Source organism: Mycobacterium sp. SMC-17, from assembly GCF_045310915.1.
GTDB lineage: Bacteria > Actinomycetota > Actinomycetes > Mycobacteriales > Mycobacteriaceae > Mycobacterium.
On sequence record NZ_JBJIAK010000008.1, the window covers coordinates 1 to 113366 of the forward strand.

Consider the following 113366-nt stretch of genomic DNA (forward strand, 5'->3'; position numbering starts at 1 on the left):
CACCCAGCCAACCAGACACCCCAATCACAGGCCGACAGCAGCTGACCGTTCTACACCCTCAATCATGAAGAGCCTGTAAAACGCGTAACCGTGGATACGTTATTGCCGCCACAATTCGGTGGTCAACGAGGGGAGTACCGCGGTGAAGCGCTTGTCCGGCATGGATGCCATGTTCTTGTCCATGGAGGGCACCGAATGGCCTCAGCACACGCTGGGGTTGATGATTCTGGACCCCAGCGACGCACCGGGATTCGACTTCGAACACCTGCGGGATCACCTGGATCGCCGCCTGCCCTACCTGCCGTCGTTCCGCCGCCGCATCCAAGAGGTCCCGCTGGGACTGGACCGGCCGGTGTGGGTCGACGATCCGGCGTTCAAGCTCGATTACCACATTCACCGGGCGGCGCTGCCCGCTCCCGGTGGCGCGAAAGAACTCGCCGACGTCGTCGGTGAGATCCTGGCCCGTCAGCTCAACCGCAACCAGCCGCTGTGGGAGAGCTGGTTCGTCGAGGGTCTCGAAGGCGGCCGTGTCGCCTACATCGCCAAGACCCACCACTCCATCGTCGACGGTGTGTCCGGCGCCGGCCTGTCATCTGTGCTGTGCGACGTGACTCCCGATGCCACGAAACCGATCGTCGATCTGCCGAACGAGGATGAGCAGAACCGTCATTCGAGCCTCGAGCTGTTCGCCAAGGGCGCTCTCAGCGCCGCGAGCACGCCGCCGAAGGTCGTGCAGTACCTGGGCCAGACGGTCCGCAACGCCGTGACCACCATCAGCCACCTCCGTCGCGACGATCCGCCGCCGCGCCCGATGAGCGCCCCGAAGACCAGCTTCAACGGCGCACTCAGCTCGCACCGCAGCTTCGCCTACACGTCGCTGCCGATGGCAGAGGTCAAGCACGTCAAGAACGCGCTCGGCGTCAAGCTGAACGACGTGATCCTGAGCGTCGTGGCCGGCGCGCTGCGCACCTACCTGACCAAGCGCGACGCGCTGCCGGAGGCCCCGGTCCTGGCCACCGTGCCGATGTCCACCCGCAACGCGGGCGACGAGACCCCCGGCAACCACGTGCACACCATGATCGCGTCCATGTGCACCGATGTGGAGAATCCGGTCGAGCGGCTGTCGGCCATCCACAACGGCATGAACAGCGCGAAGGCGCTGGCCGAGGACCTGCAGGCCGGCCAGTCCATCGGCCTGACCGACTTCGCGCCGCCGGTGCTGCTGAACCTGGTGTTCAAGGGCTTCCGCGCCGCCAAGCTGGAGGACAAGCTACCGCTGGCGAGCAACCTCATCGTCTCGAACGTCCCCGGCCCGCCGATCCAGCTGTACATGGCCGGCGCCAAGATCGAGCACATCGTGCCGGTCGGCCCGCTGACCGTCGGTATGGGTATCAACGTCACGGTGTTCAGCTACGGCGGCAACGTGGATGTCGGTATCCAGGCCGACCCTGACCTGGTCGAAGACCCGTGGGAGATCCTCGATGGCGCCCGGGCGGAGCTCGACACGCTCCTTGCCGCTGCCGGCTGGGTGGAGCCGGCCCCGGAGTCCGCAGTCCCACCGGGTGGGAGTTCCGCCGTCAGCGCCGACTAGATGTGATTGCCTTCACACGCGGGCGGACCGCCACAGCGGTCCATGCCCAGAGGACGTCGAAAGGAAGTTGCTGAGATGGCAGATTCGGATAGCTTGTCGGACGTGGTGGCGATCGTCACCGGTGGCTCACGCGGGCTCGGCGCGTCGATGGCGCGCCACATCGTGGCCGGTGGCGGCAAGGTCGTCATCGCTGACGTCCTCGACGACGAGGGCAAGCAGCTGGCCGACGAGCTCGGGGATGCAGCGCGGTACGCACACCTCGACGTCACCGATCGCGCGCAGTGGGACGCGGCCGTCGCGCTGACCGTCGCCGAGTTCGGCAAGATCACCGGTCTGGTGAACAACGCCGGGATCTCCACCGGCCAGTTCATCGAGCACGAGCCGCTGGATCACTTCCGCACCGTGCTCGACGTCAACCTGGTCGGCGTCTTCAACGGCATCCAGGCCGTCATCGCGCCGATGCGTGCCGCCGGCGGCGGTTCCATCGTCAACATCTCGTCGGCCGCCGGCCTGATGGGCCTGGCCCTGACCGCCGGCTACGGTGCCTCGAAGTGGGCGGTGCGCGGCCTGAGCAAGATCGCGGCCGTCGAACTGGGCACCGACCGCATCCGGGTCAACTCCGTGCACCCCGGCATGACCTACACGCCGATGACGGCGCAGGCCGGCATCCAGCAGGGCGAGGGCAACTACCCCAACACCCCGATGGGGCGCGTCGGCGAGGCAGACGAGATCGCCGGTGCCGTGACTTACCTGCTGTCCCGCGCCGCCTCGTACGTCACCGGCGCCGAGATCGCCGTCGACGGCGGCTGGACCACCGGCCCCACCGTCAAGTACGTGATGGGTCAATAACTGAACAGGCGACGAGCCAATCGTCCGTCAGCTCAGCATGTTTGAGCTGAACGCGGGTGCGTGCCGATGGCCATCGGCACGCACCCGCGGACGGGACGACTTCAAGCAAGGAGACAATGGTGTCTGCCCCACTGAGGAACGATGAGTTGCCAGAGCCACCCATGGTGAGCCGTCCGGAATGCATGGACGTCAGCGAGCGCATGGCCGTGGCCCCGCACATCGCGATTGACGAAGCGGTGCTCGCTGTCATGCGTCTGCGCCAGCCGAAGCTGCCCGCAGAGGCCGCACCTGAGCGGCTCGCCGCCGACCTGGACAAGGCCGCGGCCCTGTTCAAGCGGCGCGGCTGGATCTCCAAACCGTCCAAGTACCACCGCACTCCGCCGAAGTTGAACGACGCCGACGTCCTGCACTGGAGCACCCACAACGGACCGCTCCGCCACGAGTCGATGTCCTTCGCGTCGGAGTTCGACGCGCGGTCGTTCGAGCTGGGCGCGGGCCGGTGGCCCGGTAATGACCGCAACGACACCGTCACCGTCCGGCTGCTGCGCCGCCCCGACTCCCCCGCCCCGTGGGTCGTCATCCTGCACGGCTTCGGGATGGGCTCGTCGCGCTTCGACCTGAACGTGCTCTGGGCCAACTACTTGCATCACAAGCTCGGATACAATGTCGCACTTCCCATTTCGCCGCTGCATGGCCCCCGGCGCGAGTCCGCTGACGGACAGCTGCTGTCACTGGATCTCACCTCGATGCTGCATGGCATCACGCAAGCCGTGTGGGACGTCCGCCGGCTGGTGAGCTGGATCCGCAGCACGACCGATGCCCCGGTGGGTCTCTACGGCGTCTCGCTCGGTGGCTACCTGTCCACCGTGCTGGCCGGTCTGGAACGGTTCGACGCGGTGGCCGCGGCGCTGCCGTTCGCCGATCCGCTGGCGCTGCTGACCCACCACGGTCCACCCGAGGAATACCGCGACGTCATCGCGTCGGACGACGCCCGGACCGTCTTCCAGGTCGTGTCCCCGTTGGCGCTGCCGACGGTCGTCGCACCACGGGACCGGACCTTGTTCATCGCCAAGGCGGACCGGCTGATTCCGGTCGAACAGTCTGAGGCCCTTGCCAATTCGTGGCACGCCGAGCACGTGGACTGGGTCAGCGCCGGACATGTCGGCTTCACGTGGACCCGCGCTTCGCGCGGTGTACTGGGCCGCAGGTTCCGCGAGTCTCTCGGCACCGCGTAACCCGGTATCCCAGTCAGCGGCATCGCGCTGCGTGGCGGTTGACGGAGTGACGATCATTTAGATATGGCGAACTCCGGACCGTTTCCGTCTTGGGACTCGTTCCCGAGCTGGGACTCGTTCAAGCCGATGGATGCGTTCAAAACGCTGGACGCCTTGTCGTCGTTCTGGACATCGGCTGCGGGCAACGCGCTGACCTCCGGTCCGGCCGGCGCGTACCAGAGCTTGTTCGACACGTTGCGCAAGCAGGTTGTCGGCCGCCGGATCACCGTCAAGCTCAAGTCCGGCGAGATGACGCTGACGGTCACCGCGATCGATGCCGACCTCGACATGCGTAGCCTGTCGGTCGGGCAGCTGGGCGAGGTCTCCATCTCGGCGTCCGACATCGTCTGGAACGGTTGGCAATTCGACAAGGCCACCGCGGTCCTGCACAACGTGCACATCAAGCCGAGCAACACCCCGGTGCTCGTCGCTGCGCCGTTGGATCTGACCATCGAGATGTCCGCCAAGGCGCTCGACAACATGATCGACAAGGCTTCGTCGCTGCCGGGGCGGGCCGCGCCGAAGTTGCTCGGCAACATCGACGCCGGTGGTGTCGCGCAAATCCGTTGGGCTAAACGGCCGGACATCGGCCATCTCGAGGTCGACGCGACCATCGACGGCTCGACATTGCTCGTGAAGCCGCGGATGGTCGCGGTGCGCAAAGCCCGGTGGCATCTGCCGAACCGCTTGCCCGCCTATCGAATTCAGCTGCCGAAGCTGCCCCGCGAACTCGCGCCCACCTCCGTCAACTTCAGTCCGGAGACCCTTGAGCTGACCGGGTGAATGCCAGAATGGCGCGTCGAGGTGCCGCGGCGCCGCATCGAGGAGGCCCTCAATCAACTCAACCAGGTGGGCAAGGCACTCAACCTCAGTTGGATGGCGCGGCCGCGGGACTGATCCCCTCCTCGAACCCCGGTATCCGACTGCCGAAGAGCCGCACCGCATTTTCGTAGCCGACCTTGCGCCGGTCCGCGTCATCCATCGGATACGACGCCAGGAAGTCGGCGCCGTCGACGTTGTCGTCCATCGGGTAGTCCACCGAGAACATGACCCGGTCGGCGCCCATGACCTCCAGCGTGCAGGCCATGGCCGGCGGGGAGAAGTTGCCACTGGTGGTGAAGTAGAAGTTGTCCCGCAGGTACTCCGACGGCAGCTTCTGCAATCGGCCATGCGAGTCGCCCGAGCCGCCCAGCCCGTAGTACCGATCAGTGCGAAAAACTGTGAACGGCAACATCTCTCCGAGATGGCCGAGGATCATCTGCAGGTTGGGATGACGGTCGAACAGGCCCGAGTAGATCAGCCGCAGTGCGTGGGTGCCGGCCTCGACGGCGAAGCCCCACGATGCCAGGTGCAGCCCCTGATCGACATATGGCGCGAACCAGGCTTCCATCACTGCCGGGTGCGGAGTGGTCGGGTGCAGGTAGATCGGGACACCGAGCGTCTCGGCTGTGGCGAACAGCGGCTCGTAGGCGGGGTCGTCCAGGTAGCGGCCATGGGTGTGGCCGTTGATGAGGGCTCCCACCAGTCCGAGATCGGCGACAGCCCTGCGTAATTCAGCGGCAGCGGCATCGGGGTCCTGCGTCGCGAGGGTGGCGAAGCCGCCGAACCGGTCGGGGTACTGCCGCACGGTCTCGGCGAGATCGTCGTTGGCGCGACGTGCGTAGTCGACGGCAAGCACCGCGTCGTCGTACTCCTGCACGCCTGGGTCGAAGAGGGACAGGATCTGGAAGTCGATGCCGGCGGCATCCATCTGCTCCAGCCGCAGCGGCCCGCGGTCGTAGAGTCGGTCGAAGCCGGTGCGGTTGTTGGACTCCAACCATGTCGCGACCACATTGCCGTCGCTCGCCGGGTTCCACGCGTAGTGCTCTTCCAGCGCGATCAGATGCATACGCCGAGGATAGGTCAGAGGGCGAAGACCTGACCGTCGCGCGCGACGGTGATCTTGCCCTGATAGCGGCTGCCGATCGCGTCCCGCCACTTCGAGTCGGGCAGATCGGTGGGCGAATAGTGGCTCAACACAACATGCTTGGCATTTGCCGCCGCCGCTACCTCACCGACCTGCTCGGCAGAGGTGTGCGAGCGGACCAGATACCCCGGCGGGAACCGGCTGTTGTTGCCACCGTCGGCGAGGCTGAACTGGGCCTCGTGCACCAGGATGTCGGTGCCGTGCGCGAGAGCGATCAGATTGTCCGATTTGGTCGTGTCACCCGAGAAGGTCACCGACACACCGGATTTGAGCAGATCGAAGCGGAATGCGAAAGCCGGGTACACGTCGTAGTGGCTCACCAGGGTCGCCGTGACGCGCACGTTGTCGTCCGTCATGACCGGGAAGGGGTCGGTGCGCGGTGACCGGTTCTGGTAGTCCGAGCCGGGTGGCGCAACGACTTCGTTCACACTGACCAGACTCTGGATGTCGTCGGTGCCCATGTCCCGGATGAAGATGTTGCTGGTGTAGGCGAAGGCCCGGTGCAGCGCTTCCGTCATGGCCGCGATCCCTGGCGTCGGGTTGGCGGGTTCGACGGTCGGCGGGTTGGGATTGCCGACCTCGCTCGGCGGGAGCCCGCCGGCGGGGCCTGGCCCGTACACCGTCACTGCACCCTTTCCCCGTGACGCGGTGTAGCCGCCGGAGAGGAAGAAGCTGTAGTAATCGACGATGTGGTCGGTGTGCAGGTGCGTGATGAAGAGACTGCGCAGCTGGTCGAACTTCAGGCCGGCATTGGTGAAAGCATTCAAAGAGCCCAGGCCGCAGTCGATTTGGTAGACGTCGTTGCCGATCTTGAGCGCCGACGAGATACCGGTCCGGTTCGGCACCGGCGGCGGACCCGCCTGCACGCCGAGGGTGATCAGAGCGTTCTGCGGCAGCGCGTCACCGCGCGGCTCGGCTGAACTGCTCGCCGATGTCGCCAGCGCGGCACTGCCGAGCAATGCGGAGACGGAGGCGACCAGCGCCGTCCGCCGGGATATCGCATCGACGCCGTCGGCACAGTCAGGGCCACACCCATGCATGACGGCAACGTATCGTCCTTCACGCCGAAACCCGGGTCGCGGCGCGCGGAATCAGTGCGCCGCGTTACGAGCCAGGTCGATGGCGAACGATTTCACGAACGTGCCCGCACCGGGCTCGCCGCGGCCGCACGACCCGTCAGACTCGCCGACGCGCTTCACCCAGAGGTACGCGTCGGCGTGCGCGCCGGCGGTATCGGTGGTGGGCGCGACACCGAGGGCGCGGCCGTCGGGGTTGCACCAGTACATCGGGTCACCCTCGGCCGGTCCGGCTCCATTGCGCGACGTGTCGATGACGTAGTGCGAGCCGTTGGTGAGCCCGGAGATCGCCTCGCCGTATCCGATTTCCTCACCGGTGGTGAAGTAGTTGGTCGTGTTGAGACTGAATCCGCGTGCCTTGGCGACGCCGACCTCGTTGAGACGGGAGGCCATGGTTTCGGCGCTCACCCACCGCGAGTGCCCGCCGTCGATGTACACCGCCGCCGCGGGATCGCGAGTCAGGGTGTCGACGGCGTAGCGGATCAGGTCGAAGCGCTCCTGCCGCTGGCCGGCGGACAGGCAGTCGGCCATGGCCAGCGCGTCAGGCTCGACGATGATCGCCGCCGGTGAACCACCCAGGCCGGCCGCAACGCTGTCGATCCACGCCCGGTAGCTGTCCGCCGACCCGAAGCCACCGGCGGCGTAGCTGCCGCAGTCGCGATGCGGAATGGCGTACAGCACCAGCACGGGAGTGGCACCCGCTGCATTGGCGGCGCCGGCCAGCCCGGCGACGGTGCCGCCTACGGTCGAGGCCGGGAACGCCTGATCCAGCCAGTAGGCCTGCGGCGTGTTGGCGATGGCAGTGAGTTCGGCACTGGGCGGGTCGGCATGGTCCGCGGCGAGCTTGGCCTTGGAGATCGGGTCGGCGTAGAAGGGCCGGCCGGCCAGCGGGTTGTCGTCCGAAGCCAGGCGGATCGCCGGTGCGTCGGCACGCGGCGCCGGATCGAGGGGCAGGCCGGCGCTCGCGACGGCGGCTACAGCCAGGAGGGGAGCGGTCCAGCGGGCGACGACGCCAACAGCCGAAGAAATCACCTCAGAAAAATAGTTCGATTTCGTTAATAAACGCCAATCGGGAGCCAAAGTTGGTGTGCGAGTGACCAAAGTGGCGCTGACCACCGTTTCGCCCGCGACGTGCCATGAACGCCGTCGGCGTGTCGGCTCTCCCTCGACACATTCGATCTGGAGGCGTCAGGTTTCCTTGACTGTCAGGGAAACCTGACAGGTCCCGGCGAGAGTGATCCAGGGAGACCTGTGCTGAAGTTGCCGGTGTGACTGCAGATGCCACGATCAGCCGCTCGTGCCGTCGAACGGATCACGCGTGCCGGGCCGCCTCCTGCGCGAGTTGCACCCGCGACGCAACACCGAGCTTCCCGTAGATGTGGGTCAGGTGCGTCTGCACCGTCCGAGGCGAGACGAACAGCCGGGCGGCGATGTCCTTGCTGGGCAGTCCGGCGACCGCCAGCTTCACCACCTCGAGCTCAGCTGGCGTCAATGATGCCCAGCCGCTCGAAGGCCGCTTACGCTCGCCGCGGCCGCGCTGGGCATAGGCGATCGCCTGCTCCAGAGACAGCGCCGCGCCCTCATCCCATGCGACGTCGAAATCGTCGCCCATGATCGCACGAAGTTCAGCAACGGACGCGTCATAGCCATCCTGATAGATCCGGTACCGAGTCTCACCGGTGCGTTGCCTGACGGCGTCGGCTGCGCCGAACAGCCGCGCAGCTTCCGGGTAACTCTCAGCAACCGCCGCCGACGAAGCCAGGCACTCAAGCACATCGGTCATCAACAACCAGGCCTCGCACTCGACCCCACAGGCCAGCGCAGCGTGCGCATCCTGCTCGGCCTGCTGGAAATCGCCTTCCGCCATGGCAATTCGGGCACGTGCCGCCAACGCAGTCATACGACTCCAGGCAATGGCGTCAGCGACCCCGTCGTCGGCATACCGACGGGCCGATTCAGTATCGCCACTCGCCAGCGCGATCTGGGCCATCAGCGCCAGCTGGATCGCCACGACTTCCCGGCTCCACGTGGTCAGCGGCCAGCCGAACCGACTTGATTCGGCGGCGGTCGCGACGTCGCCTGCAGCCAGAGCCGCGTAGGCCACCACGATATGGCTCCAACCTTCCGTGACACCACCGATCGGCTCACTGACGTCGACCGCCTCGCGCGCTGCCACCATCGCGTCGTCCAGGTCGCCGTGATACACCAACGCCTGGCATAGGGTCTCCAGCCCCATCGCTTTCGTGAAGAGATCACCCGCCGCGTCAGCGTCAGCGATCAGTTCGCGCAGGCCGTCGATAGCCGTGGCCAGGTCGCCCTGCCATACCTGCGCCCAGGCCAGCCACAATCGACACTGGCGGACTGAGACGTGGTCGCCGACGGTTTCGGCGACCTGCCGTGCTTCGATCGCAGCAGCTCGCACCACAAGCGGGTTGCTGGTCAGAAATGCGCCAAGGGCACGCCACGCGAGAATCTGCCCGACCCGCCATTCGTCGCCAAGTTCGTGTGCCAACTCGAGTGCCTCGGCAAGATACTGCCGGGTGGCCCCCGGGTGATAGCCGCTAGCGCAACCGCAGGCGATGAGTGCCCGCACCATCAGCGCACGGTCCCCCACCTGCTGGGCGAGGTCCAGCGACTTCGTCGCCAACTCGATCGAATCAATGAGGCCTACACCACCAAGCCACGCTTTCAAGAAAGCACAGGACGCGTATGCCAAGGCCCGTACCGACGGCGTCACCGCGCCGTGGTCAGCGGCACCGTCGCGGAGAATCGCATCGAACCAAGCCAGCCCCTCACCAACACGGCCGCGCCCCAACCAAAACGGCTGCATTTCCGACACGAGAATCAGAGCCGTGTCGATGGCCTGACTTTCCCGACTCCAGGCGAATGCGGCCCGCAGGTTGTCGAACTCGATCTCCACATCATGCAGCCGCTGGTCGTAGCCGGCACCGGTCGACGCATCCAATTGCGATGCGAGACCCGAGTAGTGGTCACGATGCCGATTACGCACCTCATCGGATTCACCTGAGCCGCCCAGCTTTTCGAGCGCGTACTGACGGACCGTCTCCAGCAGGCGGTACCGCGTGCGGCTGCCCGTGTTCTCGGCGATCACCAGTGATTTGTCGACGAGCAAAGTGAGTTCGTCCAAGACCTGATAACTCTCGACACCGGCGTCGGCACAGACGGATCGCGCGGCGTCCAGGTCGAATCCGCCCACGAACACGGCCAGCCGACGGAGCAGGATCTGTTCGGGCTCAGTCAACATCGCATGGGACCACTCCACCGACGCCAGCAACGTCTGCTGGCGTCGGACCGCCGTGTGTGCTCCGCCGGTCAACAGCCGGAACCGGTCGTGCAAGCCGTCCAGGATCTCTTCCGGTGCCAGGGCCCGAACCCGCGCCGCGGCGAGTTCGATCGCCAGCGGCAGACCATCCAGGCGTGTGCAGATCTCGCCAACAACGGTGGAATTCCGTTCGGTGACAAGGAAATCCGGCCGCACGGCCCGCGCCCGGTCAGCGAACAGCTGCACCGACTCGTCGGTCAACGACAGCGACGGCACGCGCCACGTCACTTCACCGGCGACCCCGAGTGGTTCGCGGCTGGTGGTCAAAACTTTTATCGCAGTGCAGGTCCGCGTGATGTCGACAACCAGTGCCGCCGTGGCGTTCAGGAGATGTTCGCAGTTGTCGAGGACCAGCACCCCTCGACGGCGGGAGAGAAATCGCACCACGGAATCGGCCGGTGTGCGGCCCGGTTGGTCCAGCAGGCCCACCGCCCGTGCGACCGACGAGGCCGCAAGATCGGGCTCGGTGATCGGGGCCAGGTCGACGCACCACAGCCCGCCCAGATCGTCGGCGACGCGGGTGGCCACCTGAACAGCCATCCGGGTCTTACCCACGCCGCCCGTACCGGTCAACGTCACCAGCCGGTTGTTCACCACCAGCTGACACACTTCGATGAGCTGCTCTCGCCGGCCGACGAACGTCGTAAACTCCACCGGAAGGCCTTGTGTGCCAATATTATTCACTGTGCGCAGCGGCGGAAACTCGTTGCGGAGATCTGGATGACACAACTGCACCACCCGTTCGGGCCGCAGAAGATCACGTAGTTGATGCGTACCCAGATCGGTCAGCCATGCGCCATCGGGCAGCAGATCGACAACCATGTCCTCCGCCGCGCCGGACAGCACCGTCTGCCCGCCGTGTGCCAGATCACGAAGTCGGGCAGTTCGATTGACGGCCGGCCCCGCGTAGTTGTTTTCGTCGCGCAGTTGCACCTCCCCGGTATGGATGCCGATCCGCATCCGGATTGGCGCCAGCCGGGCTCGCTGCAGATCGAGCGCACACTTGACGGCATCGCTCGCTCGGGCGAACGCTGCCACGAAGCTGTCGCCCTCGCCCTGCTCCAGCGGCCGCACCCCGTTGTGTGCGGCGATCGCGGTGGATACCACTTGATCCAGCCGCGCCAGCGCGGCGGTCATCTCCTCGGGCTGGGTCTCCCACAGTCGCGTCGAACCCTCGACGTCTGCCAGCAGCAGTGTCACGGTCCCTGCCGGCAGCAGCTCGCTCATGCCCACATCACTCCAGGTCAACGGCGGTACATCTACCCGTCGAACGATGTCGCTCATGGTAATCAGCGTGACCGGACCAGATGGGACAAACATCCGCAGAACTGCGTATCCGCCCTCCGATTGTTACGGCATCACATAGCAGGACTGCTCGCAGAGGGCACCGACAAATTTCGGCCCTCGAAAGCAGCCGGGCGAGAAGCCAGCCGCCCGCCGACGATGAGCTTATGCGCCTAGCTCACAACACATTTGACACACGAGCTCGGCCTCGGCGATCAACCTGCGAAAGTGACCTGCATCGTGTCCCCGCGAATACCAGGATCATCTCGGCCTCCCCATCCGGCCTCGACCCGGCGCAGAGTAGGTGTCAGGCCGCCACCCCCGGCGGCACCAGCGATAGGACCCCGCCAGATGACCATCGTCAAAGCACACTACAGCCGCCCCGAACTGCTCAGCTTGAACATCGACCACACGCCCCGGCCGCAGGTCCATCGCACCGACGTCGCGAAGGTCGATCATGACGACGAGTGAGGCTCAGGCGATTCCGTTCAGCGGAGTTCGGATGCGGTTCGACAGTGACAAGACGTTCGATGAACTGCGTGACGATCTGCTCGCCGATATCGGTGCGGAGCCCGCGCAGATAACCGGCCTCCGAGCATTGGCAGATCGCGACTGGAACGCATTCGAAGCGGACGTCCAGCGCCAGGCCGGACCCAGCGATTTCATGTTGATGCACCTGATCGACCACACCTCGTGGCTCAGCACTGCGGGAGTAGACCGGAAGGCCTTGCGCGTCATCCTCGGCAATCCGCTCATCGCAATCACCATGATCAGACACGACCTGACGGCCGGGCTGTTCGCTCCCGTCGAGGTCCTGCTGACGGAAGTCGACGACAACCGGAGCGCCCTGACCTACGTCAAGCCGTCGTCGCTGATGGTTGTCGACGACAACCCACCGCTGCACGCCGCGGCACTGATTCTGGACGACAAACTCGCCGCCCTGGCCGAGAAGGTATCGAGCACCGGCGATGCACCGTGAGCTCGACCAGCGCGTCGGCTCTCCGTCGACACGTTCGATCTGGAGTCGTCAACTTTCGTTGACGGTCAAGGAAAGTTGCCGGCTCCCGGCCAGACATGCCAAGGGAGAGCAGCACTCGACCTAACGGTGCCCGCCGCCTCCGCCGCCTCCACGGTTGATGACGCCGCCGGGGTAGAGGTACCACTCATCGTCGCCGAACGGGAACTCCTCGTTGTCCGCGATGACCGACGGCGAAGCGGCCGGCACCGACGTTTCGCCGCCGACCTCACTGCCCTGACAGACGGTGGCCGACGGGTCGCAGATGTCGGCGTGTGCCGCCGGTGCGACGAGAATTCCCGCAGCCGCGCCTGCCGCCGCGAAAAGCGCCGCCTTCTTCTTCAGATCCATGGCGGGTCCCTTTCGCCGTCCGCAACCGTATTGGACGACGCTACCCCGCCCGTGTCAGTGCTCGGTGCCGAGTGAGCAGAACGACAGGACGACGGTCGCGCCGAACGACGTCGACAGCCGGGCTTTCGTCTCGGCCTCCTTCTGCGTCTGGGCCACACCTGTGCCCCACATGAGGCTGTGGTTGAACGGGTTGGGACTCGTCGCGAGTGCGGCGCACTCGTTGTCGCCCCACACCACGATCCGGCAGTCGGTCCCGCCCTTGTTGAGGCAGTAACCCACCGCGTCGAACTTGGCCTGGTTCGCGTCCAACAGGCTCTGTGTGTAACCCCACTGCCCTGTCGCCGGTGAGAACGCGATGGCGAGGTACCTGTTGACTCCAGCGTTCGCCGGGCTCGCCGCGCCAAGTGCGCCGGCGACGGCTCCGGCGGCGACGAGCGCAGCTGCGACGGCTGAGCGACGGCGGACAGATACAGCGGTCATGATGTTCTCCTTGGCAGGTCGGAGCCCTCGTGGGCACCGTTCACTGACTAGGAGTGCTCAGTCATCGCAAACGGGACACTTTTTCAGATATCCGGGATGCGCTCCGGATGCAGCATCTCCGCGTAGCGCAGCTGCTCGGGAATCCCGAACCCGTCGACCAACACCTCGGCGTACGGCCGCAGCTTGCGGCAGCGGTCGTTGATGCCGGCGGTGACGGCCTTCGCCCGGTCCATGGACAGGAAGCGGTGCTCGATGTACCAGGCCTTGTCTTCTTCGATCACCGACAGCGCATACAGATCGCACACGAGGCCGAAGATTTCGCGGGCCTCGGGATCCGTGCACGCGTCGATACCGGCGGCGAACGACTCGAACACGATGCGGTCGATGTGCGCCGACGCCGCGTGCAGCACGTGGTCCTGCACGGAGTTGAACGCCTCGAACGGGCTCATCTCCTTGGAGTTGGCCTGCAGGCGGCGGGCGACCGTCGACAGCAGATAGTCGGCCCGGTCCTCGAACATCTTCGCCTGGGTGCCGCGGTTGAAGAGGCTGCCCTCTTCCTCGTTGTCCTGGCGAGTGTCGAGGAGGTTCTGCAGGATGGTCTCGGTGCCGGTGCTCCGGCGCACCCGCTCCCGGGCCGTGCTGGTCGCGAACTTCACCCACTCGAACGGGCTCATGCCCTTGATGTCGTCGGCGTACTCGGTGAGCAGGTGCTTGGCCACCAACTGCGTCAAGACGTGGTTGTCACCTTCGAAGGTGGTGAAGACATCCGTGTCCGCCTTGAGCGCGATGAGCCGGTTCTCCGCCAGATACCCTGCGCCGCCGCAGGCTTCGCGGCACTCCTGGATGGCTTTGGTGGCGTGCCACGTCGCCGCGGCCTTCAGACCGGCGGCGCGCGCCTCGAGCTCACGCTGCACCTCACCGTCGGGTTCGGCTTCCTCGGTCAGATCGTGCAGGTCCGCCACCAACTCGTTCTGCGCGAACTGCAGTGCATAGGACTTCGCGATCAGCGGCAGCAGCCGACGCTGGTGCACCAGGTAGTCCATGATCAGGACTTCGTCGTCCGTCTTCGGCGCCTCGAACTGCCTGCGCTGCAACGCATATCGCGTCGCGATATCCAGCGCGACGCGGGCGGCGGCCGCGGCACTGCCGCCGACCGTTACGCGTCCACGGATCAGGGTGCCCAGCATGGTGAAGAACCGCCGGTTGGGGTTGTCGATGGGCGACGAATAGGTCCCGTCCGCGGCGACATCGCCGTAGCGGTTCAGCAGGTTCTCCCGCGGGATGCGCACATGGTCGAACTGAATGCGACCGTTGTCGACACCGGGCAGTCCGCCCTTGTAGTGACAGTCCGAGGTGCGGACGCCCGGTAGGTCGTTGCCGTACTCGTCGCGCAGCGGCACCATGAAGCAATGCACGCCCTGGCTCTCGCCGCCCGTGATCAGCTGTGCGAAAACCGCTGATACCTGGGCAGATTCAGCAGCGCCGCCGATGTAATCCTTGCGCGCCGTAGGGGTCGGAGAATCGATGACGAACTCTTGGGTGGCCGGATCGTAGGTGGCTGTCGTCTCCAGGGACTGCACGTCGCTGCCGTGCCCGGTCTCCGTCATGCCGAAGCAACCGACCAGATCCAGATCGATGGCCTTGCGCACGTAGGCCTCGTGGTGGCGTTCGGTACCCAGGTTGTCGATCGCACCGCCGAACAGACCCCACTGCACCCCGGCCTTGACCATCAGCGACAGGTCGCTCATGGCCAGCATCTCGATGCGGGCGATGGTGGCGCCCGCATCGCCGTTGCCGCCGTGACCCTTGGCGAAGGCGTCCTCGGCGGCGCCGCGCGACGCCATGTACTTCATCTGCTCGGTGACCTTGGCCCGGGCCACCGCAGTGTCCGGGGTGTAGTGCGGCTTGAACAGTTCAGCGGAAAGTTCCTGCCGAATACGGTCTTTCACCTCACGCCACCGCCCGTCAAGGGCGTAGCGCAGATGTTCGGCGGTCGTCGTCACAAGGGTCCCATCTAGCGTTCGATGCTGATGCCGTACAGATCGACACTGTGCGGCAGTGACTTCTGCGGGTTCAGCGTAGCCCCGCGCAGCACCGGTGTGGACCCGTTCAACACGTGCGCCAGGAAGGCCTGACCGAGGAAAACCGACAAGCCGGCGCCCGGGCAGCCCTGCGGACCGTGGCTGAAGAAGTTGTACGACCAGTCACTCCCGGCATCACCGCTGACCCATTCACCTGGCGAAAACCGGTCGGCGTAGGGGATCCTGTCGCGGTTCCGGTGGTTGAACACGTTGTAGATGAGGACCTGCTTGCCTTCGGGCAGCACTGCCCCACTGGGGAACTCGATGTCCCGGGTGGCGACCCGGCCGAACAATCCGGTCGTCGGCCACAGCCGCATGGTGTCGAGCAGGCACCCGCCGAGATACTTCAGCGACGCGATGCCCTGTCCCGAGCCGATGTCGGCCGACTCCATCTCCGCCCGGACCTCGCGCAGGTGCTCGGGGTGCGTCGACAGCACCGCCAGCGTGCGGAATGCGTTGGCAGCCAGGGTGTCCCCCATCGCGAACAACCAGTGGATCACCTGGCTCGCAGGGCTCGCGGTCTCCGGCGCGGTGGTCTCCGCGATGAGCGCGGCCAGACTGCCCGGCTCCGGATCCTTCAGGTAGGACTCGATGTGAGAGACGAACTCCGGATATCCCGGCGCCGGCTCTCCCGGCATCCCGTTGCCCGCGGACATCAGTTCGCTCAGCTGCGAGGTGAGCCGGGTGTCGTCGGCCGCCTTGTCGCCGAAGACGATACACCGGGTCAGCCGCTGGAATGCCGCGTTCCAATCGGACCACTTCAGCGCCCCGGAGCCGAGACCCTCCACCGTCTGCACGACCTTCTCCACGAACGCCTGCGCCAACCGGTGGACCGGATGCCCGGTGTCCAGCACCGCTTCGGCGAAGCGACGCCGGTCCTCCCACGGCTGCCCACGGGAGATGGTCAGCGCGTCCGGCTGGAACGCCGCCATGCCCTCCCGCTTGGGCTTCGGGTCAGAGGCGAACGGGTCGGGCGAGCCGCCCAACACGAACTTCAGGTCGTCCGGGTGGTGCACCAGCAGCGCCTCGTCGGCGACGACCCGGACGTAGAACGGTCCGGGGCCGTAGCTGCGCACCATGCCCTCGACCAGCTGGTATCCCAGGTAGTCCGAACTCAGGCCCGAGGCGATGCGGGTGGGCAACTCTCGCTTGTTGAACAGTCCCAGAAGGACATTCGGCACACCGATCTGAGCGGTGAACCGAACGCCTTCGACGATGGATGCGTGCGGGAAATCCTCGGCCATCGCGCGTCAGCCCCAGGGCAGGTAAGCGCGGACCGAGTCGGCCAGCTGCACCACGGGGTTCTTCTTCCCCGGCACCGGCGCACCCAGCTTCGGCCACGGCGCGAACACCCGCTCGACGTCACCGATCACCGGCTCCAGCTCCGGGTAGTGCCGCAGCATGACGTCCTTCATGGTGTTGTTGTTCACCCAGTCGAACCCGACCTGGGTGTACACCTCGGGCTTGAAGTCGTTGGTGAAGAACCGGTCGCTCTTGAGCCGGCGTGACGCCATCAGGATGAAGATCCGGAAAGCGGTGTCCGAGAAGCCGAATCCCTTCGGCGGCTGCTCGGCCTGCATACCGATCTGGAGGTCGACGGCGTCGACGTCGCCGTTGTAGACCTCGTTGATCTCCCGGGCCCACTGCTTGTTCGGGGTGATGTCGTCGATGGTCTTGCGGCGCGGCATCCGCAGTGCCTCACGGAAGTCGTTGTAGCGCGGCACACCTCGCTCGCGGTCACGCACGATGTCGAGGGTGGCGAGGTCGGTGACCTGACCGTCGACCCGGGTGAGGTTGCGCAGCGCGTTCGGGTAGTTGTGCAGGCAGACGGCACCGGCGCTGGCCAGGCCGAACGAGTACCACATGTCGCCCATCTGGATCTTGTCCATGAAGCCGCGTGTGTAGGCACCCTGCAGCTGGGTGAAGTCCGCCTTGACCAGGTGCTCACCGGACTCCAGCGAGAAGAAGTTCCAGTCGTCCGGGATCAGCGGGTGCATGCGGTAGACCGACACGAACTCCTCGGTCAGCGAGAACGGCGCGGTGTGGTGATCCGTCGGTGACCCGATGATGCCCGAGATCGCCTCGTTGTCACTGATCCGGCCGAACTTCTCCTGGAACGTCTCTCCCAGTGCGCCATACCAGTTCGCGTTCATGCCGATCTGCAGCGCCGGGTGGCGCAGCACGCACGGCGTCCACTCCACGGTGTGGATCTTGGCGATCAGCGCAGAGACGACGAGGACGCCGACCTCGAAGAGCCGCTGATCATCGAAGCTCGGGTAGGCCTTCTTCAGGGCATCGCAGACGGCGTTGTGCTCACGCGCGAACATGGTGTGCAGCAGACCGGTGCCGACCCAGTAGTTCTCCTGCATACCGGTCAGGTCGATGCCCTTGATGTCGCTCTCGGGAAGACGCCCGTTCGGGTCGACCTTCACCTTGCCGTCGACGAAGGTGCGGACCTGCGACTGGCGCTCCTTGCCGCTGCCGTAGACCTGCGAGCCGTCCCACCAGTGCGTCTCTGCGTTCGCGAAAACCGGTGCGGGACAACCATCCGCTATCTCGCCCCGCAGCGGGATGGTGCACCGGATCTTCATCGGGTTCTCGGGGAACTGATCATCGGCGCTCAGCGGGATGTCGATGGTCTTGTCGGGCACACCGTCGCCATGGAAGAACCAGTTGTGGTTCTCGAACTGCAGCCATGCAGCGGCCAGCGCGTTGATGATGCCGGCCGGCTTGAAGTCGTCGCGGGCCATCAGCTTGCGGCTGATGACGCGCGGGTCCGGCTTGAGCAGACGCTTGACGTCGGTGACGGTCATCGACAGCGGCACGTTGCGTCCGAAGCCGGTGCCCTTGGCACCCATGTGCGGATCCGCGAGGTCGTTCCAGGTGCCGTCAGGCTGACGGGCCCGACGCACTTCTTCGGTGGGCTGGCCGAGGTCATCGGCAGGACGCATCCCGTAGCTCTCGTACAGATTGTGCGCGCGAAGGTCATCGCGAGCCTTGGTGAGAGCGTTCAGCTGCAGGAGCAGAGACGGGTATTCGTGCCACTCAGTCATGTTGTTGCCGTTTCTTTTTCGAGTTAGTCGTTTAGGTGGGCTGTGAACGCGAGGTCTGTCAGCGCGGCGTGCGCAATGCGAAGTAGCCGATCTTGCTGTACTTGTCGGAGCCGGTGTTGAACAGAATCTTGCCGAGGTAGACACCGGGCACGAGCTGCACCAGTTCGTCCCGGATGCTCCGGATCACCAGGCGCGGGTTCGATTCAACGTTGGCGTAATCGATGACCATGACCTGACGATCGGGGTCGTCCTTACCGGCTTCCACGTAGGTCGCGAAGTCGAAGGCGAGTTTGCCGGATTCGGCATCACGCATCGAATACAGCGGCCACAGCAGCTTGCCAACCAGGCCAGTGCTCTTGGTCAGCCGATTGTCGCCGGTGCCGGCCTCCGAATCGAAGCGCTTGCCCTGCCACGGCATCCACAGGGCCGTAACAGCCCGCGTCACGGTATCGAGCGCAGGGTTCGTCGTCGTCATGACGAGAATGCCCTCCGTCGGGCCGTCCAGATCGACCGGCGGCGTACCCAGCCGGAAAAGATCGTTGAGCTGCGCTTCGGCAGCATCGGAGTCGTTGTCCGCCAGCTTGGACAGCTCGACGATCCAGCTCCACGCCGAATCAACCGCTCCCGGCTGCCCTTCCGCGACCGACTTCCGCAACCACGCCAACCTGTCGTCCGCAGCAGAGTCCGCCGCTGCTTGTTGTTCGCTCATCGGCACCATTTCCGTCGAATTTCGAGTACTCGCGGAGCATGATAGCGACCTGCGCCATTCTTTGGAGGCATTTCAAGACGATCGTCCAAACTTTGCCACCCCGGGGCAGAAGTACCTGATCGGAGGAATAGACTTGGTATTCCCCGCCAGTTCACTGACACTTCATCTGCCACTGGAGCCCTGTGGATACCCCTTCGAGCCGCGTTGCAGGCCGACTGGCGGGCGCGCGTGGGCAAAAGTTCGCTGCGCGCCGTCAGGAGCTGGCCACCCAAGCCACCAGCGGACTTGCTGAACTGGGCTTCGCGCGCGCCAGCATGCGGGAGCTCGCCCAGCATTGCGAGATATCGCTCGGCGTTCTGCACTACTACTTCGACGACAAAGACGACCTCGTCATGTGCTGCGTGCGGCAGTACAAGAACCACTTCATCGACCGCTACAACTCCATCGTCATCGACGGCAGTTCCGGGCCGGAACTCAAGACCCGCATCAGCAGCGCCCTCAGCAACTCACTGCGCGAGTCGGCCGCCATGCACCGGCTCTGGTACGACCTGCGCACGCAAGCGCTCTTCGACGACCGCTTCGCCGCAAGCATCAACGAGATCGACGACAGCCTTGCCGCGCTCACCTGGAAGGCCGTGATCGCCTACGCCGAACTCTGCGAGTCCGTCGTCATCATCACGCCCGCCATCGTCTACGCGACCGCGGACGGCCTGTTTCACCGCGCACTACGTGATCTGATCCACGGAGACGCTGCAGCGCCGCAACGGTTGGCGCACGAAATCGAGTCTGCGCTGGAGGATTTCGTCGGTCCCTGAGTCGGATGCTGACCCCTACCGCCTCCTACCGCGGGCGGACATCAAGATCAGCCTCGAGCCCGATGTCCGCCGCCCAGCTGATTCGTAGCGTCGAACGCATGACACACGCACACGTTCCGGCCCCCGCGGAGATGATGCGGGATTGGTTGCGCCACAGCGCTCAGCAGGTCGCCGAAGCGGTCTCGGCCGCCGGCACCTGGGTCCAGGGCCGCACCCATTGGCCTCAGCATCGTGCCGACTACTACCCACCACGCCGGGAGGCGTCGTTCGAGGAAGCCGCGATGGCACGCGAAATGTACCGACTCTGAAGCCTTTTCGATGTGCCCCGGTTACGCGCGTTGACGGTCCTGCCGGGCGAACTCGGCCGGCGAGCACCTCACCACGCGCGTGAAGGCGGCACTGAAGGCGCTCGCTGAGCCGTACCCGACCCGGGTGGCGACCGCCGACATCGACGGCCGCTCACCGAGCAGTAGCTCCTTGGCCCGTGCGACGCGCCATTCGGTGAGGTACTGCAGCGGCGGCATCCCGACGGTGCGGGAGAAGCGCTCAGCGAAAACCGCGCGGGACATCCCCGCCGTGCGCGCCAGCTTCTCGACCGTCCACTGGCCGGCCAGATCGGCATGCATCGCCCGGAGCGCGTGCGTGAGTGCCGGATCAGCCAGCCCCCCGAGCAACCCCCGCTCCACGGCGGCGTGTTCGGTCTCGAACCGCCACGTCTCGATGAGCAACACCTCGACCAGGCGCTCGAGAATGAGGTCCCGACACCGGTTCTGCTCGTCGGCCTCCTCGGCGATCAACTCGACGATGCGGCCCAGCCGGGACGCGCCGGGTTCGTCGCGCCTGATCAGAATCGCCGCCGGCAACAGCCGTGCCACGAGTTCGGCGTTCGCCCTGTCGAATTGGAAATACCCACCCAGCATGCGCATGCTCGGCGCGCCATCACCGTAGGTGGCATCGCGGTCGAGATCGATCGCCGTGTCCGTCGCGGGCAAGTCGAGGTCGCTGGCCAGGACGAAACTCGGCGTCTCCGGCAACAGCAGAAAGTCACCCGCGCGGAGTTCGATCGCGTCGCCGTCCTCGGGACAGAACCAGCATGCGCCTTCGAGCATCACGCAGAAGGACGGATCGGTATAGCGCGGCTTGCGGACGCTCCATTGACCGCCACCGGCCACGATCTTCGACCGCACCGCCCGGCACCGCAACAGCGCGACGATGAAATCGAGCGGGTCCGTTGCCATTTCGACACGGTACCCGCGACCGGACGAGTACGTGTCTATTCGCTGTGCGCGGCGACGAGGGCCAGCGCGTCCGGGCCCGCCGCGAACCGCAGCCGGCCCGACGTATCGGTCGCGGCCTGGTAGACGACCTCGGCCACGTCGGACGCCGTTGTGAACACGTCGACGTCGCCGAACGCGGCCATGACCGGTCCCGCGAACTCCAGGTACTCGGGAGGCAGCAGGCCGTCCATCCGGTCGGCGCCGTTGGCGGCGAAATTGGTGCCCGGTCCATAGCCCGGCTCGACGAGTTTGGCAGCCACTCCGAAGAATTCGAGCTCCAATGCCAGCGAGCCGGTGAAACCTTCGATCGCCGCCTTGCTCGCGGTGTACACCGCTGCCAGCGGCATCGGCGCCAAGGTCGCACTGGAGGTCACGTTCACGATGACACCGGACCGCCGTTCACGGAATTGCGGGACAACGGCCTGCGTCATGGCTATGACGCCAAAGGTGTTGGTCTCGAATACCTCCCGTGTCGTCGCCATCGGGGTGGCCTCGAACGCGCCCACCACCCCGACGCCGGCATTGTTGACCAGCACGTCGATCGGACCGGCGGCTGCGATGGCGCCGGCGATGCTCTGCGGATCCGTGACGTCGAGCGCCAGCACCCTGATTCGGTCCGAGTCCGGAAGTAGTTCGGGCCGTGGCGTTCTCATGGTCGCGACGACATTCCAGCCTTGCGCATGGAAGTGCCGGGCGATCTCCAGCCCGTAGCCCGACGAACAACCCGTGATCAGCACTGTCTTCATAGCTCAAAACGTAGAGTCACCGAACGCGACGATCAATGCGCTTTCGTCTGAGATCCATGCGTGATCGTCTTGGCGACCTGGCATGCTGCAAACGGCACTGCCGGCGGTCGACCGCCCCCGTTCCCGTGGAATCAGGGCGACGGTAAATCTTCACAGCCCGTGCACGGCCTCCTAATTTCGGGGTGATGGCGTGCGCGCCTGACCGATAGCCGTCGACGTGAGGAGCGTGATGACCACCCGCGAGGCCCCGGTGGCCGCCGCGGCACCGGGTACCGAACCTGCTGCAGTGCAGTCGGTTTCCTGGATCAGCCGCGTCCGCGCTCGGCGCTGGGAAATCCTCCGCTGGCTGTCACCGCTGGCGGTACTCATCCTGTGGCAGGCCGGCAGCGCGTGGGGCCTCATCGATCCCGAGGTCCTGCCGGCACCGCAGACCATCGCGGAGGCCGGCATCGAGCTGATCGGCAACGGTCAACTCGCCGAAGCACTGCGCGTTTCGGGAATCCGCGCGGCTGAAGGACTCCTCCTCGGCGGCGTCATCGGCGCCGCTCTCGGCGCCCTCGTGGGCTTCTCGAAGTGGGCGGACGCCACGGTCGACCCGACGATGCAGATGATCCGGGCGCTGCCCCACCTCGGCCTGATCCCGCTGTTCATCGTCTGGTTCGGCATCGGCGAACTGCCCAAGGTGCTCATGGTCGCGTTGGGCGCCGCGTTCCCGCTCTACCTCAATACCTCGTCGGCAATCCGCCAGGTCGACCCCAAGCTCTTCGAAACGGCTGCCGTACTCGGCTTTTCGCCGCTTGAGCGGCTGCGGACCGTCGTCATCCCCAGCGCCGCACCGCAGGTCCTCGTGGGGCTGCGGCAGTCGCTGGCCATCTCGTGGCTCACGCTGATCGTCGCCGAACAGATCAATGCCGACTCCGGTGTCGGCTACCTCATCAACAACGCGCGCGACTTCCTCCGCATCGACGTGATCATCTTCGGTCTCGTCGTCTACGCGCTGCTCGGCATCATCACCGACGCGCTCGTGCGGATCCTGGAGCGCCGTGCCTTGCGCTATCGACTCTGAAAGGCACCCTGTGACAGCACTTTACGAAGTACCCGTGGAACCGCCCGCGGTATCGGAACCACCCGCAGCGGAGTTGCGCTCGGTATCCAAGTGGTACGGCGCCAATCGGGTGCTCGACGATGTCAGCCTCCGGGTGAAGCGTGGCGAGATCGTCGCGCTCGTCGGGCGCAGCGGTTCGGGCAAATCGACCATACTGCGAGTGCTTTCCGGCCTCGCCGGTGATTTCCAGGGCGAGCGCGAGGTCCAGGGCGCGCCCGCCGTCGCGTTCCAGGAGCCCCGGCTGTTCCCGTGGCGATCCGTGCGCGACAACGTGCGCTACGGCCTGACCCGCGCCAAACTGTCCCGCGCCGAAGCACTTTCCCGCGCCGATCAGGCCCTGGACGAGGTGGGCCTCGCCGACAAGGCGCAGTCCTGGCCACTGACCCTGTCGGGTGGGCAGGCACAGCGCGTGTCGCTGGCCCGCGCGCTGGTGGCGGAGCCTCAACTGCTGCTGCTCGACGAGCCATTCGGCGCGCTCGACGCCCTGACCCGGCTCTCGATGCACCGACTGCTCCTCAACCTCTGGCGCCAGCACAACTTCGGGGTGCTCCTGGTCACGCACGACGTGGACGAGGCCATCGCATTGGCCGACACCATCGTGGTGCTCGAGCACGGGCGGGTCGCGCACACCCTGGCGATCGAGAGCCCGCGCCAGCCGCACGACCAGCGCGACCGGCGCACCGACGACTACCGCACCGAGCTGCTCGCGCAACTCGGTGTCTGACGGGAGAAGACTGTGAAACATTCACGGGCAGTACGACTGGTATCCATCCTCGCCGCCGGCGCATTGCTCAGCGCCTGCGTCTCCAGCCGGGACAGCAAGCACGACGTGGCGGTGCCCCAGACAGTTCCGGCATCGGACCTGGCCGGCCTGACGCTGCAGGTCGGTGATCAGAAGTGCGGTACCGAGTCGCTGCTCCGGGCAGCCGGGGAGCTCGACAACGTGCCCTACAAGGTGCAGTTCTCGACCTTCACCTCCGGGCCGCCTCAGGTCGAGGCGGCCACCGCGGGCAAGATCGACTTCGCGGTCACCGGGAACACGCCGCCGATCTTCGGCGCCGCGGCGGGCGCGAAAATCCGTGTCATCGCGGCCTATTCGAACAGTGCCGCCGGCGATCAGATCCTCACCCCGACGGGCTCAGCGGTTCATACCGTGGCCGACCTCCGCGGGAAGAAGGTCGTCGTCGGCAAGGGCAGCTCGGCACACGGCCATCTGCTTCTCCAGCTGCAGAAGGCCGGCCTGACGGTCAAGGACATCCAGCTGGTGTTCCTGCAACCGGCCGACGCCTTCACCGCCCTGAGCCAGGGACAGGCCGACGCCTGGGCGATCTGGGATCCGTACACGGCCCTGGCCCAGAACCAGCTGAAGGTCCGTACCGTCGCCACCGCCGAGAGCGTCACCAACGGCTATGGATTCGGCATCGCCTCGGTGGCGGCACTGCAGGACGCCAAACGCAACAGCGCGCTGGCCGACTTCGTCCAGCGGGTCGCCCGGGCCTCACGCTGGGCCAAGGACCACCCTGACGAGTGGTACCAAAAGTACGCGGCCGCAATCGGAATCGATCCGCAGGTGGCCCGCGTCGCACAGTCCCGAAGCCTGCGGCTGGCCATACCCATCAACGATGCGGTGATCGCCTCTGAGCAACAGCTCGCCGATGCGTTCACACAATCCGGACAGATCGACCACAAAACCACCTTCTCGCAGTTCGTCGACAACCGGTTCGGCGATCAGTTGTCGCAGTTCTGGACCACCGCAAAATAGGAGGATCGTCTTGGCCGCCAAGTTCTTCTGGTTCCTGCCCACAAACGGTGACAGTCGCTCGATCGTCGGCGCGTCACACGCGTCATCGCACCACACGGTTCCGGCGTCATACCGCAAGCCCAGCCTGCGCTACCTCGGTGAAATCGCCCGCGCTGCCGACCGCCTCGGGTTCGAAGGCGTGCTGACGCCGACCGGAACCTGGTGTGAGGACGCCTGGTTGACCTCTGCTGCCCTGCTCGAGCAGACCGAACGACTCAAATTCCTGGTTGCCTTCCGGCCCGGCCTCGTGCCACCCACCCTGGCCGCGCAACAGGCGGCGACTTTTCAGCGATTCTCCGAAGGACGCCTGCTGCTCAACATCGTCAGCGGCGGCGACGACATCGAACAACGCCGGTTCGGTGACTGGCTCAGCCACGACCAGCGCTACGAACGCACCGGCGAATTCCTCGAGATCGTCCGCGATATCTGGCGCGGCGGCCCCGTGGACTACCGCGGCAGGCACTACTCCGTCACCGACGCGCGCGTGTCCGAGCCGCCGAACCCGTTGCCGCAGTTGTATTTCGGCGGATCGTCGCCGGCCGCTCTGCCCATCGCGGCCGAGCACGTCGACGTCTACCTGACGTGGGGCGAGCCGCCGGCTGCCGCCGCGGCCAAGATCGCACAGGTGCGCGAACTGGCCAAGGCCCGCGGACGCACCCTGCGGTTCGGCATCCGGCTGCACACCATCAGCCGCGACACCTCCGAGGCCGCCTGGGCCGTCGCCAATTCCCTCCTGGCCGAGCTGACGCCCGAACAGATCGCCAAAGCCACTGCGCTGCATGCCAATTCCGAATCCGAAGGACAGCGGCGCATGACGGCGCTGCACGGTGGCCGGCTCGACCACCTCGAGGTCTACCCGAACCTCTGGGCCGGTGTCGGCCTGGTCCGCGGCGGCGCCGGGACCGCGCTCGTCGGCAGCCATGAGGAAGTGGCGTCGCTGATCTCCGAGTACCACGACCTCGGATTCGACGAGTTCATCCTCTCCGGCTACCCGCACCTCGAAGAGGCCTACTGGTTCGCCGAAGGCGTGCTGCCGCTGCTGCGCAAGCGCGGCGCCCTGGCCGCCTAGCCGAGATTCGCGCCGGGATCGTCGAGATCGCTGTGCTGCAACGCCATCGGGGTGATCGCCGGGAGATCACCGCCGGCGACCACCATCCGGGCAATCGGGGTGAGCGCCTGGAACAGGGTCTCGACCTCGGCGTCGCTCAGCACGTCGAGCGTCGGCAGCGCGGCGGCATCGGTGCGGTGCTCGATGTCGGTCTTGAGTTCGCGTCCCGCGTCGGTCAGTGAACCGTCGGCCGTCAACAGACCCCGTGCCGCCAGGCGCGCGGTGACGGCGTCCCACTCGGCGTCGTCGTAGTCCCGCGTGGACACGACCTTCTCCTTGGTCGTGCGGCCCGCCGCGACATGCAGCACGTTGCTCTCGCGGCCGGTGATGCCGGCGGCAACCAGGGCCGCCACGTGGGCGTCGCCGCGCTGTTCGCGCAACAACGTTGCCGCGTGCCACAGCGCGGCCACGGGCTCGTCGGGCCACGGCACGGCGGACAGGGCGGCGAACAACGGCCGGCCGTCGACGGCGGCACCGCGCGCGACGCGGCCGAGCAGATCGGTGGCGGTACGCAGGTTGTCGTCCGCGGTGAGCCCGTAGCGGCGCAAGGCGGCGACCGCCCCCGCTTCCCGGGCCGCCAGAGCCTGCTGGGGTGTCGCGATGTCCCACGCGCCGGCCAGCGACTTCGCGACGCGATGGGCGGCGAAGTTGTAGAAAACCGCCTCCACGACTTGCGGCGGCACCGGCCCCAGTGGCGCTGACCTGGTGACGAAGTAGCCGCTCCAGAAGCTGCGATAGCCGAGGTCGACGGCGGCGGCACGCGCCTCGGGCGCGAAGTACGTGATCGCGTGCACGGGTTCGTAACGCTCGAACAACCGACGGGCCAAAGTGGGTGTGCGGGCCATGCTGCCAGTCAAGCACGGGCCCCGGGGCACCCGCGAACAGCCACGGCAGTCGCCGCGATCGCGTGGTTTTGGGCACATTTGCCTCCGCTCGGCGCAGGTAGACGGCGCATCGACGTGTGTTGCCGCCCCCTCGCCGCGTAGGGTGCTTTGGTCGGCCTCAGCGAACATGTCGATAGAAAAGTTGGGCACAGTCATGACGACAGCAGCAGAAGCGTCGCCGCTCGAAGCGCGGATCGGCCACCACTACCAGATGGACGGCACCTACCTGGTGGGCCGCGAGAAGCTGCGCGAGTACGCCCGCGCGGTGCAGGACTACCACCCCGCGCACTGGGACGTCGCTGCCGCCAATGAGCTCGGCTACGCCGATGTCATCGCGCCGATCACGTTCACCTCGACACCCGGCATGAAGTGCAACCGGCGGATGTTCGAGTCGATCGTCGTCGGTTACGACACCTACCTGCAGACCGAAGAGGTCTTCGAACAGCACCGGCCGATCGTGGCGGGCGATGAGCTGGTCATCGACGTCGAGCTGACGGCGGTCCGCCGGACCGCGGGCCGCGACTTCATCACCGTGACCAACACCTTCACCGACACCAAGGGCGAGCGGGTCCACACCCTGCACACCACCGTCGTCGGCGTGACGGCCGAGGACATCGACGGCGACGTCAAGACGGCCGTGCAGAAGGCCATGATGCACGACATGAACATCCTGGACATCGGCTCCGAGGAGTACCGCAAGACGGTGCGGCCCGAGGGCGAGATCCGGATCGCCAGCGACGCGGCCCGCACGCCGGGGACGCCGTTGTTCGAGGACGTGTCCGTCGGCGACGAACTCCCCGCGAGTCACCTGCGGTTGTCACTCGGCGACCTCGTGAACTACGCCGGCGTGGCCGGCGACGCCAACCCGATTCACTGGGACAAGGAGCTGGCGCAGCTCGCCGGGCTGCCCGACGTCATCGCCCACGGCATGCTGACCATGGGCCTGGGCGCCGGATACGCCTCGTCCTGGTCCGGCGACCCCGGTGCCGTGAGCCGCTACACCGTCCGCCTGTCGGCGCCCGCGGTGGTGCCGGCCACCGAAGGCTGCGATATCGAGTTCAGCGGCAAGATCAAATCCCTGGACCCCGAGACCCGCACGGGTGTCGTGATCGTCGGCGCCAAGTCGGGCGGCAAGAAGATCTTCGGCCTCGCCACCATGGACGTCCGCTTCCGCTGATCCCGCTACTGCGGGAACAGAACCGCAGGATTACCCGACATCGCCGACCACCGGCTGATGCGGTTGACGATCCGCCAGCCTTCGGGCCGGCGGGCCCAGGTGTCGGTGTACTCACCGTTGGTATCGAACGTTTCGGCCGCAAGCGGGCCGACGCCCTGGTGCCGGGCCTGAACGTACGCCCGGGTCACGGCCGTGTCGTCGTCACCGACCTCGACCTGGATCGAACCGATGAGATGTTGTGTGCCACCGCACTTTTCGAGGTACCGGCGGAACGTCGCCACCAGCGCGGGCAGGCCTGACTGCGGCCCTTGGTCGCCATAGTCGAACGTGACGTCATCGGCGAAGACCTGCGACGCCTCCGCCCATCGCTTGCCGTCGACCACGCGCGTGAACGTGCCCAAGCCCGTCCGCAACTCCTCGGCGTCCACCAACTTCTGCACGGCGATGTGCATTGCGGCGTCTGACATCCAGCTCTCCGTCCTGCTCGTCCCCCGCATCCTAGGGCGGCAGCAGGTCTTGTCGGTCCCACCCAGTTGGAGTAACGTCGCCATTGGAATAATGTTGCTATCTCAACTGGTACCGGAGGAGCCCATGAAGTCCGTCCGCCTGCAGGACGTCGCGATGCCCAAAGCCGAACGCCGGAGAATCGACCGCCGGTACGACTTCCTGCTCAAGCTGCACGGCAAGAACGGCAAGAAGGCCCTGGCGATAGCGGAAGCCCCGCGGATCGACAACGGCTACTTCGGGCCCGAGTCGATCAGCTGGAAGGTCTACGAGAACGTCATGGTTGCCGGAATGGGCGCTCTGTCCGGGCTTTTCATCTCGGTGCTGGACCCCGACGGGGCGTACGGCGTCGGCCACCACACGACGTACTACTACGACACGATCGGCCGTATCCGGCGCAGCCTGCACTTCTTCGCCGGCGCCGTCGCGGGCGACACCGCCAGCGCCGAAAAAGTCGGAGTTGACCTGTTCCGCAAGCACTCTCACATCACCGGCGAGGTACCCGCGACCGGCGAGCTGTTCCAGGCCAACCACGTCGAGACCCTCAAATTCACCTACGTCGTGGGCTGGCCACACCTGTGGCGCGCGTACAAGGCCTTCGGCGACCCGAATGCGACCGACGAAGAGGAGCGCCAGTTCTACCGCGAGCAGGTCAAGGTGTGTCAGCTCATGGGAATGCCGGCAGGCGAGCTGCCGGACACCCCCGAGGATGTCGAAGCCTGGGTGCAGCGGGCCGAGCAGGAGCTCATGGCATTCACCCGCCCGGCGCAGGAACTCACCGACTTCATGACCCACCCCCCGGTGACCCCACTGAACCCGAACCTCGTCATCGGAAGTCTCATGCGCGTGGCGATCTGGGCCGCCATCCCGCTCCTGACGCCGTACGTCCGGCAGATCTGCGGCCTCGATGACTACCGGCTGCGGCCACGGCTGGGCGCACTACTGGTCAAGGCGACCGTCAAGGCTCTGGAGAACCCGGTCTTCGACCGCGTCTTCATCCCATACTTCGGCCCCGAAATGTGGGGCCATCTGCACAACGTGATCCGCCATGCCGACAGCACCGGCTTCGTCGAGATGACGCACGACCCCGGCCTGACACTGCAGCACGGCAAGCGCGGCACGATGTGCCCGTTCGCGCCGACGGATTCGGCCGACCGCACGAATGACGCTGTGGGAGCGGTCAGTTGAGCCGGGTCGATGTCATCAGCAATGAGCGTGTGCTGGATGATCGGCACCACCTGCACGAGTTTCAGGACTTCTGGCGCGACGGGCCGGTGGCGCTGGTGTTCCTGCCGCAGTTCGGCAGCGCCTTCGGCCTGGCCCAGGCCAGAGAGTTGACCGCGCACTTCGATGAAGTGGAAGCGCTTGGCGCCCAGGTGATCCTGATCGGCATCGGCACCTCGATCCAGGGCTTCACCTTCCGGAAGCGGGCCGGTTCCCGCACTCCCGTCATGGCCACCCAGGACCACACCCTGTACCGCACAATGGGATTGGCCGCCCGGCGGCGATGGTTGAACCCGATCCGGAATGTGAGCGCCTTCATCGATTTCGTCCGGGCCGGGATCTACCCCTATCAGCGCACCGGCGATCCGCGCCGGCTCGGTGGCGTGTTCGTCGTCGAACGAGGCGGACGGCGGGTCGCGTGGGAACACCGCGCGCGGTACGCCGCGGACCTCGCGGCCGGGGCCGACGTCGTCGCAGCGCTCCGCGCCGTTGTGGCACAACGGGTGACCGCGGGGACGGACTGACTCGGCACTACTTGCCGACGACCAGCGCGTCGAACCACAACCGCATGTTGGCGACCATCAGCGCCGCGCCCCGCTCGGCGTCGATCGTGCCCAGCGCCTGGGCCATGGCGATGCCCGCGCCGGTCGCCACCGCCACTTCGATGGCGTCGTCCATGAGCGGGTGGTCAGCCGGAACCCCTTCCGGCACGGCGTCTTCGAGCAGCACCCGCGTCGATTCCTTGAACCGTTCCAGTGCTTCACGCGCCTTGGCGAGCTGCTCGGGGTTATGGAAGGTGCTGGTGACGTATTCAGCGGTCAGCACGACGAGGTTGGGCTCCGCGCCGATGCGGGCCCACCAGCTCGCCAGGGCCGCCAGCCGGTCGTCGGTGGATACGCCGGCTGCCACGAGCGGCCCGAGCAGTTGATTGAGTTCGGCCATGGAGCGGTTGCGGATGACCTCGAGGCACAGCGCTTCTTTGCCCTCGAAGTTGCTGTAGACGGCACCGATGGTGCGTCCCGCCTCTGCCGCGATGGCCGCCAGCGACGTGGCGTGGTACCCGTTGGCATAGAAAAGTTGCTCCGCGGCGTCCAGCAATTCCTGCCGCGTCTGCGCTTGGCTCTCCGCCCGCGTCAGCACCTTCCGAGCCGCCACCACGTCCTCCACATCCTCCGCACGACGAGCCTCGATACTATCGCTATCCAGATAACAGGCCAGCTTAAGGGCCCTTTTCCAGTCCTCGGCGTGCCTTCAGATAGCTATGCCATCCGAATGTGGTAGTTATTTAGGATGGACAAAGCCGCTACCCCGGGTACCGACAACCCGTTGCTCGACGAGCTCGGACAACCGCGGGAAGTACTCGAGAAGCTCACCCCCGAGGAATCAGCCCAGCTGCTCGGTCTGCTCAGGAAGGCGAAGGTGGCACACCAGCGCAGCCTGAACGACTCACTCGACGACGGGCTCAAAGTCCTGCCCCGGCTGATCCGGCCCGCCGCCCGCAAGATCCTGTTCGGACGGTGACGTGATGGCCGACATCCTGACCCGCGCACAATTGTCGCTGCTGGCCGCGCTGCTGCAGACCGATGCCGCCGACCTTGCCCGCCTCGAACGACTCGGTGCCGACGACCTCAAAGCCCTGCGCAGCGCACTGTCCGACGCGCTGTTCGACGAACAGGCCGAGGCCTTCGCACGCGTCGGCAAGCTCGCGCCGCTGATCCCAAATGCCTTGGTGGTCACCGTCGCTCACCGCGCGGTACCTCCGGAAGTCGCGGGGCGCGTCGGGGGCGCAGTGGGACTGGCGCACGGAGACCGCGCCATCGGCGTACTGTCCGGGCTCAAACCGAGCTACCTCGCCGACGCGGCGCCATACGTCGACCCTCGGGTCATCCCGCACTTCGCCCCGCGACTGCCCGCCAAGCTGCTGATCCCGGCGGCGATGGAACTGCTGCGGCGCCGCGACTACCTGACCGCATCGCGGTTCGTCGAATTCGCCACCGACGAACTCATCGTGGCGTTCGAGCGGGCCATCGACGATGACGAGGGCATCATCCTGACCGGCGTGCTGGTGTCGGACACGCACGTCATGAACGACATCATGCGCGCTGCCGGACCAGACCGGTCGTTGCGCATGGCCCGGGCTGCCGCCACCGGCAAGCCGGAGGTGCTGGCAGCGCTGCTGTCGCTGCTGAACCGGATCGACCCCGAGCTCGCGCGCCCCGCGGTCACCGAACTGCTCGGCCATCCGGACGTCGCCGTCGTGGTGCACGTACTCGAGGTCGCCCAGACTGAAGGCGTCGTCGCCGAGGTCATCGAGATCTCGGCTGTCCTGGACGGCGAGGCCCGCACGCGCCTCGCGAGCCTCGAAGCCTGGCAACGGATCGCCCGCGAAACTGAGTCCTGGACACACGAGACACCTGCGTAATCGGGCCGGTACGTTGATGGCGTCGTTGCACCGATTCCGTGGGAGGCAGCGTGGCACGCCGACTGCCTGAGGGACGTCTTGCGCGGGGCGGCAAGCTGGGCGCCCTCGCCGCGAAGCAAGCCGTGCGCGGCGGCCGCACCCGCCTGTCGATGGTCGGCCGGTCGGAACGCGCCAAGGAACTGCTGGCCGAGCGTGCCACCATCCAAATGGCCGAGAATCTCGTGACGGTGCTGGGCTCCATGAAGGGCGCCGCGATGAAGCTCGGCCAGATGCTGTCGGTGATCGAATTGGATCTGGTGCCCGAATCGCACCGCGAACAGTTCCGGGAAAAGCTCGCCGCGCTGCGGGATCAGGCGCCGCAGGCGCCGTTCAGCGCCATGCGCGAGGTCATGGAAACCGACCTCGGTCCCCTGTCGGACGTCTTCGCCGATTTCGACGAATCCCCCACGGCCGCAGCATCAATCGGCCAGGTGTACCGAGCCCGGTTGCGTGACGGTCGCGACGTCGCCGTCAAGGTTCAGTATCCGGGCGTGGATCGGGCCATCCAGGCCGACATGCGCAATCTCGCGCTGTTGATGAAGCTCTGGCGGCTGTGGCCGTCGGCGAACACCGCCATGCTCGACGAGATCACCCGGAACTTCGAGAGCGAGCTCGACTACCTGCGCGAGGCCGAGACGCAGCACTTGGTGGCCGAACAGTACCGGGGACATCCGTTCATCGTCGTCCCCGACAGCGTCGTCGAGTTCTGCACACCGCGGGTGCTGGTCACCGAATACCTCGATGCCGCAGGCTTCGAACACATGCGCACGCTGCCGGCGACCGACCGCAATCGCATCGGAGAACTGGTCTACCGCTTCTATATCGGCTCGCTCTTCACCAACCACGAATTCTGCGGTGATCCCCACCCCGGCAACATCATGCTGGCCACCGACGGTCGCGTCGGCTTCGTCGACTTCGGGCTGTACAACCGGATGGACCCCGCGAACGTGGCATTCGAGCTCGATTGCTTCCACGCCGCGATCGAAGGCCGTGCCGACGACCTGTACCGCCTGATGCTGGGCCGCGGCATCGTGGACACGGAATCCGGTGTGACAGCCCAGGATTGCCTGGAGTACATCTGGGCCGCGAGCGAATGGCACATGATCGACGAGGACCTCACCATCACGCCTGAGCTGGCCACTGGCGCCGTCGTCTCGGCCATCGATCCGCGGCAGACCGAGTTCGCGGGGATGAAGCGGCAGATGCTGCCGCCCGAGCATGTCTTCTCCCGGCGCGCCGACTTCCTCACCTTCGGCACACTGGGACATCTGCAGAGCACCAACAACTGGTACCGCATCGGCCAGGAATGGTTCTTCGGCCGACCCGCGGAGACCGAGATCGGCCGCGAGATCGCGCGCTGGCGAGCGAGCCGTTAACCCACGACGGCCACGCTGTCCGCGGCCAGCACCTCGGCGGCCGCCCGCTCCCCAGAGCGCACCGCACCGTCGATCCAGCCGCACATGATGGCCGAACTTTCCGTTCCGGCCCAATGGATCCGCCCGCACGGGGTCCGCAGCGCGTGGCCGAACTCGGTGAGCACGCCGGGCGGTGCGTGACTGATCATGCCGCCGCCGGAGTAGCGCTCGACCGTCCAGTTCTGCTCGTGGTAGCTCACCGGCGACGCCGCCTTCGCCCCGAACCGGTCGACCAGTTCGTTGACGACGACGGCCTTGCGTTCCGCCGCATCGAGCAGCCCGAGCGCGCGCGCGGCCGGGCCTTCGGTGATGACGCACATGATGCCCGGCGTGCCGGTGTCGGTGCAGGCGTCGATGGTCAGCGTGGCCGGACTGCCCGGTGCGGCCGATTGTCCGCACAGGCCGTCCGCACGCCAAAACGCCGTCTCGTAGACGATCGAGATCTTGTAGACGGCGCCGCTCGGCATGCGCCGATGCAGGAACATCCGGTCGACGGGAAGCCCTGGCTCGTAATCGATTTGGGAGGCGACGGCCAAGGGTACGGCGACGATCGCGTGCCGGGCCCGGACCGTCAGCCGCTCGGCGTGGACGGTGACCCCGTCGTCGTCCTGCGCGATGAGGTCCACCGGGCACGAAAGATGCAGCGCGTCACCGAGTTCGGCGGCCATCTGGCCGTAGATCGCGCCCATGCCGCCGCGCACCCGGGCGTCCTGCGCGCCGCCGGCGTTGGAGATGACGAACACGGGTCCACCACCGGACCCCATCTGATGCAACGCCCACAACAGTGATGTCTCCGATGCGGCCGAGGTGTACACCCCGGCCATGGCCATGTCGAGCATCTCGCGTGCCTGATGCGAGCGGATGTTGCGATGCAGCCACTCCCCCAACGTGATTCGGTCCCACTCGGCGGCCTTCTTGGCCTGCCACGGGGCGTCGAACGGGATGGTCTTGCACATCTGGCCGATCTCGAGGAGGCCGGCGCCGAGATTGGCGATGGCCCACGGGCTCATCGCCCACGGGATGGTGCCGGAGTACCGGTGCTTCTTGCCGTCGACGATCATCATGGCGTCGCCGTCGACGTACTCCTTGTATTCGGCCACACCGTATTCGGCCATCAGGGCCTTGATGCGGTCCTGCCCCGGACCGACCCATGCGCCACCGCGGTCGATCCACGTCCCGTCGGGAAGGACCTCGGTGAAAGTACGGCCCCCGACCCGGTCCCGCGCCTCGAGCAGGGCCACCGAACGGCCCGCCTGTTTCAGCCGCAGGGCGGCGGTCAATCCTGCGAAACCCGCTCCCACAACACAAAAGTCGACATCGGCCGACATGAGGCGCCCCTTCGCTTCCGAAGTTCCGTTCTCGTTCCACACGCCTGCGATCAGGTGCGGTGGCCAGGCCAGCTCATCGACGGCGAGGGTGGGCTGAGCTCAAGGTACGCCGGCCACCGTGGTGCCGAATCCGGATTCGCACAAAATATGCGCGCGCGTAAATGCGGATTTGGTCCGGCGCCGATAGCCTCGGCCTCCCAGCAGAAATGCGGTGGCACGCGTCGGACCCGTCTGGCATAATCGCACATATGTTCGAACACGTAGGGATCGGGGCCGGCGGTGTGCTGGTTCACGATGCCTCCGTGGTCGATGCGGTGGTGCATTTCGCGCGGGTGTCGAATGTCGCTGAGTGCGGGAAGTTCCGGGCGATTGCCGATCTGGTGGCGTTGCGTGTCGATGACGAAGATGGCCGGCAGTGGTGGGCCTGTGATGGCTGGGATGCTGCGGTCGCCGAGGTGGGTGCGGCGCTGGGGATCGGGAAGCGTGAAGCGTCGGGGCAGTTGTCGATTGCGGTCGCGTTGCGCTTCCGGCTACCAAAGGTGGCGGCGGTGTTCGCCGATGGTGGGGTGTCGGCGCGGACGGTCGGCACGATCTGTTGGCGCACCCGTCTGGTGGAGGATCCCAATACGCTGGCGGTGATCGATGTTGCATTGGCGGGGGCGCTGTCGGAGTGGGCGGGGTTGTCGCGCAAGAAGATTGAACGCAAGATCGACGGTTGGGTGCAGAAGTTCGACCCCGCCGCCGTTTTGAAGGTGCGTTCGGCTGCGCGCCGGCGTGGGGTCGGGGTGGGCAAGCCCGATGATGAGACCGGGGTGGCGTCGATCTGGGGTGCGCTGTTGGCCACCGATGCCGATCTGTTGGATCGGGTGCTGGACGAGATGGCCCGGCAGGTGTGTGAGGACGATCCGCGGACGTTCGGGCAGCGGCGGGCTGACGCGTTGGGGGTGTTGGCGGCTCGTGGGGATCGGTTGGTGTGCCAGTGCGGCAATCCCGATTGCCCGGCCGCTGGGCCTGATGCGCGGGCGGCGGCGGTGATGATTCATGTGCTCACCGATCAGCTGCCGGCGCCGGTGGCGGACCCGCTGCTCAGTGGGGACCCGGCCGCGCCCCCGACCCCGGCGCCAAACCAGCCTGCACCTGAGCCGGTGTTCACACCCGAGCCCGAGCCCGAGCATTTCTTCACAGCTGAACCTGAGCCCGAGCCCGCGCCTGCACCGGCGGCCGATTCGCGGCCCGCCGAAAACCCGACCCCTGCTGGGGACGAACCGGCCGGCGACACCCCGCCCACCCCTGAAGCCCATGCGGCGCACCCGCCGATCCCGACTTCCACCAAACCCCCCGCGCCGGTGCGCACACCCGTCGGTTATGTCCTCGGCGGCGGCGTGGTGCCCCCGGCGGTGCTCGCCGATCTGGTGGCCCGCGGCGCGAAAGTCCGCACGGTCGCCTCAGCCACCGATCTTGACCAAGTGCCGCGCTACCGGCCGTCGGCGGCGATGGATGAATTCGTCCGGGTGCGGGCCATGACGTGCATGTTCCCGGGCTGCGATCAGCCCGCCACCACCTCCGATATCGACCACACCATTCCGTGGCCGATCGGGCCGACACATCCGGGCAACCTCAGCCCGAAATGCCGCAAACACCACCTACTCAAAACCTTCTACGGCGGCCCTGACGGGTGGCAGGACCGTCAACAGCCCGACGGGACGATTGTGTGGACCGCACCCACCGGCCACACCTACATCAGCGTGCCCGAAAGTCGAATCCTGTTTCCCCGCACGGTCACCGACACCCCACTGCCGAACCCACCACCACAGGACACCGATCTGGACACCACCGCGGCTCCCGGCCGGGGCGTCATGATGCCCATCCGGCGCCGCACCCGCACCCAGAACCAGGCCCAGCAGATCGCCTACGAACGCGCCCGCAACCAAGCCGATATCGACGAGCGCGAAGCCGCACAAGAAGCCTTCGCCCGCCGACGCAAAGAACGCCAAGAACGCGAAGCCGCAGAAGCTGCAGAAGCCGCGGCGGCCGCAGAATCAGCAGAGCAACAAGACATCCCACCGCCACTGTGAGTGCAGCGTTAGTACGGGCTATACGTCGCCCGGCATGCCCGGCGGGCTGAGTGAACCGTCGACGTTCGGCACGACCGCGGGGGCCGGGATGCCACCTTCTGCGGCATTGTCGCCCGGGATCCCGTCGTCGGCCGGGGTCGAGAAGCCGCCGGGCCCACAGTTCCATTCCCACGGGAAACATGCCGGGAACGGCTGGATCGCCAGTGCGGCATCGGCCGGCGGGTTCGCGCCCAGTAGCGCGACAGCAACCGCACCCGCTCCCGCCGCCAGCACGCCATAGGTTCTCAACGCCATGGCAACCCCCAGTTCGCATCGTCAGATGCAACCGAAGCTACGCCGGCAAAGCCACACAAGGACCGGGAATCGGCTGATCGCCGCTAGGCGCCCGCGAGTTGGCCGACGACACCCATCGCGAGGTCTCTGGCGCGCATCAGCTCGGCGTCGTCGGCGAACAGTTCCCTTCGGTCGTTGCCGGCAGTGAGAAACGCGTCGATCTTGAACGCGTCGTCTGCCGGTGCCGACGAGCCCGCGACAGCCAGCTCGGTTTCCAGCAGCTTCAGCCAGCCACGCTTGAGCTTCCTGACCCCGTCCGCGACCGGACCGTCGCGACGGCCGTATTCGGCGGTGGTCGCCGCCATGAAACAACCACCGCGGAACACGCCGGCGGTCAGGTAGTCGACCCACGCGTCGATCAGCGCACGCAGCCGCGGCGCGCCGGGGGCCGCCTCGAGCGCCTTCGCGATGATCGTCTCGCGATAGATGTTTCGCGCCTCCGCCACCGCGGCGACCTGGATCGCCTCCCGATTCCCGAACACGGTGAGGATTCCGCTCTTGCTGACCCCGGTCGCCGTGGCCAGCGCGCCGACCGTGATCGAGTCGAGCCCGTGGGTCGTCGCGATCATCGCCGCCTCGTAGGCGACCTTCCGTCTGGTCGCGTCGCCACGGATGCGTCGCCCATCCAACTGATCGTCGGTTGCCACCTCCGCATTTTATACGTGCAACTGGACGTAAATCTCTTTGATCGTTACGCTCCGAAAAGCGTCCGATCGGACGTTCAATTTCGCGACGGGAGTGACGACATGCCTTCGAATCCGCAGCCGATACTCGAGGAGAGCATCGAGATCGCGGCCGCGCCCGAGACGGTGTGGACGCTGGTCGGCGACGTCCGCCGGATGGCCGAGTGGAGCCCACAGGTCGAATCGACCCGGTTGCGCGGCGGCGCCGAGCAGGTCGCGGACGGTGTCGAGTTCACCAACCTGAACAACAACGGCACCTTCCAATGGAAGACGCACGGCACCATCATCCGGTTGGACAACGGCCGCGAAATCGCGTTCCGGATCAAGGAGAACTGGGCCATCTGGTCCCTGCGCCTGGAGCCCACATCGGGCGGGACCAAGCTCACCCAGCGGCGTGAGAGCCCCGACGGCAGCCCCGACGGGACGGTCCACGTCATTGACAATTACATGGGCGGGCAGGACGTCTTCACCGCATCCATGCGCGAGGGGATGCGCCAGACCCTGCAGGCGATCAAAGCCGCGGCAGAGTAGGCGCCGCGGCCACGGCAGTTTCCCCTGCAGCGCAATCTGTTTGGTTATGGCTGTGTCGGTCAGGGCAGATTCATGCGCCAGTACAGCCCGGCCAGAAAGTCGGCCAGTTCAGCCGGCGTGGCCTCGAGATGTCCATCCGCCCAAGAGATCAGCAGTTCCGCAGCGGCGCCCGACATGGCGAATGCCTTCATCCGGGTATCGGCGGCACTGCTTTCGAACGATGAGGCTTCTGGCGTGGACCATTTCAAGAAACTGCCGGCGGTGCGGGCGAGTACTTCATTGCGGTGAACACCCGCACGACCGCCCGAGCCCAGACTTTCAACGAACAGAATGCGGATCATCCGTGGATCGTCGGACAACACGTCGACGGTTGCGCGCAGGGCGATCGACACGCGGGCAAAGCTGTCGACCGGCGCATCGACCATGGCGGCGTTCACCCGCGCATCGATCGCATCGGCAGCCGCATCGAACACCACACCGAACAATGCACTCAGATCGGTGAAGCTCTCGTAGAAATAGCGCTCTGTCAGACCGGCCTCGGCCACCACGTCTTTGACGCGGACCGAACCTGAACCGGGAGAGCCAAACAAGCTCGTCCCGGCCTCGATCAGCTTCCGGCGCCGCTGGGCGATGCGCTCCTCGCCGGTGACGCCCCCGTATACGCGCTGCGTTCCGGAAACCGACACCCTTGGCCCCTTCGGTTCAGTTGATTCATGAGATGTCGCAAACGTACGTCTATCACCCGCGTGGGGCGACGTCGTGCGCGTGGTGGACGATGTCGTGCAGGTGGTAGAGCGAAATGGTCGCGATGGTGAATTCGCTTCCATTGCTGCGTAATCCGCGACGTTTCCAAGATTCCGCCGGCACATTCGCATAGGTGTCCGCGACGATGTTCGCGGCGTCGAAAAGCTCGGTGGCGACCACGGCGGGGTCCTGCGAACCGTAGTCGTCGGCGATGGCCGTCTCGTCCTGGTCCCAGTTGGGGAACCGCGGATCCTCCTCGGTCAGCATCAGTCGGACGCGGTGGTCGAAGATTCGGTGCACGTCACGGATGTGGCATCCGTATTCGAGCGTCGACCAGACGTCGGGCCGCGGTCGCGACTTCACTCCGGAGCCGGCCAGGCGGTGCACCCAGTCTGCGGCATCGTCGCGGATCCGGCCGGCGACATCCGAGGGTTGGACGGACGACGCATCGAAGCCGCATTCAGGGCAGGCGCGTGTCAGCACCCACGTCCAGTCCTTGGCGTCGGGCTCGATGGGCTCTGAAGTCGTCACGCGACCAGTGTCGCACCCGGTCCGGTGCGGTGATTCGGATCGGTCCTCGACCAGCACGGGATAGCCTCTACGCACTCATCGAGCGAAGGGAATGGTCCGACGACGACGTCAACAGCTGTTGAGCCGTTCATCGACGGGTTCGTGTACGGCGAAGGACCGCGATGGCGCAACGACCGCCTGTGGTTCAGCGACGGACCGGCCGGCCGGGTGTACTCGGTGGGCGAAACGGGTGACCTCTCCGTCGAGGCCGAGGTGCCGCGCGCCTCCGGCCTCGGCTGGCTTCCCGACGGAACGCTCGTGGTGTCCACGCTCTTCGAGGCCACGATCCACCACGTCGACGCCCACGGAAACACCACTTCGACGTTCGATGTCAGCGATTTGGCCTGGTCGACCAACGACCTCGTCGTCGCCCCCGACGGCCGCGCTTACGTCGACCTGTACAAACAGACCCGCGATGCACTCGTCGGCGAGATCGGCCTGGTGGACCAGGCAGGTGGCGTCCGCATTGTCGCAACCGGCCTCGCCGTGCCCAACGGCCTCGGCTTTCTGCCCGACGGGACCCTCGTCGTCAGCGAGACGAACGGGTCACGCCTGCTTGCCTTTACAACTGCACCCGACGGCAGTCTCGGCTTCCCCACGGTGTTCGCCGACCTCGGCGCCGGCAGCCACCCCGACGGCCTGTGCGTCGACAGCGAGGGCGGCGTGTGGGTCGGCTGTTACGACACCGGCGAGTTCCTGCGCGTCATCGCCGGCGGCGCCGTGACGCATCGGATCCCGATCGGCCACGGCTGGGCCGTCGCACCCGCCCTCGGTGGCGCCGATGGGCACACGCTGTACCTGGTTGTCGACGACACCACGCATGACGGTCTGATGCGCGGCGAGTCGGCCGGGCGGGTGTTGCAGACCCGCGTCGACGTACCCGCCGCACCGACGTAGTCCCACCCCCCTCACCCGCACGCGATACACCGAATGGAAGGCACCCCGATGGCTCCGAGCACCCGTCCCGCTGACGGGCCCCGTGCCGAGACCACCGCCCCGGCTGACGCGCCGATGCACCGCGACCTGAAGAACCGTCATCTGCAGATGATCTCGCTCGGCTCCGCCATCGGGACGGGCCTGTTCCTCATCTCGGGCACATCCGTGCAGACCGCCGGACCGATCGTTCTGCTCGGCTATGCGATCGCCGGCATCGTCCTCTACGGCGTGATGCGGATGCTCGGCGAGATGGCCGTCGCACATCCGGTCGCGGGGTCGTGGTCGGCCTACGCCCGCGAATATCTCGGCAAACCAGCGGGTTTCATCGCCGGCTGGAACTGGTGGTACGTCTGTGTCGTCGTCTGCATGGTGGAGTTGACGGCAGCTTCGGAGTTCATGGCCTTCTGGTTCCCGGACATGCCCCGCTGGATCACCACCGCGGTGTGCCTGGTGCTCATCACCGCCGCGAACACCTTCAACGTCAAGGCGTTCGGCGAATTCGAGTTCTACTTCACGCTGATCAAGGTGACCGCCGTCGTCGCCATGATCGTCATCGGCATCGCGATCATCTTCGGCGCCGGCGATTACAACGTGCACGGCCTGCAGAACCTCTGGGCGCATGGCGGTTTCGCCCCCAAGGGGCTCGGCGCCTTCATGATCTCGCTGGTCGCGATCACCTTTTCTTTCGGCGGCATCGAGTCGCTCGGCACCGCCGCCGGTGAGGTCGAGGAGCCCGCCCGCAACATCCCCCGCGCCATCAATCAGGTGCTGCTGCGAATCCTGGTCTTCTACGTGGGCGCCATCGGCGTCATGCTGATCATCTGGCCGTGGGACAAGGTGGGCACGGAGGGCAGCCCGTTCGTGTTGATGCTCGTCGGCCTCGGGATCGGCGGCGCCGCAACGCTGCTCAACATCGTCGTTCTGACCGCCGCGCTGTCGGTGGCGAACGTGATGACCTACAGCAACGCGCGCGTCCTGTATGACCTCGCCGCCAGCGGCCAGGCGCCACGGTTCCTCGCCCACACCAACGCCCGCGGCGTCCCCGTCCGTGCACTGCTGCTCAACTCCGGGTTCGTCGCCGTGGCGGTGCTGCTGAATGTCGTGCTCCCCGGGAAGGCGCTCGTGCTGCTGATTCCCGTCGTGGTCGGGGCCGAGCTGATCACGTGGAGCATCATCGCGCTGAGCCACCTGCGATTTCGGTCGCGGGAGGGCGCCGGTGTCTTCAAGACACCGCTGTCACCGCTCACCAATTACCTGTGCCTCGGGTACTTCGCGCTGATCTACATCCTGATGACCCAGGATCCAGCGTCCCGTGCCGGCGCGATCGCTCTGCCACTGTGGTTCTGCGGTCTGCTCATCGTCGGATCCCTGCTGAACAGAGTGAGGCGCTAACGTCGAAGCGGTGAGGGTGTCGGGGTCGCGCGTAGCACGGGTATGCGCGGTGATGCTCGCCCTCGCGGCGTGCGGACACCCGACGCCGCCGCCGGCCGTCACCTCGTCGCCGACTGCTCGGCCTCCGGCCACGACAAGTGCGGCCGCCACGCCGGTCCCGAGCGTCGTCCCGGCCGGCCCGTTCGCCGCGGTATCTCGCCTGGTCAACGACGCGCTCGCCGCGCATCGGTTGCCCGGCGCGGTGATCGAGATCGGGCATGCCGGCAAGGTCGTGTTCCGGCAGGCCTACGGCGCACGCAGACTCGGTGACGAACCCGCGCTGGACGGATCTGCGGCCCCGGCGGAACCGATGACCGACGACACCATATTCGACCTCGCGTCGCTGTCGAAGAGCATCGCGACGACTGTCGCCTTCCTGCAGCTGTACGAAAAGGGCCTGGTCGAGGTCGACGAGCCCATCCAGACGTACTTTCCAGAATTCAATCCGACCAACGACGCACGCCGCGCCCAGGTGACGGTGCGGATGATGCTGACGCACACGTCCGGTACGGGTGGCGACCTCAGCCATCAAGGCCCGTGGGGGCTGACAAGCGCCGACAAGGCCGAAGGCATTCGTCGTGCGCTCACCGCGCCTCTGGAGTTCGGTCCCGGCGAGGGATTCCACTACTCCGACCTCAACTTCATCATCCTCGGCGCCCTGATCGAGAAGATCACCGGCGAGTCTCTGGACAACTATGTACAGGACAACGTCTTTGCACCGATGGACCTTGTCGATACTCGGTATCTGCCCGCCACCAAGGCCTGCGGCCCGCACCAGATTCGAGGCACGGCAATCGTTTTCGAAGGCGTACCGGCTGGACCGTGCCCGACCGGAACCTGGAGTACCGCCCTGCTGGAGCGCGTCGCACCGACCTCCCACGATGACGACACCCCCGGCATCAACCCCGACTTCGACCATCTGATCCGCGGCACCGTGCACGATCCGACCGCCCGACGGATGGGCGGCACCGGAGGGAGCGCTGGAGTGTTCTCGACGGTTGCGGACATCGGCCGCTACGCGCAGGCCCTTCTCGATCGGCTCGCCGGACGTCCGAGCCCGTTCCCGCTGGCACCGGCCACCGCGGAATTGATGGCGACGCCGCAACAGCCCGGCCACAACGCCGGGCAGGTGCCCGCGGCAGATAGCGCCAGCCGCACCGCCATCGAAAATCATCCCAACGCAACGGATCCACTACTGGCGCCCAGCTATCCGGCCATCCCGGGGCAGGAACTGCGCAGCTTTGGCTGGGACATCGACACCGAACACTCGCGCCCCCGCGGCATGGTCTTCCCCGTCGGCAGCTTCGGCCATACCGGCTTCACCGGGGTGACGCTGTGGATCGACCCCGGCTCGGACACCTACGTCGCGGTGCTGGCCAACGTGATCCATCAACGCGGCGGCCCGCCGATCGCCCGGCTCAGCGGCGACATCGCCACGGAAGCTGCGCGGGCGCTACAGCTGTATGGGAACTGAAGGTCGTGGACCACTGGCGATTTCACGCAGACCGATGCGCGATTGATCATCGGCGGACGCCGGTCGGCGACAGACACCATGATGCCGTCGATGACCCGCTTGAGGTGCCCGTGATCCTCATGAAGGACATACGCCTCGAGCCAGTCATCGCACAGTTGGGCCACGGCCGGCGCAACTGGAATCCGTTTGACGGCAATCAGCTTCAGAAGAATGCGAATCGCGGTGAAGGAGTCGCCGGCGCCGATGCAGATGAAAACATGGTTGCGCTCGCGCGCGTCCAGTTCGGGTTTGGCGATGTCGATGAGCGACCAGGCGAGATTGGTTTCTTGTACGTGTTGCATGGTCGTCTCACCACTGAGCTGCCAACCGGAGTCGCACGAGCTCCCATGGACAGACCATGCGCGGAGTACCCATCGCGGTCGTGATGGCAATGAGGACAGAGCCGACATCCGTCACGGTGGCGACGTGTGGCCCGTTGCGAACGATGTCGCCGACATTGAATTGCGTTGCAGGGAGGTTCGATTCGTTCATGTAGAGCGCCAATATTCGACTCGCGGGATTGATGATTCGCGCCGCGCATGCCACCGCAGCGTGCCCCCAGCGTCTCGCCAGTACACCTGATATCGACGACGAAACTGTGCCCATCGTAATCGGCAACGCGGCAGGAGAACGGTCCGCGCCACTGAGTGGAAGCCCACCGCCGTGGCGAGTCCTTGACGGCCGTCAGGCGAAGCGGCCCAGAAGATCGGTGGGCACGATGCGCACCGGGAACGGGCGCGTCGCGTCATACGCTTCGCTGTCCGTCACCTGCGCGACTTCGGCGTAAACGCCGTCGCGCAACTCGAACACCGTCAGCTGGACCTGGTCCGTGCGTAGGCGGCTTTTTTGGTGTTGAGGTCGTTGAGCGCGGTACTGGGTGACAGGACCTCTACCGCGAGACGGCCGTCATCGGGCATCCCTTCCAGATCACGCACCGTCAGCGGGCCTGATCCGGATACGGGGAATCCTCCGGTCGTGGCAGTCACAGCTCCCATGGTGCACCTCCTTGTCGGTTGTTGCCCGCAGATCAGCACCTGGCACCGACAGAACCGCGGCGGTCTCGCGCGCCAAGCGCATTCGTTCAGTACGCTGCCGCCTGTGCCTGGTAGGCCATACCTGACGATCGACCTCGCGACGGTGCGCAGGAACGTTGCCGCATTGCGCAGCGCGCTGCCCTCCGCCGAGATTCGGTACGCCGTCAAAGCCAACCCGGCCGAACCCATCCTGCGGCTGTTGGCGGCCCTTGATTGCACGTTCGACGTCGCCTCCGTCGGCGAGATCGACCTGTGCGCGGCGGCCGGCATCGAGGGCACGCTGATGACGTTCGGGAACCCGCTCAAGAAACCCGCGGAGGTGGCGTACGCGTTTGCGCGGGGCGTGCGGCGGCTCACGTTCGACACCGCGGACGGGCTGGAGGCCATCGCCGAGAACGCGCCGGGGTCAAGCGTCGAATGCCGCATCGCGCCGGCGTTCCCGTCGTCGGTGACGCCGTTCGGGCACAAGTTCGGGTGCGTGCCGGACGCGGCGGTCGGGCTCCTGTCGCAGGCCGGCCAGTTGGGACTGCGGGCCGACGGAGTCGCTTTCCACGTGGGCTCGCAGCAGCTGGACCCGCAGGCGTGGGAGATCGGCATCCGTTGCGCACGTGACATTTTCGATGGGGTGCCGGGCCTGACGACGCTGAATCTGGGCGGCGGTATCCCGGTCTCGTATGACGCGCCGGTGCCCGACGTGAGGGTTGTGGGCGACGCCATTACCGGCGCGCTCGGGCGCTGCTTCCCGGTGATCCCCCGCATGGTGATCGAGCCCGGACGCGCGGTCGTCGGCTCGGCGGGCACATTGTTCTGCGAAGTGGTCTCGGTGCGGACCGGCACCGACGGCCGCCGCTGGGTGTACCTCGACATCGGGCGCTACGGCGGGCTGGCCGAAACCGAGAACGAATACATCCGGTACCGGCTGCGCACCAGCCGCGACAGTGACCCGGTGGCCGACGCCGTGGTCGCGGGCCCGACGTGCGACGGTGACGATGTGCTGTATCAGCGGTATCCGCTGCCCGTGACGCTGCGCCCCGGCGATCTGGTCGAGATCGATGCGGCCGGTGCCTATACGACGAGCTACTCGTCGTCATTCAATGGATTTGAGCCGCTGGCAACGCAGTTCGTGGAGGTCAATGATGCAATCACTACCAGGTAGCACCTTCGCGGGCTGTCATGTGCTGGCCGAGTTCACCGGTATCGATCCCGAACTCGCCAACGACCGGGTGCGCCTGCGCCACCTGCTCCGCAGCTCGGTCGAGCGCGCCGGCGCCACCGTGTGCGACATGGTGGACAAGCGCTTCGAGCCGCACGGCGTGACGGTGCTGGCGTTGCTCGCCGAGTCGCACGCGTCGATTCACAGTTACCCCGAGCGCGGTGCGATGTTCGTCGATGTCTTCACCTGCGGTGAGACCGCCGACGCGGAAGAAGCCGTCCGGCTGCTGCGCGAAGCTGTCGGCGCAGCAGATGCCCACGTCCACACCGTGTTTCGTGGCGCGGGCAAGCAGATCGTCGAACCGATGGCACCCGGCATCACCCGCAACTGGGAGCTGACCGACGTGCTGTGCGACATCCACACCGAGTTTCAGCATCTGGTGATCGGCCTTACAGCACAGGGCATTTCGTTGTTTAGCGACTCCGACCGGCAGAGCACCGAATTCAGCCAGCTCGTCTACCACGAGGCCCTGATGGTGCCGGCGATGCTGCTGGCCGGGACCATCGAGCGGGTGCTGATCATCGGCTCCGGCGAGGGCGTCGCGAGTCAGATGGCCGTCGCCGCCGGTGCCACCCACGTCGACCATGTCGACATCGACCGCGACGCCGTCCGGCTGTGTGCCGAACATCTGCCCTACGGCTACACGCCCGACGAATTGGCAAGGGCCGAAGCCGGACTCGGCCCGATCACGGTGCACTACGCCGACGGGTACGAATTCGTCGCCAACCACGACGGCCCCCGGTACGACGTCGTCGTCGTCGACCTGCCCGACGAACGATCCGAACCCGCGCAACACAACCGCCTGTACGGCGCGGACTTCATGAAGCTGTGCGGCGACATCGGCGCCGTCGTCGTCGGCCAGGCGGGCTGCCCCACCCTGTGGCGCAACGAGACGTTGATCCGGTCATGGGAGCGGTTCGGCGAAACCTTCAGCACCGTGGTCTATTTCGGTAGCGACGAACACGAGTGGGCCTTCCTGTCGGGCACCGCCGAGGTGCTCGAGGACCCACTCACCACGATGCAGGCACGGCTGGAAACCCTCCCGTACCGATGTCAGACAATCGACGCCGAATCGCTCGCGGCTGCGCTCACACCGCCGATCTCGTTGCGGCCTATCTGATCTGCCCCAGTGCCACAGTAATTTCCAGCACCGTCCCGGGATCATCGAGCCGATCGCCATAGAGTTCGCGGAGCTGAGTCATCCGGTAACGCACCGTTTGCGGGTGCACGAACAGCGATTCGGCCACGGCGTCACGGCGGCCGAGGTGCAATACCCACGCCCGCAGCGTTTCCGCGAGTCGCTCTGCGGCACTTGGGCGTAACTCGGCAAGGGGCGCCAGGACACGGCGGCGCAAGTCGTCGGTGGCGTCTTGATCGGCGCTGAGCACGAGACCGACCAGATGGTCTTCGGTATCGACCACCGTGGATTCGTCGGGCACCAAGCCACGCATCCGGACGGCGCGCAGGTACGACGCGCGCACCGATGACCATTCGCGTACGGGTCCGACAATCGCCCGCCGACCTGCCAACGCGTCGAGGATCCGCCGTCGCTGGTGGCCCTCGGCATCGGGGGCCAGCACGACGGCCAGCGGTTCACCGGCGTCCACCTCCGACACGTCAAGACGGGCCTGCAACGTCTCCTGAGTGAAAAGAGCAGTCAGCTTGCGCGTCTCTGACTCGGGCAGCAGCACGGCGCTCAGCGTCTTCGGCGGCTTCCAGTTGGCCTGCTCGGCGCTGGCGAGCAACTGATTCAACGGCGCGCCCGCCAGCAATTCCGCGGCAAGCCGGTCCAGGTGGCGTTGCCGGACCCGGCCGGCGGCGGCGAGTTCGTCGGAGTGACCCGCGACGCTGGCCGCCGACAGCTCATCGATGAACGCGAACACCATTTCGGCGAACCTCGCCGTCGTGCCCGCAGAGAGTCCTGCCGCGACCGCGGTTTCGGAGAGCTCTCGCCACGCCACTCGAGCACCGACCCGATACGCCGAGAGCAACGCGTCGATGGAACGGCCGGTGCGGGCCTCGCCGCGTCCCAGGTCGTAGGCCCCGTCAAGCGCCGGGGACAGCCTCGGCCCCGGATCGGCCCCCTGGGAGCGGGTGGTCAGGCGCAGGAATACTCCCAGCGCCAACTGCACCGCACTCTCGATGGTCTGCCCCATGGGGCCACTGAACGCATCGGTGTAGCTCGGAACTTCGGCCGTGACCGCCGCGACGGTCCGCTCGGCCATCTGCGGCAACACCCCTTCCAGGGCCTGGACCATCTGCTCATCGAGGTCCAGACCGCTGAATTGGGCAGCGGAATCACTCATAACTGTTCTTTACGAACAAAATCATGCGTGTTTCTCACCCTGTCAGCATAGGACTTTATACCGCTGACTCATGGACGCTAGAAGCATGACGACGACACCAGTTCGCCCCAAGGCCGCGGGATTGCGCCGTCGCGTGCTGGAGCTGGCCGAGCGCATCACCACTCCGCTGCTGCCCGGCGACTACCTCGACCTCGTCGCGCCACTGCGGTCCGGTGCCCCGCTGCGGGGACGGATCACCGCCGTACATCCCGAAACGCCCGATTGCGTCACCGTGATGATCAAGCCGGGTAGCGGCTGGCAGTCGCACATCCCCGGCCAGTACGTCCGCGTCGGCATCGACGTCGACGGCGTCCGCCAGTGGCGCACCTACTCGCTGACCTCGCACACCGACCGCCCGGACGGGCACATCGCGATCACCGTCAAAGCCATCACGGGCGGCACGGTCAGTAACCATCTGGTGCACCGGGCCACGGTCGGCACGCTGGTTCAGCTCGATCAGGCCGCCGGCGACTTCGTCCTTCCCGTCCCGGCACCGGACAAGCTGCTGTTCGTCGCCGCCGGCAGCGGCATCACGCCGATCATGGGCATCCTGCGCAACCTCGCCGACGGAACGGGCACCGACACCGTCGTCGTCCACTGCGCGCCAACACCGGACGACATGATCTTCGCCGACGAGCTGCGCCAACTCGCCGCACAGGGCCGGATCCGGCTGATCGAGGTCCACACCGCCACCGAGGGCCGGCTCGACACGATGCGCCTGCACGAACTGGTCGGCGACCTCACCGCGCGGCACACCTGGGCGTGCGGACCTGCCGGACTACTCGACGCGCTGCAAGAACACTGGACCGAGCACGGTGTCGCCGACCAGTTGCACACCGAGCGATTCCGCGCCGAAATCCTCACCACCGGAGACGGCGGCACCGTGACGTTCACCAAGAGCGGCACGACCACCGAGGCTGCCGGCGATCAGACACTGCTCGACACCGGCGAGGCCGCCGGCGTCCTCATGCCCTCGGGCTGCCGCATGGGCGTCTGCTTCGGCTGCGTCGTCCCGCTGCGCCGAGGAACCGTCCGCGACGTCCGCAGCGGCGACATCACCACCGCCACCGAAGGCGACGGGGTCGCCATCCAAACGTGCATCAGCGCAGCCGCCGGCGCCTGCGACATCGATATTTGATCGAAAACTGCCTTCCACCAAGGAGTTACGACATGACCGCCATGCAACGCAAACTCAAGAACCCCGTCGCGCACCTCTCTGAGACCGACATCGAGAACATCGGCATCGAACTCGACGCGATCCGCGCCGAGGTCATCGCCAGCCGTGGTGAACGCGACGCGGCGTACATCCGCAAAGTCATTGCGGGCCAACGCAAACTCGAGCTGGCCAGCCGCGCCGTGCTGCTGTTCTCGCTCTTCCCGCCGGCATGGCTCGTCGGCACCGCAGGGCTGGCCGTGTCGAAGATCATCGACAACATGGAAATCGGCCATAACGTGATGCACGGCCAGTGGGACTGGATGCGCGACCCGAAAATCCACTCCACGACGTGGGAGTGGGACAGCGCTTCGCCGGCCGATATGTGGAAGCACTCCCACAACGAGCTGCACCACACCTACACCAACGTGCTCGGCAAGGACCAGGACCTCGGCTACGGCATCATGCGCGTCGACGAGGACCAGCGCTAGACGCCGTTCTACCTGATGCAGCCGCTGACCAATTTCATCAACGCCTGCTTCTTCCAATACGGCATCGCCGCATACGATTTGCAGATCGGCCGCTACCTCAAGGGCAAGACCGACAAGGAAGAATTCCGCCGCCAGGGTAAGAAGGTGCTCGCCAAGACCGGCCGGCAGGCGCTGAAAGACTATGTCCTGCACCCACTTCTGTCCGGGCCCTCGGCGCTCACCACGCTCACCGCGAACCTGACCGCCAACCTGATCCGCAATCTGTGGACCCACTCGGTCATCATGTGCGGGCACTTCCCCGAAGGTGTTGAAACCTACGAGAAGACGTCGATCGACGGCGAGACCCGCGGCCAGTGGTACCTGCGGCAGATGCTGGGCTCGGCCAACATCTCCGGCGGGCGCTGGATGCACTTCATGACCGGCAACCTGTCCTTCCAGATCGAGCACCACCTGTTCCCCGATCTGCCCAGCAACCGCTACCAGGAGATCGCGCCGCAGGTCGCCGCACTCTTCGAACGCTACGGGCTGACCTACGTCAGTGGCCCGCTGCCGAAGCAGGTGGCGCCCGCATGGATGAAGGTCTTCCGGCTCTCCCTGCCCAACCGTTTCGCGACGAAGCGCCTGCCGCGTCTCCGGCGGGGACGGGCACCGAGGGCCACTCCCGAGTTGTCAGCGGCAGCTGCGTAGGGCCGAATTCGCTTGGGCCAAGGCCACGAACGGCGCACGCTGTACCGCTGCTGTGGTTCCCGGTGCCTCCGGATGCCATTGCACCGCAACCACCCAACCGTCGACAGCCTCGAACGACTCGATCAGTCCGTCCGGGGCGTGCGACGTAGCGACGAGGCCGCTACCGAGCGACGCGATGCCCTGGTGATGCGCGGAAGCGACGACAATCCGATCCGCGTGGTGTGCGGCGCGAATCCGACTACCGTCCGCGAGGTCCACCGGGTGCCACCCGAAAACTTCGCCGGCGGACCCGCCCCGGTGCGGGACTTCGCCTGGTACGAGGTCAATGTGGAGATCGCCGCCGCGAATCACGTTCAGTACCTGGGCGCCCCGACAGATGCCGAGCACCGGCAGGCCCGCGTCCTGTGCCCGCACCGCCAAGGTGAAATCGAGGTCGTCCTGCTCGTTGTTGACGTCGTAGACTGCCGGGGTCGCGATCTGGCCGAACCGCTGTGGGTTGATGTCTCCGCCGCCGGGCAGCACCAATCCGCCGACGTCGGACAGTGATACCAGCGGATCGTCGACCACCAGCGGCTTGAGGTCGGCGTCGCGCACCAGGTCGACGATCAATTCGAAGAGCTCATTGGCCGCGACGACCCGCGGATCCTGGCCGCCCGAGAGGCGCCGCGGCACGACGACGTCTCGTGCGGTCACTAGAAGTATCCCGAGTTGGGCGGAAGCGTGCCATTGACGACGAAATCTCCAGTCGCCCAGGCTTTATAGGCAAGCGGGTTGTGACTGGCGATGGTTCGCGCGTTGCGCCAATGCCGGTCGAGATTCAGTGTGCGCGCTGTGGCCGATGCGCCACCGGTATCGAACAGCCGTTGTGCGGCATCGAGGGTGAGCCGTTCGGCGACGAGCTGCGCTTTCGCGACTTCGATAGCGGCAGCACCGAGGGCCTGCTGGTCATCGATCCGGCCTGAATCCACCACGTGATCCAGTGTCTTCGCGGCGCTCACGGTGATGGCTTCGGCGGTCGATGTCCAGGCTGCGATCTCCCCCACGGCCTGCAGGATGAACGGGTCCTGTGCCGCCGAAGGCGTGAGCGCGTGCGCTGCGGGGCGCGCTTTCTTCTGGACGAACCAGATGGCATCCCGCAAGGCGCCCTTGGCAATTCCCACTGCCGCCGCCGTCAGGTACAGCTGCAGGAACGTCTGGCTGTGCGCGAGCCTGTGGTCCTCAGGTACCAGCGACACCTCGTCGTCGTACACCGGCACTGCGTCGAATGTCGTTGCCCCACTGGCCGTCAGCCGCTGCCCGAAGCCGTCCCAGTCGTCGAACAACGTCACGCCGTGACGATCGGCCGGAATGATGACGTGTACTTCGCGGCCGTCCTCCCGTTCGGCCGAGACGGCGATCAAGTCCGAGTACAGGGTGCCGGTCGAGTAGAACTTCTTGCCGTCCAACCGGTATCGACCCGCACCGTCGGGACGCAGCGTGGTGCCGATCGTGGCCGGCGATGCGCCGACGGCTTCCGTGATCGCGTTGCCGACGATCTTTCCGCCGACGACCTCGGGGAACCACCGCGCCCGGAGGGCGTCGCTGCCCCGGTTACCCAGGAGCCGTTCCACGAAGCCGAAATGGGCGCGGAGTGCCTGGGCCACGTTGGAGCTGGCCGCCGCGATGTCGATGACCGTCTCGATGACATCGACGATGGAACCGCCTGGGCCACCGTATTCCTGGGGAATCCGGAGCGCCAGCACGCCGGTGGCGGCGATCGCGTGAATCGCCTCATGGTGCAACGTTCGGGTCAGCTCATGCTGGGCGTCGTCCTCGGCGAGCTTCTTCAGAACCGACTCCAGCGACGCCCGCCGGTCCGAGACAGCACCCGCGGCCAATGCCGTGATGGTCATTGGAATCTCCTTCTCAGCTCAGCGGAACAGGGGCAGGATGTGGGTCGCGAAACGTTCCATCTCGGCCTCCAGCGGCTGGAACTGCAACATGAACAATTCGATACCGAGGCCCGCGAATGTCGTGATTCGTTCGGCCACTTGCTCATAACTACCGATGAGGCCGGCCAGGGTGCCGCCGTTGGTGCCCACGCGCGCGACGCCCTCGTGCACCTTGAACATCGCGGTCGCGGGATCGGCGCCGACGGTACGGTCACGTTGTCCTGAACTGTCGACGAGATTTTGCAGGTACTCGAACTCGCGTTGCGCTTCGTCCTCGGTGTCGCGGGCGATTACGAAGGCCGACAAGCCGAACCGCAAGGGCTCTGGCTTGTTTCGGTCACGACGTCGCATGTCGTCGATGATGTCCGCGGCGTCCTGTGGTGGCCGGCCGTTGAGGAGGAACACGTCGGCCTGGGCCGCTGCCAAGTCGCGGGCTGCCTCGGATTCCCCACCGAGATACACCCGAGGCGCCTGCGCGAGCGCGGGCCGCAACTGAGCACCGGCCGCGACCGTGCCGTCGAGTCCGGACTCGATGGCATCACCACGCCACAGGCGCCCGACCACGTCGAGCCACTCCCGGGAATACTCGTACCGGTCACCGTGCGTGACGTCGCCCAGGCCGATGGCCTCCAGCTCCGGAAGGAACCAGCCGCTGACGAGATTGATGGCGACGCGGTCAGAGGCGATCTGTTCAATATTGGCAACGGTTTTCGCGAAGACCAGCGGATTGAACAGTAGCGGCTTGATCGCGCCGATCAACTCGACGCGACTGGTGGCCTCCGCCAGCCCGGCCAGCGTCGACCAGGTTTCCAGTACGTCATGTTCGGCACCGCCCGGATGCAGGACATGCTGGGCCACGAGCGTCGAATCGAAGCCCAGCTCTTCGGCGCGCACGATGAGGTCGCGTGTCCGGCGGTAGCTGGCATCAGGCACCTCGACGGGATGCGTTCTGGCGCCCCAGGTTCCGTAGACGGGTGCCCAGACGCCGAATCGGGGTGCGGTCAACGTCGCGGTCATGAGCTCGCCAGGTAGCGCCGGAATTCCCAGTCGGTGACCGCACTGGAATACTCGTCCCACTCGCTCTGCGCGATCTCGGCAAAGTCATGCACGGAGTCTGCGCCCAGGATGTCCACGATGGCGTCGTCGCTGCGCGCCAGTGCGATGGCGACACTGAGCGATTCCGGCAGCCGGACCCCGACGTCATACAGGTTGCCCGTCAGTGGCTCGGATGGATTGCGCCGGGCCTCCAGTCCGGCGACAACGGCCGCCAATGCAGATGCGATGAGCCAGTAGGGGTTTGCATCCGACGCACCCGTGCGCAGCTCGATTCGCGTTGCCTCAGGGGTCGGTTCGAGGAGCGACCTGACGGCGGACGTCCGGTTGTCCCGACTCCAGGTCAGAGTGGCCGGGGCGAACGATCCGGGGACATACCGGCGGTACGCGTTGACCGAGTGCGCGCCGAACAGCGTGATCGACGGCAGGTGTTCGAGCAGGCCGGCGATGGCGTGCAGGCCGACCTGGCTCTCGGTTCCGTCGGCGCCGGCAAGGACCGGCTCGCCGTCGCGCCACAGCGAAATGTGCAGGTGCGCAGAACTTCCGGAGTGCTCCGAGAACGGTTTGGGCATGAACGTCGCCAATTTGCCGTTGCGGCGGGCGATCTCCTTGACGGCATATTTGAGCCGGGCGCTGTTGTCGGCGGCGTCGAGCGCGTCGCTGTAGATCAGGTTGGCCTCGACCTGCCCGGGTCCGTACTCGGTGAGCAACCCTTCCAACGACGTGAATGCCCGCAGCGCCGAATAGAGCTCACCGAGTAGGGGTTCCAGGGTGTTGGCGTTCTGCAGTGAGTAGGCGTGCACATCGTCCTGGAAGGTCGACCCGTCCAAGTTGAGCAGGTAGAACTCGAACTCGGCGCCGATCTTGGCGGTATACCCGAGTGTTTCGAGTCGCTGGATGACTCGGCGTAGCACCCCACGGGGATCGAGCGGTGACGGTGTCCGGTCGTGGTTGACGATGTCGGAGATGACATGCCCTACGCCGGGCCGCCACGGCAGCTCACGAAAGGTGCTCAGGTCGGGTACTGCGAACGCGTCGGGGTAGCCCGTATTCCAGTTGGTCGAGCGCAGACTTTCGATGACGCGCGCGTTGGAGTTCCACGCGAGCGCGCCGTTGCAGAAGCCGAACCCTGGCGCTGCGGCGCGTTGCAGGAACTGGTCGGCTGGTACCCGCTTCCCGAGGGCGTGGCCGAACTGATCGCTCCATGCGACCTCGACCTCGGTGATGGTGCCGGTGTCGAGCAGCTCGACGACACTCCGGTGACGATCTGTTGCCGCGTCCGCGATCAACGACATCTCAGCCCTCCTCGCCTGCGAGGGCGAAGGACTCGGCACGGGTGCGCCGGCATCCCAGAACGGCGCCGCCCACGAAACCCAGTACGAGCACCAGGATTACGGCCAATGCCAGTCCCGAGGAACCACCGACGAGGTCCTTGAGGTTCACCAGGATCAGGCCCAGGAACGCCAGCAGGCCGGCCAAGCCGAGCGCCGGAGCGACGCCGACGCGCCACACCGAGTGGTGCCGCCGGTCCCGCGCGAAGAACGCCAGCACCGCTGCACTCGTCAGCACCATGAGGACGAGCACACCGACCGTCGTGATCCCGGACAGCCAGGTGTAGAACTCCGTGCTCGGGTCGAGCTGCGCCACTGTGGCGACACCGATGACCGCGAGGATCAGTGCCGACAGCGCCAGCGATGCGACGTGCGGCGAGCCGTGGCGGGTGTGGGGCCGGCCGAATGCGGCGGGCAATACGCCCCGGCCCGACAGCGCGAACAGGTACCGGGACACCACGTTGTGGAACGACAGGATGCAGGCGAAGAGGCTCGTGACGAAGAGGACTTGGATGATGTCCGCTCCCACCACACCCAGGTAGCGCTGTGCAGTGTCGACCAGCATGGTTCCGCCCGAATTCGTCGCGCGCTGTACGGCTTCGGTGTCGCCCCACGCCGAGATCAGGGCCCAGCTCGACACCGTGTAGAAGACGCCGATCACGGCCAGTGCGATGTACGTCGCGTACGGGATGGTGCGGTCCGGATCGCGGGCCTCGTCGCGGAAGATGGCCGTCGCCTCGAACCCGAGGAACGAGATGATCGCGAACAGCAGCCCGATTCCCGGTGCGCCCGAGGCGATCTGGGCCGGGTTGAGCAGTCCCGTCGACAATCCGTGGTCACCACCGCGCCCGACGATGACCGCATCGAGGACGACGACGATCGCGATCTCGGCGACGAGCAGAACGGCGAGTACCCGACTGGACAGCTCGATGTTGCGGTAGCCGAGGTACGTGATCACTGCGAGCCCGGCCAAGGCCCACACCGGCCACGGCAACGGCGGTACACCGACGAGAGCCAACAGGCCGCCGAGCTGCGGACCGAGCAGGCCATAGACGGCGGCCTCCATCGAGGCGTACGTCAGGACCGCCACGAAAGCGGCGCCGATGGCCGGACTGGACCCGAAACCTTGCTGCACATACGAAAAGAACGCGCCGGCCTCACGAACGAAGGGCGTCATCGCGGTGAAGCCGATGGCAAACAACAGCAGCACAACGGTGGCGATGACAAACGTCGCGGGAAACCCTGATCCATTGCCGGTGGCGATACCCAATGGCACGGGTCCGCCGATGACGCCCAGGGGCGCCGCCGCAGCCAGCACCATGAAGACGATGGCCGGGATGCCCAAGTTGCCGCGCAGACGCTGACCGACGGTAGGTGGCCCACTATCAGTGCGCACCGCCGCATTTTCGACCGTCACGATCGGCCTCCTACAGGCTCGATGAATGTTGTTGAATGCAAAAGCTATTGACTGCGCGGTGACCGCTCCAGCCGGCAGGCCACGGGCGGTGACAAGCCGTCACATCACGTAACACAAGGCGCCGGATTCGACATCCGGTCGGTAGTGTTGATGACACGGCGCTGCGAGCGCACCAGCCAAAGGGGTTGTCAGTGGGGACCATTCGATCAATTCGTGGCACGGGCCGCGTCCTGCGCGTAGGTGCGACACCGGTCCCGCACGCCGAGATTCTCGATCACGTCCGCCCCGCGCTCGCGCGCGACGGCATCGACCTCCACGTCGAGGTGTTCGACACCTTCGACGAACCGAACCACCACCTCGCCGCCGGGACCATCGACGCCAACTTCTTTCAGTACCTGCCTTTTCTCGAGGCGTTCAACACCTCGTCGGCCCGTCAACTGGTGCCGGTCACGCCGGTGCACATCGAGCCGTTCGCGCTCTACTCGGCATCCATCACCGACATCACGGCGGTACCGCGATTCGCGGAGGTCGCGCTCCCGGGTGATCCCACAAATGTCGGGCGAGCCTTGCGCATCCTCCATGACCGAGGCCTGGTCACTCTTCGCGACGAACATGAGTCCGCTCCGGGGGTCGACGCGATCCTGGAAAACCCAAAACAACTGCTGTTCAAGGAGATCGCCAGCGCGCACCTGGCCGATGTCCTCGCCGACTTCGATCTGGTGTTCCTGTTCGGCAACTACGCCATGGACCGTCAGATCGATCTGCAGTCGGCGCTCTACTGTGACCACGCCAACCGGGACTACGCCGAATACCTGGTCGCCCGCCCGGACAACCATCAGAGCGAACCAATCAGGCTGTTGGCCAATGCTTTACAGACAGAGTCCGTGCGTTCGTTCATCGCCCGCTCGTACGGCGACCTGGTAGTGCCGGCGTTCTGACCGTCAGGCAGACCGGATCGGCCGCTGCCCCCGGAATCGTGTCGAGGGCTGCGGATCGAAGCGATAGCCCTTGCCACGGACGGTCGTGAGCGTCGAGGCGTGTACACCCAGCTTCACGCGGAGTCGCCGGACATGCGTGTCGATGGTCCGCAGGGACGCAAAGCCCTCGTCCCACACGTTGTCTATCAACTCTTCTCGCGAGATGATCTGCCGGGGATGCTGCGCCAGGTACGCCAGCAGCTCGAATTCCTTGTAGGCCATCGAAATCGGTCGCCCGTCGGCGCTGACCTGCCTGGTCGCCCGGTCGATGACCAGGCCGCCGATGGGCGGCGGGTTCAAGGACGAACCGGCTCCGGTTGCCACAGCCGCCTTTTCGACCTTCGCGCCGGGTACCCGATAAGCCAGGTAGGCACTGAACTCGTCCATCAGCGCAGTCACCTGGGCGCGAGCGTCGTCGGATTGCGTGGGCAGCTCGACCGTCAGCACCACCTGTGATGCCCGGATGCTGCGTCCCTGATACATCCACACTCCCTGCTCGATCCGACTCAAGTGTTCGCGACGGCGCGGGTCATGGACATCGTTAGCGTCAGTCTGAACGGAACGCGGCTGCGCGTCAGATGAGGAAACAGTCCGGTCACGATCTGCATTCGGCCGATAACGGTCACAACTTTCACATCTGTCGCATTGTTAACATCACCGGATGCAGTACTACCCGGAGACCACCGGCCTTCGGCGCCCGTTGTCGCGGCGTGATGCGCTGCGCTACGTCGGCGCCGCGTCGGCGCTGGCCGGGCTCGGTGCGGCAGCCGCACGTGCCGGCATCCCCATGGCGTCGGCCGCCGCTCCCACATTGATCGACTTCGCCATGAAACAGATTCCGGCACAAGATATTCGGGCCGCCGGTCACGCCGGCGTCGTCAACTACGTCTCGACGTCACGCCCCGGCTCGACCATGGGCGCCAAGCCCATCACCCTGCCCTACGCGCGGTCACTCGCGGCGGCAGGGCTGGCGATCGTCAGCAACTACCAGTACGGCAAGCCCGGTGGGACGGCGCCGTCGGATTTCACGCGCGGATACGCCGGCGGCGTCGCCGATGCCCGCACCGCTTGGCAACTGCACAGTGCGGCAGGTGGCGGCCAGAGCGCGCCGATCTTCTTCTCCGTCGACGACGACATCGACCGCGAAACATGGAATAACGTTGCGCTGCCGTGGTTTCGGGGCATCAACTCGGTGCTGGGCGCACAGCGCACCGGCGTCTACGGCGGCATCAACACCTGCCAGTGGGCCACGGCCGACGGCGTCATCGGGCGCTCGACCACACCCGGCAAGGTGTGGGCCTGGCAGACCCGGTCCTGGTCCGGCGGCAAGGTCTATCCGGCAGCCGTGATGTACCAACGCATCGTGAGCACCGCGTCGAATCCGGGTCCCGTGGTCGGCGGGCTCGAGGTCGACGTCAGCGACGCTCTGGCTTCCGACGTCGGGCAGTGGAACCTGCATCCGTGATCCACGGCTGGCGCGACCTCGGCTTGATCGTCGGCCTCACGTTGGTGATCATGATCGGCTCGCTGTTGATCACGCCCCTGTTGGTGCGGCGCGGACTCAAGACACCGGCCGGGCTTCGGTTGATCAATCGCGCCACCAAAGCGGTGGTGAACGCGGTAAAGCGGCCGATCACCATCATGGTGCTCGATGAGGTCATCGACGTCATCCAGACGGGTCACTACACCCGCAACATCTCTGATGCCATCCAAGAGAACCACGACGAGCTGAAAGCTCTTGCGGCCGACAAGATCCGCACAGACTCGGGCATACCCGTCATCAGCCGAATCCCCGGTTACGACAAGGTCGTCGGTCAGGCGAGCGAATCCGTCATGCACGTTCTGATCGCGATGCTCGCCGATCCCCGGATGGACGAGTTCGTCTCCGACCTGCTCCGCAACAATCTCGAGCAGATTCAGAGCGCGGTCCGCCGCCGGGAGCACGAGCGATCCGCTTCGTTCCGGCAGGCCGGCACACCCGCGGCGGCAGCGGTCTCTGACGCAGCGACGTCCAGGCGTCCGTCTGGTGACGTTTGACCGCCGGCTATAACTCCGTAACGCGCCCGCCCTCGACCAGCCACGAGCGGTCCAACCGGACGTTCTGCAGCATCCGGCGGTCATGGGTCACCAGCAGCAGAGCACCGTCATAGGTCTCGAGCGCCTGCTCGAGCTGCTCGATGGCAGGCAGATCCAGATGGTTGGTCGGCTCGTCGAGCACCAACACATTCGTCCCGCGGGCCTGCAGCAGCGCCAGGCCGGCGCGGGTGCGCTCGCCGGGCGACAGCTCATCGACAGTGCGTTCCACATGATCGGCGCGCAACCCGAACTTCGCGAGCAGGGTGCGCACATCCGCCGTCGACCATGACGGCACGTGGTGCTCGAAACGGTCGACGAGTCGGCTGGCACCCGTGAAATCCACACGTGCCTGGTCGATTTCACCGATCGCCACGTTGGCACCCAGGCTCGCCCGGCCCTCGTCGGGCTGCTGCCGGCCGAGCAACAGCCGCAGCAGGGTCGACTTCCCCGCCCCGTTGGGGCCGGTGATGCCGATCCGGTCACCGGCGTCGACCTGCAACGACAGCGGCCCCAGGACGAAATCACCTTGCCGCACAACGGCATTGTCGAGCGTCGCGACGACCGAACTCGACCGCGGCGCCGCCCCGATGGTGAACTGGAGCGTCCACTCCTTACGGGGCTCCTCGACTTCCACGAGGCGGGCGATCCGGCTCTCCATCTGCCGGACCTTCTGCGCCTGTTTCTCACTGGACTCGGTTTGTGCGCTGCGCCGGTTCTTGTCGTTGTCGGGCGCCTTGCGCATCGCGTTGCGCACACCTTGACTCGACCACTCCCGCTGTGTCCGAGCGCGCGCCACCAGATCGGCTTTCTTCTCGGCGAACTCGTCGTACTGCTCGCGACGGTGCCGCCGCGCGACCTCACGTTCTTCCAGATAGCTCTCGTAGCCGCCGCCGTAGACGGTGGTTCTGTTCTGCGCCAGATCGAGTTCCACGACCCGGGTTACGGTGCGCGCCAGGAACTCTCGGTCATGGCTGACGAGCACCACACCGCCGCGGAGGTTGCCGACGATCTCCTCCAGGCGGGCAAGTCCGTCCAGGTCGAGATCGTTGGTGGGTTCATCGAGCAGCACGATGTCGAAGCGCGACAGCATCAGCGCCGCCAGGCCGACCCGCGCTGCCTGCCCACCCGACAGCGCGGTCATCAGCGTCGATTCCGGCCGCACCGCGTCGGAATCGAGTCCCAGGTCGGCCAACACCGCCGGCAGTCGTTCGTCGAGATCCGCCGCGCCGGTCGCGAGCCAGTGATCCAGCGCGGCGGAGTAGGCGTCGGCATCCGCCGTCTCATCGGCCAGCGCCTCGGCCGCGGCGTCCATGGCCCGTGTCGCGGCGGCACATCCCGTGCGACGCGCGACGTACGCGGCCACCGTCTCCCCCGGTACCCGCTCGTGCTCCTGCGGCAACCAACCGACGAACGCGTCGGCCGGCGCAAGACTCACGGTCCCGTCAAGCGGTGCGAGTTCGCCCGCCAGGATCCGCAGCAGCGTGCTCTTGCCGGCGCCATTGGAGCCGACCACACCGATCACATCGCCGGGCGCCACCGTCACATCGAGCCGCTCGAAGAGCGTGCGGTGGGCGAATCCGCCGGCGAGATTGGTCGTGACGAGCGTGGCGGTCATGGCCCAATCGTCGCATCACCGCCGCAGCCCGAGCCTGCGTGGCGGCGCCTACGCCATGATGCGCATTTCCGCATCCGGGTGCGAACTCAGAGTGACGACGACTGTGCCACTACCCGTCGCGAAGTTCCTGTTCGCGTAGCCGATGAACCCGTAGTGACCGTCGATCGTCGAGATCGCGGAGATGTCACCCTGCCCGGAGGCGCCGGTGTCGAGGTTCCGCCATGCGGCCGTCACCGTCAGGGCGCAGGAACCGTCGTAGATGCCGGCGTCGTAGCGAATCGACACCCCGACTCCGTGCCCCACGTCGCCGCCGATCTGCACCGGCGTCGCCTGCGCATCGGCGCTCACGGTGCCGCCGCACGCCGGTGACGCGACCACGGGAACCGCACCGAGTTGTCCGAACGCGTCGGCCTGGGCCGTGGCCACCGACAACCACGGCGCACAGATCGCGACGACGAGCGCTGCTCCAGCGCGCAATCGGGTCATGCCACTGCTATCGGCGATGGCGCCGGCATTGTTAGCGCGCGGCGCCGGGCATATTTCCCGCCGCCTCCGCGTTATCAATGTTTGTCTCAATTGTCACATGGGTACCGTTGATAACAGCACCCCCACTGTGGGTGCGTCGGTCGACAGAAAGTCCATATGTAGAAAGAGCGGAATGGGTTACCACTATGAACACCGTTTTGTACTTCAGCACCAACGGCGCCGTTTATGAGACCCGCGCCTACACGGCCGCGGACATCACCGATCTGATTCAAGGTCAACGGCTTCAATGCCTGACCAGCGCAGACCGTCAGTTCGACTTCTGGTTCAGCCCGACGGCACGCCGGTGCCAGCGCCACATCAATCGCAAGGCAACCGAACTGTTGCTGGCGACAACGACTTTCACGGCGAAAACCGTCCCCCTGCTGCGTGGGTCCATTGTCCTGGCCAGCCATGACACCGACGGCGATCTCGACGGGCTGAGCTGGCTGCAGCTGGATCAGCTGTCCGGACTGAATCGCACGCTCACCGCCCGCGATGAGCGAATCCTGAATCGCCGCATCATGCGCGAAGAGCGCCGCCTGCGTGGCGAGACGGCCACCAAACCACGCGTCGCCGCCGCCTCCACTCCGTCGACCGCGAAAGCTCAAACCGGCTTGCGCTGGACGGGTTTCGCGGCCCCGGCACAGTAGCGGCCGGGTCCTCTCACACTGCTTGACGCGTACCGGCCGACCAGGCCGGATCCCGGCCGATGAACCCCATCAGCCTGGCCACCGGGCCCGCGTCGTCCGCGACCGCGACGGGTGGCCCGTACTGCCCCGATGAGCGCAGCAGGTCCTCGATCCCCGTCATCCCGGCGAGCATCTGCTCAGCGAACTCGGGGTCCAGGCCGGAGTCGCGCCCGATCGCGGCGGCCAGATCCCAGGTGTGCATGTACACGTCGGCGGTGTAGAACCGGTCGATGGCGTCGGCAAGCCGGTGTGAGCCCGCCATCGGATGGCTGAAGTCGCCGTCGGCCGCGTCGCCGTCGAGCAGACCCTGCACCGCCGCGGCGTGTGCGACCCATGCCGTGAGCGGGTCGTCGGCGACGGGCGGACCGACGGGCAACACCACACCGCCCGCACCGAGGAATTCGGTGAACCAGCCGACGAGGTGCCCGACGATGTCGCCTGCGGTCCAGTTCGCCACCGGCGTCGGAGCCGACCAATCCCGCACGGCTGCAGCATGTTCGGTGAATCCGGCGGCGATGCGGCGGTGCCGTTCGGCGGCCGTGAGTGCGTGCAGCGCAGCCATGGCGCTCAGAGCTCGCCGAGCAGTGCGTCGAGTTTCGCGTAGCCCTGATCGACGCCCGTCTCCATCCCGGAGGCCAGCCAGGCGTCCCGTCCCTCGAAGCTGTCGACCAACGACTGGCCGTGGAGCCGGGTGCGGCCGTCACCGAGGTCCTCGAACCACAAGGTCTCGAGCGAGACGGCGTCGGGCATGCCCTCGAAGGTGAAAGTCTGGACGATCTTGTCCGCGGCGACGGTGTGGAAGCAACCGCGGAAGCCGAACTCCTGACCGTCCCGGACCGCGACGTAGCGCCAGCTCCCGCCGTCTCGGGCGTCCCACTCCACGATGCGGGTGTCCATACCGTCGGGCCCCACCCAGCGGGCGAACACGTCCGGATCGGTGTGCGCCTTCAGCAATTGCGCCGGCGTGGCGTGGAAATCACGGGTGATGCGGATGAGTGGCACGTCCTTGTCGGCTTCGATGACGGCCTGCGCGGTGTTCATGATGCTCTGCCCTTTCGTCGCGGTTTCGATTCGTTGTCATTCATCTCTGCCAGCACCGCATCCAGGCGCTGGTAACGCTGTTCGGCCTGCTGTTGGTAGCGCTCGATCCACTTGGTCATCAGGTCGAACACCTGCGCTTCCAAGTGCACCGGCCGGGTCTGTGCGGCCCGGCCCCGGCTGACGAACCCGGCGTCCTCGAGCACTTTGAGGTGCTTGGACACCGCTTGCATGCTGACGTCGTACGGTTCGGCGAGTTCGCTCACCGTTGCGTCGGCCGTCGTCAGCCGGGCCACGATGTCCCGTCGGATCGGATCGCTCAGCGCCGCAAATACTTTCGACAGCTGGTCGGTCATCTTCTTCCTCAACTATTTGGTTGAGTACGAGTGTGCGCGCCGACGCGATCGTTGTCAACCCATTGGTTTAATACGACGCCACCAGGCAGTCCGGTGAGTGCCGCTACTGCGACCGATATCGGGCTGAGGCGAAAGCGTGGCCTCAGTCGAGCACCTTGGCGTGGCAGCAACCGCTAATGTGCACACGCACAGGTGGCAAACCACACGTGGTGCGGATCAGTGTGCGCAGCGAAAGGCGGTGAGGTCGACGTTCAACGAACTGTGGGGCTGGTTGCTCGATCGCGACTGGACGTTGAGCCAGATCCACACCCCGATGGAGTGGTTCGCGTTCCTCAGCATTCCGTTGTTCACCGCGGTGATCGGCTGGCTCATCAACTGGACCGGCCTGATCATGCTGTTCTATCCCGTCAACTTCCACGGGTTCAGAATCCCGGGAATGGCCGAGCTGGCGCGGCTGTTGCCGCACAAACTTCAGGAGATCCCCGGCATCCTGCAGGGCGGGGTCGGCTGGCAGGGCATCGTGCCCGCCCGCGCGGCCAAGATGGGCTCGATCGCATCCGACAAGGCCATCGCCAAGCTCGGCACGCCCGCGGAGTTCTACCAGCAGCTCGAGCCGGACATGATCGCCGAGCACATCGTCAAGCTCTTCGAAGCCGAGATCCCGCAGCTCGTCGACGAGGTGATGATCGCCAACGACCCCCAGTTCTGGCGCGACCTGCCGACCGTCGGCAAACGCGCGATCGTCGCGCGGGTCCAGTCGCAACTACCGGACGTGGTGCGGTCGATCACCACCGAGATCGGCATCCACATCGACCAGCTGCTCGACCCCAAGATCATGGTCATCGAGCACTTCCGGAAAAACCCTGACCTCGTCATCCGCGTCTTCAAGGACATCGGCCAGCGCGAGCTGAACCTGATGGTCAACTTCGGCTTCATCTTCGGGTTCCTGCTGGGCATCCCCGTCGCGTTCATCGACCACTGGTTCCACACCTGGTGGATGCTGCCGATGCTCGGCGTCATCGTCGGCTGGATCACCAACGCGCTCGGCATGTGGCTCATCTTCGAACCGACCGAGCCGACCCGCTATTTCGGCATCAAGTTCCAGGGCCTGTTCCTGCGGCGGCAAGAGCAGGCCGCCGAGGTGTACGCCGGGATCATCGCCGACGACGTCATCACGCTGGAACGCATCGGCGACTTCCTGATCGACGGTCCGAGCGGCGACCGCACCCGCCAGATGATGGCGGCCGCGCTCGGCCCGGCCATCGACCGCGCAGCCGGACCCATCCGGGGCGCCGCGCGGGTGGCACTCGGCGCCCAGGCCTACGACTCGATCAAGGCCGGCTTCGCCGCCGAGGCCGTCGGCCGGACGCTGACGCCCTTCAAGGACGAAGAGTTCTCGAAAGCGCAATCAGGGAAAATCCGCACGCTGATCGCCCAGCGCACCAAAGAACTTCCGCCGACCGACTTCGTGGAGATGCTGCGTTCGGCAATCAGGGAAGATGAGTGGATGCTCTACGCTCACGGCGCGATCATGGGCGCCGCCGGTGGCTTCCTCCACTACGGGATCTTCTTGGGACTTGGTGTGGCATGAGTGACAACCGACGCCAGCCGCCCAGACGACGCCACGCCCAGTGGGGACCAGTCAGCGCCACATTCTCTCCCCCATCGGAACCGTCCGCGGCGCTCCTACCCGCGAGCGAGATCGGCGAAGCACTGCCCGGCCTCGTTCGCCTGGCCGCAACGGCCTGGGTACGCACGGCGGAATGGACCCTCGTTGCCGGGCTCAAGACGGGCCGCCGCGCACTCGAGATAGTCGCCGACCCGGCATCGGCGGCCGACACCGCACGCGAGCTGATCTCCGGCGTCGCGCAGGCCGGCACCGTTTTCGGCGAGGTGGCCAAGGCCGTCTCGAACGGTGTCTCGGTGTCGCAGGCCGTCGTCCAGGTGAGCGCCTCGCTCACCGACACCGCGACGACGACGCACACGGTGTCACACCAGCAGGAAGACGAAGAGCGCCAACGCCAAATGGAGCAGTCGTTGCGTGCTCAGGGGCAGGCGCTGCTGACCCGCTCGCGCGACGTGTGGAACACCGAACGCGGCCACCCCGCCTACGCCCGCATCCTCGAGGAGATGGCGCCCGACGAGGCCCGCATCCTCCTGCTTCTCCTGCGCGGCGGCCCACAGCCGGCGGTCGACGTCCGCACGGGCGGCCCCATCGGCATGGTGTCCTCGCGGTTGGTGGCTCCGGGCCTCAACATGATCGGCCCGCGGGCGGGCCTGCGCTATCTGGACAACGTGCCCGCCTACCTCAACAACCTGTTCCGGCTGGGACTGATCTGGTTCTCGCAGGAGCAACTACGCGACCCGCTGGAATACCAGGTTGTCGAGGCCCAACCGGACGTGCTGGCCGCGATGCACTCGGTGCGCGCGCACAAAGTCGTCCGCCGTTCGATCCACCTCACCCCGTTCGGCGTCGACTTCTGCCGCGCCTGCCTGGTGTCCGAGGACGAAGACGTCGCCGCCCTGCCGGAGCATCAGGCACCTCACGACATCGAGTGAAGGGGCGGGGCGCTCCTAGCCGTGCGCGCGCGCGAGCTGCGCGGCGATGGACTCGATGGCCTGCGTCAGGTCCAGGTACGGGATGCCGGGGTCACGTTCGTGGTAGATCGCGGTGACGATGATCGGAAGTGTCGCAGCGGCTTCCGGGTAGTTCTGGATGTCGATGCGAGCGACCGCTTCGGCCACCGGCACACCGTGGTCGTACAGGCGGGTGGCGTCGGTGTGCAGGGTAGACCAGAACCGGATGCCGCGGTCGATGGCCGCGTTGATCTCGGGCCCGATCAGGACGGGACCGTGCCCGGCGACGACTGTCCGGGCTCCGAACGCGCGGATGCGCTCGAGCGCCCTGATCCAATTCGGGATCGAGCCCGACCAGGTGACCGCAACCGGGTTGTGCGTCAACAGATCTCCGGCGTACAGCACACCCAGCTCGGGGAGGTAGGCGATGGCGTCGCCCACGGTGTGCGCCGGCCCCAGTTCGTGGAGTTCGACGTCGATTCTGCCGACTCTCAAGGCCTTTTCACCGTTGAAGGTGGTGTCGGCGGCACGAACCCGTACTTCGGAGAAGTCGAACGGCCGCCCGAGTGGTGCGAGGGCCTGCAGCGGACCGCCCGGCTGGGTATCGGTGTTGAGCAGTTTCGTGGTGAGGTCGGCATGCGCCTGAGTCATCAGCGCACTGGCGGCCTCGGTGGTGATGATTTCGGTATCAGCGGCGAATACCTGATTGCCGAAGAAGTGGTCACCGTCGGTGTGGGTGTTGAAGACGTACCGCACCGGCGCTGACTCGGTCAGTACGTCCATCTGTGCGCACATCGCTCGTGCGTGTTGCACGTCGTAGAGGGTGTCGATGACGAGCGCTTCGCCCGCGCTCACCACCAGGCCGGCATTGGCCAAGCCGAGGGCTTCATTGCCGGACAGGAAAACATGGGCTCCCCCACCGAGGTCGAATAGGCCTTCCTCGAAAGGGATTTCGTCGGTCATCGTTCGTCCTTTGCTCGTTCGTCGTGCAGCTTGGCGGTGGCGTCCACCAAAATGTTCGCCGCGTCAATGCCGCCCTCTTCGGGGACGATGCCGAGGGTCTTGATGAACATCGCGGTCATCACGTAGTGGCCGGCCAGCAGGGTGATCTCGGCAATTTCGTTGTCGGAGAAGAACTCCTGCATCGCTTCCGTGCTCGCCCCGCCGTCCTTGATCTGCGCCAGCAGGTCATCGACGAACGCGATGAGCACGTTGACGCGACGGTCTCCGAACTCTGTGGCTCCTGACACGACGCCGTCGATCATCGACTCCGGCACCCCGGCTGCTCGCGCTTCGGGCACGTGGTGATGGAGCTCGTACGGGGCGTTCGTCATCGCGCCGACGCGCAAGATCACCAGCTCCCGCGTGTCGGCCGCAAGCGCGCCCGTCCGGAACGAAAGCCCCAGTGACAGATACGGCTTCGCACTGGACCTCGTCATGACCAAACCTCGCGACAGGTTGGCCGGAAACAGGTCATAGACCTCGCGTTGCGCGGGATCGAGGTCCTCCAGGCTTGGCAGTCGAACAGCCATGAATCCTCACCTTCGCTTCAAAAGGGTGCTTCTCGGCGGTGCCCATAAGATACGGAGCGTTTCCTACTTTCACGGTAGCGCGGGCCGTTAAGATACGCAACGTGCCTAATCGAGAAGCGGCCGTACCGCCCGGGCCGGTGTCACGACGCCGGGACGACGCGCTGATGTCCGCCATCCGAGACGCCACGTGGGCTGAGCTGACCGAACACGGATACGCCGGCGTCACCTTCGAAGGCGTCGCGCGCCGCGCGCAGACGGGCAAGCCAGTTCTTTACCGCCGCTATCGTTCTCGCGCACAGATGGTCACCGACGCGCTTCCGACGCTGCGTACCCCACCGTTCGAGGTGGCGTCGTCCAAGGGGCTTCGCGAGGACATCCTCAGGATGGTCGAATCCCTGGTCGATCAGTGGCAACAGATCGGGCTCGACACCTACCGCAACCTCATCGCCGAAGCCGACGAAGCCACCCTGGAGACTTTCCAAGCGAAGGTGGCCGCACACACCGACCATACGATTCGCCGCGCACTGGACGCCGCGCGCGATCGAGGCGAGATCGGACCGGCCAGGATTCCCGACCGCGTGGCCACCGGCATTCTGGCACTCATGCGCAACGAATTGTTGCTCGCACACAACACCATTGAGCGCAGCGCCCTTGCCGAGCTGGTGGACCTCATCTACCTGCCTGCGGTCGAGGCCGCCTCACGTAGACCCAGGTAAGCATGGGTCTGCAGACCGCTGACTATCGTGGGTTTGTGACCACGTGGCATGGCGACGAACTCGATCTTGACGCTTATTTCGCGCGCATCGGCTTCGAGGGCGAGCGACTCCCGTCCGCCGCGACCCTGGCCGCTCTGCACCGGGCCCACACCACCTCGATTCCGTTCGAGAATCTCGAGATCATGCTCGGCCGGCCGATCCTCCTCGATCTGAACACCCTGCAGCACAAGATGATTCAGTACCGCCGCGGCGGCTACTGCTACGAGCACGTGACGGTGTTCGCAGCGGCCCTGGAGCGGCTCGGTTTCCGGTTCACCGCGCTCGGCGGGCGCGTCACCCTGGGCGCGGAGGGGACCGCGCGCCCGCGCACCCACGCGCTGATCGTTGTCGAGTTCGACGACGGTCGGCGCCGGCTGTGTGATGTCGGATTCGGCCGCGGGCCACTCGAACCCATCGAGCTGATCGCGGGTAACGAGGTCGATCAAGACGGCTGGCAGTTACGCCTGTCCTCGGCTCCCCTCGGCGCCGACACCGAGGTGTTCCATCCCGACGAGTGGACGCTGTGGCAGCGGTCGAGCGTCGATGGCACGGTCGGATGGCTCGACCGGCACGTCTTCACGCTCGACCCGCAGTATCCGATCGACTACGCCGTCGGCAACCACTTCGTGTCGACCTCACCGCGCTCACCGTTCACCACCCGGCCGTTCGTTCAGCGATTCGCTGCCGACGTCCAGCACGTGCTCGACGGAACTACGTGGACCACAACGAATCCCGACGGAACCTGCTCCACACGCGACGTCGAGATCTCTGACGTACCAACCTTGTTGGCCGACACCTTCGGCGTCGAGTTGTCCGGTGAGGACGCTGCGGCTCTGGTCGACTGGATGCGGGTGCGCCTCTAGCTGGCCGGATGGAACCCGCGCAGGACGGTGTCGAGGTGTCGCCGCCAAATGTCGTCGCCACCGCCGGCCGCGGCGATGCCGCGGAGCGCCCAGATGGTTGCGGTCACGTCTGCGGTCGTCACGTCCCGCCGGATCGCGCCGGATCGCTGCCCGCGCGACAGCAAGGCTGCTGACTGCTGCCGGAGTTCCTCCACGAGGTGCTGTGGCGCGAGGTCGCCCCACAGAAAGGCGGACAACCCGCTCTTGCGGACGAGCTCGGCACCCACGGTGTGGAGGAAGACGCTCAGGCATTGCTCGTCGGGTGCCGCGTGCGCTTCCTCAGCAGCTGTCAGTAGGCGCCCGAAGAACTCGCTCAACACTTCGCGGACCAGCGCCTCCTTGTTGGGGAACCGTCGATAGAGCGTTGCCGGACCGATCCCGGCGGCCTGGGCGACGTCCTCCAAAGTCGCCTGCGGGCCGTGCTGCGCAAACACGTCCTCGGCAGCGACGACCAATCGGCTGCGGTTGGCTGCCGCATCTCGTCTCATCGTCGGCTCCATTTCCAGGCGTACTATCTGATAGTGAAACTATCACTTATTGCGAAGGGGTTCGACAGTGACGGCTGTTGATGGCATGGCACGGGTGCAGATCGGCCATTCGGACCTCCGTGTTCGGCCGGTCGGTCTCGGCTGCATGGGGATGTCGCAGAGCTATGGAGACGCCGACGATTCGACGTCGATGCGAACCATCCGTGCAGCGCTCGACTTGGGCGTGGACCACCTCGACACTTCGGACGTTTACGGCGCTTCCGATATCACCTGGGGCGTCCCGATCCGCGGGTTCGGCCACAACGAGGAGCTGATTGGCAAGGCCATTTCCGGACGTCGCGACGAGGTGGTGCTGGCCACCAAGTTCGCCGCCCGGATCAACGACACCAACGACGGGATCGCCATCGACGGGCGGCCCGAGTATGCGACCGCCGCTTGTGAAGCGAGTCTCCGGCGTCTCGGTACCGACGTGATCGACCTGTATTACTGTCACCGCCTCGATCCGCGCGTCCCTATCGAGGAAACGGTCGGGGCCATGGCCGAGTTGGTCGGTGCGGGCAAGGTCCGCGCGATCGGTCTCAGCGAGGTGGGGCCCGAGACCTTGCGCCGAGCACGGACGGTGCATCCGATAGCGGCGTTGCAGAGCGAGTATTCCCTGTGGGAACGCGGCGTCGAGGGCGGTATCGCGGAGACGTGTGCTGCGTTGGGGATAACGCTGGTCGCCTACAGCCCGCTGGGCCGCTCCGCACTCACCGGAGCGTTGGCTGCCGACGCAACCTTTGCGAAGGGCGATCTGCGCGCCACCAACCCGCGCTTCACCGCGGAGAACCTGGAGACGAACCTGGCTCCCGTGGCTGCACTGAACGAGCTGGCCGATCAAAAAGGTTGCCGCCCGGGCCAATTGGCGTTGGCCTGGCTGCTTTCGCGCCCCTTCCCGGTGGTGACGATTCCCGGGACCAAGCGCGCCGAGTATGTGGCCGAGAATCTTGCCGCCACCAACGTCGCCCTCAGCGCCGACGAATCTGCCTATCTCTCAGCGGCTTTCGCACCGGGAACCATCGTCGGCGACCGCTACGCGCCGGCGCACGCCCGCACTGTGGCGCCACGCTGAGCGCGCAGATGACGCCCACCCCTGCCGCCCGCCCCCTTGTGCTCGGTCAGATCGCATCACTGACCGGCTCCAATTACATGGGGTTGGAGAACTTGGCCGGCGCCGAGCTGGCGGTGCAACAACTGAACGACTCTGGCGGCGTGCTCGGACGCCGTATCGAGTTGCGCGTCGAAGACGACGGCAGCCTCCCGCAGGGCGCAGTCGATGCTTACGGTCGGCTCGCCGGTCTGCGAACAGTCGCGGTTATCGGCACTTCGTTCTCGAATGCCAGTCTCGCCGTCCTGCCACACACCGACGGACACCAATTGCTTTATGTCTCAACTGGTGCCGCGCACACGCAGGTCGATCCCGTGCGGCCGTACGCCTTCATGACGCCGCCGCCCGGGCATCTGGTGGCCGAGCAACTGCTGCGGTTCCTTCACGGCGCCGGCATCACCGAGATCGCGGTCGTCATCGATGCCGACAGCGCGTTCAACCGGGATGCCTGGGCGGCCCAGAAAGCCATGCTCAGTCGTCACGGCATCGCGGCCGTCGCCGTCGTGTCCGTCAACGTGGACACCGACGATTTCGGTCCGGTAGTCCGCCGGCTCGCCGAGAGCTCGGCACAGGCGTTGATGGCTTGGGTGACCGGCCCACCGGCAACGGGTTTGGCACTGGCTTTTCGAGCCGCCGGGCTCAGCATGCCGATGGTGATGGGGATCGGGGCAGCAAGCCCGGGATTTGTGGACTCGGTCGGACCCGCCGCCGAGGGCATCATCGTCGGAACGTCCTTGGCGAGCATCGGTTCAGACGTACCAGAGCCGACGATGCGACTCACGATCGAAGCCCTGACCGCACCCTTCGAACAGCGCCATGGCGCGCTCCCATCGCAGTTCGCCGTCGACGGTTACGTCGCCGCCAAACTCATCGCGGCGTCGATCGAAGCCGCGGGCACCGACGACCGTGGCGCCGTCCGGGACGCGATGGAAACGCTGACGTACGTAACGGCTGCCGGCCGATACGCCTTCTCGCCCACCGACCATTCGGGCTTGGACGTCGATGACGTCGCCGTCGCCGTCATTCGGGACGGCCGGTTCCGTCTCACGCCGTGGTCCGCAGGCAGGCTACGAGAGCACTTGTGCCGCACGGACACGAACCGCTGACGATCGACGGTGTCGGTCTGGTCGCGGGCTGCTGTCAGTCCGGCGGCGGCGTGGTGCTGAAGACCGGCCAGCAGATCTCCGTAGCGGTGAATGTTGTTGGAGCTGCGGGTGTTCCGCCGAGGTAGTGTTCACGGATCGGACCCTGGCCGCTGATCAGGTGCTCGTTCGCGTATTTGCCCAGTGCCCCGTAGCTGCGGTCGATGCTTTCGTCGTGACCACCGGAGTGGGTGAGCACCGCGTATTCGGCCTTGGGTAACACCTCCGCGCGGACACCGTCCGGAGGCTCCGCCGATTGCGGCGCGGGAACGAACAGGGTTGCGTGGCCGCGTGATTCGAGAAAGAGCGCCCGGTCGTAGAGGCCGCCAGGCACGACGAGGGACGGTGCGCCTACTGCGGCAACTGCGTCTCGCAGTGTCCTCAGCGTCGCCGCGAACCAGCTGTCGATCTCGGATACCTCGATGGTGGCGCCGATGGACCACACGGCCAGTGCCGGCTCATGGCGCACTGCCACGAAGGCGGGAGTCTGCACGGGCGAAAGCAACTCGCGCAGCGCGCCAACGGTGTCACGCGTCTGTTGCAGCTGGACCTCCATCTGTTCGAGATGAGCCGTGATGATCTGGGTGCGCGTCGCGGCGTCGTCTGTGGTCAGCAGCGCTTTGATGTCGGGAATGGACATGCCGAGGGATCGAAACCGGCGAATGATGTGTGCATGGTCGACCTGGCTGGTGTCATAGAAGCGGTAGCCGGTGTACGCGTCGACGTGTGCCGGTTCGAGGATCCCGATGTCGTGGTAGTGCCGTAGCGCTTTCCTACTCAGGCTGGTCATCACGGCGAAGTCACCGATCGAAACCTGTGCGCCCACGCCGTCCTCCTCATGCGATCCGCCGCCCGCGTTATCGGCTGAGGCCATCCTGCAGTCTCCCCCTAGGGCAAGGTCAACATCGCGGCCCCGACTTGACCCTCCCCCCTACAGGAAGCTCCACCGTGAGGTCATGACCACAGATTGGGATGGCCTCCCGGACAACATAAAGACGTTCATGACCGCGCTCAGCACCCCGCAGGACGGCCGCGCGGTTGCCACCTTCACCGCCGATGCGGTCGTGACCGATGAGGGGCGCGACTACACAGGCCGTCACGAGATTGGAGCCTGGCTGACCGCCTCAGCCGGCGAGTACACCTATACCTCCGAGTTCACCGGGGCGACCACCACCGACACGACCATCGACGTCGGTCAGCATCTGGAGGGCGACTTCCCCGGCGGGGTCGTCGACCTCCGTTTCCGCTTCACCCTCGACGGCGAGTCGATCAGCCGGTTGGTGATCGAGCCATGAGCCGGAGATGGTTCATCACCGGCGGTACGCCCGGCGGCTTCGGGGTGGCCTTCGCCGAAGCGGCGCTCGAGACGGGAGACCGTGTGGTGCTGACGTCCCGGCGCCCGCAGGAGCTGGCGACCTGGGCCGAACAGTACGGTGACGCCGTTCTCGTCGTGCCGCTGGAACTCACCGATGCAGCGCAGGTACAGCGCGCGGTGCGCGCGGCCGAGGAGCACTTCGGCGGTATCGATGTGCTGGTCAACAATGCGGGTCGCGGTTGGTACGGATCGATCGAGGGAATGGACGAGACCTCGTTGCGGGCGATGTTCGAACTGAACTTCTTTGCGGTGCTGGCCGTGACGCGCGCCGTGCTGCCAGGCATGCGCGCCCGCGGAAGCGGGTGGATCGTCAACGTGTCCTCGGTGGCCGGGCTCGTGTCGGCCGTCGGATTCGGCTACTACAGCGCGACGAAGTTCGCCATCGAAGCCATCACCGATGCGCTACGCGACGAGGTCGCCGCACAGGGCATCTCCGTCTTGACGGTCGAACCCGGAGCGTTCCGCACGAATGCCTACGCCGGCTTCGCCAATGAGCCTGTCGCTGAGGCAATTCCGGAATATCACGACATGCTGGAGCAGGTCCGTGCCACCTTCGTCGGGATGGACGGTGCGCAGCCCGGCGACCCTCGCCGCGGAGCTCGTGCGGTACTCGCGGCGATGGCCCAGGACCCGCCGCCCCGCCGGCTGGTCCTGGGCAACAGCGGATACGACGCCGTGATCGATGCGCTGGAGCAGAACCTGGCCGACATCCGGGCGAACGAAAGACTCTCTCGCAGCGCGGATTTCCCTTCCTAGCCGGGCGGCCCGGCTTCCTTCCGCCGGCCCTCACCGCGGGGTGGTGATCACCACTACCGCTTCAGCAGCACCATCGGGAGCGGCGAACCGGTGGCGGCGATCGCTCAGCCAACTCAGCGTCGCCCCCTCCTCGACCAGACTCTCCTCACCGACCGGCCCGGCCAGCACCTTGCCATCGACAACCGTGAGGTGCTCGCGAACGCCGACCCCGTGCGACGGCGAGATGTGCTCGGCGCCATCGGGGAACTCCAGGCGGAACACCTCAACGGTCACCCGGGGCAGGTGCCGCACCGAAAGCAGCACCGTGCGCATCCCGCCGTCGGCGGCTGGGTGCACGCCCGGGGTCTCGCCGACCAGCGCGGTCAGCGGCACATCCAGGGGTTCACACAGGGCATAGAGGGTCTCGACCGTGGGATTGCGGCCGCCCGACTCGATCTCGGACAACGACCCCTTGCCCACCCCGGCTCGGCGGGCGAGCTCGGACAGGCTCAGACCCCGCTCCACCCGCAGCTCTCGCAACCGGCGACCGACCTCTCCCGCATACATCTCTTCATGGTACGTTCTGTTTACAGAACGTTCCGTATTCAGAACGGAGGGTGCGGATGGAACAGGACGTCTCGAAGGCAGTCCCGATCAGTGCCGGCGTGGTGTGCGCCCTGGTCGGCTTCACGTCGTCGTTCGCGGTGGTACTCGCGGGGCTGCGGGCAGCGGGCGCAAATCCGCAACAGGCGGCCTCGGGTCTGGTGGCGGTGAGTTTGGCGATGGGCGCGTCATCGATGCTGCTGTCGTGGCGGTTCCGGATGCCGATCACCAGTGCGTGGTCGACGCCCGGCGCGGCGCTGCTGGTCACGACCGGTGCGGTGGCCGGCGGGTGGCCCGCGGCCGTCGGCGCGTTCGCGCTCACGGCGGTGCTGCTGCTGGCGACGGGCCTCTGGCCGGCGCTCGCGCGCCTGGTCACCCGCATCCCCAATCCCGTCGCTCAGGCGATGCTCGCGGGGGTCCTCCTCCCGCTGTGCGTCGCTCCAGTTACCGCCTTGGCCCACGATCCGGGTGCGATCGCACCGGTGCTGGTGGTGTGGCTGATCATGATCGCGCTCCGGCCCCGCTGGGCCGTACCGGCCGCGTTCGGCGCCGCCCTGGTGGTGATCACGGTGACACTGGTCCGCAACCACGCCCTGCCCGCAGCCACTGCATGGATCCCCCACCTGCAGGTCACGGCTCCCACCTTCACCATGCAAGCGCTCACCGGCATCGCTGTGCCGCTGTACATCGTGACCATGGCAGCGCAGAACATCCCCGGCGTCGCTGTCATGTCGGGCTTCGGTTACCGCGTTCCCTGGCGTCCGGCGCTGACGGTGACCGGGATCGGTTCCTTGCTGGCGACTCCGTTCGGCGGACACGCCGTCAACTTGGCCGCGATCAGCGCCGCGTTGGCGGCCGCACCGGACGCCGATCCGAACCCCCGGCGCCGCTGGATCGCCGGGTTCACGACGGGGGCGGTGTACTGCGGGCTCGGCCTGGTCTCCACCGGACTGACAGCGGCTGTTCTCGCGGCCCCGGCGGGTGTCGTGCAGGCCGTTGCCGGTGTGGCACTACTCAGTGCTTTTGCCGGCGCCTGCGCGGGAGCAATGGCCGACGAATCGGCGCGACTCCCCGCAGCGGTGACGCTGATCGTTGCCGCCTCGGGAACGACGGTGGCCGGTGTCGGTGCGGCGTTCTGGGCGCTGGTGATCGGCGTGATCGCACACCGACTGCTCAGGCCTGCGGCCGCCGCCGCTCCAGAACCGTCGCGCCGAAGTGCGCCTGCTGCTACGACAACGCAGCCTCTCGGCTGAACGGCGGCGTCAGCACAGGCGCCATGGCAGGTTCCTCGCCCGCCTGCGGACGGCGGTGACTCCACAGGACCACGGCCGCGATGAGGGCCACCACTCCACCGGCGCCAACCGGCAGCGTCGTCGACTGACGGTCAGCCAGTATCGACTGGCACTGCTCGACATAGTTGCTCGGCGCGAACATGGGCCCGCGGTTGGTGTGCAGATCCAAATTGATCTGGTCTTGTACTCGGGCGACTTCGAAGTCCGGGCGAAAGCCGGTCCCGCAGGGAATCGGCGTTCCAAACCGGTCCACAGCTCCCAGCTGCACAGGGATTGCTGTAGATAGCAGCGCGCCGAGAACCGCAGCGGCACCGGCAAGGGCTAGTACACGGCTAAACATGTTGCTCCAGTTCCCCCTTCGAGATTGGTGAACGACTGCGCTGGCGGCAATCGTCGACTTGGCGTTCATCTCGTGAGCGGTTGCGGCCAGCAACCGCCGTATATGGGTTAGTCGTGACCGGTGGCTCAAGCCGAACGTGCGAATTACGTGATCCCGAGCACATAGCGGCAGCGCTACTCAAGCCGGCAGTTGAAGGCCTCCGGCCAGGCGGCCCGGCCCGATGTCACGGCCGACCAGTCCGAGGGGACCTTGCGAAATAACGGATCTTCAGGAGACGGTCACGTGGACGTGGTCGAAGTGGGCAGCCACCCGCCACATTGTGTAGGAGATGCCGAAGCGTCCCGCCTGACTCTCGAGATCGGCCTTTATCTCGTCCCCGAGACCCATGTCCGAGCCGATCATGATGTCCACCGCATGCCCGCTCGGGTGGTCGGGAAGCCGATCTGCGCGCACGCCACCAATCGACTTCACGCCGGGGTAGGTGGCCATGATGTAGTCCACGATCGCCCTCGCGTTGGGGACCAAACCGCTCATCCCGACCGTGGGGATCGGCGCGATCGGGCCCAACGCTGCCGTGACGGCTGCCGTCGGGAGGACCACTCCCGCCTGCTGGGCCGGGGGCAACGCGGCATAGCTCGCGCTGACAGCGGCCATCTGCTTACGCAGCCGAGCCCGCATGTTCTGCAAGTCCGCTCGGACCGCAGCAGCCGCGTCGACGGCCGCCTTCGCGTCAGCCGCGGACTTTGCCGAGGCCTCCTCGCTGGCCTGCGCGTCCTGGTAGGCCTGACGGAAGCCCCGCATCTGCGCGGAGATCTCGGTAGCCACCACCCGCTGGACGGCCAGGGCGGCGATCAGGTTCGCGGGCGACGACGCGGTCAGAATGGCGCTGACGCCGTCGGTTCGCCCACCCATGTAGGCCGCAGCGGCATATTGGTCCACGTCCTGCTGGTAGGCGTTCAGTTGGGCTTTGGTCGCCTCGAGGCCGGCGAGATCGTCGGAGTGCTTCTTGTCCGCCTGACTCAGCGACTGCAGCTTCGCGTCGAGATCCGGCTGCGCATTGCGGATGGTGTCGGACAGCTGTTCGACCTGGCGGGACAGCTCGTTGAGCTGTGCCAACCCATCCTGGGGCGGGTCGGCCTGCGCCACGCCAGCCCACACCACGCTCAGTGCGACCAGTCCCGCGATGGCACCGACCACCGGCTTGCGGGCGGCGTCATTCGCCACAAGCGGTGAGTGAACCTTCAAGACTGCGCATCCTTCGACGCTGTCGACGTCTGCTCCGTCGAGCCGACTGCCCATGTGCCTTAGTTGTCCAGGAGGCTACAAAAGTGGCGCCTGCGCTGTCCAACCATGGCCGTCAACCACGCGCGTGGTCATCAGCTAGCGGAAGAGCCGCGCCTACGGGAGCCGTCGGGCGACGCTTGGGTCAGGGGTTGATGGTGCTCGACCCGTCTTGACGTCCCCAGATGTACTCGGACGCGAACGGCGAGCCCAAGCCGAAGTGGTTGTACGGCGCGATCGACGCGCCGGTGTCCATCACCATGTAGGGCATCGGCCAGATGTCCTTGGTGACCGTCCAACAACCCGGGCGACCCATCGGACCGCCGGAGGCGTTGATCCGAGGCAGGTTGTCTGGGTAGACATAGGCGTTGGCGGTGCCGACCAGTTCCATGTGCATGGCCAGCGAGTAACCGTTACCGCCGAGGCCCTTGGCCGCGGCCGGCGCACCGGAGGCGAAGCCGCGGAACAGACAGTCCAACTCGGGGCTGTACTTGTCCAGCAACCGGGTCGTCGGCAGCAAGTCCTCGGCGCCCCGGGTCAGGTACGGACCACCTCGCTCCAAGATGTCGCCACCGGTGTTGCCGAACCCGACCGCAGCGACCAACGTCTGGTCCAGATTGCCGCGCTGATCATTGAGGGTGCGGGCCGTCGTGACCGCGTTCGCCAGGCCGTCCCACAGATCCGGGGATGCGTCGGCGTACAACTGCGATAGGTCGGCCAAGGCCTTGATGTCATGCCGCAATACGGGCATCCGCGCGTTGATGTCACCCAAGATGTCGTTGCCGTTGACCAAGGACTGTCCGAACTTGTCCCCCAGCCCGTCGAGAGCCTGAGCCGCGGCGGTCAGAATTTGGTTGAGCTTGACTGGGTCCACCTGCCCGGAGATCGCGGTGATGGTCTCGAACAGCGTATTGAACTCCGTGGTGACGCCACTGGCGTTGATCACGTCACCACTTTTGAGGCGCTGTGGCGACGGGTTGGCCGGCGAGGTGAACGCGATGTACTTGTTGCCGAACGCGGTGGTGGCCAACAGCTTGACGTCCACGTTGCTCGGCAACAGGTCCAAGTACTGCGGATCGACGCTGAGAACAAGTTTGGCTTGAGCCCGGCCATCATTCCCAGACTGGGCCTCAGCGGCCTGCAACCGGCCGATCGGCACCCCGTTGAAGGTGACCTTGGAACCAGGATCCATCGACAACCCGGACCGGTTGTACACCACGAACAGCTGGGCCTTGGTGTCGAAATAGCCTCGGAACTGGGACCAAGTCAGCGCCAGCACCAGCACGAAGAACAGCACCAGCCCAACCGCTGCCGCCTGGTACGGCGGGCTACGGTCGGGGTTCAACGGGGCATGGACCTGCCCCTCGGCGATTGGCGGCGGCGGCAATCCATCGAGGTCGCTCCCCGAGTCGGGACCCGCCACTGCACCACCCCCCTTTGCCGGCCCGCTAGGCCAAACGCCCTGTCATTAAACGCGGTATCGACGGCTTGTCGAAACCTGTTGGCCTGCATGGTGTTCGGGCTCACATGGGCGATCCGACGTGTCCGCCGTCACGCAGGCCATGGTCGGCAGGAACCGCAAGAACTGCACGAGAGCTGCCTGAGCCCCCCAACGATCGCCGCCGCCATGCGGAATCAATTTCCCGCACGACCATTTCCGTATCGGGACTCGGTTCAATCTCCGTCGAGACTTCGCGGGCGGGTTCACGCCACCCGTGGTAGTGGTCTGCCACGATTTGCCGAACGGTGTCCGATGCGCGGTTTCCCCGAAATGACCAGTCGGGCAAGACCTTTCCCTCACCGAAATCACCGGCTAGCGCCGGTGGGCGACCTGTTGGCTATCAATCCGCAACGGCCACCGCGCTTCCACCCCGAATTTGGGCGGGGTCATGATGGACTTGTCGAGAAGCGCCGAGGAAATGAGCCGACCTCGGCGATATCCCGCGAGGAAGCTGACGTTCCTCGACACTCCGGCATCACTGGTGAGAGCTGCTGTAGGGTCTCAGATTCCGTGACATCTGCCGATTCCCTGACCTGCGGTGATGCAGGTTGTCTCACGCGATGTCACCGGGGTTCTGTCTCAGAATTTTGGCATTTCTTCAGCAGGCATTTTGGGCCTCAACGGGGTCAAGCCGCTTGAGCCCAGAGGGCATCTGGGCTATCAGCGCCAACTTGCGTCACGTGACACGGCGATCCTTGACCGCCGTTGATAAGTCAGTCTTACGTGCCGACGACGGTTTCGTTGGGTCTGGTCATGGCCAGGAGCGACCCCTGGAAGCCCGTTCTCAATCGCAGGCAAGATTTACGAACCGTATGGGCCTCCTTCGAGTCGCCGTGGTTGCTGGAGGTGTTTCTCCACCTCAACTCGCGTGCGGGACTCCTCCAGCGGTCGGGGTGACGCTGCTCTCTAGCTCGTCGAGCCGGCACCGCGCTGTCCGAATGAATTTCACCGCGCATTCGCGACAGTAGTGGTATTCATTCCGATCGATCTTCATGATCAGCATCGGATCACCCTTGGCAAGAACATGTTTCGCGTTCGATTTGCACCTGTGCCGGCGCCCGGCGGTGCCCATCGCGATCGATCGGAGTAGTGAACGCTGACTACTCATGGCAAAGCTCCTGTTCGACATCGGCGGCGATGTCGGGGAGTGCAGCGATGAGGTAGTCGAGGTCGTCGTTGGTGTAGTCCTGCCGGCTCTGGGCGCCGCTGGGCACGCGGGATTTGACCTTGCGATCGATGGCTGACTTCACCACCGTGAAGTTGTCGCGGGTGCGATTGAGGTTCCGGCCGACATGACTGAGCTCGTTGCGCGACAAGATCTTTCCGGCCTCGGTCTTCACGAGGTTGTCCAGGAGGCTGCGTTTGGCACGGCGTTCCTGCTGGCGTGACGGCGTGATCCCTTGGAGCCGATCGAACTGTTCACCGGTGTTGATGCCTGCCCCCTGCAGGACCGCGAGGGCCTGGGATACCTCCGGATCCGCGCTCAGCAGGATCAAGTTCTCCAGCCGGATGTCCTCCTGCGCGGTGATGACCGGCAGAGGCTGGAGGTCCACGCCGCGATCGACGTCGCGTTCTGTCCCGGGAGTTTCGTCGACCAAGTTCTCGTCGACGAGATGAGCAAAGAATTCCTGGTCGGCTTCGGCGAACTCCTGGAGATCGGTCCACACGCCGGTGATGTTGCCGCCGACGTGGAACACGACGACACCGTTGTTCGCTGCCGAGTGCGGCTCGGCGTTTGGGATGACACGCATGATGCGCCCGACGAACTGCATGAACGGTCCCAGATTGCTGAAGAGGCTGAACACCGCGGCGACGCTCAGGTAGGGGTGGTCGAAGCCTTCACCGAGCTTGCGAACTTGGACGATCACGTCGAGTTCGTGATTTTCAAGTTCGCGGTGTACCCGCTCATTCGCAGCGATGCTCTCGTTGCTGTGAACGTAGTCAGCACGAAGGCCGAGCGCTCGGTACTTCGCCACAATCTGTTGGCAGTGCTGCATATTGAGCGCAGAGGCGATGATCTTGAGGCGGGGCTCGCGGGCAACCTCCCGGAGTTCCCGGAGCTTGCGGATGGAGGCTTCGGCGATCGTGGTCAGGGTGGCGTCCGAGCTGACGATGCTACGCCGGAATCCGGCGTCTACTTCACCGAGCCGGCGTACCTCATCGAGCCCAACTTCGATCTCCACGTCACCTTCGTGCCGTACGTAGTGCAAGGTGGTCGGGTTCAGCCGGTAGCCGGTGATCTGCTTGACGTAGCCCATCTCCACCGCGCGGGCAATCGGGTAGCTGTAGATGATCTCTCCGGCCATCACCCTGCCGTCGGCGCGGGTCGGTGTGGCGCTCACGTTCAGGATTCGGGCCGCCGGGAAGTGTTGGCGCAGAACGTCCCAGCTCTCGGCGACGTTGTGGTGCGCCTCGTCGAACATGATGAGGTCGAAGAAGTCGGGCGCCAGTAGGGGCAGCCAGCGGTTGCTTTCGCGTTGGAGTTGCTGGATATTGGTGACCACGATGTCCGCCTCGTCGAGGTCTGCGATGTTGCTCGACGCGCCGCGGATCTCCGCCGGCTCTGGAAAAGTGTTCCCACCAAGCACATTTCGGCCCGTGTAGAAGTACTTGGGGTCACTGGGGGTCAAGTCGCGCAGAAGCTGGTCGGCAATCTTGAGGTTGGGGGCTACCAACAGCGCGCGGCGCGCGCGGATGGCGAACGGCGCCAGCGCCAGCAGGCCGGATTTACCGCAACCGACGGGGAGCACAACAGACACTTCCCGGTGCTCGAGATCGTCGAAGCCGTGGGTGGCGATCGCTTCGAAGGCCTGCACCTGCGGCTCACGCAGGGCGTTGTTGTCGGCGACGTTGGGTGTCAGGGCAATGTACTGATCGTTCTTCAATTCAATTCCTTATGCGAAAAGACTTATGGGTCCACAAATTTGATTGATACACAGGGCAATTGCCGCTGTCGTTGAGGTGATCGTGCGGTCAGCATCGAGCTCGCGGTGGAGCGCGATGAGCACGTTCCACCGCGAGCTCGATGGCTAGAAACGCGGCAGGGCCAAAAGGTTGTCGGTCCAGACACCGTCGGCGAAGGTCCGCAAGTACTTCTGGCCGACCTTGGGTGTCACGACACCGACCTGTATCTGCCGTCCGGATTCGTGGACATACGCTGTCCCGCCCTGGGTTTCGATCCACGAAATGATCTCGGCGCGAGAACTCTCGACGGTGTTGGCGGTGGGCGGCTGACACCACCGCAGCCGCTCGATGTGCTCGTGCGTGGTAGCGCCGGAGAGGTGAATTGCAGTTACGCGAATAGACACGCGTGTAGCCCCTTTCTAAGGGAACTTTGTGAATGGGTTCGAAGGGCCCTACACTCGTGTTTGTAAGACGGGTCGTGTAGCGGCCGAAGGGTTGAGCGGGCATTCCAGTGCCCGCTCAACCTATTTTTCTAGGTGTCGGCAGACTGGGCGATGGCCCCCGTTTCCGACTCCGGTGACGCAGCATGCTGATGGCGCAGGCTTTCGTCCGGAGGCATCGATTCGTTGAGCTTGCGCCCCATCCGCACAACGGTGGGGTCTTCATTCGGCGAGATGATGCCCGCCAAAGTGATTCGCGCCATCGCTATCCATTCCCGAGCGGGTGCTTCTTCTCGATCTACATCGTCTACCTGGTCATCGTCGTCGATGGGCTCCAGGGGCCGTGCGATCGCAAATCCAATCGTGGCTTCCGGATCAGTGATCTGATGCTCGACGCCAGCCTTGTCCACCACGATGATCTTGCTGCGGCAGTTGGGGCAGCAGGCGTCGCGCATCACATGTGACACCACACGCGGGACGGCGAACTGGGCCGCCGGCGAGATGGCGAACTGGCGGGCCACGACCTCCAGTTCACCGAGTTCGAGGCGATTGGCCCGGGAGGAGCGCATCAGAAATTTCCACACAGGTAGCAGTTCACGCAGGGTTTCAATGGAAGCCCCAGCTTCACGCATCGCCAGGATCCAGATCATCAAGTCGACGACGATCAGCGGATACACCCCAGCGCGGGAGCCGGCACGAACGCTCTGCGGGACCAACTCCGCCGAAATGTAAAAGGTCAGCTTGCGGGGTGACAGTGGGAAACCAGCTTGCCGAACTCCGCTGAGCAGCTCAGACTTGGTGACGAGTCGCCCGTCGCCGCCCTGCAGTTCGAGGTACTCGAAAAACCCATTGTCCTGCAGTTTAACCATGGTTACACCTCCACCCCAAATAGCTACATCACTAGTGTAGCACACCCATGTAAGTATGGAGGCTCGGACAGTTCCGCCCTGCTTACTAGCATCACCACACGCAATGGTATCCGCGCCGCTGGACACGGCCCGAAGCCGAGGGCCGCCTCCATGTCTTGTGCAACCTGAGTCCGATCGCCGTGTTGTGATATCGGGTGCGTGAGCCGGTACATGATGCGCGATTGGTGGCCGGCCGCTGGCTGCGCAAGTCACGATCTGGTATTCCCCGGCAGGCCGCGCTTCTTGCTCAGCAGCGACTCGCAGCCGAAGGTGTTCTTGTCCCGCGCTTGTGTTGGTCACCAGTCTCGCGCCAATTCGTAGTCACGCATCATGGGCGTCTCTTCCGGGACGACTTCGCCCGGCTCGAACTGTTGCCGGGGTCGGTCTTCCGCCTGTCGGCTCGTTGTCGCGCCTTGGCGAGAATCTCGACGGCTACCCCGAGGATCTCGGGGTCAGACATAGCGGCCTGTAGATCGGAATGGCGGGCAACGCCGGCGTCGTTGCAGACCAGTCCACCTACGACATAGAGAAGGCGCGCGTCGTCAGACAAGTCGGCGTCAAGCAAGCCCTCCCCCTCGATCAACCGCATGATGTGGCGACGGCGATCACGGCTCAGATTCGGACGAAACTTGTGTTCATCACCCTCAGATTCATCCGGCTTTCTGGGTTTGGGCAGCCGAGGACCAGGTGCAGCGCTGCGTCGGCCCGGCTTTGTTGGAGCTAGATAGCCACGGCGCCGTGCGATGGAGATCCAGTCGCGGATTGTGGCTTCGGGCCGGTCGAAAGTGTCAGCCATGCGGCCGATCGCGCCACGGCCAAGGCCTGCCTCCTGGATATAGGCCTCAGCGACATCGACGAGCAACTCGTCGCTGAGTTCAGGTCGACCACGCCGGCGCGGCACGCTATTCGATGAGTTCTCCAGGGCACGTCGCTGCTGGTCGGTTAGGTCATCGGTTCGCAAGTCGGGCCCCGGTAAGGAGCGGATTCCTTCGGTACGCCAAGAGTCGTCAGCCAGCCACCGTTGAGTGCGAGCAACAATGTCACCCAACGGAATTCGGCGCAAGATGTCGCCGGTGATGAGCGTGGGCGGATCGTCGCTGCCGGGCTGGGCCTCGACGTCCGGCACGACGTAATTGTCGGACTCGTCGAAGTAGCCCCAGTTGCGGCGGAACAGTTCGAGCTCAGCCACTTCCAACCCCTGGCCGCGATTGATGAGAACGGCATAGACAGTCACCGGGAGGCGTTCGGAGTGATACACGACGTCGCAGACGTAGCCAGGTCCGCGGGGATGCTCCTTGACGTAGATCTCCAGCCGGTCGCTCGGCCACTCGTCGTCTTCGTCGAGCTGATCTGCGGTGACGTCGTCGTCACGCGGACCGAAGCCCATATCAAAGACCGACCCCTTGGTGAGGTCGACGAGTTGGCCGATTCGGCTGCGGGTGTATGACAAATCACGAATGCCCAAGTCGGGGTGGTTGAGGAAGTCCACCTCTTTGCTCTCCGTCACTCCCCTAAAATAATCCAGCCAGTGCGCTAAGCAGCGGCAAAAACCATCCGACTTAGCCGGCGGGATAAGTCAGCGTTATGAAGGTTGCTCAACGCTGCTCGCGACTGAACGAACCGGCGTAGCAACGGTCCAGATACACGCTCGCAGGACAATGACAGCGGGATCCGGCGTACTAAGCTGAGATGCCTGAAACGCCTTGGGAGATAATGACAGAGTGGGGCTGGCGAAGAATGCGGCACTTGCCGCCGAAGTCCGCGGATACTCGACAACCGATCAGGCACTGTGCCCAGCGCACATCGGCGACTCCGTACTGAAGGCAGTAATTCTCGCGAACCTCTCAGAAACCTCGTGTAGCTACTGTCCAACCACCGGAGCAGACGAGACAGGCCTCGTCGCGGCACCTCTAGACACGTTCCTCGAAGCTTTCATGGCCGGTGTGCACTTTCTTTACGAACCGGCCGAAGATTCGGGCGTCCCGGTCGCCGAGGGAGAATGGATTACCACCGTCTACGACTCCGACGAGGTGGTTTGGGCGGTGATGGACCACGCCACCGCAGGCCGCGACGACAACGACGCGTTGGTCGCGGATGTTGTGGCCGCATTCACCGTGTGTCACTGGGTGGACAAGAACTGGCAGAGGCTATCTCCCGATCGCGTCATGGATTACAGCTGGGAATCGTTCAAGACTCTGGTCAAGCATTCCACCCGATTCTTCTTCGGCTCGTCGATCGGCAGCACAAACGATGAAACACTACCCGCATCAGGGTTTTTCGCCGAGCTAGCCCGACTAATCGCAGGGATACCCGAGATCTACCCGATCCCGTGCCCTTTGCTCTACCGCGGTCGAATGACCGCCACCGAACCGGATGTCGTCGAATACGCGTCCGCCACCGCACTCGGTCCTCCACCGCCGACGCTCGCGGCGGCAAACCGGATGAGCCCCGCCGGTATAAGCATGTTCTACGGATCGACTGACCTAGACACCGCAGTCGCCGAAATCGGAGCCCACAGCTCATACGGTCACGCCGTGACCGGCGAATTCTCCTCCGCGCGTGAAGTCCGGCTCATTGATCTGACCAAACTGCCCGCACTGCCGAGTATCTTTGACCCGCACTCCGCGGGGCGCTACTACGCAATCCGGTTCCTGCGCAAATTTATTCACGACCTCACCTTGCCAATCGACCTTGACGGACGCGAACACATTGACTACGTGCCCACTCAGGTCTTCACCGAATACCTGAGATATTCATTCCCGGCCCGAGTCGATGGCCTCATGTTCAGCAGCTCCCAAGGGCCAGGCGCGAACGTGGTGGTGTTCTACGGCCCCGAGTTCTGCTCCGATAGGGGCTCTGAACACGAGCACACACGACTCTCTCTCGACCCGGCCTCGGTGAGGAAACACCGGGTCACGACAGTCATCCACAGGCCAACTGAATCATGACCTCGCCGCAAGCCATATCCGACGCCGTTCAGGCCGGGGAACTCCGAGTTCATGCAAGCATTGCTCTTCGTGCTCGATCCGAACTGCTACACCCACGACCTTGAATTTCCAACACTGTCGACCAGCTCGTTCGCCAAGCCGCCGATAACGCCCAACTATGTTGGCCAGCACCACCGCGGCATTCTTCACCGCAATATCGGCTCACCTCGCAAGACCAGTCCGCCCTTCACGAACAACGGATACCTGATCACTGCTTGAAAAGCCCTTCGGGCTCGGGGTGTGTACATACGCGGGTCACTTGTCCAGAATCGCAGGAGCACAGTTCGTTTCGCTTAGTACGGGCAGGAAGCCCCAGGAGCATCGTGTGGTCGTTGGGTGTGACGTTGCACATATTGGTGACGTCGGCGGCAACCCACCAGAGGTCGCGCAAGAATGGAATGATCATGCTAAGGCTGAGCCGGATCGCTTCAACGATGTAGAGTTTGATCTTGGAGTTCGAGCGCCCTGGCTCGAATCTGATTCCGTGGACCTCCCCGATATCGGCGTACTGTGTTCGCCACAATGTGGCGTGGGATTCGATATTGGGATGTGTTGCGTCGCAGAGCATGTCGTAAATGTCCCTGGCGGCGGTGTATCGCTTTGAGAACCGGTCGAGCCTTGAGAGCACGCTGGTCGCATGCTCCCAGCCGTGATCGTCGGGGTAGTACCTAGTGCCGTTGCGCACTGTCCACACGAGGTTGAACGTCTCGCAATTCGCGGAATTTGCTGCCGCACGCACCCTGGCCACGCTGCCGTGAATCTTCCGCCATGGTTCAAGCATCGGCTGGTGGAGGTCTTCGCATACAACTGCTAGCTCGAACAGTGCCCTCGCGGCTACTGCGCTCAGCTGGAGAGCGCCGCTCTCAAGGGCGTCGAGGGCACCAGCAGCCAACTCGACGGCCTGGATGAGCCGCTCCGCGCGGTGGGACGCCATCGTCGCGGCGAAGAACACCGGGTTGATTGTGAATGACCCCTTTGGGCGGGCGTGCACGACGAACGACGGAAGTGGATGCAGTCGGACTTCATCTAAGAGCAGGCTCACCAGGTTAGAAACGTGCTCGAGGTTCTCGGTAACGCCCTCCGGCGCGCCAAAGGTATCGGCAAGTACCTGCGCCAATGTAGTTGCCCACGTGAGGCCATCGGTTCGTTGGAGTTTCCGCACGGAGGGCAGTTCCGTCACTTCTTCGGTGCGAGCGATTCCGAACTTTGGAGGATTCACGTCATCCATGGACCATGGCTTTCTCTCGCCGCCGTGTGCCGCTCGGACGCCCCTGCGGCATCCCCGAATACTGATGCTGAACCCATGGAACTCCGGCACTGCATGCCTGCTGCAGTCAGCCGCGCGCTGACCAGCGTCGCGAGTGCGTGGCCGGCGAATTCCTCGGCAATCTTGCTGGTGGTCCAGTCGGTCGCGTGAGGCCCCAGGGTGTTGCCCCGACCTATCTGGCGCTGATTCCAACCTTCGGAAACTGGTGTGACAACGTCCCCCACAATCACAGCGCTGCTAACCGCGACCGCTCTCGAAGCTCCCGGCCACTCGGTAATCCATCGCATCCGTACTTCTTTGTGGGAGTCGATACCCGGAACCAGCACATCGGTCGCCCCGTGTGTTGAGGTGACGAACTAGCTCGACACGCGCGCTGTCAACATCGATTCGTTTCAAGCAGTTCGGACACTTCCACGACTTCGGCCCGAGCGCCTGTGGCGCCTTCCTGCGCCCGTTGCTTGCTGCTGCCTTCGGACGCACCTGGCTCCGACCACGTAGGCATTCCGTGCACAGCCCCTTCGCAATGCTGAAGCCCTTCATCGACGTCCGTGTCTTGCAGCCCACGCAGTACTGCGTGGTCAGCTGTTGCTTGCCGGACGCTCGCCGTGCTGTCTCCGACTTCCGTTGATTTCGAACACTTGATTTGGCGTTGCGACGGTTCTGAGGAGTCAACTCCTTCGCCGAAACAGGTGGCTTACGGCTGGCTATGATCCTTCGCAGCTCTTTCTGCGTAAGGCCGTACTTGGCCTCCCATTCCCGAGCCAACGCGTCCCTCGCCTGGCTGGGATTCTCCGACTGGCAGGCACGCTGGTAGCGCTCGCAGATGTCGATGGCCACCGACGGCGTGACCGGGTCGTATCGACGCTTTCCCTTGTCGTTGCCGGGTTTCGGCTGAGTAGGGGTGGTGCCCACTGCGCGCCGCTCAGCACCGGCAGGATATGGCTTCGGCTTTCGCGCTTGCATTGCAACGCCGGGTTTGGCAACCCGAGGACTCCGCTCAGCACCGCCCTTGGCCGGTACAACTCGCGGTTCACCGTCGGCCAACCTGCGCAACTTATCGCTGGAAACCAGCTGGCGCAGTGCTGACCTCGAAATCCCGTACCTAGCTTCACATTCCCGAAATAGCTCGTCGATCGCGTGGCTCGGGTTTTCCGAAACGGAGGCGAGTCGATGGCTCCTGTATATCTCGAGGGTATCGGCGGAGGTGAGCCGTGAGGATTGGCCCTTGCCACCGGCAATCTTCGGCTGAGCGGACGGAGCGCCCACTGTTCGCTGTCGCTGGGCCTTGCCTTCGGCCACATCCAGCGGGGTGGGGATAGTGGCTGCTGCTCGTCGACGATCCTTGGCGGCAGCTGCTCTCGGACCGGGATCTGGGAACCCATACGCTTCACGCAATCGACGTGCAACGCCGGCCTCGACAGTCGAGGACGCGGACTTGACCCACTCCCCATTGGCCGCGAGCTGCGCCAATACCTCCTTGCTGGTCACGCCAAATTCTTTGGCCAGCTCGTGTACCCGCGCCTTGCCGCCCATTGCTGAGCTCCTCACTGAGTTCATCGAATCAACCCGCCGTTCGCCCGCGCCTACGGCGTGCGCCCGAAGTTACTGCCCGCCACCGACAGTGCTGCGCTGATGCCGCTACCCCGTCCCTGCCCCTGCCCCTGCGGAGACAACTTGGTAGAAGAGCTTGGCGATGTCGGAGATCAGGTATGTCCGCCCCGGTGCGTTGGTGAAGAAGTAGTCGCTCATCTTTTCGTGGGCACCCTGATTGTCGGCGACCGCACCGATCACCGCCTCATCGAAGTCCGGCGATTCGGTGAACTGCTTGGCGGAGTTGACTTTTGCCTGCTGCACGAGCGCGGCATCGGCGAGAAGCGTGGCAAGCAACGCCTCCACGAACGACACCTTCTGCGACTGCGTGAAATCTTCAGATCCGAACAGGTCGTTGAGCCTGTCGAGAACCTGTTGAAAGGCAATCATTTTCGGGTCGCGCTTCTCACCCGACCCGGCTGCCGTCACCCCGGACAGCCCGATTTTCGCGCCGAGACCGATGTCGACCCGACCCTTATCGATCTGCTTGACTTGCTTCAACACCACGTCGGATAGGTCGATCGGCGCGGTGTAGTTCTCCGACTGAATGACACGATCGAGCAGTCGCAGGTAGATCTGCTTCTTCTCCAGCTCCGGATCGCCATAGTTGATGATCTGGGACATGAAGTCATACAGCCGGATGAACGACCCGATGTCCTTGCGGAACATGTCCAGCTCGGCGATCGCGGCTTTATCGCCTTCGCCGCCGTTGTCGATCAGTGCGGCGGTGTATCGCTCGGCGAACCGTTTCTGCCCTGGCCCGACCGCACCGATAAGGGCACTGTTGCCCTTGCCCTTCACGAAAGCCTCAGCGCACTGGTCGATTTCGGCCTGAGTGTAGATCGCGGCGGTGTCGAGTTTCGCCGCCAGATCGTGCACCAGATTGGGGTCGGTCGTGGTCTCCAGGAACGCGTCGGTGAAGTACGGCTCGAACGCCTCGCGGATCGCCTGCGGTTCGTTGACGAAGTCGACGACCTGTGTCATGGCCGCGGTCTTCGAGATACCCGATGGGGTGCGGTAGGTGCGGTTGAGCCGCGAAAGGGTCTGCACCGCTGTCACACCCGAGAGGATTCGGTCGACGTACATGGAGCACAGCAGCGGCTGATCGAACCCGGTCTGAAACTTGTTGGCCACGATCATGATCTTGTAATCGTCGCCCCGGAACGCCGTCCGCAGGTCGTGCACACCCGGGTTCATCGTCGCTTCAGTGAAGTCACCCGGCCCCGACTCGGGGTCCTGCACGGCCCCGGAGAACGCGACGAGGGTGCCGTAGTCGTAGCCCTTCTTCACGATGTAGTCGTCGATCGCCAGCTTGTACCGGACCGCGGCCTTGCGGGAGTCGGTGACCACCATCGCCTTGGCATGCCCGTCGAGCAGATCGGCGACCTTCTCGTGGTAGTGCTCGACGATGATCGCGGACTTCTGGCTGATGGTCTGCGGGTTGAGCTTGACCCACTTCATCACGGCCTTGGTGGCCTCGCTCTGGTCCACCTCGGTGCCGCTACCGGCGTTCTGCCCGATCTGGAACGCCAACTTGAACGAGTGGTAGCCGGTCAGCACATCGAGGATGTAGCCCTCCTCGATGGCCTGCTTCATCGTGTAGACGTGGAACGGCACCGGGTTCTCACCTGGCGACGGCTCGCGGCCGAACAGCTCCAGTGTCTTGCCCTTCGGGGTCGCGGTGAACGCGAAGTAGGAGATGTTCTCTGACGCCGCCCGTTCGGTGGCCTCCGCCGCGAGGATCGCCTCGACGTCGACCTCCGCGCCCTCCTCGATGTCCTTGAGCTCCTCGGCGGTAAGGACGGCTTTCAGCTTGCCGGCTACTTGCCCGGACTGCGACGAGTGCGCCTCGTCGGCGATGACCGCGAACGTTTTACCCTTGAGCCCCTTGTTCTTTCGGATCTCTTCCATCGCGAACGGGAACGTCTGGATGGTGACGACGATGATCAGCTTGCCGTCGGTCAGGGCCTTCGCCAGCAGCCCCGACTTGGACCCTCCGGCTTTGGCTGCTTCGTCGCGGTCGATCGCCACCACGATGCCTTGGTCGTTGTCGATCTGCTTGACTGCGTCCTGCAGCTGGGCGTCGAGCACGTTGCGGTCGGTGACCACGATGACCGAGTCGAAGACCTTCTGGTTGTCGACCTGCAACCTGGCCATCCGGTGCGCGGTCCAGGCGATCGAGTCGGTCTTCCCGGACCCAGCGGAATGCTGGATCAGGTACCGCTTCCCGACTCCCTCCGCCGTGACCGCCGCGGTGAGCTCGGTGACCGCCTCCCACTGGTGAAACCGCGGGAACCGTAGCGTCGACGACTTGCTGGTCTTCCCGCTGATCGGGTCCGTCGAGGACTCGTGCTTGATGTACATCAGCCGGCCCAGAATGTTCAGCCACGCGTCGCGCTGCAGGATCCGCTCCCACAGGTAGGAGGTCCGTGACCCGTTGGGGTTCAGCGGGTTTCCGGCACCACCGGTCTCGGTGCCCCGGTTGAACGGCAGGAAGTGCGTCTTCTCACCCGCAAGCTTCGTTGTCATCCACACTTCGTCGTTGGACACCGCGAAGTGCACCAGTGCCCGCGCGCCGGACTCGAACAGTGGCTGCGCCTTCCCGGTCGCCGCGTCCTTCGGCAGCCGGGAGGTGCGGTACTGGGTGATCGCATCCGCCACCGACTGAGTTAAGTCGGTCTTGAGCTCTGCGGTGGCGACCGGGAGCCCGTTGACGAAGAACACCAGGTCCACGGACCGGTTATCGGCGGTGGAGAAGTGCAACTGCCGCATCACCCGCAGCCGCACCGCGGCGTAGTCAGCGCTGCGTTTGGCGTTCAGCGTGGACTCCGGCCTGAACACGCACATCTGGAACTTCGCCGCCAGATGCGAGAACCCTTTGCGGAGCAGATTCAGCGTGCCGCCGCCGTTCTCCAACGGCACATCGAGCACCTTGACGATCCGGTCCAGCAGCTGCCCTTGCTGCTTCTCCAGGTCCTTCGAACCCAGCTTGACGACTTTCTCCAGCTGGTCGGGCTGCGTGTCCGCCAGCCACCCGAGGATGTCCTCGGGGAACAGCGCCCGCTCCTTGTCGTAGCCAGTGTCATCGGGGGAGTACAACCAGCCGTGGGCGGCCAGGTGCTCGGCGATCTCCTTCTCGAACTCGATCTCGTTGTGCTGCGCCATGTTTCAGGCCACCTCCCCGTGCACGTCGATATGTCCGGTCACCGCCGCGGTGATCAGCGCTGACCGGCGCTCCCGAGCCAGCTCGATGAACTGCTCAGTCTCGGCGATCAGGGTGTCGATCTTCGAGGTTTGTTCTGCCGCTTCGTGGACGACTCGACTTTGCACATCGAGTGGGGGAACCACGATCGGAGCACTCCGAATACCTGCTTCGAGGTGGGGGTGAAGAGCACCGGTAGCTCGAGCAACGAGCGACTGGTACCCGATGCGCGAGCTGAGAAATGCGGCGAGGTACTCACCCGAGACGATGTTGCGATCAGTGCGGGCGATCTGGAGTGCATGGCAGCTCGCCTCGCCGAAGTCGGGTGGCACCACCGCCACTTTGCCAATGTCACCGGTCTGCACGATCAGCACGTCGCCCTCACGGAGGTGGATGCGGGGCCGCAGCTCGTGCCAGTCTTGCGAGACGAAGAAGGGGCGTCTGTCGAATTCGATGCGACCGGATTTGATATGGGTGCCCTGGATATAGCGGATCCCTGTCTCGACGAGGATGTCCCGCGTCGGGCCGACGAATCCGTTCGTCAGTTGTCGAAGCGTCCGCCCCAACAGGATCAGCTTCCACCCAGTCGGCAGGTGGGATCCGTAATCCTCGAAGGCATGAGGGATGTGGAGTCCATGCCGGGTCAAGGCCATGTCGACAACTGATGCTCGCCGCTCCCGCAGCAGGTCGACGAGCCGCTGCTGCTCCTCGATGAGCGTGTCGATCCGGGCGGTCTCCCGGTCCAGGAAGTCGGCGATGGCGCGCTGCTCGGAGAGGGGCGGCACCTGAAGCTTGAAACTTCGCACCTTGTCTTGGTTGATATTCGGCTGTCCGCCCCCGGACGCGTCGAGCAGCAGCCGTGGTCGCCCGGCCTGCAAGCCGTAGAAAACGAACCGCACGTCGGTGTCTTTGGGGCAAGACAGTGCGCAGCAAGCCTGGTTGGATGCTGCCGCCACGGCGAGGATCGCCATTCGGCCGATCGTGGCCCCATACATTGCGATCAGCAACGAACCGGTTGGGTGAACCTTCAGCGCCGAATAGGACTTGATCGCCTCGGGGCGAACAGCTTTGGTGGTAGTGCTGATCGGCACTTCTCGCAGCTCACCGGTCGTCACCCAGGGGATCGTTGTGTCGTCGGGTTCGACGATGTCTTCGGGTGCGGGTGTTGTCCCGCTGCCCGTCACCTCGAACAGCCACGAGATCCGCTTCCAGCTCCAACCGCGCGGGAGGTCGGACGCCGGGTCCTGACCGAGGGTGCTTGGGGCAATCACCGCTCCACCTCTCGCAGCAGGTCCATGATCTTGGCGACCTGCTTCTCCAAATCCGCGTCGATCTCGGCGAGCGGCCGTGGCGGCACGTACTTGTAGAAGTGTCGGGTGAAGGGAATCTCGTACCCCACCTTGGTCTTCGCCGTGTCGATCCACGCGTCGGGTACGTGCGGGAGGACCTCGGCGTCGAAGTAGGCCTTGATCGTCTCCGCACGACCGGCATCGCCGTCGGTGTTGCCGCCGTAGGTGAACGGGACGTTCTCGGTGTCCCTCAGCTTCGGGTCCGGCTTCGGGTTGCCCTTCCGGTCCGTCGAAACCTTCCCCGTCTCGGTCCGCAGCGGCCGCTCCACCGTTACCGTCCAGTACCCGAAGTCGTTGGCGGTGAACACCTTCGAGTACTCGGGGTCGGCCTCATCGAATGCGTCGTACAGGCTGAGGATCCGGTCCCGCGCGCCGGCGTCGAGCTCGCGGTTCTTCGCTCCCAAGCTTTTCCGCATCTTGGTCCAGAACGACGTGGCGTCGATCAGCTGCACCTTGCCGGCCCGCTCCGGACGCTTCGTGTTGTCCAGGATCCAGATGTACGTGGCGATGCCCGTGTTGAAGAACATGTTCGTCGGCAGCGCGACGATCGCCTCCACCAGATCGGACTCGAGGAGCCACTGGCGGATCTGCGACGGCCCGGATTCGGCGGCGCCGTTGAACAGGGGCGAGCCGTTGAGGACGATGCCGGCGCGGCCGCCGCCGTCGTGCGCCGGCCGCATCTTGCTGGCCAGGTGAGACAGGAACAGCATCTGCCCGTCACCGATGCCCGGAAGCCCGTGCGAGAAGCGTGATGTCGTCGCCAGTGACTCCTTCTTCACCGACTCCTGGGAGGCCTTCCAGTCCACGCCGTACGGCGGGTTGGACATACAGAAGTCGAAGGTCCGGTCGAAGAAGAGGTCGTCGGCGAGGGTGTCGCCGAGCTTGATGTTCCCGGCGTCCTGCCCCTTAGCGATCATGTCGGACTTGCAGATCGCGTAGGACTGATCGTTGATCTCCTGCCCGTACAGCCGCAGCCGGGCACCCGGGTTCCGCTCCAGTAGCCGTTCCTCAGCGACGGAGAGCATGCCGCCGGTGCCGGCGGTGGGGTCGTAGATGGTCCGCACGGTGCCCGCTTCGAGCAGGGCCGCGCTCTCCTCGGCGAACAGCAGGTCCACCATCAGCCGGATCGCATCGCGCGGAGTGTAATGCTCGCCGGCCTCCTCATTGGAAGCCTCCGCGAACTTGTAGATCAGATGCTCGAACAGGTCGCCCATCTCGGCGTTGGACACCACGTCCGGATGCAGGTCCACCTCGGCGAACTGCGACACCACCAGGTACAGCCGGTTCTTCTCGTCGAGGGTCGCGAGCTCGTTCTCGAACTTGAACCGCTCGAAGACGTCGATGTTGGCGGAGAACCTGGTGATGTATTCCATCAGGTTGGCGCGCAGGCCCTCCGGGTCCTCCAGCAGCGTCTTGAAGTCGAAGGCGCTGGTGTTGTAGAACGCCAGGCCTGTCTTGCGTTTCACTTGCACGTTTAGGGCGCCGCCGGTGTAGTTCTCGGCGAGCGCTCGTACCTCGTCGCGGGTGGGTTCGAGGATGCAGTCCAGGCGGCGGAGGATCGTGAAGGGCAGGATCACGCCGCCGTATTGGTGCGGTTTGTACACGCCGCGTAGCTGGTCGGCGATCCCCCACACGAAGTTACCCAGCTTGCTCAACCCACTGTCCTCCTAAAACTGTGCTCACCGCGCTGCTCGCACGAGTGTGACACCCCACTTCCAGCGCTGTGCCGGTTCACCTGTCGCTGCCGATCGCAGCGTCGTAACGCACACGTCAGCCCACTAAAGTTCTAGCGCGGGCGCGAGCTGATCAGGGTCTACCGATTCGGGTGGCGGTGGCACATCGACCTCCAGCGCATCGGCGTTGATGCCGAGCATCCACGCCAGGGTGCACTTGTGAAGCGCGCCGTCGGCGATGAGATCGGTGTGGGCGTTCTGAAGCTTGATGGGGAAGCGCCGGGTGGCGGCTTGGTCGATCCGCGCGGCGATCTGGCGCACTGCATCGGGATGCTGGCCAGTCCAGTGCCGGCGCAGCAGCTTCGGTGTGTTCAGTGCCAGCGCCTCGCTGATCGGTGCGGGCACCTCGATGTTAAGGCGCCCTAACCGCCGTCTGAGCGTGTCCGTGGACACGCCGAACGCCCAAACGAGGTCTCCGAGTTCGGGCAAAGCCAGGGCGTCCCAATCGACGTTGTAAACCTCTCGTGCCGGCAGCAGCAGTTCCGCCGCAAAAGCGTCCGCGATTGCCTCGTGGCTGTCCCACTCCGCCCGGCTGAGGTTCTCGGCGTGATGATCCGCGACGAGATGGCCGAGTTCGTGTGCCAGTGACCAGTTCTCGCGGAACCAATTACCTGTTGCCGGCAAGACGATGACTTTGCGTGTGCCGACCCGGAACGAGTGCGCGGTCGATACCTCGGCGACCCGGATGACATCGACATCCAGCGCGGATTCGAGGCGGTCGGCGAAGTCCCGCGCGAAGTCCGGTCCCAGTGCAGCGCGGATGCTGTGGACCTCGGCCGGCAACGTGCACACGGCTGGGTTCCAGGCCGCGAACGCCTGTCGGTAGGCCAGGTGAACGTCGTCGATGACACGCTGGTCGTCCGTGCGCCCGGGTACATCACGCTCGCCAGTGGCGTGGTGATAGTCGTGACGGGCCGTCACGACCAGGCGGTGCGGATCGGGCCTGCCGGTGATCAGCCACCGCACCCCAACGTTGAGGACGTCGGCAAGCTGGGCTAACTCGACCGAGGAGAATGCTCGTTGCCCGCGCAGCGACTTGGACAGCTTCTCTTCGGATAAGCCAATCTGCGCGGCAACCTGTGCGTGGGTAGTGGTCGCTGGGATGCTCTCGGCAACGCGTCGGGCGATAGCGTCCTGGCTCATGCATCCCCGCTACGTGCGAAGTTACGCAACCGCATCGCGGTGGCGATCGTTTATGGGACGTCGTCTTTCGTGTCGACCGCGTTCGATGCGGCCCGCCGCTGTGCTAATAGTGCGTGCACGCCGTCAGAGCGGACATGTCCCGCTGGCACCTCGCGGCCTTCGAGTTTCATCGACGCAGCAGTGGCACGAGCGGCGGCCTTCTCGATGACACTCTCGGCGATGAACGCGGCATCGGTCCCGGAGGCCGTGTCCGTCGGATCCACCGGCACGGGAGTGGGCGACTGGTCCACAAGACTCAGGCTACGGCGTCAGCGACGAACAGGATGAAACCCGGCCCCAGTCGGGGATGTGACCTACCGTGTCGTCAATGCTGTTGCCGCGTTCGTCCCGCACGATGTGCGGGACGGGCCCGCCCGGGTGATTCATTGTTCGCCAGCTGTTGTCGGCGGGCGAGTCAGCCGGCGGAGGGGCGGTCGGTTTCCGCAGCGGTACCGTCGCCGACACCGACTTTGAGAAATTCGTCAGGCGAGACATCAAGGGCCGCTGCCAGATCGAACAAGCGCTCGTAAAGCAAACCACTTTTGCCCAGTTCAACGTCGACCAGCAGGTTTCGCGAGAGGCCCGAGCGAAGCGCGAGCGCCTCCTGGGTGAGGCCGCGACTGGTGCGGATCCCGCGAATTCGCTGCCCGACGAGGATGCGGGCCCGCTCCCAGATGGCGACGCGCTCAGGATCTGATTGATCTCGGGGTTTCGGCACCCAACCAAGTAGTGGCATCCGACCACTAAAGGTCTGCCAAGCTAGCTTGGCAGCAGCATCTATACTTGCCCTCGCCACAAGGAAGGTGAGGTGACGCATGGACGAAACGGCCAGCCCAAAGAAACGGCGCCGCGGATCCGAAACGCGACAGCGCACCGATACCCTGACTCTCCGATTGCTGCCCGCTGAAGGCGCAGCTCTGCGCATGTTGGCAGAACAGCACGGGCACGCCAGTCGCCAAGCGTTGATACTCGCTGAGCTCCAACCACTCATTGCCGCCTCGGTGCAAGCGTCGTCATAATCGGCTTTCTTGAGGCACCTTCCGGCGATGGTTGGGCTCGCCGCTGCCGCGACCGATGACAGCTATCGCCCGATTCGCGCTTCATATACGTGAAAGGCAGCCACGACACGCTCCCCGTGGTCGGTCAGTTGCATGGGTCGGCCACGCTCGGCACGTATGAGCAGCTTCGCGTCGAGTTCACGCTCGATGCGATTGATCTGGTTGACCAACGTGAATTGGTGGATGCCCAGCTTGTCCGCGGCCGCGGTCAGCGTGCTGAAGTTCGATGCCGCGACAAATCGCTCCAGTCGCTCTCGCCCGCCCAAACCGGCCAGCGCCGGCCTCAGCAGTTCCGGCGCGCTGGCGGCGTTATCTGCGTCGCCGAGGGCGGAACTATGGCTGGGGCCGCCGCGAGCACGCAGCGGGATGTCGTGCGTCTTTGCCCATCGAGCCATGTTCGCGGTACTCATGCCGGTTTCCTTCGCGAGATCGGGGAGCGTCCGGCGCTTGATGACGTATTGGTCGTGCAGCCAGTCGCGTTCGATGATCGTGCGTGCCCTCAGGCCGGGTTCACGAAGTGCCAGGTCGTAGTCGCGGGCGATCCGGCCGATGACCGCGCGGCTGACGCCCACGGATTCGGCGATGTCGCGTAAAGACATGTGCTGACGTTCATAGAGTTCGCGAAGTCGCTCTCGCGGAAGAGCCGCCTTCGCTGTGACGTATGCCCGGTTGTACGGAGTCGCAGACCGCGCCGGCGGCGATGCCGGGTGGGTCTGCAGCAGATAACGCACCATGTCAAGGTTGGTGTTCAAGCACTTCGCGGCGGCGCCCAGCGGGATTCGGTTGGTCGTGACGACGCGGTGGAGGTCCCCAATCTTCACCTTGCCGGGGTGATCTCCGGGTAGGTCGAGTCCGTCGAGTACTGCTGTCGGTGGTTCCCAAACGGATGGTTCGCCTGAGATGCCGTGGTCGGCGAGAAATTCTTGTGCGTGTTCGTCGAGGGCTTGGTCGAGTTCGGTCGTCAGGTATCGCGGAAAGTCGGCGACTTGGGTGCGAAATGCATTGCTGTCGGGGAACATTGACGACACGCTCGCAGGCTGTCCGCTGAGGCGCTCGAACAGCATGCATCGTGCGATCCTGGCTCGGACGGAACGGACTCCCGGGGTGCCGGTGTCGCGGCAGATCTGCGTCCACACTTGGTCGGGCAGAAGCATGGAGTAGTCGAGCCGACGTCGCCGGCGGTAGTCGATTGGGACCTGACGTCCGGCGAGGTAGTCCGCCATGCGGATCACCGCAAGGCGAAGCCCGTCCCGCTGAGCGTGCTTCTCCAGAAGCTGCAGTATGCGCGATAGTGCGTGGCCGTCGATGGGGCTGTCGATCATCGTTGCGGCTTCGTCGAGACTGAGCCGGCTACTCACCAGCAGAAGGCTGCTGGAGAGCGCCGGGCGTAGGTGGCGCTGCTGGCTGTTGGGGATTGCCAATCGAAGCGACCAGGCGGGCCAGAGCATGGTGGGTAGCCATTGGGCAAGCATCGCCGTGCGGCGCTTGTCTGACGTCGGTCGGTTGGGTAAGGCGGTGCCGATGCGATAGCGCAGCTGATCGCTCGGCTTCAGGAGCGGCCCGAGTGCTGCCAGCTGAACTGCGTTCAGTATCGGGGTGGTGTTCTTTCCCCATCCGATGTTTGTTGCGGAGACCGCGGATCCGTGGTCCCGCGACAACGTGACCAGCCAGCGCAGCGAGTCGCCGGCTGCCGAAACATCGTCACGATCCAACGCGTCCATCGCGGCGACGGCGCCCACTGCGGCGGTCGCGGCGCGAGCCGGGGCCGCCAGGCCGGGTTTGGTATCGGCTTGAGCGGGTCCATCGCGGCGAGACGGCCGCTCACCCACAACCCGGTAAGGGATCAAGAGGTCCGGTGCAACGATGCCTGCCAGATCCTCAACGGTGGCGTAGGCAAGTATCCGGCCGGCAACGGCCCGGATGTCCGACAGCACGTTGATGCGCGGCTGCGGATAGAGCCGGTAGATCCCGAACGCCGATGTCTCACTGTCGATCACAGCGTCGATGATCTTCTGGGTGCGAACGACCGCGTGCTCCGTGTCAAATGCCGCCGTCGACGCTGCTGTCAGGTCCGCACCGCATCGCTCGGGAGCACGGCCGACCGCATCACGGGCGGGGTGTGCACAACGACCGGGCTGGGGCACGACGTCGCCTATATGTGTTCGGAGCCGCTGGACCACCCCGCATTCCGGACAAGCGTCCGCCAGCAGGCAGTTGTGCACGGTGCAGGCGAACGTCCAGCCGAGGCGCCAGCTGAGTTGCCATCGTCCGCCTGTCTCTTCGAGGCACTTCGGACAAAAACGTGATCCCCTCGCTCGCCCCCACGGGAAGGTTCTTCTGATGGTCTTGCCATCAGGGCTGATCCGCAATGCCCTCTCCGAATAGTGTTGCAAGACCATTGATTCGAGGACATGGCTACGCAAGGAAGTGGCTACGCTCAGCGACTCAATTTCGTTGGCGGCCGGCCGGAGCATCCATGTGCTGGTGCCCATTTCTTTGCTCGGCTTCAGACCCACTGCGGACAGTAGGTCGGCGTGCATCGTGTTGGTGCGGTAGGCGATCGCTTCAACCCATGAATCCAGTGCCTCGCCGGCAATTGGGGCGACCCGGATTGGCAGCGTCCGCACTGCACTCATCCGGCCTTGCCGATCCTGGTGGTCAGGCGCCGTGATTCGAAGGCTATCTCCAGTTCCTGACGAGCCTTCTCCGAGGCGGCGTCATTCTTGACCAGATCCATCAGCTCGCGCGACAGATACTCGGCTCCACTGCGCACGGCCCGCTGACATCCGCGGTTAATCAGCGTCATCAGCGAGCCTATGTGCCCCGTGCTGCGAGCGAACAGGTAGTCCGACAAGTCGTCTGCAAGCATTCCGGGTCGTTTGTCCGCCAGCACAATCCGCTTCTCCAGCGCGAGAAGCAGCTGGCGCCACTCACGACGGCCTCGGTCGGTCGTCGTCACAAACGGCTGGACATCGAGTTTTGTTGTACGTCTGCCGGTTTGGGCTATCACGGCATCCTCGTACGAATGCCCCTCGGAGAAGAGTCCTCGCGCGGCGAGGCCGACTCCGACGAAGATCAAGGTGACGGGAAACTCATTGGCGATGTACTTGAAATGGTTGCTGATCTCGACTCCGGCGGTGTTGCGCCAGCGCAGAAAGTGGAGGTCGTCGACGATCAGTAGCTTTGTCTCGCACGCAAGCACGCAGTCGAGCGCTCGGTGCGCAAAGTGGGCGGCGTTGCCCTTGGACATCCCGGGGTGGGCGAAGAATGACAGCATGGCGCGGTTGAACTCCACCATCCCTGTGTTCCCAGTCAGTCCCACTCTGCTTACGGGCCACCGTTCGTGGCCATCTGCGGTCTCGCAGCCTTGTTCCTTGATCTCGCGCTTGTGGAATTTCTTGGCGAAGTCAAGCACCGTAGTGGTCTTGCCGAGGCCCGGAAATGCGTCAATGGCCACGGCACCTTTGGCCTTATCACCGTCTTGAACGTTGCTGTCGACGATGTCCCAGAGGTCCTCATGTAGGGCGGCCATCTGTGGGGTGTTGATTGGCCCGAGGTTGGCGTGCCATTCGCGTCGTTGTCGGTTGTAGTCCTCGAACGCATCTTCGCCGAGAGCTTCAAGTTCCTTCCGGGTCAACGGTTCTGGGGTGATCCGGGCAGGTGTGTTGACGAACCGTTGCCAGCCTTCCTTGCGTGCCAAGGTCAGATTGTCCAGCCGGACTTTAGGACCCTGCGGTGCTGCCCTCGTTGCCATCACGCGTCTTCCAGAGCGTCAGCGTAGAAATCGGATTCGGCGTGATCATCGAGGTCTTCGTCGGCATCATCATCGCCCGTTTCGGGATCTGGCTCGTTGATCGCCTGTTCTCCTTCCTCACCTGGCCGAGGCTGCGAGGTGGCCAGCACGCGGGCCACCGATGGCAACGTGGAAACCTCGTCCTGCGGCGCAGTCTCGTCGATCAACGCCGCGTCACGGGAGAGCCTCAACGCTATTCGTCTTTCAGCCAGGGTTGACCCCAGCCCAAGGTTCCAGCGCTCCAAGAGATCCGCGACCGCGAGCCGGTCATCGGGGTAGGTGTACTTCGCGGCGGCGAGCTTGCGCGCGAATTGCAGCGCGTCCTCGCTGAGCGGCATCTCCAACGACGGTGCGTGCTCCCACATCAGGGTGTTCCACCTACGGGTTTCCGGGTCGCGGAAGTAGGTGCGGGTGATGTCGTCAGGGTCGTAGTGAATGGGCCAGCGGCCCTTGGCTTTTCCTTTGTATGGACTGGTCATGTTTCGGTAAGGGTTCAGAGACGGGCCGTTGTAGCGCCGACCGCCGAGTTCGACGCCATAGTGCTGGACTTTCCGGAACTCTGTCTTGAGGAATTCGTACGCCAGATCGCGATCGCGTGGAGTCTCGATGTAGCCGGCACGCGCGATGCCATGTTCGAACATCCGCGCCGGCGACATCCGCAACCCAGGAATATGTGGATCAATCAGGCTGTCGTGCGGCCGGTGGTGATACACCACAGCCACCCATTCGCGGATTATCGCCTCCAGCTCGTTGAGGTAGAAGAACGCCTCCGACTCTGGATCCAGCCCACGGGAATGGACATCTGGGCCCTTGTATCCCGGCAGGGCTTGCAGGAGGTCCTCGCGGATGGTGCGGAAAAACCGCTCTACTGGCCCCTTGTCCCGTCCGGTCCGCAGTCTCGCAGGCTGGATCGAAATGCCCATCCGCTGGCAGACGCTCGTCAAATGTTCGGAAATATAGATCTTGCCGTGATCGATCACGATGGTCTCGGGCACGATCGCCGGCCCGGCCGCGCCGAGTGCGGACCGTTTCATCGCATCGACATCGATTAAGACTGATTTCGGTACGCCGTGCTCAGGCCACACCGCATGCGCTGGCCAGTCCTTGCCAGCAGGCAGGGGCCGATACGACTGATACAGAACTGACGCGGCATCAACCGACTTCGTCGACACAGGCGTCACACGTATCCCGGTGACACAGCGGGTGTACCAGTCCATTCCGATCGTCAGCTCGGCCTGCACCCAACGCAAAGTGATTGGGTCCATTGCAAAGACGTCCAGCCGTGTGGTGTCCATCAGCATGTACTCGCCAGGGCGCGTCGGACGAAGCTTCCCGTACACACCCTCCGGGCGATCAGCGATATCGCGGTTCCTCTTCGTGCTCAGCCGGAACGTCGGATACCGCTTCTCTAGCTCCGCGAGAACCCGGAAAGCTGTTGCACGAGAAGGCTCCTCAACCACGCCTTCGCCAAAGCGTGCGACCGTTCTGGCGTTGGTCCGTGTGATCACCATCGTCTGCGACGGGCGCGACTGATCCGAGTGCTCAATCATCACTTCAACAGCCGTTTCGGCCCACCGCGGATCCACATTCACACCCAGGCCAGCTGTCTTCCGTTCTCGCGTAGACGCCAGACCCGCTTCCCCGTACTGCTGGAACTGCTGCACCCACCGCTCGATGGTGCGCAACCCAGCACCAAGCTCACGCGCTTTGTTTGCGTACCGCCTCGTCAGCGGTACGTCAGCTCGGTACTCCGGCCTCGGCTCCCCGCAGAGCACCAATTCCTCACTACCCGAACGAAACCCAGTGAGAACTTCACGAATGTGCGCCGCTCGCTCGGTGAGCTCGTTTCGCTCGACGTCGCTGAGCTGAGCAAGGACGACGCTGGCCAGCTCGAAGTCGTCATCACCAGACGGCCCGTCGGATTCCGGGATCACTCGCGTGCCGTCCGACCTGAGAAGTTCGTTGAGTCGAGCCCGGATGTACACCTTCTTCGACATGCCTTTCAGCACGACTTCCATTCCTGCCTGACCGGCGTGGACCTCGACGACCTGCACCAACTCCCCGTCGTGCAGAAGCCGGGTGCCGACGCCAATCCGAACCGCCGAAGAGGTCATGCCGGCAGCCTCAGTTGTGTCCGTCCGCTGAGCGGCATCGTCACGTCGATTACCAGTTCCTGTCGCCAGAGAAGGTGCAGCACAGCAGATTTAACGTGGGATAGCGGTTCGCCTGGCAGACACTGGAGCGCCTCTGCCAACGATGCGCCGTCCAGATTCTTCTCCCGCAGTTGCGCTAAAAGCTCCGACCGGAACAGCCACTCGCGGCGGTATCCCGCAAGGAAACGAACGTTGGCCAATTCCACGGCGACGGGTTCGGTCGCCACTTCATAGCGCCAGCCACGTGCCTCAACAAGTCCACGAGTCCACTCGAATGTGAAAGCCACTTTGGGATCCGCGAGACGGTGTGCGGGTTTCACGTCCACAACGACGGGGCCAGTATCCGTGATTAGCAAGTAATCCGGGATGTGCTTGCGTGGCTTACGATCAATCGAAGTTCGGAGCAGGAACGGTTGGGCGACGATCTGCCGCACACTGATGTCGAAATCGGCAAACAGTAAGCGCGCCAACTCAATTCGCGATTCATAGATGACATGGCTACCTAGCGTGCTCGACCAATAGGTACCCGAGTAATGCTTCTGTCCGCGGTGCCACCGAAACGTCCGCCACGGCGCCGCGTTCGCAAGTTCGTCGATCCCAGCCGAAGTCCACTCCCGCGCAACCTCACTCAGGTCGTCGGCACGTCGATAAGAGACAGACACACTCGACGCCTTGTCTTCACTGCGGCCCATGGCGATCACCTCGGCCCTGCAATCGGATCAGACACCTTTGGTGACCTGATCGTCACATAGCCATCGGCGCAGGCTTTGGATTGAACAGCCCGCGTGTCTCACGAACTTGGCGGATCCGCCAACACTCCGCCATCACCCGTGAGATTCCGCCACGTTCCGTGAGACCCTACAGCTGCCGAGAACTACCTCGCCATATTCGTGAACCGCGAGAAGTGAAGCTGGTGTGCCACAGTGATATTCGCGGTCGGGCCGTTACGGTGCTTGCCCAGGATGATGTCGGCTTCACCACCGCGCGGGTCGTCGCGGTCGATGGAGTCCGGGCGGTGCAGCAGCATGACCATGTCGGCGTCCTGCTCCAGCGATCCCGACTCACGAAGGTCCGACACCTGCGGGCGCTTGTCGGTGCGCTGTTCGGGACCACGGTTCAGCTGGCTGATGGCGACCACGGGAACCTCGAGTTCCTTGGCCATCAGCTTCAGCGACCGCGAGAACTCCGAGACTTCCTGCTGCCGGGACTCGAACTTCTTACCCGAGGTCATCAGCTGCATGTAGTCCACGACGATGAGCCGCAGGTTGGCTTTCTGGTGCAGACGGCGGGCCTTGGCCCGGATCTCCATCATGGTCAGGTTCGGCGAGTCGTCGATGTAGAGCGGCGCCTCGGAGATCTCGCTCATGCGGCGGGCCAGCTTGGTCCAGTCGTCGTCACTCATGCGACCCGAGCGCATGTCACCGAGCTTGATCTTGGCTTCGGCCGAGAGCAGTCGCATGACGATCTCGGTCTTGCTCATTTCCAGCGAGAAGATGACGCTGGCCTGCTGGTGCTTGATCGAGCAGGACCGCATGAAGTCCAGCCCGATCGTCGAATTGTGCGTCGGCACCATCGACCGCCCGGCCAGGTACAGGTGGGCCGGGTTGTCGACCTCGACACAGCGCACCGGCACCGATTCCACCCGGCGCACATCGGTGATCGTCACGGGCCGCGTGAGCACCGCCAGCCCGCCGGCGGTCAGTGCCGGCTCGAGGCGGTCAGCGCCGGGCCGCAGGGTCGCGGTGGTGACGATGCCGCGGCCGGTCGGCCACTGGTGCGACGCGTCGGCCACGATGGTGGTGCCGTCGGACAGGTCGATCTCGTAGCACGGGCGCTCCTCCATGACGGGAGTCGCGGCGACCACGCGGGTGGGTTGACCGTTGGCGTCGATCAGCTCGTCGCCCACCGAGACATCACCCATGGTGGTCCAGCCACCGGGCGTGGGCAGCGGGGTGTCGAGCGCCAGCGCCTTACCGACACCGGGGCGCGCGGCCACGATGATCATCTGGCCCGGGTGGAGACCGTTGGTGATCTCGTCGAGCTCGGTGAAACCGGTCGGGATACCGCGCGAGATACCGCCCTGGGACGCGATGGCGTCGATCTCGTCCATGGTGGGCTGCAGCAGCTCCTCCAGGACGGTGAAGTCCTCACTGCTGCGGGTCTGGGTGACGTCGTAGATCTCGGCCTGCGCGCGGTCCACGAGGTCGGCCACATCGGCACCCTCAGTGCCCGCGTAGCCGTACTGCACGACGCGCGTGCCGGCCTCGACGAGGCGGCGCAGCGTGGCCTTCTCCGCCACGATGCCGGCGTAGAAGCCGGCGTTGGCCGCGGTGGGCACCGTGGAGATCAGGGTGTGCAGATACGGCGCGCCGCCGATGCGCTTGAGCAGTCCGCGACGGTCGAGTTCGGCGGCGACCGTGACGGCGTCAGCGGGCTCACCCCGGCCGTACAGATCGAGGATGGCGTCGTAGATGTTCTGGTGCGCGGGGCGGTAGAAGTCGCCGGGACGCAGGCGCTCCAGGACGTCGGCGACCGCGTCCTTGGACAGCAACATGCCACCGAGGACCGACTGCTCGGCAGCCATGTCCTGCGGCGGTTGACGGCCGAAATCCTCGCTGGGCGGCTCCTCCATGTCGGAACGACCCAGGTCGTCAGCGACAGCCACGAAGCGCTCCTCCTCCCCGAAAATCGATGTCAAACAAACGTTCGAACGAGCTACCTGTGACCGTACTTCACCGCCCCGACAAGTCGGACCCGCAAGCCACTCACCTGTCGCGCGACGCATCACGCTAGACGTTGCTGGAGCCTCCCGAAACCACCCCTGTTGATAACCCTGGGGATGAAATGTGGAAAGACGTGGACAACGATGTTGACGGGTTGGGGAGAACTTGTGGAATACCAGCGGGTAAATTCCCAACCCTGCAGGTCAACAGCCTATATATCGCCTGTGAGCCTGTGTATGAGAATTGGTGCGGCGTGTCGTGCCGGGTAGCCATCTCGGGCGTGTTGTGTTGCGTACGCGTGGCAGAAAAGGGCCGCGTAGGTTAACAGCCGGCGTAGATCACTGTTTGCAGATTGGCGTAAAAAATTCGCCCACTGTCAACAGAAAACGCCCGGGCGAAGCCAAAGATTGACTCCACCCGGGCGTTCTGCTGTTTGAGCTACCGGGTGCCTATCCGGCGACGACAGCCAGCGACACCGGCACGTTGACCGACGGGTGCAGACGCACCGCGATCTTGTGGGTGCCGACCGACTTGATGTGCGCCTTGGGCAGCTCTACGGTGCGCTTGTCGAGGTTCGGGCCACCGGCCTTCTTGATCGCGGCGACGACGTCGCCCGCGGTCACCGAACCGAACAGCTTGCCGCTGTCGGCACCGGCCTTGACGGCCAGCGACACGGGGCCGAGGGCCTCGATCGCCTGCTTCAGCTCGTTGGCGTGGTCCAGGTCGCGAACCGTCTTGGCGTCACGCGCGCGACGGATCTCGTTGGCCTGACGCTCGGCACCGCGGGTGGCCACGATGGCCAGGCCGCGGGGCAGCAGGTAGTTACGGCCGTAGCCGTCGCGAACCTCAACGGTGTCGCCGGCCGAACCCAGGTGGTCGACCTCAGTGGTCAGAATGAGCTTCATTTTTCTCAGTCCTCCCTATCGAGTCGACGAGCTGAACGGGAGCAACGCAACCTCGCGGGCGTTCTTCACGGCAATGGCGATGTCGCGCTGGTGCTGCACGCAGTTACCGGTGACGCGACGCGCACGGATCTTGCCGCGCTCGCTGATGTAGGTCCGGAGCAGTCCGGTGTCCTTGTAATCGATGGTCTGCGCCTTCTTGGAGCAGAACACGCACTTGCGGGTCTTGACCGGCTTTTCCGGCGCCGGACGCCGCTTGGTGGCCTTGGCCATGTCTTTCTCTTTCTGGGTCTAGCTGGTTGCCCAGCCAATTACGTGGATCAGAAGGGCGGCTCGTCGTCGGCGCCGCCGAACGAACCCGAAGCCGGGGCGCTGCCCCACGGGTCGTCGGCCGGAGCGCCGCCACCAGCGGACTGACGGGAACCCCCGCCGCCGCCGAAGCCGCCACCGCCACCGCCACTGCGGTTGGCCTTGTTCACCTTCGCCGTCGCGTACCGCAGGGACGGGCCGATCTCGTCGACCTCGACCTCCATCACGGTGCGCTTCTCACCCTCGCGGGTCTCGAACGAGCGCTGCTTCAGCCGGCCGGTCACGATGACACGCGACCCCCGGGTCAGGCTCTCGGCGACGTTCTCGGCCGCCTCGCGCCAGATGTTGCAGCGGAGGAACAGCGCCTCCCCGTCCTTCCACTCGTTGCTCTGCCGGTCGAACATCCGCGGCGTCGAGGCCACGGTGAAGTTCGCAACAGCAGCTCCGGACGGCGTGAAACGCAGCTCCGGGTCAGCGGTCAGGTTTCCGATAACGGTGATGGTGGTGTCACCAGCCACGAGATCCTCCTGGGACGGATTGGGTGAATTAGGCGCGAGCCTACGCAAGGCCCGCGACAAATCCGCAGAGCTTCGGTGCTTCTAGTGCTTGTCGGTCCGCAGGACCTTGGTACGCAACACCGACTCGTTCAGGTTCAGCTGACGGTCGAGCTCGTTGACCGTGGCCGGTTCGGCCTTCAGGTCGACAACCGCGTAGATGCCTTCACCGTGCTTGGCGATCTCGTAAGCCAGCCGGCGACGGCCCCAGATGTCCACCTTTTCGACGCTGCCGCCGTCTTTGCGGACGACGTTCAGGAACGTCTCCAGCGACGGAGCTACGGTGCGCTCGTCAAGTGTGGGGTCGAGAATGACCATGATTTCGTATGGACGCATGTGGAACCCATCACCTCCTATGGTCGTATCGGCCACGGCGTGTTCCGTGGCAGGAGGGTCGCCTGCGTCGGCAACCGGGTTAGGTTACCCGAAGAGCCCCTGAGCTGCGAAATCGGCGCTCGGAAGAGCTGTCCTGACGGAGGCGTCAAGCTCGCTAGGCTGGGTGGACGATCATTGTCGGCGAGGGGGACGCATGACGTATCCGCAGGGGCCGTATGGCCAGGGGTATCCGGGGCAACCCGGCCACCCGCCGCAGCCGGGTTATCCGCAGGGTTATCCGCCCCAGCCCGTCTACCAGCAGGGATACCCGCAGGCGGGCGGGTATCCGGGGGCGTATCCGGGCGGTTTTCCGCCTGCTCCCGTGCCGCCCGCGTCGACTGGCGGGATCGGTGGAGTCATCGCGGGCGTGCTGGCGATCATGGGCGGACTGCTGCATGGGGGCCTCGGTGCCATGGCTTTGGTGGAGTCCCTCACGAAGGAACCGGGCCCGTTCGCCACCCGCTCTCCGGCACACGTCGGCCACCTGTTCCTTGGGATCTCGGTCGTCGGCGGTCTGCTCGTCCTGGCTGGGGGCTTCATGCTGCTGTCGCGCAAGCCGGCCGGTCGCTGGCTCATCGGCGTCGGATGCGTGCCGATCTTCGCGTTCGGACTGGGAGCCTTCCTGGGCGCAAATGCGGACGGGGATAGCACCGTCGGGGCGGTGATCACCCTCCCGATCATGATCTTCTCGGTGGCGACCGTCGTATTCACTTTCCTGCCCTCGACCGGCCGATGGATACGGGCGAAGCGGAATCCCATTGCGCCGCAGCCGTATCCGTACTATCCGCCGCCTCAGGGCTGAGCGAGGGGGAAGCATGACGTATCCACAGGGGCCGTACGGCCAGGGATTTCCGGGGCAGCCCGGCCACCCGCAGCAGCCGGGGTATCCACAGGGCTATCCGCCGCAGCCCGTCTACCAGCAGGGATACCCGCAGCCAGTTGGTTATCCGGGCGGGTATCCGCCCATGCCACCGGCTCCGCCAAGTGGCGGCACAGCGATCGGTGCGGCAGTCCTGTCGATCCTGGGTGCGCTGGCGAATGGCGGCATGGCTCTAGCTGGTTTCTCCTCGATCGCCCGGATCAGAAGTGAGTCCGCCGCTTCCTTCCCTGGCGGGACGTACGCACTCGCAATCGTCTTCGTCGCGTCGGGCTTGGTCGCCGCCTTGTTGCTCATCGTGGGCGCGACGATGTTGTTCATGCGGAAGATGCCCAGCCGCTGGCTCATCACCGCCGGATGCGCACTGGTCATCGGCGGGACAGTGATCAGCTACGGGTTGCATAACGCCATCTCGGAATACGAAGGCGGTCCCCGACTTGGCTTCCTAGGCCTACTCTTTCCGATCCTGACGATGGTGTTGGCACTGCGACCCTCGACGGTGGCCTGGATTCAGGCCAAGCGCACTCCCGTTGCGCCGCAATACTTTCCGCAGTACCCGCCGTACCAGGGCTGAGTGGACCAACCCGGCGCCAGAGGGAAAACATGACGTACCCGCAGTACCCGCAGCCGGGCGCCTACCCCGCCCTGCCGGCGGTGCCGGCCCAACCGAGCGGTGGCACCGCGATCACCGCCGGCGTGCTGGCGGCACTCGGCGGATTGCTCAGCCTCGGCATCACCGCCGTCTCGCTGTTCTTCCTGATCGTCATCGCGTCGATCGGCAGTAATTTCGACCGCTCTGATCTCGAGTTCCTCGACAGCATCTTCGGCATCCTCGCCATCGGAATGGTCGCCATGGTGATCATCGGGCTCGTACTCGGCACGGTGCTGAGCGTGTTGCTCATCGCCGGCGCAGTGCTGCTCTTTCGCCGCAAGATGCTCGGCCGGTGGCTCGTGGTGAGTGGATGTGCGGTGGCCATCGTGAGCAACCTGATGACCGCCGTGTTCACCACCGCGGTGACGGCGGATGACTGGTACTCGCCCGAAGGTGTCGTCAGCGCCGTTGTCGGCCTGGCATTTCCGATCACCACGATGGTCCTGGCGTTGCTGCCGTCAACCACCGCGTGGATACAGGCGCCCCGCAATCCGGTTGCGCCACAGTGCTTTCCGCAGTATCTGCCGCCGTATCAGGGCTGAGTCCGAGGGAGAGCGCGCGGACGCCGCGAGCGTGCAGCCAGCGCGCCGCGCCGGCGACTTGCGTGATCTGTGTGCACGCTCGCGGCGGCAGCCCCGGTGTGCACGCTCGCGGCGGCAGCCCCGGCGGCCGCGAAACCTAGGCCTCGGCCGTCTTCTTGATCGCCGCGAGTGTCACCGGGATGCCTTCCTTCGCATACTTCGAGCGGAGTGCGATCTGGGCTTCGGCATCGTCGCCCCAGCGCCCGTGGAAGCCCTCGATACCGGCCGGCAGGAACTCCCACGACTGCGTCAGTCGGGTGCCACCGTCGACGGGATCGAGGGTGAAGCCCCAGCGCACCCAGCCGCCGTTGACCTCCCAGAAGAACTCGCGGCCGGGCTCGGCGACGACCACCTGGCTACGGGTCTCCCAGGTCCGATCGGCGGTTTCGTTGCGGCCATTGAACCAGGCGCCGGCCACCGGGCCGCCGTCTTCGTCCTCCCACCAGCACTCTTTGCACTGCGGGCTCCACTTACCCATGTTGGTCACATCGGAGACCAGGGCGTAGAGCGTCTCGGGATCGGTGTCGACGACGACGGAGTCAGAAAAGGTCAGATCGGTCACGTCTCGACCCTGCCACCGCGCGCGACGGAACGCAGCCCATTTATGCCGTCGGCGCCAGCTCCGGTTCGGGGTCCGGATCGGGCTCGTCGACGGCGATCGGACGGGGCCGCAACCGGGCGGGCAACCAGCGCGGCGAATTGTCGCCGGCCTCGTCGAACACGCCGCCCGACGGATCGTCCACGCGTCCGCCCCAGCGGACCAGATCCATCTCGGGTCGGTAGATGGCGCGAACAACCAATGCGCACAGGCCGATCACCGCGATGTCGCGCAGCAACACCGTCGTGGTGAAGAACTGTTCGGGCAGTCCGAGTTTGGGATCGCCATAGAGGTACAGCATCCGCGGAATCCAGATCAGCGCGTCGATGGTCATCCACGCCAACAGGATTCGACGATGCGGCAGCGCCAGCGCGGCCAACGGCACCAGCCACAGCGAGTACTGCGGGCTCCACACCTTGTTGGTCAGCAGGAACGCCGCGACGACGAGGAACGCCAGCTGCGCCAGTCGCGGCCGCTGCGGCGCCGTCCACGCGACGTAAGCGATTGCCGCACAACACAAGACGAACAGCACCGCCGTGACGGTGTTGAGTACCGTCGGCGGTTCCCAGAATCCGAGGTTGGTGTCGAAACCGCCCCAGCCGGTGAAGGACTTCACGACGTTGTAGAGCGAATCCATGTCGTCACCGCGGCGGGTGTTGAGCCGGAAGAACTCCGACCAGCCGCGCGGGAACATCACCATGATCGGCAGGTTCACCGCGATCCACGTGACCAACGCGGTGATCGCGGTCTTGGCCACCGGCCGCCACTTGCCGGTCCGCACCGCCAGCATCGCCAGCGGGATCAGCAGCAGCAACGGATACAGCTTCAGCGCCACCCCGACGCCGATGAGCAGGCCGGTCACCACCGGTTTTCGGCGGGACCAGGCCAGCATGGCGCCGGCCGCGCATGCGGTCGCGAGGGCGTCGAAGTTGGTGAACGCCTGGAAGATCAGGATCGGCGACCCGGCGACCACCGCGGCGTCCCACGGGCGCCGGCCGGACATGAGCATGGTCGCCCAGACGGTGGCCATCCACGCCAGCGCGAGCCCGAACGCCGAGACGTTGAAGAACATGATCACCTCGGCGACCACCGGCATCCGGACCAGCTTGGACAGCGCCGTGTACGTCTTGGCCACCGACATGGCCGCGTACTGGTACATGCCGGTCAGCACCGGATACTCCATGTAGCGGATCGCGCGGGTGCCGTCGTACTGGACGCGCGGCTTCTGCGCGCTGTCGGTCTCGATCCAACTGGACTTGTACGGGAACTTGCCCAGGTTCAGCAGCTCCGCGGTGTACAGCGGCACGGTGTCCGAGTAGCAGAACTCGTAGTAGGCGCGCTGGTTCTGCCAGTTGGCGACGCGCTGATCGGCGGTACCCGTGCCCGTCGTCACCAGGCACGGCGCCTTGGTCGTGTAGCCCAGCCCGAGGAACACCAGCGCGATGATCAGCAGCACCCGGAACGGGGTGAGGAACGGCGCCCGGCCGATCATCGCGTGCCGGCCCACCGGCCCGCCCACGACACCGGACAGCGCCGCACCCATGACGTCGGTCCGGCTGGGCAGGTCGCGGTCGTCGGCGCTGCGCAGGTCCCGGGCCAGCCGGGCCGGCGAGACCGTCGGGACGCCGGACTCGTCTGGTTCGTCGACCGTCACGGCGGCGGCGGGGGGCCAGGCTGGTTCGGGTCGCCACCACCGGGCGGCGGGGGCGCATCCTGGTGCGGGGCCACCTGCATGGTGGTCGGCGGACCGAACGGGATCGTGATGCCCGGAGCGACGACGAGCGTCGGCTGGACCACCGTCTCGGTCGGTGCGCCCGGCGGCGGACCCTGCTGATCATCCGGCGTCGGCGGCTTGACCACCGGCGGCGCCTGCGGCACGCCCGCGTAGCCGCCGA

General features: G+C 65.3%; 111 protein-coding genes and 2 pseudogenes (1 of these 113 running past the window's edge). 45 read left to right on the top strand and 68 right to left on the bottom strand.

Annotation, left to right across the window (positions count from 1 at the left end):
• Nucleotides 1–142 precede the first annotated feature (142 nt).
• From ACJH7A_RS07600 to ACJH7A_RS07615, 4 genes are all read left to right on the top strand, one after another.
• Nucleotides 143–1591, top strand: a complete 1449-nt coding sequence (locus ACJH7A_RS07600; protein ID WP_174557611.1) for a wax ester/triacylglycerol synthase family O-acyltransferase — start codon at nt 143–145, stop codon at nt 1589–1591.
• A gap of 75 nt (nt 1592–1666) precedes the next feature.
• On the top strand, nt 1667–2440 hold the full coding sequence (locus tag ACJH7A_RS07605; protein WP_406801702.1) for a glucose 1-dehydrogenase: 774 nt from the start codon (nt 1667–1669) through the stop codon (nt 2438–2440).
• A 119-nt stretch (nt 2441–2559) separates the two neighbouring features.
• A complete protein-coding gene (locus ACJH7A_RS07610) occupies nt 2560–3675 on the top strand; it encodes an alpha/beta hydrolase (RefSeq protein WP_406801703.1) in 1116 nt (371 codons plus the stop codon).
• Nucleotides 3676–3738: 63 nt separating this feature from the next.
• A complete protein-coding gene (locus ACJH7A_RS07615; RefSeq protein WP_406801704.1) occupies nt 3739–4497 on the top strand; it encodes a hypothetical protein in 759 nt (252 codons plus the stop codon).
• A gap of 85 nt (nt 4498–4582) precedes the next feature.
• Here ACJH7A_RS07615 and ACJH7A_RS07620 read toward each other — a convergent pair whose 3' ends face one another.
• The 4 genes from ACJH7A_RS07620 to ACJH7A_RS07635 all read right to left on the bottom strand — a co-directional run bounded on the left by ACJH7A_RS07620 (nt 4583) and on the right by ACJH7A_RS07635 (nt 11326).
• Nucleotides 4583–5602 (bottom strand): amidohydrolase family protein, encoded by a 1020-nt coding sequence (locus ACJH7A_RS07620; protein WP_073693796.1) that lies wholly within the window; start codon nt 5600–5602, stop codon nt 4583–4585.
• 14 nt (nt 5603–5616) lie between these two features.
• Nucleotides 5617–6720 (bottom strand): MBL fold metallo-hydrolase, encoded by a 1104-nt coding sequence (locus ACJH7A_RS07625; RefSeq protein WP_073693795.1) that lies wholly within the window; start codon nt 6718–6720, stop codon nt 5617–5619.
• A 51-nt stretch (nt 6721–6771) separates the two neighbouring features.
• Nucleotides 6772–7788: a glycoside hydrolase family 6 protein gene (locus ACJH7A_RS07630; protein WP_142239373.1), complete on the bottom strand. Its 1017-nt coding sequence runs from the start codon at nt 7786–7788 to the stop codon at nt 6772–6774.
• Nucleotides 7789–8068: 280 nt separating this feature from the next.
• Complete coding sequence (locus ACJH7A_RS07635) at nt 8069–11326, bottom strand: LuxR C-terminal-related transcriptional regulator (RefSeq protein ID WP_406801763.1); 3258 nt, start codon at nt 11324–11326, stop codon at nt 8069–8071.
• A gap of 514 nt (nt 11327–11840) precedes the next feature.
• Here ACJH7A_RS07635 and ACJH7A_RS07640 point away from each other — a divergent pair.
• The gene (locus tag ACJH7A_RS07640) at nt 11841–12362 is read left to right on the top strand and encodes a DUF302 domain-containing protein (protein ID WP_073693793.1); all 522 of its coding nucleotides are present in this window, start codon (nt 11841–11843) and stop codon (nt 12360–12362) included.
• 120 nt (nt 12363–12482) lie between these two features.
• Here ACJH7A_RS07640 and ACJH7A_RS07645 read toward each other — a convergent pair whose 3' ends face one another.
• The 6 genes from ACJH7A_RS07645 to ACJH7A_RS07670 all read right to left on the bottom strand — a co-directional run bounded on the left by ACJH7A_RS07645 (nt 12483) and on the right by ACJH7A_RS07670 (nt 19072).
• Nucleotides 12483–12749 carry a hypothetical protein gene (locus ACJH7A_RS07645; protein WP_406801705.1) on the bottom strand — a complete coding sequence of 89 codons (267 nt, stop codon included), beginning with the start codon at nt 12747–12749 and terminating at the stop codon, nt 12483–12485.
• Between the two features lie 54 nt (nt 12750–12803).
• A complete protein-coding gene (locus ACJH7A_RS07650; protein ID WP_073693791.1) occupies nt 12804–13229 on the bottom strand; it encodes a DUF4189 domain-containing protein in 426 nt (141 codons plus the stop codon).
• A gap of 83 nt (nt 13230–13312) precedes the next feature.
• A complete protein-coding gene (locus ACJH7A_RS07655) occupies nt 13313–15232 on the bottom strand; it encodes an acyl-CoA dehydrogenase (protein WP_406801706.1) in 1920 nt (639 codons plus the stop codon).
• Between the two features lie 11 nt (nt 15233–15243).
• Nucleotides 15244–16554 carry a cytochrome P450 gene (locus ACJH7A_RS07660; protein WP_406801707.1) on the bottom strand — a complete coding sequence of 437 codons (1311 nt, stop codon included), beginning with the start codon at nt 16552–16554 and terminating at the stop codon, nt 15244–15246.
• A 6-nt stretch (nt 16555–16560) separates the two neighbouring features.
• The gene (locus tag ACJH7A_RS07665; protein ID WP_406801708.1) at nt 16561–18363 is read right to left on the bottom strand and encodes a peroxidase family protein; all 1803 of its coding nucleotides are present in this window, start codon (nt 18361–18363) and stop codon (nt 16561–16563) included.
• Between the two features lie 58 nt (nt 18364–18421).
• Nucleotides 18422–19072, bottom strand: coding sequence for a hypothetical protein (locus tag ACJH7A_RS07670; RefSeq protein ID WP_234789641.1), 651 nt, complete (start codon nt 19070–19072; stop codon nt 18422–18424).
• Nucleotides 19073–19254: 182 nt separating this feature from the next.
• On the opposite strand from ACJH7A_RS07670, the gene ACJH7A_RS07675 reads away from it, so the two are divergent.
• Together ACJH7A_RS07675 and ACJH7A_RS07680 are read left to right on the top strand one after the other, a co-directional pair.
• Nucleotides 19255–19887: a TetR/AcrR family transcriptional regulator gene (locus ACJH7A_RS07675; RefSeq protein WP_406801709.1), complete on the top strand. Its 633-nt coding sequence runs from the start codon at nt 19255–19257 to the stop codon at nt 19885–19887.
• Between the two features lie 98 nt (nt 19888–19985).
• Nucleotides 19986–20195, top strand: coding sequence for a hypothetical protein (locus ACJH7A_RS07680; protein ID WP_142239372.1), 210 nt, complete (start codon nt 19986–19988; stop codon nt 20193–20195).
• A gap of 21 nt (nt 20196–20216) precedes the next feature.
• Here ACJH7A_RS07680 and ACJH7A_RS07685 read toward each other — a convergent pair whose 3' ends face one another.
• Nucleotides 20217–21125: a cupin domain-containing protein gene (locus ACJH7A_RS07685; RefSeq protein ID WP_406801710.1), complete on the bottom strand. Its 909-nt coding sequence runs from the start codon at nt 21123–21125 to the stop codon at nt 20217–20219.
• 35 nt (nt 21126–21160) lie between these two features.
• Nucleotides 21161–21910: an SDR family oxidoreductase gene (locus ACJH7A_RS07690; RefSeq protein WP_346415325.1), complete on the bottom strand. Its 750-nt coding sequence runs from the start codon at nt 21908–21910 to the stop codon at nt 21161–21163.
• Between the two features lie 229 nt (nt 21911–22139).
• On the opposite strand from ACJH7A_RS07690, the gene ACJH7A_RS07695 reads away from it, so the two are divergent.
• The 4 genes from ACJH7A_RS07695 to ACJH7A_RS07710 are packed head-to-tail and all read left to right on the top strand — an operon-like array spanning nt 22140 to nt 25885.
• Nucleotides 22140–22976 (top strand): ABC transporter permease, encoded by an 837-nt coding sequence (locus ACJH7A_RS07695; RefSeq protein ID WP_346415326.1) that lies wholly within the window; start codon nt 22140–22142, stop codon nt 22974–22976.
• Nucleotides 22977–22986: 10 nt separating this feature from the next.
• The gene (locus ACJH7A_RS07700; RefSeq protein ID WP_406801711.1) at nt 22987–23739 is read left to right on the top strand and encodes an ABC transporter ATP-binding protein; all 753 of its coding nucleotides are present in this window, start codon (nt 22987–22989) and stop codon (nt 23737–23739) included.
• A gap of 12 nt (nt 23740–23751) precedes the next feature.
• Nucleotides 23752–24777: an ABC transporter substrate-binding protein gene (locus ACJH7A_RS07705; protein ID WP_406801712.1), complete on the top strand. Its 1026-nt coding sequence runs from the start codon at nt 23752–23754 to the stop codon at nt 24775–24777.
• 10 nt (nt 24778–24787) lie between these two features.
• Nucleotides 24788–25885, top strand: a complete 1098-nt coding sequence (locus ACJH7A_RS07710; protein WP_318984088.1) for an LLM class flavin-dependent oxidoreductase — start codon at nt 24788–24790, stop codon at nt 25883–25885.
• On the opposite strand, the gene ACJH7A_RS07715 is transcribed toward ACJH7A_RS07710, so the two are convergent.
• Entirely contained in the window at nt 25882–26769 is an 888-nt protein-coding gene (locus ACJH7A_RS07715) for an SCO6745 family protein (RefSeq protein WP_346415329.1), read from the bottom strand. The two genes, ACJH7A_RS07710 and ACJH7A_RS07715, sit on opposite strands and share 4 nt — an antisense overlap.
• 193 nt (nt 26770–26962) lie before the next feature.
• Between ACJH7A_RS07715 and ACJH7A_RS07720 the strand changes: the two genes are divergently transcribed.
• Nucleotides 26963–27985 carry a fused (3R)-hydroxyacyl-ACP dehydratase subunits HadA/HadB gene (locus ACJH7A_RS07720; protein WP_346415330.1) on the top strand — a complete coding sequence of 341 codons (1023 nt, stop codon included), beginning with the start codon at nt 26963–26965 and terminating at the stop codon, nt 27983–27985.
• A 5-nt stretch (nt 27986–27990) separates the two neighbouring features.
• Here the strand turns inward: ACJH7A_RS07720 and ACJH7A_RS07725 are convergent, their stop codons facing one another.
• A complete protein-coding gene (locus ACJH7A_RS07725) occupies nt 27991–28452 on the bottom strand; it encodes a nuclear transport factor 2 family protein (protein WP_346415331.1) in 462 nt (153 codons plus the stop codon).
• Nucleotides 28453–28576: 124 nt separating this feature from the next.
• Here ACJH7A_RS07725 and ACJH7A_RS07730 point away from each other — a divergent pair, with 124 nt between their 5' ends.
• Together ACJH7A_RS07730 and ACJH7A_RS07735 are read left to right on the top strand one after the other, a co-directional pair.
• The gene (locus ACJH7A_RS07730; RefSeq protein ID WP_346415332.1) at nt 28577–29677 is read left to right on the top strand and encodes an oxygenase MpaB family protein; all 1101 of its coding nucleotides are present in this window, start codon (nt 28577–28579) and stop codon (nt 29675–29677) included.
• On the top strand, nt 29674–30237 hold the full coding sequence (locus ACJH7A_RS07735; RefSeq protein WP_346415333.1) for a peroxiredoxin-like family protein: 564 nt from the start codon (nt 29674–29676) through the stop codon (nt 30235–30237). The genes ACJH7A_RS07730 and ACJH7A_RS07735 overlap by 4 nt, the downstream gene beginning before the upstream one ends.
• 7 nt (nt 30238–30244) lie before the next feature.
• Here the strand turns inward: ACJH7A_RS07735 and ACJH7A_RS07740 are convergent, their stop codons facing one another.
• Entirely contained in the window at nt 30245–30868 is a 624-nt protein-coding gene (locus ACJH7A_RS07740) for a TetR family transcriptional regulator (RefSeq protein ID WP_029104817.1), read from the bottom strand.
• A gap of 135 nt (nt 30869–31003) precedes the next feature.
• Between ACJH7A_RS07740 and ACJH7A_RS07745 the strand changes: the two genes are divergently transcribed.
• The 3 genes from ACJH7A_RS07745 to ACJH7A_RS07755 are packed head-to-tail and all read left to right on the top strand — an operon-like array spanning nt 31004 to nt 33550.
• The gene (locus ACJH7A_RS07745) at nt 31004–31234 is read left to right on the top strand and encodes a hypothetical protein (RefSeq protein WP_346415334.1); all 231 of its coding nucleotides are present in this window, start codon (nt 31004–31006) and stop codon (nt 31232–31234) included.
• Between the two features lie 4 nt (nt 31235–31238).
• On the top strand, nt 31239–32135 hold the full coding sequence (locus ACJH7A_RS07750) for a hypothetical protein (protein ID WP_346415335.1): 897 nt from the start codon (nt 31239–31241) through the stop codon (nt 32133–32135).
• A gap of 50 nt (nt 32136–32185) precedes the next feature.
• Nucleotides 32186–33550 carry an AarF/ABC1/UbiB kinase family protein gene (locus tag ACJH7A_RS07755; protein ID WP_346415336.1) on the top strand — a complete coding sequence of 455 codons (1365 nt, stop codon included), beginning with the start codon at nt 32186–32188 and terminating at the stop codon, nt 33548–33550.
• Here ACJH7A_RS07755 and ACJH7A_RS07760 read toward each other — a convergent pair.
• Complete coding sequence (locus tag ACJH7A_RS07760) at nt 33547–34917, bottom strand: NAD(P)/FAD-dependent oxidoreductase (RefSeq protein ID WP_346415337.1); 1371 nt, start codon at nt 34915–34917, stop codon at nt 33547–33549. The two genes, ACJH7A_RS07755 and ACJH7A_RS07760, sit on opposite strands and share 4 nt — an antisense overlap.
• Before the next feature lie 248 nt (nt 34918–35165).
• Between ACJH7A_RS07760 and ACJH7A_RS07765 the strand changes: the two genes are divergently transcribed.
• The gene (locus ACJH7A_RS07765) at nt 35166–36992 is read left to right on the top strand and encodes a DUF222 domain-containing protein (RefSeq protein WP_406801713.1); all 1827 of its coding nucleotides are present in this window, start codon (nt 35166–35168) and stop codon (nt 36990–36992) included.
• A gap of 18 nt (nt 36993–37010) precedes the next feature.
• Here the strand turns inward: ACJH7A_RS07765 and ACJH7A_RS07770 are convergent, their stop codons facing one another.
• On the bottom strand, nt 37011–37286 hold the full coding sequence (locus ACJH7A_RS07770) for a hypothetical protein (RefSeq protein WP_212807709.1): 276 nt from the start codon (nt 37284–37286) through the stop codon (nt 37011–37013).
• 83 nt (nt 37287–37369) lie between these two features.
• Nucleotides 37370–37972 (bottom strand): TetR/AcrR family transcriptional regulator, encoded by a 603-nt coding sequence (locus ACJH7A_RS07775; protein ID WP_212807710.1) that lies wholly within the window; start codon nt 37970–37972, stop codon nt 37370–37372.
• A gap of 99 nt (nt 37973–38071) precedes the next feature.
• Between ACJH7A_RS07775 and ACJH7A_RS07780 the strand changes: the two genes are divergently transcribed.
• Nucleotides 38072–38539 carry an SRPBCC family protein gene (locus tag ACJH7A_RS07780; protein ID WP_212807711.1) on the top strand — a complete coding sequence of 156 codons (468 nt, stop codon included), beginning with the start codon at nt 38072–38074 and terminating at the stop codon, nt 38537–38539.
• Nucleotides 38540–38598: 59 nt separating this feature from the next.
• On the opposite strand, the gene ACJH7A_RS07785 is transcribed toward ACJH7A_RS07780, so the two are convergent.
• Both ACJH7A_RS07785 and ACJH7A_RS07790 read right to left on the bottom strand, forming a co-directional pair.
• Nucleotides 38599–39225, bottom strand: a complete 627-nt coding sequence (locus tag ACJH7A_RS07785; RefSeq protein WP_212807712.1) for a TetR/AcrR family transcriptional regulator — start codon at nt 39223–39225, stop codon at nt 38599–38601.
• Between the two features lie 52 nt (nt 39226–39277).
• Nucleotides 39278–39814 (bottom strand): DinB family protein, encoded by a 537-nt coding sequence (locus tag ACJH7A_RS07790; RefSeq protein WP_212807713.1) that lies wholly within the window; start codon nt 39812–39814, stop codon nt 39278–39280.
• A 141-nt stretch (nt 39815–39955) separates the two neighbouring features.
• Here ACJH7A_RS07790 and ACJH7A_RS07795 point away from each other — a divergent pair, with 141 nt between their 5' ends.
• From ACJH7A_RS07795 to ACJH7A_RS07805, 3 genes are read left to right on the top strand one after another with little or no spacing between them, the layout of a single operon-like run.
• Complete coding sequence (locus tag ACJH7A_RS07795; protein ID WP_244872725.1) at nt 39956–40750, top strand: SMP-30/gluconolactonase/LRE family protein; 795 nt, start codon at nt 39956–39958, stop codon at nt 40748–40750.
• Nucleotides 40751–40798: 48 nt separating this feature from the next.
• Nucleotides 40799–42181, top strand: coding sequence for an amino acid permease (locus ACJH7A_RS07800; RefSeq protein ID WP_244872724.1), 1383 nt, complete (start codon nt 40799–40801; stop codon nt 42179–42181).
• A gap of 52 nt (nt 42182–42233) precedes the next feature.
• Nucleotides 42234–43694 carry a serine hydrolase domain-containing protein gene (locus ACJH7A_RS07805; protein WP_406801764.1) on the top strand — a complete coding sequence of 487 codons (1461 nt, stop codon included), beginning with the start codon at nt 42234–42236 and terminating at the stop codon, nt 43692–43694.
• Here the strand turns inward: ACJH7A_RS07805 and ACJH7A_RS07810 are convergent.
• From ACJH7A_RS07810 to ACJH7A_RS07820, 3 genes are all read right to left on the bottom strand, one after another.
• Entirely contained in the window at nt 43610–44035 is a 426-nt protein-coding gene (locus ACJH7A_RS07810; RefSeq protein ID WP_406801714.1) for a hypothetical protein, read from the bottom strand. The genes ACJH7A_RS07805 and ACJH7A_RS07810 overlap by 85 nt on opposite strands.
• A gap of 382 nt (nt 44036–44417) precedes the next feature.
• On the bottom strand, nt 44418–44543 hold the full coding sequence (locus tag ACJH7A_RS07815) for a hypothetical protein (RefSeq protein ID WP_286150045.1): 126 nt from the start codon (nt 44541–44543) through the stop codon (nt 44418–44420).
• Between the two features lie 2 nt (nt 44544–44545).
• Nucleotides 44546–44728: a Uma2 family endonuclease gene (locus ACJH7A_RS07820; protein ID WP_217267674.1), complete on the bottom strand. Its 183-nt coding sequence runs from the start codon at nt 44726–44728 to the stop codon at nt 44546–44548.
• A gap of 103 nt (nt 44729–44831) precedes the next feature.
• Between ACJH7A_RS07820 and ACJH7A_RS07825 the strand changes: the two genes are divergently transcribed.
• Together ACJH7A_RS07825 and speD are read left to right on the top strand one after the other, a co-directional pair.
• Nucleotides 44832–45923 (top strand): type III PLP-dependent enzyme, encoded by a 1092-nt coding sequence (locus ACJH7A_RS07825; protein WP_406801715.1) that lies wholly within the window; start codon nt 44832–44834, stop codon nt 45921–45923.
• Nucleotides 45904–47100 (top strand): adenosylmethionine decarboxylase, encoded by a 1197-nt coding sequence (gene speD, locus ACJH7A_RS07830; protein ID WP_406801716.1) that lies wholly within the window; start codon nt 45904–45906, stop codon nt 47098–47100. Before ACJH7A_RS07825 ends, speD begins: the two co-directional genes overlap by 20 nt.
• Here speD and ACJH7A_RS07835 read toward each other — a convergent pair.
• Complete coding sequence (locus ACJH7A_RS07835) at nt 47093–48286, bottom strand: PucR family transcriptional regulator (protein ID WP_406801717.1); 1194 nt, start codon at nt 48284–48286, stop codon at nt 47093–47095. The two genes, speD and ACJH7A_RS07835, sit on opposite strands and share 8 nt — an antisense overlap.
• An 85-nt stretch (nt 48287–48371) precedes the next feature.
• On the opposite strand from ACJH7A_RS07835, the gene ACJH7A_RS07840 reads away from it, so the two are divergent.
• Genes ACJH7A_RS07840 through ACJH7A_RS07850 form a run of 3 tightly spaced genes read left to right on the top strand, consistent with a single transcriptional unit; the run spans nt 48372 to nt 50656 of the window.
• Nucleotides 48372–49463: a ferredoxin reductase gene (locus ACJH7A_RS07840; protein WP_406801718.1), complete on the top strand. Its 1092-nt coding sequence runs from the start codon at nt 48372–48374 to the stop codon at nt 49461–49463.
• Between the two features lie 32 nt (nt 49464–49495).
• Nucleotides 49496–49969, top strand: coding sequence for a fatty acid desaturase family protein (locus tag ACJH7A_RS07845; RefSeq protein ID WP_406801719.1), 474 nt, complete (start codon nt 49496–49498; stop codon nt 49967–49969).
• A 15-nt stretch (nt 49970–49984) separates the two neighbouring features.
• On the top strand, nt 49985–50656 hold the full coding sequence (locus tag ACJH7A_RS07850) for a fatty acid desaturase family protein (protein ID WP_406801720.1): 672 nt from the start codon (nt 49985–49987) through the stop codon (nt 50654–50656).
• Here ACJH7A_RS07850 and ACJH7A_RS07855 read toward each other — a convergent pair.
• Genes ACJH7A_RS07855 through ACJH7A_RS07875 form a run of 5 tightly spaced genes read right to left on the bottom strand, consistent with a single transcriptional unit; the run spans nt 50639 to nt 56388 of the window.
• Nucleotides 50639–51349 (bottom strand): gamma-glutamyl-gamma-aminobutyrate hydrolase family protein, encoded by a 711-nt coding sequence (locus tag ACJH7A_RS07855; RefSeq protein ID WP_406801721.1) that lies wholly within the window; start codon nt 51347–51349, stop codon nt 50639–50641. The genes ACJH7A_RS07850 and ACJH7A_RS07855 overlap by 18 nt on opposite strands.
• Nucleotides 51349–52548: an acyl-CoA dehydrogenase family protein gene (locus tag ACJH7A_RS07860; protein WP_406801722.1), complete on the bottom strand. Its 1200-nt coding sequence runs from the start codon at nt 52546–52548 to the stop codon at nt 51349–51351. Before ACJH7A_RS07860 ends, ACJH7A_RS07855 begins: the two co-directional genes overlap by 1 nt.
• Nucleotides 52549–52566: 18 nt before the next feature.
• Nucleotides 52567–53604, bottom strand: coding sequence for an LLM class flavin-dependent oxidoreductase (locus ACJH7A_RS07865; protein ID WP_406801723.1), 1038 nt, complete (start codon nt 53602–53604; stop codon nt 52567–52569).
• The gene (locus ACJH7A_RS07870) at nt 53601–54935 is read right to left on the bottom strand and encodes a glutamine synthetase family protein (RefSeq protein WP_406801724.1); all 1335 of its coding nucleotides are present in this window, start codon (nt 54933–54935) and stop codon (nt 53601–53603) included. Before ACJH7A_RS07870 ends, ACJH7A_RS07865 begins: the two co-directional genes overlap by 4 nt.
• Nucleotide 54936: 1 nt before the next feature.
• Nucleotides 54937–56388: an APC family permease gene (locus tag ACJH7A_RS07875; RefSeq protein ID WP_406801725.1), complete on the bottom strand. Its 1452-nt coding sequence runs from the start codon at nt 56386–56388 to the stop codon at nt 54937–54939.
• Nucleotides 56389–56579: 191 nt separating this feature from the next.
• Between ACJH7A_RS07875 and ACJH7A_RS07880 the strand changes: the two genes are divergently transcribed.
• Complete coding sequence (locus ACJH7A_RS07880; protein WP_406801726.1) at nt 56580–57326, top strand: MetQ/NlpA family ABC transporter substrate-binding protein; 747 nt, start codon at nt 56580–56582, stop codon at nt 57324–57326.
• A 3-nt stretch (nt 57327–57329) separates the two neighbouring features.
• Here the strand turns inward: ACJH7A_RS07880 and ACJH7A_RS07885 are convergent, their stop codons facing one another.
• A complete protein-coding gene (locus tag ACJH7A_RS07885) occupies nt 57330–57848 on the bottom strand; it encodes a winged helix-turn-helix domain-containing protein (RefSeq protein WP_406801727.1) in 519 nt (172 codons plus the stop codon).
• A 178-nt stretch (nt 57849–58026) separates the two neighbouring features.
• Between ACJH7A_RS07885 and ACJH7A_RS07890 the strand changes: the two genes are divergently transcribed.
• Nucleotides 58027–58830, top strand: coding sequence for a DUF1906 domain-containing protein (locus ACJH7A_RS07890; protein WP_406801728.1), 804 nt, complete (start codon nt 58027–58029; stop codon nt 58828–58830).
• Nucleotides 58812–59402, top strand: a complete 591-nt coding sequence (locus ACJH7A_RS07895; RefSeq protein WP_406801729.1) for a hypothetical protein — start codon at nt 58812–58814, stop codon at nt 59400–59402. Before ACJH7A_RS07890 ends, ACJH7A_RS07895 begins: the two co-directional genes overlap by 19 nt.
• A gap of 7 nt (nt 59403–59409) precedes the next feature.
• On the opposite strand, the gene abc-f is transcribed toward ACJH7A_RS07895, so the two are convergent.
• Nucleotides 59410–61056, bottom strand: a complete 1647-nt coding sequence (gene abc-f / locus ACJH7A_RS07900) for a ribosomal protection-like ABC-F family protein (protein ID WP_406801730.1) — start codon at nt 61054–61056, stop codon at nt 59410–59412.
• A gap of 48 nt (nt 61057–61104) precedes the next feature.
• Nucleotides 61105–61542, bottom strand: coding sequence for a hypothetical protein (locus tag ACJH7A_RS07905; protein ID WP_406801731.1), 438 nt, complete (start codon nt 61540–61542; stop codon nt 61105–61107).
• A 185-nt stretch (nt 61543–61727) separates the two neighbouring features.
• Between ACJH7A_RS07905 and ACJH7A_RS07910 the strand changes: the two genes are divergently transcribed.
• Nucleotides 61728–62231: a hypothetical protein gene (locus ACJH7A_RS07910; RefSeq protein ID WP_406801732.1), complete on the top strand. Its 504-nt coding sequence runs from the start codon at nt 61728–61730 to the stop codon at nt 62229–62231.
• A gap of 13 nt (nt 62232–62244) precedes the next feature.
• Here ACJH7A_RS07910 and ACJH7A_RS07915 read toward each other — a convergent pair whose 3' ends face one another.
• From ACJH7A_RS07915 to ACJH7A_RS07925, 3 genes are read right to left on the bottom strand one after another with little or no spacing between them, the layout of a single operon-like run.
• Nucleotides 62245–62832, bottom strand: coding sequence for a TIGR03086 family metal-binding protein (locus tag ACJH7A_RS07915; RefSeq protein ID WP_212807733.1), 588 nt, complete (start codon nt 62830–62832; stop codon nt 62245–62247).
• A gap of 5 nt (nt 62833–62837) precedes the next feature.
• Nucleotides 62838–63311 (bottom strand): SRPBCC family protein, encoded by a 474-nt coding sequence (locus ACJH7A_RS07920; protein WP_212807734.1) that lies wholly within the window; start codon nt 63309–63311, stop codon nt 62838–62840.
• Nucleotides 63308–63664, bottom strand: coding sequence for a helix-turn-helix transcriptional regulator (locus ACJH7A_RS07925; RefSeq protein WP_212807735.1), 357 nt, complete (start codon nt 63662–63664; stop codon nt 63308–63310). The genes ACJH7A_RS07920 and ACJH7A_RS07925 overlap by 4 nt, the downstream gene beginning before the upstream one ends.
• Before the next feature lie 238 nt (nt 63665–63902).
• Here ACJH7A_RS07925 and ACJH7A_RS07930 point away from each other — a divergent pair, with 238 nt between their 5' ends.
• Together ACJH7A_RS07930 and ACJH7A_RS07935 are read left to right on the top strand one after the other, a co-directional pair.
• Nucleotides 63903–65255 carry a hypothetical protein gene (locus ACJH7A_RS07930; protein WP_212807736.1) on the top strand — a complete coding sequence of 451 codons (1353 nt, stop codon included), beginning with the start codon at nt 63903–63905 and terminating at the stop codon, nt 65253–65255.
• Entirely contained in the window at nt 65252–66223 is a 972-nt protein-coding gene (locus tag ACJH7A_RS07935; protein WP_244872722.1) for an Abi-alpha family protein, read from the top strand. The genes ACJH7A_RS07930 and ACJH7A_RS07935 overlap by 4 nt, the downstream gene beginning before the upstream one ends.
• 15 nt (nt 66224–66238) lie before the next feature.
• On the opposite strand, the gene ACJH7A_RS07940 is transcribed toward ACJH7A_RS07935, so the two are convergent.
• Nucleotides 66239–67204 carry an MBL fold metallo-hydrolase gene (locus ACJH7A_RS07940; protein ID WP_212807737.1) on the bottom strand — a complete coding sequence of 322 codons (966 nt, stop codon included), beginning with the start codon at nt 67202–67204 and terminating at the stop codon, nt 66239–66241.
• Nucleotides 67201–67773: a carboxymuconolactone decarboxylase family protein gene (locus ACJH7A_RS07945; protein ID WP_212807738.1), complete on the bottom strand. Its 573-nt coding sequence runs from the start codon at nt 67771–67773 to the stop codon at nt 67201–67203. Before ACJH7A_RS07945 ends, ACJH7A_RS07940 begins: the two co-directional genes overlap by 4 nt.
• Nucleotides 67774–67937: 164 nt before the next feature.
• Between ACJH7A_RS07945 and ACJH7A_RS07950 the strand changes: the two genes are divergently transcribed.
• Both ACJH7A_RS07950 and ACJH7A_RS07955 read left to right on the top strand, forming a co-directional pair.
• Complete coding sequence (locus ACJH7A_RS07950) at nt 67938–68489, top strand: TetR/AcrR family transcriptional regulator (protein ID WP_212807739.1); 552 nt, start codon at nt 67938–67940, stop codon at nt 68487–68489.
• 35 nt (nt 68490–68524) lie between these two features.
• Complete coding sequence (locus ACJH7A_RS07955) at nt 68525–69391, top strand: arylamine N-acetyltransferase (RefSeq protein WP_212807740.1); 867 nt, start codon at nt 68525–68527, stop codon at nt 69389–69391.
• On the opposite strand, the gene ACJH7A_RS07960 is transcribed toward ACJH7A_RS07955, so the two are convergent.
• Nucleotides 69388–69918, bottom strand: coding sequence for a TetR/AcrR family transcriptional regulator (locus ACJH7A_RS07960; protein ID WP_212807741.1), 531 nt, complete (start codon nt 69916–69918; stop codon nt 69388–69390). The two genes, ACJH7A_RS07955 and ACJH7A_RS07960, sit on opposite strands and share 4 nt — an antisense overlap.
• 85 nt (nt 69919–70003) lie before the next feature.
• Between ACJH7A_RS07960 and ACJH7A_RS07965 the strand changes: the two genes are divergently transcribed.
• Together ACJH7A_RS07965 and ACJH7A_RS07970 are read left to right on the top strand one after the other, a co-directional pair.
• Nucleotides 70004–71029: an aldo/keto reductase gene (locus ACJH7A_RS07965; protein ID WP_212814484.1), complete on the top strand. Its 1026-nt coding sequence runs from the start codon at nt 70004–70006 to the stop codon at nt 71027–71029.
• An 8-nt stretch (nt 71030–71037) separates the two neighbouring features.
• Complete coding sequence (locus ACJH7A_RS07970) at nt 71038–72171, top strand: ABC transporter substrate-binding protein (protein WP_212807742.1); 1134 nt, start codon at nt 71038–71040, stop codon at nt 72169–72171.
• Nucleotides 72172–72205: 34 nt separating this feature from the next.
• On the opposite strand, the gene ACJH7A_RS07975 is transcribed toward ACJH7A_RS07970, so the two are convergent.
• Complete coding sequence (locus ACJH7A_RS07975; protein ID WP_371824589.1) at nt 72206–72541, bottom strand: GyrI-like domain-containing protein; 336 nt, start codon at nt 72539–72541, stop codon at nt 72206–72208.
• Nucleotides 72542–72724: 183 nt separating this feature from the next.
• Nucleotides 72725–73081: pseudogene (locus ACJH7A_RS07980) on the bottom strand (helix-turn-helix domain-containing protein); the annotation flags it as partial.
• An 82-nt stretch (nt 73082–73163) separates the two neighbouring features.
• Here ACJH7A_RS07980 and ACJH7A_RS07985 point away from each other — a divergent pair.
• Entirely contained in the window at nt 73164–73502 is a 339-nt protein-coding gene (locus tag ACJH7A_RS07985) for a nuclear transport factor 2 family protein (RefSeq protein WP_212807743.1), read from the top strand.
• Nucleotides 73499–74338 carry an SDR family NAD(P)-dependent oxidoreductase gene (locus ACJH7A_RS07990; RefSeq protein WP_212807744.1) on the top strand — a complete coding sequence of 280 codons (840 nt, stop codon included), beginning with the start codon at nt 73499–73501 and terminating at the stop codon, nt 74336–74338. Before ACJH7A_RS07985 ends, ACJH7A_RS07990 begins: the two co-directional genes overlap by 4 nt.
• Nucleotides 74339–74368: 30 nt before the next feature.
• Here ACJH7A_RS07990 and ACJH7A_RS07995 read toward each other — a convergent pair whose 3' ends face one another.
• Nucleotides 74369–74884, bottom strand: coding sequence for a helix-turn-helix domain-containing protein (locus ACJH7A_RS07995; protein ID WP_212807745.1), 516 nt, complete (start codon nt 74882–74884; stop codon nt 74369–74371).
• Between the two features lie 56 nt (nt 74885–74940).
• On the opposite strand from ACJH7A_RS07995, the gene ACJH7A_RS08000 reads away from it, so the two are divergent.
• A complete protein-coding gene (locus ACJH7A_RS08000) occupies nt 74941–76173 on the top strand; it encodes a benzoate/H(+) symporter BenE family transporter (protein ID WP_212807746.1) in 1233 nt (410 codons plus the stop codon).
• Here the strand turns inward: ACJH7A_RS08000 and ACJH7A_RS08005 are convergent.
• The 7 genes from ACJH7A_RS08005 to ACJH7A_RS08035 all read right to left on the bottom strand — a co-directional run bounded on the left by ACJH7A_RS08005 (nt 76148) and on the right by ACJH7A_RS08035 (nt 85093).
• Entirely contained in the window at nt 76148–76621 is a 474-nt protein-coding gene (locus ACJH7A_RS08005) for a hypothetical protein (RefSeq protein ID WP_212807747.1), read from the bottom strand. The two genes, ACJH7A_RS08000 and ACJH7A_RS08005, sit on opposite strands and share 26 nt — an antisense overlap.
• Nucleotides 76622–76819: 198 nt before the next feature.
• Nucleotides 76820–77797: a glycoside hydrolase gene (locus ACJH7A_RS08010; protein ID WP_346416648.1), complete on the bottom strand. Its 978-nt coding sequence runs from the start codon at nt 77795–77797 to the stop codon at nt 76820–76822.
• Between the two features lie 181 nt (nt 77798–77978).
• Nucleotides 77979–79220, bottom strand: a complete 1242-nt coding sequence (locus tag ACJH7A_RS08015; protein WP_305798840.1) for an MCE family protein — start codon at nt 79218–79220, stop codon at nt 77979–77981.
• Nucleotides 79221–80434: 1214 nt separating this feature from the next.
• Nucleotides 80435–82219: a DEAD/DEAH box helicase gene (locus tag ACJH7A_RS08020; RefSeq protein ID WP_406801733.1), complete on the bottom strand. Its 1785-nt coding sequence runs from the start codon at nt 82217–82219 to the stop codon at nt 80435–80437.
• 144 nt (nt 82220–82363) lie between these two features.
• A complete protein-coding gene (locus tag ACJH7A_RS08025) occupies nt 82364–82642 on the bottom strand; it encodes a DUF3892 domain-containing protein (protein ID WP_406801734.1) in 279 nt (92 codons plus the stop codon).
• A gap of 128 nt (nt 82643–82770) precedes the next feature.
• The gene (locus ACJH7A_RS08030; RefSeq protein WP_406801735.1) at nt 82771–83547 is read right to left on the bottom strand and encodes a hypothetical protein; all 777 of its coding nucleotides are present in this window, start codon (nt 83545–83547) and stop codon (nt 82771–82773) included.
• 367 nt (nt 83548–83914) lie between these two features.
• A complete protein-coding gene (locus ACJH7A_RS08035) occupies nt 83915–85093 on the bottom strand; it encodes a hypothetical protein (protein ID WP_406801736.1) in 1179 nt (392 codons plus the stop codon).
• A 214-nt stretch (nt 85094–85307) separates the two neighbouring features.
• Between ACJH7A_RS08035 and ACJH7A_RS08040 the strand changes: the two genes are divergently transcribed.
• Both ACJH7A_RS08040 and ACJH7A_RS08045 read left to right on the top strand, forming a co-directional pair.
• Entirely contained in the window at nt 85308–86534 is a 1227-nt protein-coding gene (locus tag ACJH7A_RS08040; protein ID WP_406801737.1) for a HEPN-associated N-terminal domain-containing protein, read from the top strand.
• Between the two features lie 51 nt (nt 86535–86585).
• The gene (locus ACJH7A_RS08045) at nt 86586–86792 is read left to right on the top strand and encodes a hypothetical protein (protein WP_406801738.1); all 207 of its coding nucleotides are present in this window, start codon (nt 86586–86588) and stop codon (nt 86790–86792) included.
• Here the strand turns inward: ACJH7A_RS08045 and ACJH7A_RS08050 are convergent.
• The 17 genes and pseudogenes from ACJH7A_RS08050 to rpsF all read right to left on the bottom strand — a co-directional run bounded on the left by ACJH7A_RS08050 (nt 86782) and on the right by rpsF (nt 108724).
• Nucleotides 86782–87801 carry a hypothetical protein gene (locus tag ACJH7A_RS08050; RefSeq protein ID WP_406801739.1) on the bottom strand — a complete coding sequence of 340 codons (1020 nt, stop codon included), beginning with the start codon at nt 87799–87801 and terminating at the stop codon, nt 86782–86784. The two genes, ACJH7A_RS08045 and ACJH7A_RS08050, sit on opposite strands and share 11 nt — an antisense overlap.
• Nucleotides 87802–89216: 1415 nt before the next feature.
• Nucleotides 89217–89373, bottom strand: a pseudogene (locus ACJH7A_RS08055) (translation initiation factor IF-2 N-terminal domain-containing protein); the annotation flags it as partial.
• A 105-nt stretch (nt 89374–89478) separates the two neighbouring features.
• Nucleotides 89479–92595: a type I restriction endonuclease subunit R gene (locus tag ACJH7A_RS08060; protein WP_406801740.1), complete on the bottom strand. Its 3117-nt coding sequence runs from the start codon at nt 92593–92595 to the stop codon at nt 89479–89481.
• 3 nt (nt 92596–92598) lie between these two features.
• Nucleotides 92599–93903 carry a restriction endonuclease subunit S gene (locus ACJH7A_RS08065; RefSeq protein WP_406801741.1) on the bottom strand — a complete coding sequence of 435 codons (1305 nt, stop codon included), beginning with the start codon at nt 93901–93903 and terminating at the stop codon, nt 92599–92601.
• A complete protein-coding gene (locus ACJH7A_RS08070) occupies nt 93900–95636 on the bottom strand; it encodes an N-6 DNA methylase (RefSeq protein ID WP_406801742.1) in 1737 nt (578 codons plus the stop codon). Before ACJH7A_RS08070 ends, ACJH7A_RS08065 begins: the two co-directional genes overlap by 4 nt.
• Nucleotides 95637–95759: 123 nt before the next feature.
• Nucleotides 95760–96857: a helix-turn-helix domain-containing protein gene (locus ACJH7A_RS08075; RefSeq protein WP_406801743.1), complete on the bottom strand. Its 1098-nt coding sequence runs from the start codon at nt 96855–96857 to the stop codon at nt 95760–95762.
• 50 nt (nt 96858–96907) lie between these two features.
• Nucleotides 96908–97147 (bottom strand): hypothetical protein, encoded by a 240-nt coding sequence (locus ACJH7A_RS08080; RefSeq protein WP_406801744.1) that lies wholly within the window; start codon nt 97145–97147, stop codon nt 96908–96910.
• Nucleotides 97148–97311: 164 nt separating this feature from the next.
• Nucleotides 97312–97632 carry a helix-turn-helix domain-containing protein gene (locus tag ACJH7A_RS08085; protein WP_406801745.1) on the bottom strand — a complete coding sequence of 107 codons (321 nt, stop codon included), beginning with the start codon at nt 97630–97632 and terminating at the stop codon, nt 97312–97314.
• A gap of 345 nt (nt 97633–97977) precedes the next feature.
• Complete coding sequence (locus ACJH7A_RS08090; RefSeq protein WP_406801746.1) at nt 97978–100590, bottom strand: TniQ family protein; 2613 nt, start codon at nt 100588–100590, stop codon at nt 97978–97980.
• Nucleotides 100587–101708 (bottom strand): AAA family ATPase, encoded by a 1122-nt coding sequence (locus ACJH7A_RS08095; protein ID WP_406801747.1) that lies wholly within the window; start codon nt 101706–101708, stop codon nt 100587–100589. The genes ACJH7A_RS08090 and ACJH7A_RS08095 overlap by 4 nt, the downstream gene beginning before the upstream one ends.
• Nucleotides 101708–103861: a Mu transposase C-terminal domain-containing protein gene (locus ACJH7A_RS08100; RefSeq protein WP_406801748.1), complete on the bottom strand. Its 2154-nt coding sequence runs from the start codon at nt 103859–103861 to the stop codon at nt 101708–101710. The genes ACJH7A_RS08095 and ACJH7A_RS08100 overlap by 1 nt, the downstream gene beginning before the upstream one ends.
• Nucleotides 103858–104592 (bottom strand): TnsA-like heteromeric transposase endonuclease subunit, encoded by a 735-nt coding sequence (locus tag ACJH7A_RS08105; RefSeq protein WP_406801749.1) that lies wholly within the window; start codon nt 104590–104592, stop codon nt 103858–103860. Before ACJH7A_RS08105 ends, ACJH7A_RS08100 begins: the two co-directional genes overlap by 4 nt.
• A gap of 182 nt (nt 104593–104774) precedes the next feature.
• Entirely contained in the window at nt 104775–106565 is a 1791-nt protein-coding gene (dnaB, locus tag ACJH7A_RS08110; protein ID WP_029120101.1) for a replicative DNA helicase, read from the bottom strand.
• Nucleotides 106566–107072: 507 nt separating this feature from the next.
• Nucleotides 107073–107528 carry a 50S ribosomal protein L9 gene (gene rplI, locus ACJH7A_RS08115; protein ID WP_212807767.1) on the bottom strand — a complete coding sequence of 152 codons (456 nt, stop codon included), beginning with the start codon at nt 107526–107528 and terminating at the stop codon, nt 107073–107075.
• Between the two features lie 15 nt (nt 107529–107543).
• The gene (gene rpsR, locus ACJH7A_RS08120) at nt 107544–107798 is read right to left on the bottom strand and encodes a 30S ribosomal protein S18 (RefSeq protein ID WP_020099841.1); all 255 of its coding nucleotides are present in this window, start codon (nt 107796–107798) and stop codon (nt 107544–107546) included.
• Between the two features lie 47 nt (nt 107799–107845).
• Nucleotides 107846–108352: a single-stranded DNA-binding protein gene (locus ACJH7A_RS08125; RefSeq protein WP_020099842.1), complete on the bottom strand. Its 507-nt coding sequence runs from the start codon at nt 108350–108352 to the stop codon at nt 107846–107848.
• Nucleotides 108353–108433: 81 nt separating this feature from the next.
• Nucleotides 108434–108724: a 30S ribosomal protein S6 gene (gene rpsF / locus ACJH7A_RS08130; protein ID WP_020099843.1), complete on the bottom strand. Its 291-nt coding sequence runs from the start codon at nt 108722–108724 to the stop codon at nt 108434–108436.
• Nucleotides 108725–108917: 193 nt separating this feature from the next.
• Between rpsF and ACJH7A_RS08135 the strand changes: the two genes are divergently transcribed.
• The 3 genes from ACJH7A_RS08135 to ACJH7A_RS08145 are packed head-to-tail and all read left to right on the top strand — an operon-like array spanning nt 108918 to nt 110834.
• Nucleotides 108918–109565 (top strand): hypothetical protein, encoded by a 648-nt coding sequence (locus ACJH7A_RS08135; protein WP_346416647.1) that lies wholly within the window; start codon nt 108918–108920, stop codon nt 109563–109565.
• 13 nt (nt 109566–109578) lie between these two features.
• Complete coding sequence (locus ACJH7A_RS08140; RefSeq protein ID WP_346416646.1) at nt 109579–110214, top strand: hypothetical protein; 636 nt, start codon at nt 109579–109581, stop codon at nt 110212–110214.
• Nucleotides 110215–110243: 29 nt separating this feature from the next.
• Nucleotides 110244–110834 (top strand): hypothetical protein, encoded by a 591-nt coding sequence (locus ACJH7A_RS08145; protein WP_346416645.1) that lies wholly within the window; start codon nt 110244–110246, stop codon nt 110832–110834.
• Nucleotides 110835–110970: 136 nt separating this feature from the next.
• Here ACJH7A_RS08145 and ACJH7A_RS08150 read toward each other — a convergent pair whose 3' ends face one another.
• The 3 genes in view from ACJH7A_RS08150 to ACJH7A_RS08160 are tightly spaced (at most 40 nt apart) and all read right to left on the bottom strand, a layout consistent with a single transcriptional unit that may run on beyond the window.
• Nucleotides 110971–111435 carry an SRPBCC family protein gene (locus tag ACJH7A_RS08150; protein WP_346416644.1) on the bottom strand — a complete coding sequence of 155 codons (465 nt, stop codon included), beginning with the start codon at nt 111433–111435 and terminating at the stop codon, nt 110971–110973.
• A gap of 40 nt (nt 111436–111475) precedes the next feature.
• Nucleotides 111476–113125 carry a glycosyltransferase family 87 protein gene (locus ACJH7A_RS08155; RefSeq protein ID WP_346416643.1) on the bottom strand — a complete coding sequence of 550 codons (1650 nt, stop codon included), beginning with the start codon at nt 113123–113125 and terminating at the stop codon, nt 111476–111478.
• A protein-coding gene (locus ACJH7A_RS08160; RefSeq protein WP_406801750.1) for a transglycosylase domain-containing protein crosses the window boundary here: on the bottom strand, nt 113122–113366 show its 3' portion. The gene runs 2224 nt beyond the window's last position; the window shows 245 of its 2469 coding nt (coding positions 2225–2469); the start codon falls outside the window, past its right edge; it ends in the stop codon at nt 113122–113124. Before ACJH7A_RS08160 ends, ACJH7A_RS08155 begins: the two co-directional genes overlap by 4 nt.

What these genes read in the sequence shown, in the direction of transcription:
- ACJH7A_RS08090 (WP_406801746.1), bottom strand. Translation starts at nt 100,590, where the DNA reads ATGAGTGCAGTGCGGACGCTGCCAATCCGGGTCGCCCCAATTGCCGGC.
- ACJH7A_RS08000 (WP_212807746.1), top strand. Translation starts at nt 74,941, where the DNA reads ATGGAACAGGACGTCTCGAAGGCAGTCCCGATCAGTGCCGGCGTGGTG.
- ACJH7A_RS08135 (WP_346416647.1), top strand. Translation starts at nt 108,918, where the DNA reads ATGACGTATCCGCAGGGGCCGTATGGCCAGGGGTATCCGGGGCAACCC.
- ACJH7A_RS08030 (WP_406801735.1), bottom strand. Translation starts at nt 83,547, where the DNA reads ATGGTTAAACTGCAGGACAATGGGTTTTTCGAGTACCTCGAACTGCAG.
- ACJH7A_RS07765 (WP_406801713.1), top strand. Translation starts at nt 35,166, where the DNA reads ATGTTCGAACACGTAGGGATCGGGGCCGGCGGTGTGCTGGTTCACGAT.
- ACJH7A_RS07845 (WP_406801719.1), top strand. Translation starts at nt 49,496, where the DNA reads ATGACCGCCATGCAACGCAAACTCAAGAACCCCGTCGCGCACCTCTCT.
- ACJH7A_RS08140 (WP_346416646.1), top strand. Translation starts at nt 109,579, where the DNA reads ATGACGTATCCACAGGGGCCGTACGGCCAGGGATTTCCGGGGCAGCCC.
- rpsR (WP_020099841.1), bottom strand. Translation starts at nt 107,798, where the DNA reads ATGGCCAAGGCCACCAAGCGGCGTCCGGCGCCGGAAAAGCCGGTCAAG.
- ACJH7A_RS07925 (WP_212807735.1), bottom strand. Translation starts at nt 63,664, where the DNA reads ATGACCGACCAGCTGTCGAAAGTATTTGCGGCGCTGAGCGATCCGATC.
- ACJH7A_RS07615 (WP_406801704.1), top strand. Translation starts at nt 3,739, where the DNA reads ATGGCGAACTCCGGACCGTTTCCGTCTTGGGACTCGTTCCCGAGCTGG.
- ACJH7A_RS07625 (WP_073693795.1), bottom strand. Translation starts at nt 6,720, where the DNA reads ATGCATGGGTGTGGCCCTGACTGTGCCGACGGCGTCGATGCGATATCC.
- ACJH7A_RS07885 (WP_406801727.1), bottom strand. Translation starts at nt 57,848, where the DNA reads ATGTATCAGGGACGCAGCATCCGGGCATCACAGGTGGTGCTGACGGTC.
- ACJH7A_RS07745 (WP_346415334.1), top strand. Translation starts at nt 31,004, where the DNA reads ATGGACAAAGCCGCTACCCCGGGTACCGACAACCCGTTGCTCGACGAG.
- ACJH7A_RS07810 (WP_406801714.1), bottom strand. Translation starts at nt 44,035, where the DNA reads ATGCAACACGTACAAGAAACCAATCTCGCCTGGTCGCTCATCGACATC.
- rplI (WP_212807767.1), bottom strand. Translation starts at nt 107,528, where the DNA reads ATGAAGCTCATTCTGACCACTGAGGTCGACCACCTGGGTTCGGCCGGC.
- ACJH7A_RS07805 (WP_406801764.1), top strand. Translation starts at nt 42,234, where the DNA reads ATGCTCGCCCTCGCGGCGTGCGGACACCCGACGCCGCCGCCGGCCGTC.
- ACJH7A_RS08085 (WP_406801745.1), bottom strand. Translation starts at nt 97,632, where the DNA reads ATGCCACTACTTGGTTGGGTGCCGAAACCCCGAGATCAATCAGATCCT.
- ACJH7A_RS07685 (WP_406801710.1), bottom strand. Translation starts at nt 21,125, where the DNA reads ATGGCAACGGACCCGCTCGATTTCATCGTCGCGCTGTTGCGGTGCCGG.
- ACJH7A_RS07990 (WP_212807744.1), top strand. Translation starts at nt 73,499, where the DNA reads ATGAGCCGGAGATGGTTCATCACCGGCGGTACGCCCGGCGGCTTCGGG.
- ACJH7A_RS08075 (WP_406801743.1), bottom strand. Translation starts at nt 96,857, where the DNA reads ATGAGCCAGGACGCTATCGCCCGACGCGTTGCCGAGAGCATCCCAGCG.
- ACJH7A_RS07695 (WP_346415326.1), top strand. Translation starts at nt 22,140, where the DNA reads ATGACCACCCGCGAGGCCCCGGTGGCCGCCGCGGCACCGGGTACCGAA.
- ACJH7A_RS07690 (WP_346415325.1), bottom strand. Translation starts at nt 21,910, where the DNA reads ATGAAGACAGTGCTGATCACGGGTTGTTCGTCGGGCTACGGGCTGGAG.
- ACJH7A_RS07840 (WP_406801718.1), top strand. Translation starts at nt 48,372, where the DNA reads ATGACGACGACACCAGTTCGCCCCAAGGCCGCGGGATTGCGCCGTCGC.
- ACJH7A_RS08095 (WP_406801747.1), bottom strand. Translation starts at nt 101,708, where the DNA reads ATGGCAACGAGGGCAGCACCGCAGGGTCCTAAAGTCCGGCTGGACAAT.
- ACJH7A_RS07715 (WP_346415329.1), bottom strand. Translation starts at nt 26,769, where the DNA reads ATGGCCCGCACACCCACTTTGGCCCGTCGGTTGTTCGAGCGTTACGAA.
- ACJH7A_RS07905 (WP_406801731.1), bottom strand. Translation starts at nt 61,542, where the DNA reads ATGACCCGATTGCGCGCTGGAGCAGCGCTCGTCGTCGCGATCTGTGCG.
- ACJH7A_RS07650 (WP_073693791.1), bottom strand. Translation starts at nt 13,229, where the DNA reads ATGACCGCTGTATCTGTCCGCCGTCGCTCAGCCGTCGCAGCTGCGCTC.
- ACJH7A_RS07940 (WP_212807737.1), bottom strand. Translation starts at nt 67,204, where the DNA reads ATGACCGACGAAATCCCTTTCGAGGAAGGCCTATTCGACCTCGGTGGG.
- ACJH7A_RS07605 (WP_406801702.1), top strand. Translation starts at nt 1,667, where the DNA reads ATGGCAGATTCGGATAGCTTGTCGGACGTGGTGGCGATCGTCACCGGT.
- ACJH7A_RS08100 (WP_406801748.1), bottom strand. Translation starts at nt 103,861, where the DNA reads ATGACCTCTTCGGCGGTTCGGATTGGCGTCGGCACCCGGCTTCTGCAC.
- ACJH7A_RS07865 (WP_406801723.1), bottom strand. Translation starts at nt 53,604, where the DNA reads ATGACCGCGACGTTGACCGCACCCCGATTCGGCGTCTGGGCACCCGTC.
- ACJH7A_RS07760 (WP_346415337.1), bottom strand. Translation starts at nt 34,917, where the DNA reads ATGTCGGCCGATGTCGACTTTTGTGTTGTGGGAGCGGGTTTCGCAGGA.
- rpsF (WP_020099843.1), bottom strand. Translation starts at nt 108,724, where the DNA reads ATGCGTCCATACGAAATCATGGTCATTCTCGACCCCACACTTGACGAG.
- ACJH7A_RS07800 (WP_244872724.1), top strand. Translation starts at nt 40,799, where the DNA reads ATGGCTCCGAGCACCCGTCCCGCTGACGGGCCCCGTGCCGAGACCACC.
- ACJH7A_RS07965 (WP_212814484.1), top strand. Translation starts at nt 70,004, where the DNA reads ATGGCACGGGTGCAGATCGGCCATTCGGACCTCCGTGTTCGGCCGGTC.
- ACJH7A_RS07750 (WP_346415335.1), top strand. Translation starts at nt 31,239, where the DNA reads ATGGCCGACATCCTGACCCGCGCACAATTGTCGCTGCTGGCCGCGCTG.
- ACJH7A_RS07730 (WP_346415332.1), top strand. Translation starts at nt 28,577, where the DNA reads ATGAAGTCCGTCCGCCTGCAGGACGTCGCGATGCCCAAAGCCGAACGC.
- ACJH7A_RS08045 (WP_406801738.1), top strand. Translation starts at nt 86,586, where the DNA reads ATGCAAGCATTGCTCTTCGTGCTCGATCCGAACTGCTACACCCACGAC.
- ACJH7A_RS07935 (WP_244872722.1), top strand. Translation starts at nt 65,252, where the DNA reads ATGAGTGACAACCGACGCCAGCCGCCCAGACGACGCCACGCCCAGTGG.
- ACJH7A_RS07670 (WP_234789641.1), bottom strand. Translation starts at nt 19,072, where the DNA reads ATGAGCGAACAACAAGCAGCGGCGGACTCTGCTGCGGACGACAGGTTG.
- ACJH7A_RS07915 (WP_212807733.1), bottom strand. Translation starts at nt 62,832, where the DNA reads ATGGCTGCGCTGCACGCACTCACGGCCGCCGAACGGCACCGCCGCATC.
- ACJH7A_RS07960 (WP_212807741.1), bottom strand. Translation starts at nt 69,918, where the DNA reads ATGAGACGAGATGCGGCAGCCAACCGCAGCCGATTGGTCGTCGCTGCC.
- ACJH7A_RS07985 (WP_212807743.1), top strand. Translation starts at nt 73,164, where the DNA reads ATGACCACAGATTGGGATGGCCTCCCGGACAACATAAAGACGTTCATG.
- abc-f (WP_406801730.1), bottom strand. Translation starts at nt 61,056, where the DNA reads ATGACCGCCACGCTCGTCACGACCAATCTCGCCGGCGGATTCGCCCAC.
- ACJH7A_RS07995 (WP_212807745.1), bottom strand. Translation starts at nt 74,884, where the DNA reads ATGTATGCGGGAGAGGTCGGTCGCCGGTTGCGAGAGCTGCGGGTGGAG.
- ACJH7A_RS08145 (WP_346416645.1), top strand. Translation starts at nt 110,244, where the DNA reads ATGACGTACCCGCAGTACCCGCAGCCGGGCGCCTACCCCGCCCTGCCG.
- ACJH7A_RS07780 (WP_212807711.1), top strand. Translation starts at nt 38,072, where the DNA reads ATGCCTTCGAATCCGCAGCCGATACTCGAGGAGAGCATCGAGATCGCG.
- ACJH7A_RS07645 (WP_406801705.1), bottom strand. Translation starts at nt 12,749, where the DNA reads ATGGATCTGAAGAAGAAGGCGGCGCTTTTCGCGGCGGCAGGCGCGGCT.
- ACJH7A_RS07660 (WP_406801707.1), bottom strand. Translation starts at nt 16,554, where the DNA reads ATGGCCGAGGATTTCCCGCACGCATCCATCGTCGAAGGCGTTCGGTTC.
- ACJH7A_RS07665 (WP_406801708.1), bottom strand. Translation starts at nt 18,363, where the DNA reads ATGACTGAGTGGCACGAATACCCGTCTCTGCTCCTGCAGCTGAACGCT.
- ACJH7A_RS07680 (WP_142239372.1), top strand. Translation starts at nt 19,986, where the DNA reads ATGACACACGCACACGTTCCGGCCCCCGCGGAGATGATGCGGGATTGG.
- ACJH7A_RS07720 (WP_346415330.1), top strand. Translation starts at nt 26,963, where the DNA reads ATGACGACAGCAGCAGAAGCGTCGCCGCTCGAAGCGCGGATCGGCCAC.
- ACJH7A_RS07635 (WP_406801763.1), bottom strand. Translation starts at nt 11,326, where the DNA reads ATGAGCGAGCTGCTGCCGGCAGGGACCGTGACACTGCTGCTGGCAGAC.
- ACJH7A_RS07835 (WP_406801717.1), bottom strand. Translation starts at nt 48,286, where the DNA reads ATGAGTGATTCCGCTGCCCAATTCAGCGGTCTGGACCTCGATGAGCAG.
- ACJH7A_RS07640 (WP_073693793.1), top strand. Translation starts at nt 11,841, where the DNA reads ATGACGACGAGTGAGGCTCAGGCGATTCCGTTCAGCGGAGTTCGGATG.
- ACJH7A_RS07770 (WP_212807709.1), bottom strand. Translation starts at nt 37,286, where the DNA reads ATGGCGTTGAGAACCTATGGCGTGCTGGCGGCGGGAGCGGGTGCGGTT.
- ACJH7A_RS07945 (WP_212807738.1), bottom strand. Translation starts at nt 67,773, where the DNA reads ATGGCTGTTCGACTGCCAAGCCTGGAGGACCTCGATCCCGCGCAACGC.
- ACJH7A_RS07970 (WP_212807742.1), top strand. Translation starts at nt 71,038, where the DNA reads ATGACGCCCACCCCTGCCGCCCGCCCCCTTGTGCTCGGTCAGATCGCA.
- ACJH7A_RS07890 (WP_406801728.1), top strand. Translation starts at nt 58,027, where the DNA reads ATGCAGTACTACCCGGAGACCACCGGCCTTCGGCGCCCGTTGTCGCGG.
- ACJH7A_RS08005 (WP_212807747.1), bottom strand. Translation starts at nt 76,621, where the DNA reads ATGAACGCCAAGTCGACGATTGCCGCCAGCGCAGTCGTTCACCAATCT.
- ACJH7A_RS07850 (WP_406801720.1), top strand. Translation starts at nt 49,985, where the DNA reads ATGCAGCCGCTGACCAATTTCATCAACGCCTGCTTCTTCCAATACGGC.
- ACJH7A_RS07860 (WP_406801722.1), bottom strand. Translation starts at nt 52,548, where the DNA reads ATGACCATCACGGCATTGGCCGCGGGTGCTGTCTCGGACCGGCGGGCG.
- ACJH7A_RS07910 (WP_406801732.1), top strand. Translation starts at nt 61,728, where the DNA reads ATGAACACCGTTTTGTACTTCAGCACCAACGGCGCCGTTTATGAGACC.
- speD (WP_406801716.1), top strand. Translation starts at nt 45,904, where the DNA reads ATGCAATCACTACCAGGTAGCACCTTCGCGGGCTGTCATGTGCTGGCC.
- ACJH7A_RS08050 (WP_406801739.1), bottom strand. Translation starts at nt 87,801, where the DNA reads ATGGATGACGTGAATCCTCCAAAGTTCGGAATCGCTCGCACCGAAGAA.
- ACJH7A_RS07820 (WP_217267674.1), bottom strand. Translation starts at nt 44,728, where the DNA reads ATGGGAGCTGTGACTGCCACGACCGGAGGATTCCCCGTATCCGGATCA.
- ACJH7A_RS08060 (WP_406801740.1), bottom strand. Translation starts at nt 92,595, where the DNA reads ATGGCGCAGCACAACGAGATCGAGTTCGAGAAGGAGATCGCCGAGCAC.
- ACJH7A_RS08105 (WP_406801749.1), bottom strand. Translation starts at nt 104,592, where the DNA reads ATGGGCCGCAGTGAAGACAAGGCGTCGAGTGTGTCTGTCTCTTATCGA.
- ACJH7A_RS07870 (WP_406801724.1), bottom strand. Translation starts at nt 54,935, where the DNA reads ATGTCGTTGATCGCGGACGCGGCAACAGATCGTCACCGGAGTGTCGTC.
- ACJH7A_RS07950 (WP_212807739.1), top strand. Translation starts at nt 67,938, where the DNA reads ATGTCCGCCATCCGAGACGCCACGTGGGCTGAGCTGACCGAACACGGA.
- ACJH7A_RS07620 (WP_073693796.1), bottom strand. Translation starts at nt 5,602, where the DNA reads ATGCATCTGATCGCGCTGGAAGAGCACTACGCGTGGAACCCGGCGAGC.
- ACJH7A_RS07725 (WP_346415331.1), bottom strand. Translation starts at nt 28,452, where the DNA reads ATGTCAGACGCCGCAATGCACATCGCCGTGCAGAAGTTGGTGGACGCC.
- ACJH7A_RS07920 (WP_212807734.1), bottom strand. Translation starts at nt 63,311, where the DNA reads ATGAACACCGCGCAGGCCGTCATCGAAGCCGACAAGGACGTGCCACTC.